Source organism: Pseudomonas sp. 1L-C-7-B-C1, assembly GCF_057291635.1.
In genome coordinates this window covers 338606-451597 of record NZ_JBXAWH010000002.1, presented here as the reverse complement: position 1 = coordinate 451597, position 112992 = coordinate 338606, and the positions used below count along the sequence as shown (strand labels likewise).

Annotated in this window: 108 protein-coding genes, 1 tRNA gene and 1 pseudogene (1 of these 110 running past the window's edge); 65 read left to right on the top strand and 45 right to left on the bottom strand. The window is 61.2% G+C overall.

Annotated elements, in window-relative coordinates:
- Positions 1-79: 79 nt before the first annotated feature.
- Positions 80-772 (bottom strand): hypothetical protein, encoded by a 693-nt coding sequence (locus tag AC0Z8Z_RS05310; RefSeq protein WP_485618208.1) that lies wholly within the window; start codon positions 770-772, stop codon positions 80-82.
- Between the two features lie 236 nt (positions 773-1008).
- Here AC0Z8Z_RS05310 and AC0Z8Z_RS05305 point away from each other — a divergent pair, with 236 nt between their 5' ends.
- The 3 genes and pseudogenes from AC0Z8Z_RS05305 (at position 1009) to AC0Z8Z_RS05295 (ending at position 4074) form a co-directional block, all read left to right on the top strand.
- Entirely contained in the window at positions 1009-1938 is a 930-nt protein-coding gene (locus tag AC0Z8Z_RS05305) for a S66 peptidase family protein (RefSeq protein ID WP_485618207.1), read from the top strand.
- A gap of 165 nt (positions 1939-2103) precedes the next feature.
- A pseudogene (locus AC0Z8Z_RS05300) lies at positions 2104-3213 on the top strand (HAMP domain-containing protein); the annotation flags it as partial.
- A complete protein-coding gene (locus AC0Z8Z_RS05295) occupies positions 3193-4074 on the top strand; it encodes a methyl-accepting chemotaxis protein (protein ID WP_485618278.1) in 882 nt (293 codons plus the stop codon). The pseudogene AC0Z8Z_RS05300 and the gene AC0Z8Z_RS05295, both read left to right, overlap by 21 nt.
- Before the next feature lie 415 nt (positions 4075-4489).
- Here AC0Z8Z_RS05295 and AC0Z8Z_RS05290 read toward each other — a convergent pair whose 3' ends face one another.
- Complete coding sequence (locus AC0Z8Z_RS05290) at positions 4490-5677, bottom strand: benzoate/H(+) symporter BenE family transporter (protein ID WP_485618206.1); 1188 nt, start codon at positions 5675-5677, stop codon at positions 4490-4492.
- Positions 5678-5805: 128 nt separating this feature from the next.
- Positions 5806-6249: a MarR family transcriptional regulator gene (locus AC0Z8Z_RS05285; RefSeq protein ID WP_485618205.1), complete on the bottom strand. Its 444-nt coding sequence runs from the start codon at positions 6247-6249 to the stop codon at positions 5806-5808.
- Between the two features lie 81 nt (positions 6250-6330).
- On the opposite strand from AC0Z8Z_RS05285, the gene AC0Z8Z_RS05280 reads away from it, so the two are divergent.
- The 3 genes from AC0Z8Z_RS05280 to AC0Z8Z_RS05270 are packed head-to-tail and all read left to right on the top strand — an operon-like array spanning position 6331 to position 8580.
- Positions 6331-7497, top strand: coding sequence for an aminotransferase-like domain-containing protein (locus AC0Z8Z_RS05280; protein WP_485618204.1), 1167 nt, complete (start codon positions 6331-6333; stop codon positions 7495-7497).
- A gap of 60 nt (positions 7498-7557) precedes the next feature.
- Complete coding sequence (locus tag AC0Z8Z_RS05275; RefSeq protein WP_122624140.1) at positions 7558-8160, top strand: glutathione S-transferase family protein; 603 nt, start codon at positions 7558-7560, stop codon at positions 8158-8160.
- A 33-nt stretch (positions 8161-8193) separates the two neighbouring features.
- The gene (locus tag AC0Z8Z_RS05270; protein WP_205484119.1) at positions 8194-8580 is read left to right on the top strand and encodes a lysozyme inhibitor LprI family protein; all 387 of its coding nucleotides are present in this window, start codon (positions 8194-8196) and stop codon (positions 8578-8580) included.
- Positions 8581-8851: 271 nt separating this feature from the next.
- Here AC0Z8Z_RS05270 and AC0Z8Z_RS05265 read toward each other — a convergent pair whose 3' ends face one another.
- From AC0Z8Z_RS05265 to AC0Z8Z_RS05245, 5 genes are all read right to left on the bottom strand, one after another.
- Positions 8852-9217, bottom strand: coding sequence for a glutathione S-transferase N-terminal domain-containing protein (locus AC0Z8Z_RS05265; RefSeq protein WP_122535185.1), 366 nt, complete (start codon positions 9215-9217; stop codon positions 8852-8854).
- 79 nt (positions 9218-9296) lie between these two features.
- A complete protein-coding gene (folE, locus tag AC0Z8Z_RS05260; RefSeq protein WP_122535150.1) occupies positions 9297-9842 on the bottom strand; it encodes a GTP cyclohydrolase I FolE in 546 nt (181 codons plus the stop codon).
- Positions 9843-10458: 616 nt separating this feature from the next.
- Complete coding sequence (locus AC0Z8Z_RS05255; RefSeq protein ID WP_065989376.1) at positions 10459-11019, bottom strand: Smr/MutS family protein; 561 nt, start codon at positions 11017-11019, stop codon at positions 10459-10461.
- 106 nt (positions 11020-11125) lie between these two features.
- Positions 11126-11449, bottom strand: coding sequence for a hypothetical protein (locus AC0Z8Z_RS05250; RefSeq protein WP_485618203.1), 324 nt, complete (start codon positions 11447-11449; stop codon positions 11126-11128).
- 232 nt (positions 11450-11681) lie between these two features.
- A complete protein-coding gene (locus AC0Z8Z_RS05245; RefSeq protein WP_122535153.1) occupies positions 11682-12305 on the bottom strand; it encodes a cysteine hydrolase family protein in 624 nt (207 codons plus the stop codon).
- 253 nt (positions 12306-12558) lie between these two features.
- Between AC0Z8Z_RS05245 and prmB the strand changes: the two genes are divergently transcribed.
- Positions 12559-13467, top strand: a complete 909-nt coding sequence (gene prmB, locus AC0Z8Z_RS05240; protein ID WP_485618202.1) for a 50S ribosomal protein L3 N(5)-glutamine methyltransferase — start codon at positions 12559-12561, stop codon at positions 13465-13467.
- A 259-nt stretch (positions 13468-13726) separates the two neighbouring features.
- On the opposite strand, the gene AC0Z8Z_RS05235 is transcribed toward prmB, so the two are convergent.
- Both AC0Z8Z_RS05235 and AC0Z8Z_RS05230 read right to left on the bottom strand, forming a co-directional pair.
- A complete protein-coding gene (locus tag AC0Z8Z_RS05235; protein WP_172611554.1) occupies positions 13727-14527 on the bottom strand; it encodes a hypothetical protein in 801 nt (266 codons plus the stop codon).
- A gap of 129 nt (positions 14528-14656) precedes the next feature.
- On the bottom strand, positions 14657-15652 hold the full coding sequence (locus AC0Z8Z_RS05230) for an alpha/beta hydrolase (protein WP_122624146.1): 996 nt from the start codon (positions 15650-15652) through the stop codon (positions 14657-14659).
- Between the two features lie 127 nt (positions 15653-15779).
- Here AC0Z8Z_RS05230 and aroC point away from each other — a divergent pair, with 127 nt between their 5' ends.
- The 6 genes from aroC to AC0Z8Z_RS05200 all read left to right on the top strand — a co-directional run bounded on the left by aroC (position 15780) and on the right by AC0Z8Z_RS05200 (position 21051).
- Positions 15780-16871, top strand: a complete 1092-nt coding sequence (gene aroC / locus AC0Z8Z_RS05225; RefSeq protein ID WP_485618201.1) for a chorismate synthase — start codon at positions 15780-15782, stop codon at positions 16869-16871.
- A 31-nt stretch (positions 16872-16902) separates the two neighbouring features.
- A complete protein-coding gene (locus AC0Z8Z_RS05220; RefSeq protein WP_485618276.1) occupies positions 16903-18057 on the top strand; it encodes an MFS transporter in 1155 nt (384 codons plus the stop codon).
- Entirely contained in the window at positions 18054-18668 is a 615-nt protein-coding gene (locus AC0Z8Z_RS05215) for a methylthioribulose 1-phosphate dehydratase (protein WP_485618200.1), read from the top strand. The genes AC0Z8Z_RS05220 and AC0Z8Z_RS05215 overlap by 4 nt, the downstream gene beginning before the upstream one ends.
- A 111-nt stretch (positions 18669-18779) precedes the next feature.
- Entirely contained in the window at positions 18780-19325 is a 546-nt protein-coding gene (locus tag AC0Z8Z_RS05210) for a 1,2-dihydroxy-3-keto-5-methylthiopentene dioxygenase (protein ID WP_485618199.1), read from the top strand.
- Positions 19326-19330: 5 nt separating this feature from the next.
- Positions 19331-20014, top strand: coding sequence for an acireductone synthase (gene mtnC, locus AC0Z8Z_RS05205; RefSeq protein WP_485618198.1), 684 nt, complete (start codon positions 19331-19333; stop codon positions 20012-20014).
- 320 nt (positions 20015-20334) lie between these two features.
- Positions 20335-21051, top strand: a complete 717-nt coding sequence (locus AC0Z8Z_RS05200) for a helix-turn-helix transcriptional regulator (RefSeq protein ID WP_172611560.1) — start codon at positions 20335-20337, stop codon at positions 21049-21051.
- A gap of 154 nt (positions 21052-21205) precedes the next feature.
- Here AC0Z8Z_RS05200 and AC0Z8Z_RS05195 read toward each other — a convergent pair whose 3' ends face one another.
- Positions 21206-21484, bottom strand: coding sequence for a DUF3509 domain-containing protein (locus tag AC0Z8Z_RS05195; protein ID WP_074891912.1), 279 nt, complete (start codon positions 21482-21484; stop codon positions 21206-21208).
- A gap of 485 nt (positions 21485-21969) precedes the next feature.
- On the opposite strand from AC0Z8Z_RS05195, the gene AC0Z8Z_RS05190 reads away from it, so the two are divergent.
- The 15 genes from AC0Z8Z_RS05190 to AC0Z8Z_RS05120 all read left to right on the top strand — a co-directional run bounded on the left by AC0Z8Z_RS05190 (position 21970) and on the right by AC0Z8Z_RS05120 (position 38138).
- Entirely contained in the window at positions 21970-22506 is a 537-nt protein-coding gene (locus AC0Z8Z_RS05190) for an ankyrin repeat domain-containing protein (RefSeq protein ID WP_163023067.1), read from the top strand.
- A gap of 67 nt (positions 22507-22573) precedes the next feature.
- Positions 22574-23098 (top strand): hypothetical protein, encoded by a 525-nt coding sequence (locus AC0Z8Z_RS05185; RefSeq protein ID WP_122624152.1) that lies wholly within the window; start codon positions 22574-22576, stop codon positions 23096-23098.
- Between the two features lie 109 nt (positions 23099-23207).
- Positions 23208-23399: a PLDc N-terminal domain-containing protein gene (locus tag AC0Z8Z_RS05180; protein ID WP_037009073.1), complete on the top strand. Its 192-nt coding sequence runs from the start codon at positions 23208-23210 to the stop codon at positions 23397-23399.
- A 199-nt stretch (positions 23400-23598) separates the two neighbouring features.
- Positions 23599-24459: a polyamine aminopropyltransferase gene (speE, locus tag AC0Z8Z_RS05175; RefSeq protein ID WP_065989394.1), complete on the top strand. Its 861-nt coding sequence runs from the start codon at positions 23599-23601 to the stop codon at positions 24457-24459.
- Between the two features lie 126 nt (positions 24460-24585).
- Positions 24586-24837, top strand: a complete 252-nt coding sequence (locus AC0Z8Z_RS05170) for a helix-turn-helix domain-containing protein (protein WP_122624154.1) — start codon at positions 24586-24588, stop codon at positions 24835-24837.
- Positions 24838-24842: 5 nt separating this feature from the next.
- Positions 24843-26045: a type II toxin-antitoxin system HipA family toxin gene (locus AC0Z8Z_RS05165; RefSeq protein WP_485618275.1), complete on the top strand. Its 1203-nt coding sequence runs from the start codon at positions 24843-24845 to the stop codon at positions 26043-26045.
- A 270-nt stretch (positions 26046-26315) separates the two neighbouring features.
- Positions 26316-28388 carry an LTA synthase family protein gene (locus tag AC0Z8Z_RS05160; RefSeq protein WP_485618196.1) on the top strand — a complete coding sequence of 691 codons (2073 nt, stop codon included), beginning with the start codon at positions 26316-26318 and terminating at the stop codon, positions 28386-28388.
- A gap of 168 nt (positions 28389-28556) precedes the next feature.
- Positions 28557-28793 (top strand): hypothetical protein, encoded by a 237-nt coding sequence (locus AC0Z8Z_RS05155; RefSeq protein WP_172611562.1) that lies wholly within the window; start codon positions 28557-28559, stop codon positions 28791-28793.
- Positions 28794-29042: 249 nt separating this feature from the next.
- On the top strand, positions 29043-29381 hold the full coding sequence (locus tag AC0Z8Z_RS05150) for a ribonuclease E inhibitor RraB (protein ID WP_122535171.1): 339 nt from the start codon (positions 29043-29045) through the stop codon (positions 29379-29381).
- Positions 29382-29836: 455 nt separating this feature from the next.
- Positions 29837-31246, top strand: coding sequence for a circularly permuted type 2 ATP-grasp protein (locus tag AC0Z8Z_RS05145; RefSeq protein ID WP_485618194.1), 1410 nt, complete (start codon positions 29837-29839; stop codon positions 31244-31246).
- 12 nt (positions 31247-31258) lie between these two features.
- Positions 31259-32218 (top strand): alpha-E domain-containing protein, encoded by a 960-nt coding sequence (locus AC0Z8Z_RS05140; protein ID WP_065989404.1) that lies wholly within the window; start codon positions 31259-31261, stop codon positions 32216-32218.
- Positions 32215-33066 carry a transglutaminase family protein gene (locus AC0Z8Z_RS05135; protein ID WP_485618192.1) on the top strand — a complete coding sequence of 284 codons (852 nt, stop codon included), beginning with the start codon at positions 32215-32217 and terminating at the stop codon, positions 33064-33066. The genes AC0Z8Z_RS05140 and AC0Z8Z_RS05135 overlap by 4 nt, the downstream gene beginning before the upstream one ends.
- A gap of 785 nt (positions 33067-33851) precedes the next feature.
- Positions 33852-35057, top strand: coding sequence for an acetyl-CoA C-acetyltransferase (locus AC0Z8Z_RS05130; protein WP_485618190.1), 1206 nt, complete (start codon positions 33852-33854; stop codon positions 35055-35057).
- A gap of 67 nt (positions 35058-35124) precedes the next feature.
- Entirely contained in the window at positions 35125-37266 is a 2142-nt protein-coding gene (locus AC0Z8Z_RS05125; RefSeq protein WP_485618188.1) for a 3-hydroxyacyl-CoA dehydrogenase NAD-binding domain-containing protein, read from the top strand.
- 149 nt (positions 37267-37415) lie between these two features.
- Complete coding sequence (locus tag AC0Z8Z_RS05120; protein WP_485618186.1) at positions 37416-38138, top strand: amidotransferase; 723 nt, start codon at positions 37416-37418, stop codon at positions 38136-38138.
- Between the two features lie 234 nt (positions 38139-38372).
- Here AC0Z8Z_RS05120 and AC0Z8Z_RS05115 read toward each other — a convergent pair whose 3' ends face one another.
- The 10 genes from AC0Z8Z_RS05115 to AC0Z8Z_RS05070 all read right to left on the bottom strand — a co-directional run bounded on the left by AC0Z8Z_RS05115 (position 38373) and on the right by AC0Z8Z_RS05070 (position 46424).
- Positions 38373-39344, bottom strand: a complete 972-nt coding sequence (locus tag AC0Z8Z_RS05115; protein ID WP_172611567.1) for a magnesium and cobalt transport protein CorA — start codon at positions 39342-39344, stop codon at positions 38373-38375.
- A gap of 92 nt (positions 39345-39436) precedes the next feature.
- Positions 39437-40192, bottom strand: a complete 756-nt coding sequence (locus tag AC0Z8Z_RS05110) for a lysophospholipid acyltransferase family protein (RefSeq protein WP_485618184.1) — start codon at positions 40190-40192, stop codon at positions 39437-39439.
- A gap of 150 nt (positions 40193-40342) precedes the next feature.
- Positions 40343-41032, bottom strand: a complete 690-nt coding sequence (locus AC0Z8Z_RS05105) for a crotonase/enoyl-CoA hydratase family protein (protein ID WP_122537869.1) — start codon at positions 41030-41032, stop codon at positions 40343-40345.
- Between the two features lie 139 nt (positions 41033-41171).
- Positions 41172-41465 (bottom strand): DUF6388 family protein, encoded by a 294-nt coding sequence (locus tag AC0Z8Z_RS05100; protein ID WP_122537871.1) that lies wholly within the window; start codon positions 41463-41465, stop codon positions 41172-41174.
- 192 nt (positions 41466-41657) lie between these two features.
- Entirely contained in the window at positions 41658-43160 is a 1503-nt protein-coding gene (locus AC0Z8Z_RS05095) for a purine-cytosine permease family protein (protein ID WP_485618181.1), read from the bottom strand.
- Between the two features lie 187 nt (positions 43161-43347).
- The gene (locus AC0Z8Z_RS05090; RefSeq protein WP_485618180.1) at positions 43348-43746 is read right to left on the bottom strand and encodes a YybH family protein; all 399 of its coding nucleotides are present in this window, start codon (positions 43744-43746) and stop codon (positions 43348-43350) included.
- 207 nt (positions 43747-43953) lie between these two features.
- Positions 43954-44355, bottom strand: coding sequence for a DUF4124 domain-containing protein (locus AC0Z8Z_RS05085; RefSeq protein ID WP_485618178.1), 402 nt, complete (start codon positions 44353-44355; stop codon positions 43954-43956).
- 100 nt (positions 44356-44455) lie between these two features.
- Positions 44456-44950 (bottom strand): helix-turn-helix domain-containing protein, encoded by a 495-nt coding sequence (locus tag AC0Z8Z_RS05080; protein WP_485618177.1) that lies wholly within the window; start codon positions 44948-44950, stop codon positions 44456-44458.
- Between the two features lie 470 nt (positions 44951-45420).
- Positions 45421-45510, bottom strand: a tRNA-Ser gene (locus AC0Z8Z_RS05075).
- A 164-nt stretch (positions 45511-45674) separates the two neighbouring features.
- Positions 45675-46424 carry a 3-oxoacyl-ACP reductase family protein gene (locus AC0Z8Z_RS05070; protein ID WP_485618176.1) on the bottom strand — a complete coding sequence of 250 codons (750 nt, stop codon included), beginning with the start codon at positions 46422-46424 and terminating at the stop codon, positions 45675-45677.
- A gap of 119 nt (positions 46425-46543) precedes the next feature.
- Between AC0Z8Z_RS05070 and AC0Z8Z_RS05065 the strand changes: the two genes are divergently transcribed.
- Both AC0Z8Z_RS05065 and AC0Z8Z_RS05060 read left to right on the top strand, forming a co-directional pair.
- Entirely contained in the window at positions 46544-47467 is a 924-nt protein-coding gene (locus AC0Z8Z_RS05065; RefSeq protein ID WP_485618273.1) for a LysR family transcriptional regulator, read from the top strand.
- A gap of 247 nt (positions 47468-47714) precedes the next feature.
- The gene (locus tag AC0Z8Z_RS05060) at positions 47715-48275 is read left to right on the top strand and encodes a cysteine hydrolase family protein (RefSeq protein ID WP_485618174.1); all 561 of its coding nucleotides are present in this window, start codon (positions 47715-47717) and stop codon (positions 48273-48275) included.
- A 26-nt stretch (positions 48276-48301) separates the two neighbouring features.
- On the opposite strand, the gene AC0Z8Z_RS05055 is transcribed toward AC0Z8Z_RS05060, so the two are convergent.
- Positions 48302-49747, bottom strand: coding sequence for a SulP family inorganic anion transporter (locus AC0Z8Z_RS05055; protein WP_122537888.1), 1446 nt, complete (start codon positions 49745-49747; stop codon positions 48302-48304).
- A gap of 204 nt (positions 49748-49951) precedes the next feature.
- On the opposite strand from AC0Z8Z_RS05055, the gene AC0Z8Z_RS05050 reads away from it, so the two are divergent.
- Positions 49952-51160, top strand: a complete 1209-nt coding sequence (locus AC0Z8Z_RS05050) for an MFS transporter (RefSeq protein WP_485618271.1) — start codon at positions 49952-49954, stop codon at positions 51158-51160.
- Positions 51161-51169: 9 nt separating this feature from the next.
- Entirely contained in the window at positions 51170-52291 is a 1122-nt protein-coding gene (gene zapE / locus AC0Z8Z_RS05045) for a cell division protein ZapE (RefSeq protein ID WP_485618172.1), read from the top strand.
- A 24-nt stretch (positions 52292-52315) separates the two neighbouring features.
- Here the strand turns inward: zapE and rarD are convergent, their stop codons facing one another.
- Complete coding sequence (gene rarD, locus AC0Z8Z_RS05040) at positions 52316-53200, bottom strand: EamA family transporter RarD (protein ID WP_485618170.1); 885 nt, start codon at positions 53198-53200, stop codon at positions 52316-52318.
- Positions 53201-53503: 303 nt separating this feature from the next.
- Here rarD and AC0Z8Z_RS05035 point away from each other — a divergent pair, with 303 nt between their 5' ends.
- On the top strand, positions 53504-54145 hold the full coding sequence (locus tag AC0Z8Z_RS05035) for an HD domain-containing protein (protein ID WP_485618168.1): 642 nt from the start codon (positions 53504-53506) through the stop codon (positions 54143-54145).
- Positions 54146-54782: 637 nt separating this feature from the next.
- On the top strand, positions 54783-55934 hold the full coding sequence (locus tag AC0Z8Z_RS05030; RefSeq protein ID WP_485618166.1) for an MFS transporter: 1152 nt from the start codon (positions 54783-54785) through the stop codon (positions 55932-55934).
- A 15-nt stretch (positions 55935-55949) separates the two neighbouring features.
- Here AC0Z8Z_RS05030 and AC0Z8Z_RS05025 read toward each other — a convergent pair whose 3' ends face one another.
- Both AC0Z8Z_RS05025 and AC0Z8Z_RS05020 read right to left on the bottom strand, forming a co-directional pair.
- A complete protein-coding gene (locus AC0Z8Z_RS05025) occupies positions 55950-56387 on the bottom strand; it encodes a carboxymuconolactone decarboxylase family protein (RefSeq protein WP_485618165.1) in 438 nt (145 codons plus the stop codon).
- A gap of 118 nt (positions 56388-56505) precedes the next feature.
- A complete protein-coding gene (locus AC0Z8Z_RS05020; RefSeq protein WP_485618164.1) occupies positions 56506-56994 on the bottom strand; it encodes a multidrug/biocide efflux PACE transporter in 489 nt (162 codons plus the stop codon).
- 120 nt (positions 56995-57114) lie between these two features.
- Between AC0Z8Z_RS05020 and AC0Z8Z_RS05015 the strand changes: the two genes are divergently transcribed.
- Positions 57115-58002 carry a LysR family transcriptional regulator gene (locus tag AC0Z8Z_RS05015; protein ID WP_485618163.1) on the top strand — a complete coding sequence of 296 codons (888 nt, stop codon included), beginning with the start codon at positions 57115-57117 and terminating at the stop codon, positions 58000-58002.
- A 6-nt stretch (positions 58003-58008) separates the two neighbouring features.
- Here AC0Z8Z_RS05015 and AC0Z8Z_RS05010 read toward each other — a convergent pair whose 3' ends face one another.
- Positions 58009-58935: a LysR family transcriptional regulator gene (locus tag AC0Z8Z_RS05010; RefSeq protein ID WP_485618162.1), complete on the bottom strand. Its 927-nt coding sequence runs from the start codon at positions 58933-58935 to the stop codon at positions 58009-58011.
- A 304-nt stretch (positions 58936-59239) separates the two neighbouring features.
- Between AC0Z8Z_RS05010 and AC0Z8Z_RS05005 the strand changes: the two genes are divergently transcribed.
- The 5 genes from AC0Z8Z_RS05005 (at position 59240) to AC0Z8Z_RS04985 (ending at position 64653) form a co-directional block, all read left to right on the top strand.
- Positions 59240-59968, top strand: coding sequence for a DUF969 domain-containing protein (locus AC0Z8Z_RS05005; protein ID WP_485618160.1), 729 nt, complete (start codon positions 59240-59242; stop codon positions 59966-59968).
- On the top strand, positions 59965-60915 hold the full coding sequence (locus AC0Z8Z_RS05000; protein WP_485618159.1) for a DUF979 domain-containing protein: 951 nt from the start codon (positions 59965-59967) through the stop codon (positions 60913-60915). The genes AC0Z8Z_RS05005 and AC0Z8Z_RS05000 overlap by 4 nt, the downstream gene beginning before the upstream one ends.
- A 335-nt stretch (positions 60916-61250) precedes the next feature.
- The gene (gene rbsK / locus AC0Z8Z_RS04995) at positions 61251-62171 is read left to right on the top strand and encodes a ribokinase (RefSeq protein ID WP_485618158.1); all 921 of its coding nucleotides are present in this window, start codon (positions 61251-61253) and stop codon (positions 62169-62171) included.
- A 68-nt stretch (positions 62172-62239) separates the two neighbouring features.
- On the top strand, positions 62240-63571 hold the full coding sequence (fucP, locus tag AC0Z8Z_RS04990) for an L-fucose:H+ symporter permease (RefSeq protein WP_485618157.1): 1332 nt from the start codon (positions 62240-62242) through the stop codon (positions 63569-63571).
- On the top strand, positions 63568-64653 hold the full coding sequence (locus AC0Z8Z_RS04985; protein ID WP_485618156.1) for an aldose 1-epimerase family protein: 1086 nt from the start codon (positions 63568-63570) through the stop codon (positions 64651-64653). The genes fucP and AC0Z8Z_RS04985 overlap by 4 nt, the downstream gene beginning before the upstream one ends.
- A 197-nt stretch (positions 64654-64850) precedes the next feature.
- Here AC0Z8Z_RS04985 and deoR read toward each other — a convergent pair whose 3' ends face one another.
- Positions 64851-65621 (bottom strand): DNA-binding transcriptional repressor DeoR, encoded by a 771-nt coding sequence (gene deoR, locus AC0Z8Z_RS04980; RefSeq protein WP_485618155.1) that lies wholly within the window; start codon positions 65619-65621, stop codon positions 64851-64853.
- A gap of 130 nt (positions 65622-65751) precedes the next feature.
- On the opposite strand from deoR, the gene deoC reads away from it, so the two are divergent.
- From deoC to AC0Z8Z_RS04960, 4 genes are all read left to right on the top strand, one after another.
- The gene (gene deoC / locus AC0Z8Z_RS04975; protein ID WP_485618153.1) at positions 65752-66432 is read left to right on the top strand and encodes a deoxyribose-phosphate aldolase; all 681 of its coding nucleotides are present in this window, start codon (positions 65752-65754) and stop codon (positions 66430-66432) included.
- 146 nt (positions 66433-66578) lie between these two features.
- On the top strand, positions 66579-67532 hold the full coding sequence (locus AC0Z8Z_RS04970; RefSeq protein ID WP_240356707.1) for an alpha/beta hydrolase: 954 nt from the start codon (positions 66579-66581) through the stop codon (positions 67530-67532).
- A gap of 76 nt (positions 67533-67608) precedes the next feature.
- The gene (locus AC0Z8Z_RS04965; RefSeq protein ID WP_485618151.1) at positions 67609-68448 is read left to right on the top strand and encodes an AraC family transcriptional regulator; all 840 of its coding nucleotides are present in this window, start codon (positions 67609-67611) and stop codon (positions 68446-68448) included.
- A gap of 393 nt (positions 68449-68841) precedes the next feature.
- The gene (locus AC0Z8Z_RS04960) at positions 68842-69222 is read left to right on the top strand and encodes a cupin domain-containing protein (RefSeq protein WP_485618150.1); all 381 of its coding nucleotides are present in this window, start codon (positions 68842-68844) and stop codon (positions 69220-69222) included.
- Here the strand turns inward: AC0Z8Z_RS04960 and AC0Z8Z_RS04955 are convergent, their stop codons facing one another.
- Positions 69223-70131, bottom strand: coding sequence for a LysR family transcriptional regulator (locus tag AC0Z8Z_RS04955; RefSeq protein ID WP_485618149.1), 909 nt, complete (start codon positions 70129-70131; stop codon positions 69223-69225).
- 129 nt (positions 70132-70260) lie between these two features.
- On the opposite strand from AC0Z8Z_RS04955, the gene AC0Z8Z_RS04950 reads away from it, so the two are divergent.
- The 8 genes from AC0Z8Z_RS04950 (at position 70261) to dctM (ending at position 79225) form a co-directional block, all read left to right on the top strand.
- The gene (locus tag AC0Z8Z_RS04950) at positions 70261-71100 is read left to right on the top strand and encodes an HTD2 family dehydratase (RefSeq protein ID WP_485618148.1); all 840 of its coding nucleotides are present in this window, start codon (positions 70261-70263) and stop codon (positions 71098-71100) included.
- A 66-nt stretch (positions 71101-71166) separates the two neighbouring features.
- Positions 71167-72330, top strand: coding sequence for an acyl-CoA dehydrogenase family protein (locus tag AC0Z8Z_RS04945; RefSeq protein WP_485618146.1), 1164 nt, complete (start codon positions 71167-71169; stop codon positions 72328-72330).
- A 10-nt stretch (positions 72331-72340) separates the two neighbouring features.
- Positions 72341-73690 carry an MmgE/PrpD family protein gene (locus AC0Z8Z_RS04940; RefSeq protein ID WP_485618145.1) on the top strand — a complete coding sequence of 450 codons (1350 nt, stop codon included), beginning with the start codon at positions 72341-72343 and terminating at the stop codon, positions 73688-73690.
- Between the two features lie 129 nt (positions 73691-73819).
- Positions 73820-75019, top strand: coding sequence for a CaiB/BaiF CoA transferase family protein (locus tag AC0Z8Z_RS04935; RefSeq protein ID WP_485618144.1), 1200 nt, complete (start codon positions 73820-73822; stop codon positions 75017-75019).
- A 166-nt stretch (positions 75020-75185) separates the two neighbouring features.
- Positions 75186-76016: an HpcH/HpaI aldolase/citrate lyase family protein gene (locus AC0Z8Z_RS04930; RefSeq protein ID WP_485618143.1), complete on the top strand. Its 831-nt coding sequence runs from the start codon at positions 75186-75188 to the stop codon at positions 76014-76016.
- Between the two features lie 174 nt (positions 76017-76190).
- Positions 76191-77189 carry a TRAP transporter substrate-binding protein gene (locus AC0Z8Z_RS04925; protein ID WP_122537934.1) on the top strand — a complete coding sequence of 333 codons (999 nt, stop codon included), beginning with the start codon at positions 76191-76193 and terminating at the stop codon, positions 77187-77189.
- A gap of 120 nt (positions 77190-77309) precedes the next feature.
- Positions 77310-77942 (top strand): TRAP transporter small permease, encoded by a 633-nt coding sequence (locus AC0Z8Z_RS04920; RefSeq protein ID WP_172611596.1) that lies wholly within the window; start codon positions 77310-77312, stop codon positions 77940-77942.
- Positions 77942-79225 carry a C4-dicarboxylate TRAP transporter large permease protein DctM gene (dctM, locus tag AC0Z8Z_RS04915; protein ID WP_065989499.1) on the top strand — a complete coding sequence of 428 codons (1284 nt, stop codon included), beginning with the start codon at positions 77942-77944 and terminating at the stop codon, positions 79223-79225. The genes AC0Z8Z_RS04920 and dctM overlap by 1 nt, the downstream gene beginning before the upstream one ends.
- A gap of 1064 nt (positions 79226-80289) precedes the next feature.
- Here dctM and AC0Z8Z_RS04910 read toward each other — a convergent pair.
- Complete coding sequence (locus tag AC0Z8Z_RS04910; RefSeq protein ID WP_485618142.1) at positions 80290-81222, bottom strand: hypothetical protein; 933 nt, start codon at positions 81220-81222, stop codon at positions 80290-80292.
- A 342-nt stretch (positions 81223-81564) separates the two neighbouring features.
- On the opposite strand from AC0Z8Z_RS04910, the gene AC0Z8Z_RS04905 reads away from it, so the two are divergent.
- The 3 genes from AC0Z8Z_RS04905 (at position 81565) to AC0Z8Z_RS04895 (ending at position 83193) form a co-directional block, all read left to right on the top strand.
- Complete coding sequence (locus AC0Z8Z_RS04905) at positions 81565-82041, top strand: GNAT family N-acetyltransferase (protein ID WP_172611599.1); 477 nt, start codon at positions 81565-81567, stop codon at positions 82039-82041.
- A 353-nt stretch (positions 82042-82394) separates the two neighbouring features.
- Positions 82395-82655: a DUF1652 domain-containing protein gene (locus AC0Z8Z_RS04900; protein ID WP_485618141.1), complete on the top strand. Its 261-nt coding sequence runs from the start codon at positions 82395-82397 to the stop codon at positions 82653-82655.
- Positions 82656-82740: 85 nt separating this feature from the next.
- Positions 82741-83193: a hypothetical protein gene (locus tag AC0Z8Z_RS04895; RefSeq protein ID WP_485618140.1), complete on the top strand. Its 453-nt coding sequence runs from the start codon at positions 82741-82743 to the stop codon at positions 83191-83193.
- Between the two features lie 11 nt (positions 83194-83204).
- Here AC0Z8Z_RS04895 and AC0Z8Z_RS04890 read toward each other — a convergent pair whose 3' ends face one another.
- The gene (locus AC0Z8Z_RS04890) at positions 83205-83519 is read right to left on the bottom strand and encodes a hypothetical protein (protein ID WP_485618139.1); all 315 of its coding nucleotides are present in this window, start codon (positions 83517-83519) and stop codon (positions 83205-83207) included.
- Between the two features lie 946 nt (positions 83520-84465).
- Between AC0Z8Z_RS04890 and AC0Z8Z_RS04885 the strand changes: the two genes are divergently transcribed.
- Positions 84466-85833 (top strand): pyridine nucleotide-disulfide oxidoreductase, encoded by a 1368-nt coding sequence (locus tag AC0Z8Z_RS04885; RefSeq protein WP_485618138.1) that lies wholly within the window; start codon positions 84466-84468, stop codon positions 85831-85833.
- An 84-nt stretch (positions 85834-85917) separates the two neighbouring features.
- On the opposite strand, the gene AC0Z8Z_RS04880 is transcribed toward AC0Z8Z_RS04885, so the two are convergent.
- Positions 85918-87171, bottom strand: a complete 1254-nt coding sequence (locus AC0Z8Z_RS04880) for a M20/M25/M40 family metallo-hydrolase (RefSeq protein WP_485618136.1) — start codon at positions 87169-87171, stop codon at positions 85918-85920.
- 163 nt (positions 87172-87334) lie between these two features.
- On the opposite strand from AC0Z8Z_RS04880, the gene AC0Z8Z_RS04875 reads away from it, so the two are divergent.
- Entirely contained in the window at positions 87335-87571 is a 237-nt protein-coding gene (locus tag AC0Z8Z_RS04875; RefSeq protein WP_272635402.1) for an HP1242/YdcH family protein, read from the top strand.
- Positions 87572-87850: 279 nt separating this feature from the next.
- Here AC0Z8Z_RS04875 and csrA read toward each other — a convergent pair whose 3' ends face one another.
- The 3 genes from csrA to AC0Z8Z_RS04860 form a co-directional block, all read right to left on the bottom strand.
- Positions 87851-88039 (bottom strand): carbon storage regulator CsrA, encoded by a 189-nt coding sequence (csrA, locus tag AC0Z8Z_RS04870; RefSeq protein ID WP_122537958.1) that lies wholly within the window; start codon positions 88037-88039, stop codon positions 87851-87853.
- 590 nt (positions 88040-88629) lie between these two features.
- The gene (locus tag AC0Z8Z_RS04865; RefSeq protein WP_122537960.1) at positions 88630-89982 is read right to left on the bottom strand and encodes a GntP family permease; all 1353 of its coding nucleotides are present in this window, start codon (positions 89980-89982) and stop codon (positions 88630-88632) included.
- A gap of 128 nt (positions 89983-90110) precedes the next feature.
- Positions 90111-90638, bottom strand: coding sequence for a gluconokinase (locus AC0Z8Z_RS04860; RefSeq protein WP_163023182.1), 528 nt, complete (start codon positions 90636-90638; stop codon positions 90111-90113).
- A gap of 268 nt (positions 90639-90906) precedes the next feature.
- On the opposite strand from AC0Z8Z_RS04860, the gene gntR reads away from it, so the two are divergent.
- Complete coding sequence (gntR, locus tag AC0Z8Z_RS04855) at positions 90907-91923, top strand: HTH-type transcriptional regulator GntR (RefSeq protein WP_485618135.1); 1017 nt, start codon at positions 90907-90909, stop codon at positions 91921-91923.
- Between the two features lie 199 nt (positions 91924-92122).
- Here gntR and AC0Z8Z_RS04850 read toward each other — a convergent pair whose 3' ends face one another.
- The 5 genes from AC0Z8Z_RS04850 to glcD form a co-directional block, all read right to left on the bottom strand.
- Positions 92123-94300: a malate synthase G gene (locus AC0Z8Z_RS04850; protein WP_485618134.1), complete on the bottom strand. Its 2178-nt coding sequence runs from the start codon at positions 94298-94300 to the stop codon at positions 92123-92125.
- Between the two features lie 71 nt (positions 94301-94371).
- Positions 94372-94779, bottom strand: coding sequence for a heme-binding protein (locus AC0Z8Z_RS04845; RefSeq protein WP_485618133.1), 408 nt, complete (start codon positions 94777-94779; stop codon positions 94372-94374).
- Between the two features lie 66 nt (positions 94780-94845).
- Entirely contained in the window at positions 94846-96069 is a 1224-nt protein-coding gene (gene glcF, locus AC0Z8Z_RS04840; protein WP_485618132.1) for a glycolate oxidase subunit GlcF, read from the bottom strand.
- A 3-nt stretch (positions 96070-96072) separates the two neighbouring features.
- Complete coding sequence (gene glcE / locus AC0Z8Z_RS04835) at positions 96073-97170, bottom strand: glycolate oxidase subunit GlcE (protein WP_485618131.1); 1098 nt, start codon at positions 97168-97170, stop codon at positions 96073-96075.
- On the bottom strand, positions 97170-98669 hold the full coding sequence (glcD, locus tag AC0Z8Z_RS04830; protein WP_485618129.1) for a glycolate oxidase subunit GlcD: 1500 nt from the start codon (positions 98667-98669) through the stop codon (positions 97170-97172). Before glcD ends, glcE begins: the two co-directional genes overlap by 1 nt.
- A gap of 387 nt (positions 98670-99056) precedes the next feature.
- On the opposite strand from glcD, the gene glcC reads away from it, so the two are divergent.
- The 3 genes from glcC to hppD all read left to right on the top strand — a co-directional run bounded on the left by glcC (position 99057) and on the right by hppD (position 101790).
- Complete coding sequence (gene glcC, locus AC0Z8Z_RS04825; protein WP_172611613.1) at positions 99057-99830, top strand: transcriptional regulator GlcC; 774 nt, start codon at positions 99057-99059, stop codon at positions 99828-99830.
- Between the two features lie 108 nt (positions 99831-99938).
- Entirely contained in the window at positions 99939-100571 is a 633-nt protein-coding gene (gene maiA, locus AC0Z8Z_RS04820; RefSeq protein WP_485618127.1) for a maleylacetoacetate isomerase, read from the top strand.
- 142 nt (positions 100572-100713) lie between these two features.
- Positions 100714-101790 carry a 4-hydroxyphenylpyruvate dioxygenase gene (hppD, locus tag AC0Z8Z_RS04815; protein ID WP_485618126.1) on the top strand — a complete coding sequence of 359 codons (1077 nt, stop codon included), beginning with the start codon at positions 100714-100716 and terminating at the stop codon, positions 101788-101790.
- Positions 101791-101987: 197 nt separating this feature from the next.
- Here the strand turns inward: hppD and AC0Z8Z_RS04810 are convergent, their stop codons facing one another.
- Positions 101988-102782, bottom strand: coding sequence for an IclR family transcriptional regulator (locus AC0Z8Z_RS04810; RefSeq protein WP_485618124.1), 795 nt, complete (start codon positions 102780-102782; stop codon positions 101988-101990).
- 109 nt (positions 102783-102891) lie between these two features.
- On the opposite strand from AC0Z8Z_RS04810, the gene hmgA reads away from it, so the two are divergent.
- Both hmgA and fahA read left to right on the top strand, forming a co-directional pair.
- Positions 102892-104208, top strand: coding sequence for a homogentisate 1,2-dioxygenase (gene hmgA / locus AC0Z8Z_RS04805; RefSeq protein WP_485618123.1), 1317 nt, complete (start codon positions 102892-102894; stop codon positions 104206-104208).
- Positions 104205-105503 (top strand): fumarylacetoacetase, encoded by a 1299-nt coding sequence (gene fahA, locus AC0Z8Z_RS04800; protein WP_485618121.1) that lies wholly within the window; start codon positions 104205-104207, stop codon positions 105501-105503. Before hmgA ends, fahA begins: the two co-directional genes overlap by 4 nt.
- Before the next feature lie 237 nt (positions 105504-105740).
- On the opposite strand, the gene AC0Z8Z_RS04795 is transcribed toward fahA, so the two are convergent.
- The 4 genes from AC0Z8Z_RS04795 to AC0Z8Z_RS04780 all read right to left on the bottom strand — a co-directional run bounded on the left by AC0Z8Z_RS04795 (position 105741) and on the right by AC0Z8Z_RS04780 (position 110877).
- The gene (locus AC0Z8Z_RS04795) at positions 105741-107198 is read right to left on the bottom strand and encodes an N-acyl-D-amino-acid deacylase family protein (RefSeq protein WP_485618119.1); all 1458 of its coding nucleotides are present in this window, start codon (positions 107196-107198) and stop codon (positions 105741-105743) included.
- 3 nt (positions 107199-107201) lie between these two features.
- On the bottom strand, positions 107202-108062 hold the full coding sequence (locus tag AC0Z8Z_RS04790; protein ID WP_122537988.1) for a MurR/RpiR family transcriptional regulator: 861 nt from the start codon (positions 108060-108062) through the stop codon (positions 107202-107204).
- Positions 108063-109412 (bottom strand): GntT/GntP/DsdX family permease, encoded by a 1350-nt coding sequence (locus AC0Z8Z_RS04785; RefSeq protein WP_485618117.1) that lies wholly within the window; start codon positions 109410-109412, stop codon positions 108063-108065.
- Between the two features lie 481 nt (positions 109413-109893).
- A complete protein-coding gene (locus AC0Z8Z_RS04780) occupies positions 109894-110877 on the bottom strand; it encodes a GlxA family transcriptional regulator (RefSeq protein WP_485618115.1) in 984 nt (327 codons plus the stop codon).
- A 161-nt stretch (positions 110878-111038) separates the two neighbouring features.
- Here AC0Z8Z_RS04780 and AC0Z8Z_RS04775 point away from each other — a divergent pair, with 161 nt between their 5' ends.
- On the top strand, positions 111039-111731 hold the full coding sequence (locus AC0Z8Z_RS04775; RefSeq protein WP_485618114.1) for a DJ-1/PfpI family protein: 693 nt from the start codon (positions 111039-111041) through the stop codon (positions 111729-111731).
- Here the strand turns inward: AC0Z8Z_RS04775 and AC0Z8Z_RS04770 are convergent.
- Positions 111728-112357 carry a TetR/AcrR family transcriptional regulator gene (locus AC0Z8Z_RS04770; RefSeq protein ID WP_485618112.1) on the bottom strand — a complete coding sequence of 210 codons (630 nt, stop codon included), beginning with the start codon at positions 112355-112357 and terminating at the stop codon, positions 111728-111730. The two genes, AC0Z8Z_RS04775 and AC0Z8Z_RS04770, sit on opposite strands and share 4 nt — an antisense overlap.
- A 282-nt stretch (positions 112358-112639) precedes the next feature.
- Here AC0Z8Z_RS04770 and AC0Z8Z_RS04765 point away from each other — a divergent pair, with 282 nt between their 5' ends.
- Positions 112640-112992: the beginning of an MBL fold metallo-hydrolase gene (locus AC0Z8Z_RS04765; protein ID WP_485618110.1), read on the top strand. The gene runs 745 nt beyond the window's last position; 353 of the gene's 1098 nt are visible here — the first part of the coding sequence; its start codon is at positions 112640-112642; its stop codon lies beyond the right edge, outside the window.

The window sequence follows — 112992 nt, the reverse complement described above, 5'->3', positions numbered from 1 at the left end:
GTCATTGCGAATAATTAGGTGTAGGCAACCCACAACCACACGACCATAGGGCACTCAGAGCCATTGCCTCTGAGGAGAACTAATTTTTGGCAGCGCAGATTTTGCTATCTATATTAAGTGCGTTTCTAGTGACTAGCATCGCATTTTGGTCAATCTGGAATATGACTTTGCCTTTAAATGAGGCATTGTATTCTGGCTTAGATCTTTCCTTGTTTCGCTCAATATCTATTTGCGGGAATGCACGTTTTATCTGATTTATCACGGAAATCTGAGTTGCTGACTCTTTTTTAGGGTCTTGCGTAGCATTAGTGTGTAGTGAGTCAACTCGCTCATTAAAAAAGAATAATATTTGGTTTATCTTTGATGTTTCTTTATCAAAATAATATGTTGGCTTCGAGAATATTGGGTCGTCGTTAACTTCAAGTGTCAGCCACCTGTTATCTTCTTCGCGGGTTATTAAGTTCTCTCCATATATCTCAACTAATTTATCCGTACGATCTCCGACCTTTATCTTGCTGAGTGCACGTGGGTAAGGGCTACAATTTGAAAAAATTCCGTCACTTAGGAGTTCTTTGTTGAGTTGGTCAAGTCTATCTGCGCGCTCTCGAGCTCTATCCGAAATTTGTTTTAACTCGCTAATCGCAGTTAGGTCTTTTGCCACTTGATTTTCTAGAGTGGTCGTATATGCAGGAATCAAAAGCTTGTAGCATACCCCCATAGTAGCAACGCATGTACCAGCTGCAATAACGATAGGATGATCTTTCCAGCTCATATTTTTCCTTGGTTTAGAAAAGGCTACGTAGCTTCCTAGCTAGGCTTGCCCTAGTCCGATGTTACCAATCTCGCTTCTGTCTTTCTACAAGTTCACACGCGGCTTGGCTGGTTCCGTGCTTCCCTCGCGCAGCTTTCCTGAACAAAGCTTTTCTTCAAGTCGGCACCCACCACTAGATTCACTCCCCCCACTGCTCTACATTGCACCATCACCAAACACCCGCCGAGCCCCCGAAAATGCCTGCCTCCCGCCCAACCCTCCACCCAAAACTCCTTCGAGCCGGCGACGCCGTGGCGCTGGTGTCCCCAGCCGGTCCAGTGGCCGAAGTCCGGGTGGAAGCAGCCGTGCGGGAACTCACCTCCTGGGGATTACGCCCCCGCGTCTACCCCCACGCTCTGGACAACATCGGGTTCCTGGCAGGCACCGACGCCAATCGCATTTCCGACCTCAACGACGCCCTGGCCGACCCCGAGATCCGCGCAGTCCTCTGCAACCGTGGCGGCTACGGCGTTCAGCGCATCCTCGGGCAGCTGGATTACGACGCCGTGCTTCGCGACCCGAAGCTGGTGGTCGGTTTCTCGGACATCACCGCCTTGCACGCCGCACTTTGGACCCACACAGGCCTCGCCACGGTTCATGGGCCGGTGGCCGCGCAGTTGGAGAAGGGCGGCATCTTCGCCAGCACGCTCAAGCACGCATTGATGAGCACCGAGCCTTCCGTCATCCATGCGGACCCGGCCGAACCCACCTTTACCGTGCGTACATCGGGGACAGTGGAGGGCGTCTTGCTTGGCGGCAACTTGAGCATGCTGAGCACCTGCATCGGCACACCCTTCATGCCGGACTTGGAAGGCGCGATCTTGCTGCTCGAAGACGTCGGCGAGCTGGCGTATCGGGTTGATCGCAATATCACCCATCTGCTCAATTGCAGGATTCTGCAACGGCTCGGCGGCATCGCGTTGGGTCAGTTCAGCGAGCCGGGGCACGGCAATAACCCGATCCGGCCGTCCGATGTCTTGATCGAGCGTCTGGGCGATCTGGGCATTCCGGTCCTGGGCGGTCTGTCCATCGGCCACGGCGACCGCAATCTGGCGGTGGCGTTGGGCACTCGTGCGGTGCTCGATACCGAGGCGGGCGCCCTGACGGTGGCCCCGGCCACGCGCTAGTACGACGATCACCGTTCTGTAAGCGACCTTGCTCTAGCTATTTGCCATCATTCAGGCAGCAACATCTTGTTTTGCCCCTTGGGCATTGCGAATCTTCACGGATATTGACTGGCCGCGCGCGGATGGCTTTGCCATGTGCGCCCTCAAGCTGTGGAGCGGAAACTGATGATGTCTGCCGTGAAGACGCGTTTCGCCAATCTGGGGATGGCCAAGAAGCTGGGCATCGGGTTCGTGCTGGTGCTGCTGTTGACGGCGCTGGTCGCGGCCATTGGGGTCTGGTCGTTGCGCTCGATCAGCGCGCATTTCGACAGCCTGAAGGCGATGACCGCACTCAACAGCGATGTGAATCGCGTGCGGCTGCTGGAGCAGGATTACGCCTTGCACGGCGATCCGAAGGTGGTCGATCAGGTTCACGCCGGGCTCGATGGGCTGAATGCTCAGGCGGAGCAGCTCAAGGGGGGCGCGCCGATCAACGAGCAGGTGATGGGCCAGGTGCAACAGGCGCTGGCGGCCTATCGTGCATCGTTCGACGAGTTCGTCAGCATCAGTCAGAGCAAGGACCTGGCGCTGGAAATGGCCAGTTGGTCGGTGTCCAGCGTCGCCAATAACCTCGACGTGTTGCAGGCGGGGCTGGCCGATGATGGCGCCTACACGCTGAAAGATTCCCAGGGGCAGCAGGGCGCAGAGTTCATCGAGCAGGCCGGTCAGGTCAGCCAGGTGTCGAAACTGATGATGCAGGCCATGGACGAGGCCCGGGTGCGCCTCGACAAGAGCCGCAAGACGGGCTCGGGCGAGGAGGTCAAGACCGGCAAGATCGAGCAGGCGGTTCAGGCGCAGGAACTCGCCGAGCAGCTCAAGGGCGTGATCAAGGACGCCGGTTACCTTACGGTGTTGACCGAGGTGGGCGGGCACATCAGCAATTTCAGCGACAAGCTCAACGAATACACCGGGCTGCTGGAGTCGGAAGCGAAGGTCTCGCAGCAACTGGCGAGCAACGCCAAAGCCGTGGTGCAGCAGGTCAATCAGGCCTACGACGCCGAAGGCCAGTCGATGCAGAGCGAGTTGCAGGCCAACTCGATGATGATCATCGGCTCGTCCGTGTTGGCGCTGGTGGTCGGTCTGATCGCGGCGCTGGTGATGACGCGCCTGATCGTCGCGCCGCTGCGCAGCGTGATTGCCACGGCCCAGCGGATTGCGGCCGGCGACCTGAGTCGCACCGTGAATGTGACCCGCAAGGACGAAATCGGCCAGTTGATGCAAGCGATGCAGCAGATGGGCGCCGGCTTGAGCACGATCGTCAGCGGCCTGCAGGCGGGCATTGAGCAGTTGGCGACGTCCGCCCATTCACTGTCGGCGGTGACCGAGCAGACCAATCTGGAAGTCAGCAGCCAGAAGGAAGAGACCGAGCAGGTGGCGACGGCGATGAACCAGATGACCGCCACCGTCCACGATGTCGCGCGCAATGCGGAAGAAGCGGCGCTCGCGGCGCAGACCGCCGACACCAAGGTCGACTCGGGCCAGGCCGTGGTGCGCCAGAGCATGCAGCGGATTGAGCAGCTGGCGTCGTCGTCCCGTTCTGCCAGCGATTCGATCGAGAACCTCAGCACGGAAATCCAGAACATCGGCACAGTGCTCGGCGTGATCAAAAGCGTCGCCGAGCAGACCAACCTGCTGGCACTGAACGCGGCCATCGAAGCGGCACGGGCGGGGGAGCAGGGCAGGGGCTTTGCGGTGGTGGCCGATGAAGTCCGCGCGCTGGCCAAGCGCACGCAGCAGTCCACGGAAGAAATCGAGCGGCTGGTCAGCCGTCTGCAAAGCGGTGCCCAGGCGTCAGTGGCGCAGATTCAGAGCAGTGGTGAGCTGGTCAAACTGGCGGTGAGCGATGCGCTGCAGACCGAGAGCGCGCTGGGCAGCATTGCCGCGGCGGTGTCGATGATTCAGCAGATGAACCAGCAGATTGCTGCCGCGGCGGAAGAGCAGAGCTCTGTGGCGGAAGAGATCAACCGCAGCGTCACCAGCATCCGCGCCAGTGCCGATCAGTCCGCGCTGGCAATGCAGGGCAACGCGGCGTCAAGCATCGAGTTGGCGTCGCTGGGCATGGAATTGAAAGGCATGGTGGGGCATTTCAGGTTATGAGCCGGGGCTTGGCAAGCCGCCCTCCGCCAACTCGACCGAAACATGATCCCGCGCATTTGCAGTTCAGTCGTCGCTGAGGTCCACCCTCGAACCCGGTCTCCAACGTGCAACCTGGAGATGATCTCCATCGTTCATACAGCCGCGCTGTGGCGCTGCAAACACAATTCCTGTGGGAGCGAGCTTGCTCGCGAAGACGGCATTTCAGCCGCTGAAGACTCAGCGCATATCCCGGCCTCTTCGCGAGCAAGCTCGCTCCCACAATCCGTAGGTCGCCAGATACATCGGCGGCGTTGGTAGGTTTGACAAGCGCGCGTTTGCTCGCGAATGGGATCTGCCTGCTGCACTCGCTATCGCCTGACTCACCGCGAATAGCGGGCAAGCGCGCTCCTGCAGAAGAATGGCATGCCGAGAGCGCTCATTTGCGGTAGTTGAGAATCACCAGCGTCAACACCCCCGCAACAATCCCCCAGAACGCTGAACCGATGGAGAACAGCGTGAGCCCCGACGCGGTGACCATGAAGGTGATCAGCGCCGCTTCGCGTTCCTTCGGCTCGTTCATGGCCACGGTCAGGCCGTTGATGATGGAACCAAACAGCGCCAGCGCGGCAATCGACAGCACCAGTTCTCTGGGAAATGCCGCGAACAGTGCTGCCAGCGTTGCGCCGAACACCCCCGCGATGGCGTAGAAAATCCCGCACCAGATCGCCGCCGTGTAGCGCTTGTCTCGGTCTTCGTGGGCGTGGGGACCGGTGCAGATGGCGGCGCTGATGGCCGCGAGGTTGATGCCGTGGGCGCCAAAGGGCGCGGTGATCAGCGAGATGATCCCGGTGGCGGTAATCAGGGGCGAGGCGGGCACCTGATAGCCATCCGCGCGCAGGACCGCGACGCCCGGCATGTTCTGCGAGGTCATGGCGACGACGAACAGCGGAATGCCAATGCTGACGGTCGCCGCGATGGAGAACGAAGGCGTGGTCCAGACCGGCATCGCCACTTCCAGGGCGAAGCCGCTGAAATTCAGCAGGCCGAGCATGCCCGACAGCGCGACACCGACCAACAACGTCACCAGCACGGCGTAGCGCGGCGAGTAACGTTTGACGATCAGGTAACTGAAGAACATGCCCAGCACCAGGCCGGTGCGGTGTTGCGCGGCGACGAAGATTTCGCTGCCGATCTTGAAAAGAATCCCCGCCAGCAGTGCCGCCGCCAGTGATGTCGGCAGGCGCTTGACCAGCCGTTCGAAGCTGCCGGTGACCCCACAAATAATCACCAATACCGAGCAGGTGATGAACGCGCCGATCGCTTCGGGGTAAGCGACACCGCCCAGGCTGGTGATCAGCAACGCCGCGCCCGGCGTCGACCATGCCACCGTGATCGGCGAGCGATAGCGCAGCGACAGGCCGATGCTGCACACCGCCATGCCCATGAACAGCGCCCAGATCCACGAGGAAATCTGCGCCGAAGTCAGCCCGGCGGCCTGACCGGCCTGGAACATCAGCACCAGCGAACTGGTGACGCCGGTCATCATGGCGATGAAGCCGGCAACGATGGCAGAGGGCGAAGAGTCGGTCAGCGGTCGCAATGGCGCGAGGGGCACGTCAGTCATGCGGGTCTATCCTTGGCGCAACGGTTGAACAGAGCTGCCAGCCTATACGCAGTGGTCATGCCCCGTTGCAATACAGCCATCGGCGCAATGGTCGGCACAGTTTCGGCAGTGCCCTGTATCGCTCCCGATCAGCCGCGGGTCATCGTGTTGCCCAGCGCCTGATTCACCGCCATCCAGCCATCCACCGCCTCGCGGCCGGCTTCGGCGAACACCCGTTGCAGCAACTTGACCTGCTCGCGGCGCAGGGACTCTTCGAACTTCCGTCCCTCGGCGGTCAGCTCCAGCAGGCGCTTACGCTTGTCGTCCTCGGGCGCGACGCTGAGCACCAGCTCCATCTCGATCAACTGCCGCAGCGGCGTGTTCAGCGCCTGCTTGCTCACCCCCAGCTTGCTGAGCAGTTCCTTCACGCTCAGGCCCGGATAGCGGGCGATGAAAAACACGATGCGCTGGTGCACCCGACTCAGGCCACGGCGGTCGAGCATTTCATCGGCTTTGGCGGTGAACGCCTGATAGCCGAAGAAAAACGCTTCCATGGCAATTTGCTGGGTGGATGAATTTTTAAGGTCAAGCATATTGACGTATCCGTGTGCGGCATCGTAATTTCGGTCAACCAGTTTGACGTATTCCCCTTTCTTTCCGCCAGCGGTGATCCCATGCCATTTTCCGAACGCGTTACCCGTTTGAAGAGTTCACTGATTCGCGAAATCCTCGCCGCTGCCCAGCGCCCGGAGATGATGTCGTTCGCAGGCGGATTGCCGGCCGAGGCCATGTTGCCCAAGAGCGAATGGTCTGACATGCCGCGCAGCATCGGCCAGTACGGCATGAGCGAAGGCGAGCCGCAGTTGCGTGAGGCGCTGGCCGCCCAGGCGCGGGCGTTGGGCGTCGACTGCGACGCGAGTCAGGTGATGATCGTCAGCGGTTCCCAGCAGACGCTGGATCTGGCCGCCAAACTGTACATCGACAAGGGCACCGAGATCCTCCTCGAAGCGCCGACCTATCTGGCGGCGCTGCAGATCTTCCAGCTGTTCGGCGCCGATTGCCTGACCGTGCCGCTGCTCGCCGAAGGCCCGGACCTCGACGCACTGCGTCAGCGCCTTGAGCAGCATTCGCCGTCGTTCGCGTACCTGATTCCCACGTTCCAGAATCCGTCGGCGGTGCGTTACAGCGAAACCGCGCGGGATGCGGTGGCGGCGTTGCTCGATGAATTCGGCGTCACCCTGATCGAAGACGAGCCTTACCGCGAGCTGACGTTTGACGGCGCCAGTGCCCGGCCCATCGTCAGCCGCCTGAAAAAAGCCAGCTGGATCTACACCGGCACCGTGTCGAAAACCCTGATGCCGGGATTGCGCGTGGGTTACCTGATCGCCACGCCCGACCTGTTCCCCCATCTGCTCAAGCTCAAGCAGTCGGCGGATCTGCACACCAATCGCGTGGGCCAATGGCAGGCGTTGCAGTGGATCGGCAGCGAGCACTACGAGCAGCATCTGCTGGAGTTGCGCAGCTTCTATCGCACCCGTCGCGATGGGTTCGAGGCCGCGCTGCAACGGCACTTCGCTGATTTGGCGGAATGGAACAGCCCCCAGGGCGGCCTGTTTTTCTGGTTGACGCTCAAGCACAAAATCGACACCCGCACCTTGCTCGACAGCGCCCTGGCGCAGAACGTGGCGTTCATGCCGGGTGAGCCCTTCTTTGCCGATCCGGACGCCAACCCGGGTTACCTGCGGCTGAACTTCAGTCACATCGACCCCGAGCGCCTCGACGAAGGCTTGAAACGACTGGCCGCCGTCATTCGGCACACACAGCTTTCACAGGCGGCCTGATACATTGCGCACACGCACGACCGGCACGACTGACGGCACACGATTGAGGGGAGAGGGTTGATGTACAAGGTTTACGGCGATTACAACTCGGGCAACTGCTACAAGATCAAGCTGATGCTCCACCTGCTCGGCACTCAATACGAGTGGGTACCGGTCGACATCCTCAAGGGCGAGACCGAAACCGAAGCGTTTCTGGCGAAGAACCCGAACGGCAAGATTCCGGTGCTTGAGCTCGAAGACGGCACCTGCTTGTGGGAGTCCAACGCGATTCTCAATTTCCTCGCCGAAGGCACGCCTTACCTGCTGACCGAGCCGCGCCTGCGCACGCAAATGCTGCAGTGGCAGTTCTTCGAGCAGTACAGCCACGAGCCGACCCTGGCGGTGGCGCGCTTCATTCAGTTTTACCTGGGGCTGCCAGAGGCGCGGATGGAGGAATACCACTCGCTGCACCGGCGCGGTAACAAGGCCCTGAAAGTGATGGAGCAGCAGTTGCTGCGCACGCCGTTTCTGGTAGGGGATAGTTTCTCCATCGCCGACATTGCGCTGTATGCCTACACTCACGTGGCCGATCAGGGCGGCTTCGACCTGGCGCAGTTCCCGGCGATTCAAGCCTGGCTTGCCCGGGTCAAGCAGCAACCGGGTTACGTCGGCATGCTGGACTGATGTTTGGCGCTGTTCATTAAAAGGAGATGAGACATGCAGTACAGGATGATCGCGGTCGGCATGCTGATGGCGCTGGGCATCGGTTGCTCGGCCCAGGCTCAGGACTGCGACGCCAATCAGGCGTCGATGAATCAGTGCGCGAGCAAAGAGTACGCCGCGCTGGATGCGGAGTTGAACACTCAATACAACACGCAGATGGGCTATCTGAAGACGCCGGCACGCAAGAAAGCGCTGCAGGACGCGCAGAAGAAGTGGATCGCGTTTCGTGACGCCGATTGCCAGTATCAGGCCGGCAAGCGGGAGGACGGCGGAAGCATGTGGCCGCTGGTTCAGGCGCAGTGCCTGTCAGCGCAGACCAAAGTGCGGGTTGAGCAATTGAAGGCGTATACGGCGTGTCGCGAGGAAGGGTGCCCGAAGTAAAGGCGGAAGAGGGCGTGGCATTCGCTGAATCTCCACCAGCAGACACGCCGCCTTCGCGAGCAAGCTCACTCCTACACGTTTTGCGGGATGGCTGAGATAGTGAGCCGATCGCCGATCATGTGGGACCGGCTTTAGCCGGGAAGAGGCCAGTCAAGACGCTGAATCCCCATCGGCAGATACGCCGCCTTCGCGAGCAAGCTCGCTCCCACAGGTTTTGCGAAATGGCCGAGAGGACGAGTCGAGCCCCGATCCCACAAGGTGGAGACCTACATCAAACAGCGGCGAATCGCTTCTCGAGGTAATCGATGATCACTTTCGATTCATACATCCACACCGTCTGACCTTCTTCCTCAATCCGCAGGCAGGGCACCTTGATCCGGCCGCCGCCGCTGAGCAGTGCCTGGCGATCCGGCTCGTTGTTCTTTGCGTCACGAAGGGCCACGGGCACGTTCAAACGGCGCATTGCCCGGCGGGTTTTCACACAGAACGGGCAGGCGTGGAACTGATACAGCGTCAGCGCTTTGGCCGACGCATCGACGGCAGCCTGGGCTTCGGGAGAACGCTTCTTCTTGCTCGGCCGGGTCAGGAAATCGCCCGCAATCACGAGCTGGCCGAGACCGACTCTCACTGCTTTCATCAACACGCTAAAACCTCACTCGGCGGCACGCGCCGCCAGACAGCCGCAGCCTGATGCTGCGGCCTTCAGGATGCCGGGATCACTTGATCAGGCTGAGAAACTCGGTGCGGGTCGCGGCGTTTTCACGGAATTCGCCCAGCATCACCGACGTGATCATCGACGAATTCTGCTTCTCGACGCCGCGCATCATCATGCACATGTGCTTGGCTTCGATGACAACCGCCACACCCATCGCGCCGGTGACCTGCTGAATGGCTTCGGCGATCTGGCGGCTCAGGTTTTCCTGGATCTGCAGGCGACGGGCGTACATGTCGACGATGCGCGCGACCTTCGACAGGCCCAGCACTTTGCCGCTCGGGATATAGGCGACATGGGCCTTACCGATAAAGGGCAGCAAATGGTGTTCGCACAGCGAGTACAACTCGATGTCCTTGACCACCACCATTTCGCTGTTGTCGGAGCTGAACAGCGCACCGTTGGTGACTTCTTCGAGGGTTTGCTCATAGCCGCGGCAAAGGTACTGCATGGCTTTGGCTGCACGTTTCGGGGTGTCGCGCAGGCCTTCGCGGGAGACGTCTTCGCCGAGTTGACCGAGGATGGCGGTGTAGTTCTGTTCCAGAGTCACAGGGGTGTGTTCCGTGTGGGTTCAAAAAACGCAGGGTTGCGGGCCTGCAAAGGCGCACATAGTAGCGTAGCTGGGCGCGCAGGGGTACGGCAGGCGGCCGAGAGGCCTGCGGCATGGCGCCGCCGTGCCGACAGCTCGCGCTCGGTCCCTTGGGAAAGTACAGCCCTGCGTATCAGTTTCGATACGCGATCGGTACCAAACCGCGACGCGGATTTACGGGCGCGTGCTGTCTCAAGCAGCAGGTGATGAATACCTGTGATCAAGCCCGCGTTAAGAGAGAAATCGAAATGTTGAGTCGTATAGCGAAAGTCGCGATGGTCATCGCGGTGATGTCGGCCATGTCCGGATGCTGGCCATTCTGGGGCCCGGGCGGGGGAGGCCATGGGGGTCACGGAGGCGGTGGCGGCGGTGGTCATTATGAAGGCGGCGGCCCTGGTGGTGGCGGCGGTGGCGGCGGTCCAGGCCCGCGCTAATTGTGATGTCGCTCTTCACTCGGCTGAGCAATTGGTTGAATGAGCACTGCAGAATCCGTAGGAGCCAGCAAGGCGGCTCCTACAGGAATAATTCGCTCAGGCAAACCACCCGCGGCAACCTGAGCACCACAGCAAGGCCTGCCTTACTCGTCACGCCCTTCCATCATGGTCCGCTTGAGGATGACGTACACCGCGCCGGCCCCGCCATGCTTGGCAATGCACGACGCAAACCCCAGAACCTGCTGATGCTGCCGCAGCCATGTGTTGACGTGGCTCTTGATCATCGGCCGCTTGCCATCCAGCCGCACGGCCTTGCCGTGGGTGATGCGCACGCAACGTACTTCCAGCTTGGCCGCCTCCGCCAGAAACTCCCACATCGTCTCGCGCGCCATTTCGACGCTCATGCCATGCAGGTCCAGGCTGCCTTCGAAGCTGATCTGCCCAAGCTTGAGCTTGCGCATCTGGCCTTCCTGCACCCCGTCACGCGCCCAGTACAGCGTGTCTTCAGGGCCGACGTCGATCACGAACTGGTCTGACAAACCATCAACGGTAATCGTCGCATCGGAGCGCACGGTGGCTGCCTGACGCAGCTTGGCCAGGTTCTTACGGTCGGTTTTGGGTTTTCCTACGTCCGCATGTTCAGTCTTGATCGGCTTCACGCCGCGAATCTCGCTTCTGAACAGGGAAAAATCGTCGTCTTGCATGGTGGTCTCCGCGAAGGGGGCCAGTTTAACCGCGTCACGCCAGAATCGGCGCGACTATCGATGATTAAGACGATCGATGATTAAACGGCAGCGGATAACGCGAAGGTCAGTCGTGTTTCTTCATCAGGTGGGGAGACATGTTCAGCTCGCCGGCACGACGACGACGGCGACGACGACTGCGGCGCCAGAACCAGATCCCTACGTACAGCATCAGCAAACCGACGATGACCGTGACCACGGCGCCCGCCGGACTGGCGTTGAGTTCGCCCAGTGCGACAGGGTTGCCGATCAGGCTGGCGACACCGGCCATTGCCAGCAGCACGCCAGCGGTGGCCAGGACGGCCGAAATCGCAGCAATAATGCGCATCCGCCAGCTGCCCTGGCCCTTGGAGCGCAGGCGACGGGCATCAAAACCATCGGATATTTTCATTCCGATTTCCTCTATGGGTATCGGCGCTCTGACCAGCACAGGGTGGGGTGGTTCCCGCCTTGCCAGGTTTCAGGGGCATCACGGGTAGATAACGGATAGGCGGTCAGGTGAACGGGTTAACCCCGCCTGACGACTGCATTTGTACGCCTTTTCTACAGGAACTGCCGGAAAATGATCGGTGCGAGGGCACGCACAGTCAGCTCGGTCGCAACAGCTCCTGTCGAGGGAGGAATCAGATCAGGTCTTTGGTCAGCGCCAGTTTGGCGAAATTGTCGTTCATGATTGCCATCTCCGCCTGCTGCACCAGCTCGGCCTTGATGACGCCGCTCGGGGTCGGCAGGTCGCGGGTGGCGCAGGCGTCTTCAACCAGCGTGCAGCGAAACCCGTAATCCTTGGCCGCGCGCACGGTTGTGCTGACGCTGGAATGGCTCATGAAACCGCAGACCACCAGATCCAGCCGGCCACGGCTTTCCAGCAGGCTGTGCAGGGTGGTGCGGTCGTCGGTGGAAACGGTGCCATTCAGCGCATTGGGCAGGCGTTTTTCAATGATGATTTCATCGCCCTGCGGCTGCAATTCGGGGACGAACTGCCCGCGCTCGCCCTGAGGATCGAACATGCCGCCGACGGTGCCCAAATGACGGACGTGAATGATCGGCGACTTCGCTGCACGGGCTGCGGCGACCAGTTTGACGATGTTATTGATGGCGTCCTGAACACCGGTCAGGGCGAGGGGGCCGCTGAGGTATTCCTTCTGCGCATCGATGATGATCAGTGTGGCATTACTCAAGGTGGCCGCCGCGTATTCGCGGCCACTGAGTTGAAACATGGTCTTCGGACCAGTGTTTGGAACAGACATCGGGGGGCTCCTTCGAGTGGGGCTTTTGCCACATTGTCCACTGGCAGAGCGATTCTGTGAATCGCCATGCTCACAGGCCTCGCTTTTTTGCCGGGCTTAAAGCCGTCGAGCAGGTCGCGGTTGCTGTCATAGTGCCTGCAAAACGAGGCAAAGACTGAGGAAAATTTTGCGCGTGGCCGCCGCGCCCGGTGCGGGATCGTTTGTTGCGTGGAGGGCTGATAGAATCGCCCGTCGTTTTTTCAAGGAGTTTGCCGTGATCACTTCCCGCCTGCGCACCCTGCGCGATCATATCCGTTGGGCTGTCAGCCGTTTCCACGGGGAAGACCTGTTCTTCGGCCATGGCACCGACAATGCGTGGGACGAAGCTCGCCAATTGGTGCTCGGCGCCCTGCATTTGCCGTGGGAAATTGCCGACAGCTATCTGGACTGCAACCTCGAAGAGGAAGAGCTGGTGGCGGTTCAGCACCTGATCAAGCGACGCATCGAGGAGCGCGTGCCTACAGCGTATCTGCTGGGTGAGGCGTGGTTCTGCGGGATGTCATTCATCGTCGACGAACGCGTGCTGATTCCGCGCTCGCCCATTGGTGAACTGATCGAGCAGCGGTTCGCACCCTGGCTGGCTGACGATCCTGCGCGGATTCTCGATCTCTGCACCGGTTCCGGTTGCATTGGCATCGCCTGCGCCGATGTCTTTCCCGACGCTGAAGTGGTGTTGGCCGACCTGTCGTTCGAGGCGCTGGAAGTGGCAAATCAGAACATCGAGCGCCATGGCGTGGATCAGCGCGTTTACACCGTGCAGGGCGATGGGTTCGACGGCTTGCCGGGTCAGCGTTTTGACCTGATCGTGTCCAACCCGCCGTACGTCGATGCCGAAGATTTCGCCGACATGCCCGACGAATACCAGCACGAGCCCGAGCTGGCGCTGGCCTGCGGTGACGACGGCTTGAATCTGGTGCGGCGCATGCTGGCCCAGGCGGCGGACCATCTGAACGAGAAGGGCTTGTTGATCGTGGAAGTCGGCAATAGCCAGGTTCACGTCGAAGCGCTGTACCCGGAAGTGGATTTCGCCTGGCTGGAATTCGAGCGTGGCGGCCACGGCGTGTTCATGCTGACCGCCGAGCAGTGCCGCACTCATCAGGATCTGTTTGCAGCGCGGATCTAGTCAGGTAGTCGACGGGCCTGTTCCCGGCTAAAGCCGGTCCTACTGACCGCGCGGAATTGTAGGACCGGCTTCAGCCGGGAAAGCGTCGGTCGTCACACCGCAAATCTGATGGCGAGCACACAGGCCTCTTCCCGGCTAAAGCCGGTCCCACTATGGATACGCGGTTGAACAGTGGGACCGGCTTCAGCCGGGAAAGCGTCGGCATTCACACCGCAAATCTGATGGCGAGCACACAGGCCTTTCCCGTCTTAACGCCGGGTCAGCGATGCGTTGCAATCCAGATCAGCAGGCCGGCCTGAAACACGGCAAACGTGACCAGGCAGGCGATGGTGAAGCGCAAGCCGCTGTCGTCCCGGCGGTATTTGCTGACCTTGTCTTCGGACTTCTTGATCGTGACGTCCTGTTCCTGAATTCGCTGTTCGGCCTGTTGCAGCATCTGCGCGGCGTCGAGGATCTGCACGATCTGGATTTTGTCGGCATTCCAGGTGTTATTGAGGTTGCCGACCTTGGCGTCCTTGAGGGTGCCTTTCAGGTGCTGGGCATCGGCGTAGGCGACTTCGAAACCCTGAGTCTTGAGGAAGTGATCGCGACGCAGGCGCGTGTCTTCGTTGAGTGCATCCTTGTTCGCCAGCGCGACACCTTCAATCTTGTACTCGGCGCATCGTTTCTGCGCCCAGGCAATGCCTTGAGCCAGCATGAAACGGCCCAGGCCACGGTTCCATGGATCGATCTGCAGGCCGGACGCCGGGCCCACGCGAACGCTGCGATTGGCGTGATCCACCCAGATATCCAGACAATTCTGCTCTTTGCGGGTCTTCTGCCCCGGCAATTGGTAGCTCATGCGCAGCAGGCTGAATTCCTTGCTGTGGCGCTCGGCCTTGCCGAACTCGACAAAGCGCAGCGGGCGGGCGCCGGTTGCGCGATCGGTTGGCAGCGGCGCCAGACGCAGCATCGAGAAGTGCTCGGCGTGTACTTCTTCCCACAAGACAGGCGCGGCGACTTCGCCTTCCTGGGCATCGGTCGGCTCGACCGCGTCGGTTTGCATGGTTGCTTCTGTCATCACGGCGATCCTGTTATCGACATTGCCTGGCACATGGCACCGGCACACGATGCCAGCAGACTGCTATCGGCCGTTTATGACGAAGCTGAAGGGATCGTGGGTCGACTCGCGCGCGGAAGGAAACCGGCCTCAGGCGGCCGGGATCGAGTCGAGAAACTTCAGGATGCGGTCAGTCACTTCACTGGCCAACGGCAACTGCGGATCCTTGTAGGACGCCAACTGGCGCTTGATGTCCATGGGCACGATACGCAGCACATGGTTCATGCCGTCGATGATCGCCAGTTGCGAGTCGGGCTTGGCCTTGTGCAGCAACTCGGCGTCGCCTACGCCCACCTGCATGTCGTTGCGGCCCTGAATGATCAGGGTCGGGATTTTCAATTGCCCGAACGCCGCTGTCGGGTTCTGCCGGAACAGTGAAATCAGATAAGGCTGCACGCTGGGGCGGAACACTACTTGAAGGGGCTCGGGCACGTCGTTGTCAGTCTTGCCGGCCTTGATCTCTTCGATCAGTTGCTCACTGCGCGCCAGCAGCGGAGGAGGGAGGCGATCCTGCAGTTGCTCGCGGACCACTTGATCCACCGGGCGACCGGTACCCGCGACGGAGATCAACGCCACGGCGCCCGCGCGTTCTGCGGCCAGGGTGGCAACCAGTGCGCCCTCGCTGTGACCCATCAGAATCAAAGGCCCCAGGCGCGAGTCAGTCTTGAGTTTGGCGGCCCAGGCGACGGCGTCGTCGACGTACTTCTCGATGCTCAGATCGCGCTCGTCCGGGGTGGCGGGGCGACTGGCCGCGACGCCGCGCTTGTCATAACGCACGCTGGCGATGTTGTGCTTGGCAAGGATCAGGGCGAGACGCTTCATGCTGTCGTTGCGTCCGCCGTCGGAGTTGTTGCCGTCACGGTCGGTCGGCCCTGATCCGGCGATGATCAACACCACCGGCACCGGTTTTGCCGATTTGGGCAGCAGCAGCGTGCCGAACAGCTCGCCGCTGCCGGTGTCCAGGCTGATGGGGCGCTGCAGCACGACGGGCGTGCCGGCGTGAGCGATGGATGACAGCAGGGTCAGGCTCAAGATAATCGCTCGCAGCGGCCAGAAGCCGCGAATCAGGGGTAAGGCGCTTAGCATTGCAGGACCGTCATCAATAAAGTGTCAATTGGACGCGGGCAAATGAATAAGGTTCGAGGATGAACTGCGCCATAAGCCTGCGTATACTGGCGCGCTTGAGTTTTTGAACGTCCTCGGAGCCTCCCGCATGTCCGGCAATACCTACGGCAAGCTGTTCACTGTCACCACTGCCGGCGAAAGCCACGGTCCGGCGCTGGTTGCCATCGTTGACGGCTGCCCGCCCGGCATCGAGCTGTCGCTGGAAGACCTGCAGCGTGACCTCGACCGACGCAAGCCGGGGACCAGCCGTCATACCACCCAGCGTCAGGAGCCCGACGAGGTCGAGATTCTCTCCGGCGTCTTCGAAGGCAAGACCACCGGTGCGTCCATCGGATTGCTGATCCGCAACACCGATCAGAAGTCCAAGGACTATTCGGCGATCAAGGACCTGTTCCGGCCCGCCCATGCCGATTACACCTACCACCACAAATACGGCATTCGCGATTACCGTGGCGGCGGCCGCAGCTCTGCGCGGGAGACCGCCATGCGCGTCGCCGCCGGGGCCATCGCCAAGAAGTTTCTCGCCACCCAGGGCATTACCGTCCGCGGCTACATGAGCCAGCTCGGCCCGATCGAAATCCCCTTCAAAACCTGGGATTCGGTGGAGGACAACGCCTTCTTCAGTCCCGACCCGAGCAAGGTGCCGGAGCTGGAAGCCTACATGGACCAGTTGCGTCGCGACCAGGACTCGGTGGGTGCGAAGATCACCGTCGTGGCCGAAGGCGTGATGCCGGGCCTGGGCGAGCCGATTTTCGACCGTCTCGACGCTGAACTGGCCCACGCGCTGATGAGCATCAACGCGGTCAAGGGCGTCGAAATCGGCGCCGGCTTTGCCTGCGTTGCCCAGCGCGGCACCGAGCATCGCGACGAAATGAGCCCCGAAGGCTTTCTGTCGAACAACGCGGGCGGCATCCTCGGCGGGATTTCGTCCGGGCAGCCGATCGTTGCGCACCTGGCCTTGAAAGCGACCTCCAGCATCACCACGCCGGGGCACTCGATCGACGTCGATGGCAACTCCGTCGAAGTCATCACCAAGGGCCGCCACGACCCGTGCGTCGGTATCCGCGCCACGCCGATTGCCGAGGCAATGATGGCGATCGTGCTGGTTGACCACCTGCTGCGCCATCGCGGGCAAAACAGTGACGTGCGTGTCACCACGCCGATTCTGGGTCAGCTGTAATGCCTGAGCCGGGCGCTGCTGCCGCGGTCATCTGAGCGTGGCGGCGCTTCCTTACTGGCGGCTCGCCAGCTTCTATCTCTTCTATTTCGCCCTGCTTGGGGCCACGGCGCCTTACATGGCGCTGTATTTCAGCCATCTGGGTTTTTCCGCCGCGCGTATCGGCGAACTGATCGCGATCCCGATGCTGATGCGCTGCGTCGCACCCAATGTCTGGGGCTGGCTCGGCGATTACACCGGCCGACGTCTGACCATCGTGCGTTTTGGCGCCCTCTGCGGACTGGCCTGTTTCAGCCTGATTCTCGTCGACACTTCCTACGCCTGGGTGGCGATGGTCATGGCGCTCTATGCGTTTTTCTGGCACGCGGTGCTGCCGCAGTTTGAAGTCATCACGCTGACGCATCTGCAGGGCCAGACTTCACGCTACAGCCAGATCCGGCTGTGGGGATCGATTGGTTTCATCCTCTCGGTGGTCGTGCTGGGCCGGATGCTGGAGTGGTTCAGCCTGGATAACTACCCGCAATTGCTGCTGGTCATTCTGATCGGCATTGTCGCCAGCAGTTGGTGGGTGCCGAATGCTCAGCCGGTTGCCTCTGGCGTACGGGTCGCGGGCGACGGGTTTCTCAGGCAACTGATCAGGCCGGGGGTGCTGGCGTTTTATGTCAGCGTCGCGTTGATACAGCTGAGCCACGGGCCGTATAACACCTTTCTGACGCTGCACCTGGAACACCTCGGTTACACCCGCGGCATGATTGGCCTGCTGTGGGCGCTGGGGGTGATCGCCGAGGTGTTGATGTTCATGCTGATGAGCCGTGTGTTGCAACGGTTCAGCGTCCGGCAGGTGCTGATGACCAGTTTCGTGATCGCCGCCTTGCGCTGGCTTTTGCTGGGTAATCTGGCCGATCATCTGGCGATTCTGATCGTTGCCCAACTGATGCACGCGGCCACGTTCGGCAGTTTCCATGCCTCGGCCGTGCATTTCGTGCAACGCAGCTTCGGCCCGCGCCAGCAGGGGCAGGGTCAGGCGTTGTACGCCGCCCTTTCCGGCACCGGCGGGGCAATGGGCGCTTTGTATGCCGGGTACAGCTGGAACGCGCTGGGCGCCAGTTGGACCTTTGCCATCGCAAGTCTGGCGGCCGTGGCCGCTGCTGTTCTGACCGCCACATGTATGAAAGAGGAGCGCGTATGAGTCGCGAAGCACTGGCTCGGGAAATCATCGAAGCGGGGCAGTTTCTGTACGCCCGGGGCTGGTCGCCCGCTACCAGCAGTAATTATTCCGTGCGCCTGTCGCCGACCGAGGCGCTGTTGACGGTCTCCGGCAAGCACAAGGGCCAGTTGGGCCTCGACGACGTGTTGGCTACCGACCTTGCCGGCAACAGCCTGGAACCCGGTAAGAAGCCGTCCGCCGAAACCCTGCTGCACACTCAGCTTTATAGCTGCAAGCCGGGGGTGGGCGCTGTGCTGCACACCCATTCGGTCAACGCCACCGTCCTGTCCCGGCTCACTGCCTGTGATCATCTGGTGTTCGAGGACTACGAGCTGCAGAAGGCCTTCAGCGGCGTTTCCACCCACGAATCAAAAGTGGTGGTGCCGATTTTCGACAACGATCAGGACATCGCCCGGCTCGCCGCCAAGGTTCAGCCCTGGCTGGATCAACATCCTGACTGCGCCGGCTACCTGATTCGCGGTCATGGTTTGTACACCTGGGGCGCTAAGATGAGCGATGCCTTGCGCCAGATCGAAGCCTTCGAATTCCTGTTCGAATGCGAGCTCAAGACGCTGTCCGTGCTCAACCGCTGATCCCTGTTCTACGCACCGATCAATGCACCCCAGCGTTCCCCAATGCCTGAATCAACGCGTCGGATCGGCCCCAGAGCCGACGAACGCGGACTGAACCGAGGAAGCCCCGAAATGAGCAGTCTGTCCGTTTACCACGTGTCATCCCCCGAACTGCCCAACAAGGTCCTGACCCATCTGGAAGACATCGCCTCGACCCTGGCCGAGCATGGCGTTGGGTTCGACCGCTGGCAGGCGGCGACGCCGATCACACCCGGCGCCAGTCAGGAGGAAGTGATTGCTGCCTACCGTACCCAGATCGACCGGCTGATGACCGAGCGCGGTTACGTGACCGTCGATGTGATCAGCCTCAACAGCGATCACCCGCAAAAAGCCGAGCTGCGCGCCAAGTTCCTTGAGGAGCACCAGCATGGCGAAGATGAAGTGCGTTTCTTCGTCGCCGGCCGTGGGCTGTTTACGTTGCATATCGACGATTACGTTTACGCCGTGCTGTGCGAGAAAAACGACCTGATTTCAGTGCCGGCCGGCACCCGACACTGGTTCGACATGGGCGAGAATCCGCACTTCGTCGCCATTCGCCTGTTCAACAACCCGGAAGGCTGGGTCGCCAAGTTCACCGGCGAAAGCATCGCCAGCCAGTTCCCGCGCCTGGAAGACTGATCAACATGACCCTCAAAGCCATCCTGACCGACATCGAAGGCACCACCAGCGCGGTGAGCTTCGTCTTCGACGTGCTCTTTCCGTACGCCAAACAGCATTTGCCCGAGTTCGTTCGCGCGCATGCCGACGAACCCGACGTCGCCGCCCAGCTGCAGGCCGTGCGTCACAACAGCGGCGAACCTAACGCGAGTGTCGATCGCGTGATCGAGACCCTGCTGCAATGGATCGCCGAAGATCGCAAAGCCACGCCGCTCAAGGCGTTGCAAGGCATGGTCTGGCAGCAGGGTTACCACGCCGGGCAACTCAAGGGGCACGTTTACCGGGATGCGGTTGAAGCGTTGAAACGCTGGCATCAAGCGGGGTACGCGCTTTACGTCTACTCGTCGGGCTCGATCCAGGCGCAGAAGCTGATTTTTGGTTGCTCGGAGGCGGGCGATCTGTCTGAGCTGTTCAGCGGCTTCTTCGACACCACCTCCGGGCCCAAGCGCGAGGAGGCGTCCTATCGATCAATTGCATCGAGTATCGGCCTCCCGGCGCAGTCCATTCTGTTCCTGTCCGATATCGTCGAAGAGCTCGATGCGGCGCAACTGGCTGGCATGGCCACCTGCGGGGTAGCGCGCGACGGTGGAAAGCTGAGCGGCCATCTCACCGTCAGCAGTTTTGCGTCGATCGAGCCCAGCGTTTTCTGACGTTTCAGGCGTACTGCAAATGACGGCTGATGTCTTTGACATTGGCCGTTTTTGTTTCTAAATGCGGAAAACTGTAAGTAGGTTTTTGTTCTTTTGTGGGAAGTTGCTTGTTTCACGGTCAGGCATGCCTGTTTGTTTTCGACGCTGTGTTTAACCCATCTCGACTGTGTAACCCTTCGCCTGTCGGACCCTGACAGCTTTTGAATGCGCCGCGTGCGGTCGTGCTGACGACAGTACCTGGCGCTGTTTTCGAGCTGCCATGCATAAAAAATCCAAGGGGCATAAGGGCCGCGCATTTAGTTGTTTATACGGGAGGGGAAATGAAAAACGTGCAGACAGGGACGCTGAGTCCGTTGATCCAACAAATGGTCAGCAGCATCACTGAACAGGATGGCGATGCGGCCATCGCCAACGCGCTTGACTGGCTGCGGGCCGAATGTCGCAGCGAGCGGGCCATGCTTTATCAGTATCGCAATGGCGTGCTGCTGAGCTGTATCACGTCGAACGTCGACAGTTACTGGAAGGATCTTTATTGTCAGGGACGCCTGATGATCGAAGACCCGGTCATCCGCTGCTACCGTCACACCATGGGCTTTCTGAATTGGGAAGAGGCGTTCAAGACGTACCCGCCCTCTGCGGCCTATATGGCGGCGGTGGAGGATTGCGATCTTTTACCAGCATTTTCCTACGGCTACAGCAGCCAGACCCGAGCCAATCAGGGCGTCATCACCATCTGCACGCTCAACGGCATGGAGCGCCCGCTGTCCCACAACGATCGCTATCTGCTGACAAGTCTGGTGCCGATGCTTCATGTAGCAGGGAAGGGGCGTCAGTTGCAGACGCGGGCGCTGTCTCCAAAAGAGCTGGAGATTCTCAAATGGGCGCGGGAAGGCAAGACGGCGTGGGAGATCGGACTGATAAAAGAAGTCTCGGAGGCGACCGTCAAGCATCACTTCAAGAGCATCTACGCCAAGCTCGGGGTAACCAACCGCGCTCAGGCGGTGGGCGAGGCGTTGTGTCGGGGAATCATTCAGTAGCACCCGACTCGGTATCCGCCAGCGCTTGAGGTAAGCCTGGCAGAAAAAAGCCAAAAAAAACCGCGATAGCATCAACTATCGCGGGAATCTACAAGGGATGCTTCGATGAGAGTGAAACGTGCTGTCGCCGAAACGCTCTGTTGCGGCGTAGTGCTTATCGGGTGTGATAAGTAGGCAAATCAAAGCGGTGCTGGCTTTGCAACATCGAGATAGCGGGCAGCTCACTGGCTTGAGCGGCCAAGTCGCGACGAATCGCGCTGATCACCCATTCCAGCTGCACGGGGGTGTGCAGTTGAGCGTAGGACACGCAGCGGCGGATGTTGGTGCCTTCTTCGTTGCGCAGAGTCAACAGAACGCCACCGTCCGGACGCGGCTGGGTGGTGACTTCGAAATCGGAAAATACGGATGCGAATTTTTCTTGGATGAAAGTCATGTCTAGAGGCTCCATTGCTCATGGGATAACAAGCTTGGAATGACTAGTGCAGTGACTGTGCCAGCTTTTAGAGTTAAATAAATCTCAATTAAATCAACGGCTTATGGATTTTTGAAAAATATCCTCTCGTGCAATATGCATGAATGCCTCTCGTGCATCCTGCAATTTACCGGAGTGGAGAGTAGGGGATGGGTGTGACGGGGGGAGCGCTTGCCCATTGCGGACATAACTGAGACAGCGGTATCCCGGATTTATTTCACTGCGTTGCTGAAATTTTCTCAGCACATTCTTCATCATCCCTATCGGGCTGATTGATATCGCTGACTGGGCGCGGGAAACCGACGCTGGCATTGTGGGGGCCCGTTTTGCGGTGGCGCCATCAGTGGAACTAGACGCTTTGTCCAGGGCTCCTAGAATGCCTGGCCATAGATCCCCGCACCCGTTGATTGATCCCGCGCAATGCCTTGCGCTACTGGAGTTACGTAATGTCTGAAGCCCCGAACACCCCCGGTTCTGCCACGCGCATGACAGACGAAGAAGCACTGGAGTTTGCCGAGCAGGTATTCGACCGGGCCCGTGCCGGCGATGCCCCGATGCTCGACCGGCTGCTGGAAAACGGCTTGACCCCCAACCTTCGTAATCACAAAGGCGACACGCTGTTGATGCTGGCCAGCTATCACGGTCATCAAGACGCCGTGCGTGTGCTGCTCAAGCACAAGGCTGACCCGGAGCTGCGCAACGACAACGGTCAGAGCCCGATCGCCGGCGCTGCTTTCAAGGGCGATCTGGAAACCGTGAAGATCCTTGTCGAAGGCGGCGCAGATGTCGAAGGCGCATCGGCCGATGGTCGGACGGCATTGATGATGGCGGCGATGTTCAACCGTACGGCCATCGTCGACTACCTGATCTCCAAGGGTGCCAATCCTCACATTCAGGATGCCAAGGGTGTTACTCCCTTGATGGCCGCGCAAACGATGGGCGCGACCGAGACCGCCGAGCAGCTCACCCGTCTGGGGGCGTAAGCGATAGAGGCGCGCAGCATTTCCAGCTATCCTGCGCGCCTGTTTTCCTGCCCTCGGACGATCTGCCATGAACGCTTCACTCATCGAATTCATCAGCAAGATCAGCTCCGGCTGCATGAGCGATGAAGAAATCGGAAAAATCGCCGACGAGGCCGCCCAGGCTTACGCCGACCCCGACGCATTCCTGACCGCCAATCCCGATATAAATTTTGACGACACGTTCCCGATTCCGCTGGGGGAGTGGGTTGTCATCGGCAGCCTCCCCGACACCGTCTTGCTTCAGGCCGATACCTATCCTGACCTGCTCACCGAGATCATGGCGTCGTTCGGCCCGAACGTTCCGTTCAATATCAAACCCAAGCAACTGGTCAAGGCCGAGCCGCTGGTGGCGTTGAACCGCATTCAGGTGCAGCTTTCCAGCATGAACAAGGACATGGGCGGTTATGTGCTGATGGACATCAGCGAGCCTCTGGACCATGTGTTGCAAACCGTGCTGGTCTACGGCACCGACGTTGAGCGGGTCATGGCCCTTGGCGTCGAGCTCGGGATATTGATAGAGCCTGCGCTGGAGGCGCTCAAGGCGCAGATTTGATCTTCGCCAGCGGCCTTTGCTGCGCAGCGAAATATCCCTGCCAACCCACGGAACCCTCATTGCAGGCCACCACTCTCAAGTGGGCAAGCCTTCAATAAGGAGCAACACCATGGGTTCTACCTTCAACGGTCTGATTGGCCTGATTATTCTGGCGCTGGATATCTGGGCCATCATCAACGTGCTGAAAAGCGGCGCGGAAACCGGGAAGAAAATTCTCTGGATTTTGCTGATTGTCATCCTGCCAGTGCTGGGCCTGATTATCTGGGCAATCGCCGGCCCGCGTGGCAACGTGCGTATTTAGTAACGTGCATTTCTAGAAGCGCAGCAAGGCTTCAGAACACATGACGCCCGACTGGCCTGGCCAGTCGGGCGTTTTTGTCTGGGCGGATCACCCTCGCGCCACCACGACATTCGACCTGTCATGCTCCGCGACGTAGAATGCGCGCCTTCTTGTGGGCGGCCTGCCGTCCTGTCATCAGTAGTTATCGGGGACTCCCTCCATGAGCGATTATCAAGAAACGTTGTACGAAGGCTACGGTCAGCGCTTTCGCATGGAAAAAATGCTGCATGAAGTGCGCACCGAGCATCAGCATCTGGTGATCTTCCAGAACCCGCGCATGGGCCGCGTCATGGCGCTGGACGGCGTGATTCAGACCACTGAAGCCGACGAGTTCATCTATCACGAGATGCTCACCCACGTACCGATTCTGGCCCACGGCCGCGCCAAACGCGTCCTGATCATCGGCGGTGGCGATGGCGGCATGCTGCGCGAAGTCGCCAAGCACGCGACGGTGGAGCACATCACCATGGTCGAGATCGACGGCACCGTGGTCGAGATGTGCAAGGAATACCTGCCGAATCACTCCAAAGGCGCTTTCGATGATTCGCGTCTGAACCTGGTGATCGACGACGGCATGCGCTTCGTCGCCAACACCGAGGAAAAATTCGACGTCATCATTTCCGATTCGACTGACCCGATCGGGCCGGGCGAAGTGCTGTTCTCGGAGAACTTCTATCAGGCCTGCCATCGCTGCCTCAACGAAGGCGGCATTCTGGTCACCCAGAATGGCACGCCGTTCATGCAGCTGAGCGAAGTGCAGACCACGGCAGGGCGTATGAATGGCCTGTTTGCCGACTGGCATTTCTATCAGGCAGCGGTGCCCACCTATATTGGCGGCGCAATGACGTTCGCCTGGGGCTCGACGGATTCCCAGCATCGCAAGATTTCACTGGATACCTTGCATCAGCGATTCGCCGGCAGCGGCATCGTCACCCGTTACTACAACCCTGAGGTCCACATCGGCGCCTTCGCATTGCCGCAGTATGTGCTTCAGGCGATCAGCAAACCTAGCAACGCCTGACGGCTGCTGGTGTTACGTAAACCTGACATTACCACCTCAATGTCAGGTTTGCGTAACTTTTCCTTGCCCGTCACTCATGTCGCGTATACCTTTCATTCATTCTTGAATGTTATGCAGGCGTGACAAATGGACGCGACGTTATTGCTCGAACGTTTGGGCCGTCAGATCGAGGAGATGCGCAAATCCCGTGGTCTTACTCAGGTTCAGCTGGCCTACCAGTCGGGCATGACCCGGCAAAAGCTCGCCGAAGTTGAAAAAGGCAGCCCGACCGTGGCGGTGAATTTCTACGCCAAGGTCCTGGCCGCGTTGAATGCCGAGATAAAAGTCGTCTCCGCCCGACGCCCGACCTTTGAAGAGCTGCGCGAGGTGTTCCAGTGAAACCGCTGGATCGCGTACGCATTTTTACCCCGGAGGGTGAGAGCGGTGAGCTGTCGGCAGCGGAGTCAGGCGACTACCTGTTTCGCTACGGCCTGGACGCGAGTCCGGCGGCGCAGATCAGCCTGACCATGGGCGTGCGCGATGCGGCCTACGTATCGCGCAGCCTGCACCCGGTTTTCCAGATGAACCTGCCCGAAGGCTTCGTGCTGGAACAGTTGCGCAATCGCCTCGCCAAAACCACACCCCTCAATCCCATGCTGCTGATGGCATTGACCGGCAGCGGTTCGCCGGTCGGTCGCGTGGCCGTGGCTTCGCCCATGATCGACGACTTGCTGGGTGGTGCGGGCCCGGTCGCAGGCAAAAGCCTGGGCCAGATACTCAGCTGGGACGGGACGCAGGATCTGTTTGCCGAACTGGTCGATCAGTACATTTTGCGCACGGGGATTTCAGGCGTTCAGCCCAAGGTCATCGTGCCCGACTCGGATTTTGTCACGGACCCGAAAGCCACGCTGTTGATGCCCGAATTGATCGTCAAGTCGGGGAGGGCGGACTTCCCGGGGCTGGCCGTCAACGAGTACGTGTGCATGGACGCTGCGCGCAGAGCCGGCATGCCGGTACCGGAATTCTATCTGTCGGATAATCGCCAGCTGTTCGTCATGCGCCGTTTTGATCGGGACGCTGAGCAACGCGCCGTCGGCTTCGAGGACATGGCCGTGCTGATGGGCCTGGGCACGGAACAGAAATACGATTCGAGCTACGAAAACATCGCCAAGGCCATTCGCCTGTTTTGCGCGCCGGAGCAGGTGCGTGATTCGCTGGACCAGTTCTTCGACATCGTTGCGCTCAGTTGCATGGTCGGCAACGGCGATGCGCACCTGAAGAACTTCGGGGTGCTGTACCGCGATCCTTTGGGGGCAGACGCACGACTGGCCCCGGCTTACGACATCGTCAATACCACCGCGTATATAAAGGATGACGCGCTTGCCCTGCGCCTGGATGGCTCGAAAAGCCTGTTCGGTTCAAGGCTCGGCATCCTGACCCTGGCGTCGACCTGTGACATCCGCAAACCAAACCTGCGTATTGCGCGGCTGATCGCGGCAGTGCAGGCGTCGCTGCAGGAAAACGTCTCGCTCAGCCCCCACGCGCCTCATGTTTTCGAAGCCATCGAACACGCCGTTGAGCGGTATGCCCAGACATTCAAGGTTTAAGCACCATTCAGGGCTTTGTAAGAAAATATGAGAGGCGGCATTAATGAACGGAATTTTCACCGTTTCTTCGGGAAGATTCGCGCCGTCTCAAGCCTGGCACCTGATTGAGGTAAATGTTTGTACCGATCCGTCATGAAGAATGCGCGGCATCGGTGGTAAACCGCGAGGGTTCACGTAATATTTGGCCCCCGCAGCCCGGACCGGCATTTTCAATGCGGTCGGGCGCACAGCTTCTGAACTTAAACCTGAATCCAACGGATCCCACAACACATGGCCAAAACGGACGCCCCGGCGCGCGCGCCGCAACCTACCGTCAAATCGCACCTGGCCTATACGCTCCTGAGCGGCCTGGTGCTGATGGTCCTGTACACCCTTTTGCGCGTTGCGCTGCTGGTCTATAACCGCGAAGGCATCGGCGCGACGCCGGCTTCGGCGTTCGTCGAGGCGTTCGGCAATGGCCTGCGATTCGATCTGCGTCTGGTTGTGTACATTCTGATTCCCCTTCTGCTCTCGCTGTTCAGCGCGCGCATGATGGCGGCCCGTGGGGTGTTTCGCTTCTGGCTGACGCTGGTTGCAAGTCTGACCGCGTTCTTCGGCCTGATGGAGATGGATTTCTACCGTGAGTTCCACCAGCGCCTGAATGGCCTGGTTTTCCAGTATGTCAAAGAAGACCCGAAAACCGTTCTGAGCATGATCTGGTACGGCTATCCGGTGGTTCGCTATCTGCTGGCCTGGGCACTGCTGACCTGGCTGCTGAGCCTGGTCTTCAAAGGGGTTGATCGCCTGACCCGGCCCCGTGGCGGCTTCAACGTTGCCAGCGCCGACAACCGCGTGGTCGCGCCGCTGTACAAGCGCGCCGTGGTTTTCCTGCTGTGTCTGGTGGTAGCCGTCATCGCCGCTCGCGGCACCCTGCGCCAGGGCCCGCCGCTGCGTTGGGGCGATGCTTACACCACTGAATCCAACTTCGCCAACACCCTGGGCCTGAATGGCACGTTGACGCTGATCGCGGCGGCCAAGAGCCGGATGTCCGAGGACCGTGACAACATCTGGAAAGCGACCCTGCCTCAGGCCGAAGCCCAGCAGATCGTCCGCGACATGCTGCTGACCGCCAACGACAAGCTGATCGATCCAGAAAAAGCTGCGGTGCGTCGCGATTTCACGCCACCGGCGGCCAACACGCTGCCGATCAAGAACGTCGTCGTGATCCTGATGGAGAGCTTCGCCGGTCATTCCGTGGGCGCGCTGGGTGATGAATCAAACATCACGCCTTACTTCGACAAACTGTCCCAGGAAGGTCTGCTGTTCGATCGTTTCTTCTCCAACGGTACGCACACCCATCAGGGCATGTTCGCGACCATGGCGTGCTTCCCGAACCTGCCGGGCTTCGAATACCTGATGCAGACGCCGGAAGGCAGTCACAAGCTGTCCGGTCTGCCGCAGCTGCTCAGCGCGCGCAAGTATGACGACGTTTACGTCTACAACGGTGACTTCGCCTGGGATAACCAGTCCGGCTTCTTCAGCAACCAGGGCATGACCAACTTCATTGGCCGCAATGACTTCGTGAATCCGGTGTTCTCGGATCCGACCTGGGGTGTGTCCGACCAGGACATGTTCGACCGTGGCGCCGAAGAACTGAAAGCCCGCGAAGCCAAAGGCAAGCCGTTCTATGCCTTACTGCAAACCCTGTCCAACCACACGCCGTACGCACTGCCGGCCAATCTGCCGGTCGAGCGCGTGACCGGGCATGGCACACTGGATGAACACCTCACCGCCATGCGTTATTCGGACTGGGCGCTGGGTCAATTCTTCGAGAAGGCCAAGAAAGAGCCGTACTACAAGGACACGCTGTTTGTGGTCGTCGGTGACCACGGCTTCGGCAACAACGAGCAGATCACCGAGATGGACCTGGGCCGCTTCAACGTGCCGATGCTGATGATCGCCCCGGGCCTGCAAGACAAGTTCGGCAAGCGCAGCAGCATCGTCGGCACGCAGATCGACATCGTGCCGACCATCATGGGCCGCCTGGGTGGGGACACCGTGCACCAGTGCTGGGGCCGCGACCTGCTCAATCTGCCGGCGGGAGACGAGGGCTTCGGTGTGATCAAGCCATCGGGCAGCGAGCAGACCGTGGCGCTGGTCACCGGTAACCGGATCCTGATCGAACCCAAGGAAATGGAGCCGAAGGTGTACAGCTACGAGTTGGGCAGAAAGCCCCATGCCGAGCTGATGCCGAACGCGCCGGACGTCGCCGAGTTGCGCAAGAAGCTCGACAGCTTCCTGCAGACCGCGACCAGGAGCCTGCTGGACAACACGGCAGGGGTCAAAGACGCCAAGCCACAATAACGGCAGCCACATGAAAAAACGCCCCGACACCGGGGCGTTTTTTTTGCCGCGCATAATGAGTTGAAGCTATGAAGGTCCGGCGTGCGCTGACGATTCGGGTTGAACGTCGTTGCGCCGCAAGGGTCAAGATCAACAGGCTGTAGTCAGGCCTTTACTGAGGAGACATTGATGAAAGTGTGGACTATTTCGTTTCTGGACAAAGACGGTGTGCAGCAAACCCTCGATCTTGAATCCGATCACCGTCCCAGTGAAGAAGAGGCTGCGCAGCAACTCCGTCCGATCCTGTTTCCGGTCGCCAGTGATCTTGATCTGATCGACCTCGACGGTCGCACTGCCGAGCCCACCGTGAAGACACTCAAAGAGCAGAACGCGGTACAGATCATCTCCATCGTCGAGGCTTCGTAAGAAGCCTGCATTTCACGGCATCCTGCCAATTGGCAACGCGCTATCAATGGGCGTACTCTGCCAGCGAGGTCGGTGATGCATCTACCCGAGTCCGCTCGCGTACGTATGCCCGTTTTGTAAAGCGCACCGGCCTTGTCAGCGACATGCTTGAGTCCCGGGCGGCAGATGACCTGCCGCTACACGCCTCGCCATCGAGGGGTGTTTCGGGATAGTTGAAACTCTATCTATCGTTGCATAGGAGGACGTTTCATGAGCACAGCCTATCAAGAAGACGTCAGCAGCCATGTTCTGCGCTGCATGAAAGAAGGCGGTTTCGACTTCGCACGCATTCACCCCATTGAGTTCTATGCCACCTTTCCGGATGAGGACCGGGCGCGTCAGGCTGCGGAAAAATTTCGTGGCGAGTCAGTCAATGTCCAGCTCAATGCACTGGAAGACGGTGCCTGGCACCTGGAACTGAGCAAAGTGATGTACGCCACCTACGACGGGATAGGCGATTTCGAGCAGGATTTCCAGACCGCGATTGTCGGTCTGGACGGGGAGGTCGAAGGCTGGGGCGTCAAACAGGTACTCCAGCGCCTTCATTGACATTGAGGCGCTGAAGCCATTGCGCCGATCTTCAAACGCTGTCTCCCGGCTCCACGACAAAAGTGGGGCGGGAGATGCACCGAGCTGAATCACAAGCAAAAAAAAGCCGCTCTCTTGGGAGCGGCGGAAAGGGAATATCGGTTGTCTGCAGCGATGCTGCGAATAAGGTTTTGTAGCCAATCGCCCTGTGTAATCCGGCGGGTTGGTCTGCGGTATGGGGCAATTATGCTGAGCTCACGTACCGGGCGGAAATGAACTCTGGCTATGCGCGCGATAGTTTTTCCAAGCGCGGGACGCTTCGCCATGGAGCGTCAGGTAACAGGTCAGGGCGCATCGCGCACAGGAATGGTGCGGGCGCTCCGGCTGTTTAAATCAACCCGTTGATTTTCAAGCGTTTATGCCGATGGCACGGGCCTTGCGAAGGCTCTGGTGTCCATGGTGACAAGGAGTACGGCATGATCCGCACCTTTTATGACGAGATGTACGATGCGGGCGGCATAGTCCGTCCGCATTATCGGGAATTCGCCCGCTGGCTGGGCGAAGCGCCGCCTGAGTTGCTCGCACAGCGCCGGCGTGAGGCCGATTTGTTGTTTCATCGCGCCGGGATCACGTTCACGCTGTACGGCGACGAGCAGGGCACCGAGCGGCTCATCCCCTTCGATACGATTCCGCGCAGTATCCCGGCCAGCGAATGGCGGGTGGTGGAGCGCGGTTGCATTCAGCGCGTCAAGGCGCTGAACATGTTTCTCGCTGACCTCTATCATGAGCAGCGCATCATCAAGGCCGGGATCATTCCCGCCGAACAGGTCCTCGCCAATGAGCAATACCAGTTGGCGATGCAGGGCCTGAATCTTCATCGCGACCTGTATTCGCATATCTCCGGCGTCGATCTGGTGCGTGATGGCGATGGCACGTATTACGTGCTCGAAGACAACCTGCGCACCCCCAGCGGCGTGAGCTACATGCTCGAAGACCGCAAGATGATGATGCGGCTGTTCCCCGAGCTGTTCGCCGCGCAACGCATCGCGCCCATCGATCACTACCCGAATCTGCTGCTGGACACCCTGAAGAGCTCGAGTCCGCTGGATAACCCCAGCGTCGTCGTGCTGACTCCCGGGCGCTTTAACAGCGCGTTTTTCGAACATGCGTTTCTGGCCCGGGAAATGGGCGTCGAACTGGTCGAAGGCGCCGATCTGTTCGTGCGCGATGACCGCGTCTTCATGCGCACCACGGACGGGCCAAAAGCGGTCGACGTGATTTACCGCAGGCTCGACGACGCATTCCTTGATCCGCTGGCGTTCAATCCGGATTCGATGCTCGGGGTGCCGGGCCTGCTGGCCGCCTACCGCTCCGGCAATGTTGTGCTGGCCAATGCCATCGGCACCGGCGTGGCGGACGACAAGTCGGTCTACCCCTTCGTGACCGACATGATCCGTTTCTACCTCGACGAAGAGCCGATCCTCAAGAACGTGCCGACCTGGCAGTGCCGCAAGCCCGAAGAGCTGTCCCACGTGCTCGCCAACCTGGGCGATCTGGTGGTCAAGGAAACCCAGGGCTCTGGCGGTTACGGCATGCTCGTCGGTCCCGCCGCCACTGCGGCCGAAATCGAGTCGTTCCGGGCGCGGCTCAAGGCCAAGCCCCACGCGTACATCGCCCAGCCGACCTTGTGCCTGTCGACCTGTCCGACCTTCGTCGAGAACGGCATCGCCCCACGCCACATCGACCTTCGCCCGTTCGTCCTGGCTGGCCGCGAAACCCGTGTAGTGCCCGGCGGTCTCACGCGCGTTGCCCTGCGCGAAGGCTCGCTGGTGGTGAATTCGTCGCAGGGTGGCGGAACCAAGGACACCTGGGTGGTCGAGGATTAAGGATGCCTGCCAATGCTAAGTAGAACTGCCTCGGATTTATATTGGATGTCGCGGTACCTGGAGCGCGCCGAAAACCTCGCCCGGATGCTCGACGTCAGTTACTCGCTGTCGCTGATGCCACAGGACGGACGCGGGGATGGCCTCAATGAAATCGCCATGCCACTGCTGATCACCGGAACCCTGGACGATTACCTGGAGCGCCACGGCGACCTGCACGCCGAGCGCTTGCTGCACTTTTTCGCGCTGGACGCCGAAAACCCGGCCAGCATCTTCAGCTGTCTGGGTGCGGCGCGGGCCAGTGCCCATGCGGTGCGTGGGCGTATTACGGCGGACATGTGGGAAAACATCAACGCCACGTATCTGGAAATTCGCGGCATCGCCGAACAGGGGTTGAGCCGCTACGGGATGAGCCGTTTCTGTGAGTGGGTCAAGGAGCGTTCGCACCTGTTCCGCGGCGCCACCTACGGCACCATCATGCGCAACGACGCCTTCCGTTTCATTCGTCTGGGCACCTTCATCGAGCGCGCTGACAACACCCTGCGCATGCTCGATGCGCGTTATGAAATGCTCGAATTGCGCGGCCCGTCCGCCAACGCGGCGGCAGACAGTTCCGCCGCCGGCTATTACCAATGGAGTGCGCTGTTGCGCGCGTTGTCCTCGTTCGAGGCGTACACGGAAGTCTACCGCGATGCACCGGGTGCCCGTCAGGTCGCTGAATTGCTGCTGTTGCGTGCGGACATTCCGCGCTCATTGCGTGCGTGTCTGGAGGAGCTGGACATCATTCTCGCCAGTCTGCCCGGGGCCAATGGCCGTCCCGCCCAGCGTCTGGCCGCCGAGCTGGACGCTCGCCTGCGCTACACCGGCATCGACGAGATCCTCGATGAAGGCCTGCATGAGTGGTTGAACGAATTCATCCCTCTTCTGGCCCAACTGGGTAGCGTCATTCACACTTCTTACCTGGAGGCTGCATGAGACTCTCAATTAGCCACGAGACCACCTATCACTACGACGATCAGGTCCGCGCCAGCATCCAGTATTTGCGTCTGACTCCCCATGACAGCGAGCGCCAGCAGGTGCTGAGCTGGCAATTGGCATTGCCGCGCCCGGTGCGTGCTCAGATCGATCCCTTCGGCAACATTCTCCACGTCCTGACCCTGGACGAACCCCATGAAGCCATCGTCATTGGCGCGCGTGGGCAGGTCGAGATCGACGAGAAGCGCGAGGCGGAACATGAAAGCCAGTCTGCATTGCCGTTCCTGCGCTTTACCCGCCTGACCGAGGCCGACGAAGCGATTCGCGCCTTTGCCATCGCGCAGACCCACAAGCGCACCGACCGCACCGCGCTGATCGATATGATGCACGCGCTCAACGAGCACATCACCTACACGCCAGGCTCGACCGCCGTCGACACGAGCGCCGCGCAAGCGTTCGCCAATCGCGTCGGCGTATGTCAGGACCACACCCATGCGTTTCTGGCCTGCGCCCGCAGTCTGGGGGTGCCGGCGCGCTATGTGTCGGGTTATCTCTGCAGTGACAGCAGCGAGCATCTGTCCAGCCATGCGTGGGCGGAAGCGTGGATTGACGACGCCTGGTACAGCTTCGACGTGACCAATCAATTAGCGATCCCGGAGCGGCATCTGAAGCTCGCCGTGGGCCTGGATTATCTGGACGCCTGCCCGGTGCGCGGCATGCGCCGTGGTGGTGGTTGCGAGCAGATGCACGCCAAGGTGGTGGTGTCGCCCTCGGCGCCGATCGCTATTCCTGCGGCTGCGAAAGAGCCAGCGCCAGCGCCGATGATTCAGGTGCAACGCCAGGGCTGATCAACCCGTAGCGGTCGAGCGTTCAGAAGAACGCTCGGCGGCCATCAGCCGAACGGCGCGCTACTCGGTGCGCCTGAATGCCACCCCCAAAATCCCAAAACTTCGCGAGTCCAATACGCGATACCCGCACGGCCGCCGGTGACCTTCAGGACAAAGGCAAGTCGGGGGTCGGGGCTGCGCTTGCAAGCGGCAGGATGCTCAGCCAAACAGGCGGGTCATGTTGGGCAGGATGAGCAGCAGCGTAGTGGCGAAAACAATTAATCCAGCCTGGCGTATTTTCGAGCGTTTGAACTTGAACATAGTGGATGCCTTTCTTGTTATTCCTGAGCGACAGAAACCCATGGGCCTTGGGTATGACCAAAGCGAGGGTTGGCAAAGGTGAGGCAAAAGAGCAGGTGCCCCGATCAGCAGATCGCAAGCGGCAGGCGCTGGGTGAATCGTTTTTGTTGTAGCGCCACTGCTACTGACTAAACCTTAGAGCCCACGTGCTGTGCGGCTTAGATCGTTAAGGATTAACCCACTCGATTTTTATTGCTTTACCACATTTGGCGAATAGCTATCACTCAGATATTCGCTTGCTAGACACCTGCGTACCAAACCGCCCTGGTTCAATAGCGCGCTACCGTTCGTCAGAGTCCGAAACTTCCCACAACCAGCTACCCTGTTAACCGATCAGGCGAAAGAACGCGCTCTGTGATACCGCTTGTGATAGACAGTGCTCCCATGACAGTTCGACTGTCGATCGCGCCTATAAAAAGACAGTTCATCGGGTTAACGAGGACAGGATGACCGAAGCGTTTATTTACGATGCCTTGCGCACGCCGCGGGGCAGGGGCAAGCCGGATGGCGCCTTGTACAGCGTCAAACCGGTGGATCTGGTGGCGGGGCTGCTGAAAGAACTGCAAGTGCGCAATCACCTCGACACCCACCACGTCGATGACATTGTACTGGGCTGCGTGACGCCTATCGGCGATCAAGGCGCCGATATTGCCAAAACCGCAGCGCTGGTCGCCGATTGGGCCGGCAGCGTGGCCGGGGTTCAGGTCAACCGGTTTTGCGCATCCGGGCTTGAGGCAGTGAATCTGGGGGCGATGAAGATCCGCTCCGGGTTCGAGGATCTGGTGGTGGTCGGCGGCGTGGAATCGATGTCGCGGGTGCCGATGGGCAGTGACGGCGGCGCCTGGATGCTGGACCCGCAAACCAGTCTGCACGCTCACTACACACCCCAGGGGATCGGCGCCGACCTGATCGCAACCCTTGAAGGCTTCAGCCGCGATGACGTGGATATGTTCGCTGTGCAATCCCAGCACAAAGCGGCGCTGGCGCGGGAGCGGGGCGCATTCCGCCGTTCGCTGGTGCCGGTCAGGGACCAGAATGGCCTGCTCTTGCTCGACCATGACGAGTTCATCCGCCCCGACACGACACGGGAGGCGTTGGGCAAACTGCGCCCCAGTTTTGAGGCGATCGGCAAAATGGGCTATGACGCCACGGCGCTGCGCGTTTACAGCCACGTTGAGCGCATTGAGCACGTGCACACGCCGGGCAACAGCTCCGGCATCGTCGATGGCGCCGCCTTGATGCTGCTCGGCACCGCGCAAAAAGGTCAGGCGCTGGGGCTGCGGCCCCGGGCCCGCATTGTGATGACGGCGGTGACCAGCACCGATCCGACCATCATGCTCACAGGTCCCGCGCCCGCTACGCGCAAAGCCCTGGCGCGAGCGGGGCTGACCATCGATGACATCGATCTGTTCGAGGTCAACGAGGCCTTTGCCTCGGTGGTGCTCAAGTTCATCAAGGACTTGGACATCGACCCCGACAAGGTCAACGTGAACGGCGGCTCGATCGCCCTCGGCCATCCACTGGGTGCCACGGGCTGCATCATTCTCGGAACACTGCTCGATGAGCTGGAAGCCCGGCAATTGCGCTACGGCCTGGCGACCCTGTGCGTCGGCGGCGGCATGGGCATCGCGACGATCATCGAGCGGGTATGAACGTGGAGTACGCCAAGCCCTTCGCCGACCGCCTTTATCCGACAACCGTTTCAGGAAGAACGACCGCATGACCGATGCCATCCGCTACGAAACCGGCCCGGATCAGATTGTCACCCTGACCCTCGACATGCCCGGCCAGCAGGCCAATACCATGAACGCGGTGTATCGCCAGGCCATGGCCGAGACGCTCGAGCGTCTTCAGGCGGACAGAGAGGCCATCGCCGGTGTGATCATCCGCTCGGCGAAGAAGACGTTCGTTGCCGGCGGCGACCTCAACGAGCTGAGCCAGGTCGACGCCGCCCGCGCCGCCGCCTTCTACCAGATGACCATGGACCTCAAGGCGCAGCTTCGCGCGCTGGAAACCTACGGCAAGCCGGTGGTGGCGGCCATTGAGGGCTCGGCTCTGGGCGGTGGCCTGGAGCTGTGCCTGGCCTGTCACCATCGCATTGCACTGAGTGGAGGCCACATAAAATTGGGCTTGCCGGAAGTCACCCTCGGTTTGCTTCCGGGCGGGGGTGGCACGGTGCGGCTGGTGCGAATGTTGGGGCTGGAAAAAGCGCTGCCGTTGCTGATGCAAGGCCGGACGATGAGCGTCGACCATGCCTTGAAGACCGGTGTGATCGATCAGTTGGCCAGCGATGCCGAGGACCTGATGGGCAAGGCGCGCGAGTGGATTCTGGCCAATCCGGTGCCGATCAAAGCGTGGGATCAACCAGGGTTTCAGTTGCCTGGCGGCACGCCGGCGCAGCCGAACGTGGCACAGATGCTGGCCATCGCGCCGTCAATCCTGCGCAGCAAAACCTGGGGATGCTATCCGGCGCCGGAGAAAATTCTGGCGGCAGCGGTGGAAGGCGCTCAGGTGGATTTCCACACGGCAGAGAAAATCGAGGCGCGTTACTTCACCGAACTCGCCACCGGCCCCGTCGCCAAGAACATGATCGGCAGCTGGTTTCAGCTCAACCGGGTCAAGGCGGCCGAGGCGCGGCCCAAGGCGCCGCCGGTGTTCAACATGCGCAAGGTCGGCATCCTCGGCGCAGGGCTGATGGGCGGCGGCATTGCCTACGTCACGGCGGTGGCGGGTGTCAGCGTGATCCTCAAGGACGTCAACCTGGCGGCCGCGCAGAAGGGCAAGGATTACTCTGTGCGGTTGCTGAACAAGCAGGTTGCCAGCGGCCGCATCACCGAGACTCAGCGCGACGCCGTGCTGGGCCGCATCAAGCCGACCGGCCGCGACAGCGATCTGGAAGGCTGCGATCTGATCATCGAGGCGGTGTTCGAAAATCGCGAGCTAAAAGCCCAGGTCAGCGCTGCCGCCGAGCAAGTGGTGGTGCCCAATGCGGTGATTGCGTCCAACACCTCGACGCTGCCGATCACCGGACTGGCCAGCGCCATCAGCCGGCAGGAGCGGTTCATCGGGCTGCATTTTTTCAGCCCGGTGGAGAAGATGCGCCTGGTGGAAATCATCAAGGGCGCGCGCACCAACGACATGACCCTGGCGCGGGCCTTCGACTTCGTTCAGCAGATCGGCAAGACCGCGATTCTGGTCAATGACTCCCGCGGGTTCTTCACCTCGCGGGTGTTCGCCACTTTCGCTGACGAAGGCATTGCCATGCTCGGCGAAGGTATCAGTGCGCCGATGATCGAAACCGAGGCGCGCAAGGCCGGTATGCCTGTGGGGCCGTTGGCGGTGTCCGATGAAGTGTCGCTGAGGCTGATGAACCAGATTCGCCAGCAGACGCGCAAGGATCTGGCCGAGCAGGGCTTTGAGCGTGCCGGGCATCCGGCCGACGCCGTCATCGAGCAGCTGTTGCATGAATTCGATCGCGCAGGGAAAACCTCCGGCGGCGGTTTTTACGACTACCCCGACGGCGCGCCCAAGCACTTGTGGCCGGAGCTGAAAACCCGCTTCGAGAAGCCCGACGCTCAGATCAGCAGTCAGGATATTCGCGACCGCTTGCTGTTCATTCAGGCCCTCGAAACCGTGCGCTGCATGGAAGAGGGTGTGTTGCGATCAACCGCGGACGCCAACGTCGGGTCAATGCTGGGTATCGGCTTTCCGGCCTGGACCGGCGGGGCGTTGCAGTTCATCAACCAGTACGGACTCAAGCCGTTCATTACCCGTGCTCGCGCCTTGGCCGAGCGCTATGGCGAACGCTTTCAACCGCCAGCGTTGCTGCTGGAGAAAGCCGAGGAGGGCTCGCTGTTCTAGCGCCGGCTCCCGGTTGTGGCGGATGAAATGCTGCGACAGCCGGGGTTCAGCTGACGACAGCGTGCGGCCACAACTGGGCCTTGCCTTGCCCCGGCCTTCAAGGCAGGCTTGGTCCCACGCATTTTCGCTTTGTCGCTTCAGGAATTTTTATGTCGTTACGCATCTGCATTCTGGAAACCGACGTTCTTCGCCCGGAGCTGGTCGATCAATACCAGGGCTACGGGCGGATGTTCGAGAAGCTTTTCGCCCGCCAGCCGGTGCCTGCGGAATTTGTCGTCTACAACGTCATGCAGGGCGACTACCCGCCGGATGACGAGCAGTTCGACGCGTATCTGATCACCGGCTCCAAGGCCGATTCCTTCGGTACCGATCCGTGGATCGAAACCCTGAAAACCTACCTTCTGGAACGCTACAAGCGCGGCGACAAGTTGCTGGGGGTTTGTTTCGGCCATCAGTTGCTGGCGCTGCTCCTGGGTGGTAAAACCGAGCGCGCGCCACAGGGGTGGGGCGTCGGGATCCATCACTACAACCTCACACCGACCCAGCCGTGGATGACGCCGGCGCTGGACAAACTCACGCTGCTGATCAGCCATCAGGATCAGGTCACCGCACTCCCCGAAGGCGCGACGGTCATTGCCACCAGCGAGTTCTGCCCGTTCGCCGCGTATCACATCAACGACCAGGTGCTGTGCTTCCAGGGTCACCCGGAATTCATCCACGACTATTCGCGCACGCTGCTCGATATTCGCCAGGACGCACTGGGCGAACAGGTCTACGGCAAGGGCATCGCCAGCCTGGAAGAAGACCACCACGGCACGGCGGTGGCGGAATGGATGATGCGGTTTGTGGCGAACAAGCGGCCGGTGAGCTGACAGCGTGGTTGTGCTCGTTTTGCAACCACGCAGGTGCATCTGCTGAACGATCAATTGTGGGAGCGAGCTTGCTCGCGAAGGGGCTGGAACATCCGCTACATCTACGGCGGCTGAAACGCCGCCTTCGCGAGCAAGCTCGCTCCCACAGATTGAGAGTTCGTCAGTCCCCACGCCGAGCCCGGAGGGAGCACCCGGTGAGTCATTGAAGATTCAATACCATGGCGCGCCAACCCGTCAAAGCCACCCCGACCGCTTGAAGCTCGCGAACAACACCCCGCACCCGCCGACAATGACACCCAATACCATGTAGTACCCGTAGTGCCAGGTCAGCTCCGGCATGTTCTCGAAGTTCATCCCGTAAATGCCGGCGATGGCAGTGGGGAATGCCAGAATCGCGGCCCAGGCGGCAAACTTGCGCTGGGTCAGGCTCTGCCGGGAAGACTCCAGCAGCAGGCTGATTTCGATGGTCTGGCTGGCGATGTCGCGCAGGTTGGACAGGTCTTCCATCTGCCGTTTGACGTGGATTTCCACGTCACGGAAGTACGGGCGCATGTTCTTGTCGATGAAGGGGAAGCTGAGCTTCTGCAGCTCCTCACCGATCTCGACCATCGGCGCTACATAGCGGCGCAGGCGCAGCAGATCGCGACGCAGAGCGTGAATGCGGTGGATGTCGGACTCGTTGAGGTCCTTGCGCAGCACGTTGTGCTCAAGCTCTTCGAGCTCGCAGTGAATGGCCTCGGTGACCGGCTGGTAGTTCTCGGTGACGAAGTCCAGCAGCGCATACAGCACGAAGTCTTCTCCGTGCTCCAGCAGCAACGGCCGCGCCTCGCAACGTTGGCGCACCGCCCCGTAGGACTTCGAATCACCGTTGCGCGAGGTGATGACGTAGCCCTTGCCGGCGAAGATGTGGGTTTCGATGAAGATCAGCTTGCCGTTCTCGCGGATCGGCGCGTAGGTCACGATGAACAACGCGTCGCCGAAGGTTTCCAGCTTCGGCCGGCTGTGGACCTCCAGGGCGTCTTCGATGGCCAGCTCGTGCAGGTTGAACTGCCGTTGCAGCGTGGTCAGTTCTTCCAGGCCCGGGTGCTCCAGGCCGATCCAGACGAAATGCCCCGGTTTCGCCGCCCAGGTCGCGCCTTCGTCGAGGGAGATATTGGTGACTTTCTTTCCGGCACTGTAAACGGCAGCGGCAACCACTCGACCCATAATGTCTGCTTCTTCTTTTAGGGAGAACTGACGCGCAGCTTAGCGCGCTCCCTGATCAGAGTCGGCGGATTTAAACGAGTTCGCAGGTTTTTTCAGTGCTGTTCAGCGTCCGTTTGGATGGCGGCCGTGGACCCTCGGAGTTGAGCGTCCATGCTGGCGATGCCGGCCTGCATCTGGCCATGACAGCGGGCGATGAGCTGCGGGAGGTCTTCGCTCGTCAGGCCCGCTGTCGGGATCGCGGGCAGCGTGCGGATGATCACCTCACCACTGTCCCATCGATTCAAATTCATGCTGCGCACGTAGGTGCTCACGCACACGGGCACGATAGGCACACCGGCCTCGATCGCCATCTGAAACGCCCCACGCTTGAACGCCAGCAACCCCTGACCCTTGTTGCGTGTGCCTTCGGGGAAGACCCAGATCGAGGTGTCCTTGTGTTGCAGGGTTTCAGTGGTCTGGAGAATGGCGCGACGCGCCCGCTGCGGGTTGCCGCGATCAATCAGCACGTTGCCCGCCAGCCAGAACAGCTGACCAAAGAACGGCACCCACTTGAGGCTCTTTTTGCCGATGCAGACCGTGCGCGGCGGCACGATGTTGCCGAGCACAAACAGGTCGTAGTTGGATTGATGGTTGCAGATGATCACGCAAGGCCTTGCCTGCTCGAACTGCGGGTCGAGCTGCGCATTCAGGCGCAGCCCGAGAATTTTCATGGCGGGAAGGGCGTAGAGGCGAGCACACAGGCGGCTGTTGTCAGGGCTGAACGGGCGGCACAAGCCCAGCAAAAGCCCCAGCGCGCCGGCGACGAGAAAGTGCAGGCCCATCAATAACATACGCAATACGAACAGCATGCAAAAACCACCCGGTAGGCGAAAGGCCGCGCAGTGTACGGATGTGCACTGGAATCGGCAATCGGCCACAGGCCGGGCGGGGGACCAGGAATTTAACGGGATGTTTCAGGGGAATGCGCTGCGGGGACGCAGCGCGTTGTCGAGGGTTCCTCAGAGCGGGATCTGACGATCCAGCTCGATCGCCCGGTCGAGGGTCTCGAGGAATTCCTTGCGCACTTTCAGCTTGGTCTGCTTGTGGGCACGCATGTTGATCTTCTTCATCTGCAGCGCCACGGTGCGCGCGGCTTCGGTGAGTTCTTCCGGCGCGACCACCTTGTCGAAGAAGCCGGCCTGCAGCGCGCCCTTGGGATCGAACATCTCGCCGCAGATCACCGAGCGACCGAAGGCACTTTTGCGCAGGCGGTCACGGGCCAGTTCGATGCCGGCGTGGTGCATGGTCATGCCGATCTGCACCTCGTTCAGGCCAATGCTGAACGGACCTTCGACGCCGATGCGGTAATCCGCCGACAACAACAGGAAGGCCCCTTTCGCCACGGCATGACCGCCGCACGCGACCACGACGGGGAAGGGGAACGACAGCATGCGCCGCGCCAGCGTGGAACCTTCGGCGACCAGGGCCATGGCGGCTTCCGGCGACGAGGTCATGATTTTCAGGTCGTACCCGCCCGAAAGGATCCCGGGCTGACCGGTGATGATCACCACGGCGCGGTCTTGCTCGGCACGGTCGAGTGCGGCATTGAATGCGGCAACCACCTCGTTGCTGATGGCATTGACCTTGCCGTTGGCCAGGGTCAGCGTCGCAACGCCGTCATCGAGTTGATAGGCGACCAAATCACTCATGGAGCGAGTCCTTTTTGTTTTGAAGTGGCGCAGACGTTACCCACCCGGCAGGGCAAGGTAAAGCGTAAAGGATGACTGGCAAGTCAGGGGATCGGGTCGCCGGGGCTGACGACCCTGAAGGGGAGCGCAAGCAGGGCGGTTAAACCTCGACTTCGTTCAATTCGCAGTACTCTTCCCAGTCCATGTCCAGTGCCTCGGCTGCTTCCTTGTGCGCAGCAAGGCGCAGTTCCTTCAGTTGCTCCGGGGTTTCGGCAATGAAGGTCAGCGCCAGCTCCCAGGTCGGGATGCCCAGATTTTCGGCTTCGTCTTCAAAAGCCCAGAGGGTCTGCTGTTGCTGCTCTTTCGGACTCAAATCCTGGATTTCAGCCTGCAACATCGGATTGGTCACGATGTACTTCGCCAAGGCAGCTTCGGTCCAGTCGTTTGCGTTCATGCGGGGGTGATCTCCTGTGGGTCGAGCTGACGTGTTGCTGTGGGTGGGATGCTGAGGTGAGTCGCGATTGTGCGTGATGTGAATCACTGGCGCCAGCGGCACGCGACCCGTCGGTCGGGGTAGCCTCGCGGGTAAGTTCTCAACGAAAAGGGCCCGCTTTGCAGCGAGCCCTGGGTCAATGGCGTCGGACTGTCAACCGATCGCCATCGGCTTCTTTACGTTGCGATGTGCGTTATTGCCGAGTAACGGGTGCGGACCCATGGCGCCGTACACGCCGACCGGTTCCGGGAAGGTGCGCAGCAGGGTGATGTACAACAGCGCCGCCAGGCCAAGGGTGATCGGCAGACTGATGTCGATGCCGCCCGCGAGATTGCCAAGCGGACCGATGAACTGCCCCGGCAAATTGACGAAGCACAGGCCCACCGCCGCGCTCGGAAGCCACGCGCCCAGTCCCCGCCAGTTCCAACCGTGCTCGAACCAGTAATGACCGCCGCTCTGGCAACGGGTGAACACCTGCAGGTCTGCCGGGTGATAGAAGCCACGGCGAACGATCAGGCCCAGCACCATGATGACGATCCACGGCGAGGTGCAGGTGACGATCAGCACCGCGAAGGTCGACACGCTTTGCACAAGATTGAAGGCGAAACGGCCGATGAAGATGAAGGCGATGGCCGCGATGCCGATCAGAATCGTTGCCTGAGCCCGGTTGAGCAGGCGCGGAAACATGCTCGACATGTCCAGCCCGGTGCCATAGAGCGACGTTGTGCCGGTCGACATCCCGCCGATGATCGCGATCAGGCACACCGGCAGAAAGAACCAGCTGGGCGAGACCGCCAGCAGGCCGCCGACGTAGTTGTTGTCCGCGATGTATTGCGGCGCCTGGGTGGCCACGATGGTCGCCGTGCAGAGTCCGAACAGAAACGGAATCAGCGTGCAGATCTGTGCCAGAAACACCGACGCCATGATGCGTTTTTTCGATGTCTGGCGTGGGATATAGCGCGACCAGTCGCCGAGAAAGGCACCGAAGGACACCGGATTGCTCATCGCCAGAAGCGCAGCGCCTATGAACGCCGCCCAGAATCCCTCGCTGCCACGATTGAGCGTGCCGGCGAAGCCCGCATCGAAGCTGCCGCTGAAGGCAAGGATACCCAGCAGGAACAACAGGCTTGAAGCGAACACCGCGATCTTGTTGACCCAGAGCATGAAGCGGAAACCGTAGATGCATACCACCAGCACCAGCACCGCGAAAATGCCATAGGCCAGCGCCAGGGTGATGTCATTCTCCGGCAGGCCGACCATGCGTTTGGCGCCGCCGATCAACGCATCCCCCGAACTCCAGACCGACAGCGAGAAGAACGCCACCGCTGTGAGCAGCGACAGAAACGAGCCGACGATGCGCCCGTGAACGCCAAAATGCGCGCCGGACGAAACCGCGTTGTTGGTGCCGTTGAGGGCCCCGAATAGACCCATCGGCGCGAGGATGATCGACCCGAGCACAACGCCCAGCAGGATGGCCCAGACGCCGGCCTGGAATGACAGGCCGAACAGCACCGGAAAACTGCCGAGCACGGCGGTGGCGAAGGTGTTGGCGCCGCCGAACGTCAGACGAAACAGGTCGAGGGGCGCAGCGTCGCGCTGATGGTCAGGGATCTGTTCGACCCCGAAGGTTTCGATCGTGGGGGTGGGGTGGCCCATGGGATATTCCTGCGCGCTGTCGTGTTGTTATAAGGCCGGCGCAAAAAACGCTGGCCCGTTATCTCGACCGGTGAACCCGATCGTGGCATTGGCAGTGGTCGGCATTGCGACCATGAATCAGATTGAGCAGCGTGTTGAAGGTGGGGCAGCCTCTGAGGGGCTACTCGCCACTGAGCGCGCGTGCGCGCTAGCCTGTCTTCACCGACAGGTGTTCGTGGCACGCCAGCCAGCGCGCGCCATAGTGCCGAAAGACAATGGTTTCGCGCTCGCTGAAATGGCTTTCTTCATCGCCGGAGCGAACGTGGGTGTCGACGTCATGCATGAAAATGGCCACATCGCCTTGCAGACTGATGTGCGCGTTGCGCGACTGGCAACCCAGAACGGCAAAGCCATCGGCTTGCCATCCCGCCCACACATCGCGGTAAGCGGCGCGGGACAGCAAGGGCGCGGGCAGCGTGTGGAAGAGGAAGGTGGCGTCTTCAGCGAATGCCGCAAAGTAGGCATCCGTGTCGTTGCTGGCGAACGCAGCGATGAGCGTTTTTGCCGCGTGCTGAACGGCGTCGTGGCGGGTGTCGGTGGAGGTCATGGCCGGCTCGTTTTTGTGATTCTGGCGATGGGGCCCGACTGTAAGCAGCTCTCACGGGGCATCACATCGGCGCCGGTAAAAACTTAGTTCAGAGAATTGAGAAGTAATGGTGAGCGGCAAGCCTCAAGCGGCAAGCGGCAAGCGGCAAGCGGCAAGCGACAAGCGACAAGCGACAAGCCGCGGGTAATCAGTAAGCAGACGGCGCTGTCAGTTTCCTGAGGATCTCATCAGGCCGCTTTTGACGGGCTGACGAACCCGGCCACCCGAAGGATCGAAGCAGGCGCTGTCGTATCGCGGCGCGGTGCAGGTGGAAGGCAGCGCGGGTGGAGGGGGGCGGATGCTTTGCAGGCGATCGGCAATTTCTCGCTCGTTGGTGATGATCAGCTTTCTGCGTCGGCTCACTTGTAGAATTTCGGTGGCGTTCTTGTTGAGACGGTAGGGGAAATCGGTCTCCTCCCACTCGCTGGAAAGCCGGGACGGAGGCGTCCGCTGCACGCTGGATTCGCCCACGTAGGTCGGGCAAGGGCTTTGGGCGAAACTGATAGCGCCGTTTGCGGCGACGCACTTGAAGACGTCGCCGCTTGCCACGTCGCACAAGAGCAACGTCATGACAGCGGCGGACAGTGCTGGAATTCTGATCATCGGAACCTCCCTGGATGGCGCAAGGCTACCATCTGAGAGGTTCAGCTGTCAGTCACGCTGATGGGGATCAGTGGGTTTCGTGGGCGGCTTTCTGGACTTTCGCCAGCGCGAGTGCTGCGAACATGTCGGCGTCACCTTGCAGCACCTTGAGGTGATCTTCGACATGGTCGGCGCTCGAGCGCGGTGCTTCGGAGTCAACCAGTCGGGTCACTTCGCACAATGCATTCGCCGTGATCCACAGGCTCTGGCGCAACTGGCTGATGATTTTCACCATGCTTTCCGAGCTGTCGAGATCGGTTGCGCTCTCCCTGTCCTGATTCGTCACCACCGTCGAAAATGTGGGTATTTCAGCGCGGGCAGAGGCGTCTACCCCAGTGACAACGCGGTTGATGTCCACTCCCGCGGCGGCGATTTTGAACAGATAATCTGCCCTGGGCAACCGCTGCCCGCTTTCGTAATGCCCCTGAGCGTTGGCTTCCACACCACCGATGGCGCCCAGCGCGCTTTGAGTCAATTTCAAACGTTTTCTTTCTTGGCGCAAACGTTTACCGATGCCATTCATTTACCTTCTCCTGCGAATTCGCACCCTGCATGTCTCTCTCGCGGGTGCGCAATGGGGGCCGGAATACGGACTGTTTTCTTTTGGGGTAGCGCTATCCGTGTACGGGAATTGGAGTCATTCACAGTACGACGGGTAGACCTTAGCTGCTAAGACACCCAAATGGCGATTTTTCCGACGCTTTGCGTGGAAAAATAAACGCGGGGCGATTCTAGTTATTCAGGTGGGTTGGGTCACGCAACGGTTTGCAGGATGGAATGTTGCCAGCAGGGGCGGATACCACACCGCCCTACCAGTCAATGAGGGCGCAGTGGGAACGAGCCTGCTCGCGAAGAGACGTTGTGGCCTGAGAAGATCGGACGGTAGACATGCCGTCTTCGTGAGCACTGTTCACTCTTGCATGAACAGTGTTTACCAAGGGCCAGAAACAAAAATCCCCGCACGCCATGAGCGTTGCGGGGATCTTTTTAATGTGGCGGTGAAGGAGAGATTCGAACTCTCGATACAATTTCTTGTATACACACTTTCCAGGCGTGCTCCTTAAGCCACTCGGACACTTCACCGTATCTCTTCAGACGTTCAGTCTGTCGAGGCGCGCTAATGTAGTCGAAAGCTTTGTTGAAGGCAAAACTTTTTTTCAGAATTTTCATGCGCTTAAGCAAAAAGCGCGAAGCCCCGGCTCCTTACCAGGGTCCGGGGCTTTGCGTCGACGTCGAGGGCGCGTGGATCAGGCGCCGAAGCCGCCGTCGATGGTCAGGCTGGCCCCGGTGACGTAGCCCGCTTCGGGACCGGCGAGGTAGGCGACCATGGCGGCGATTTCTTCGGATTTGCCGTAGCGCGGGATGGCCATCAGGCCCATCAGTGTGTCGGCGAAGTCGCTGTCCGCCGGGTTCATGTCAGTGTCGACCGGGCCGGGCTGGACATTGTTGATGGTGATGCCGCGTGGGCCGAGGTCGCGGGCCAGCCCTTTGGTCAGGCCGACCAGCGCCGATTTACTCATGGCGTAGACGCCGCCACCGGCGAAGGGCATGCGATCAGCGTTGGTGCTGCCGATGTTGATGATGCGACCGCCTTCCTTCATATGCCGCGCCGCTTCCTGGCTGGCGATGAAGACGCTGCGTACGTTAATGGCCAGGGTTCGGTCGAAATCCTCAAGGGTGAATTCTTCGAGCGGGGCAATGGCCAGCACGCCGGCGTTGTTGACGAGGATGTCGAGGCCGCCGAACGTCTCCACGGTCTTGGCGACGGCGCCGCGAATGTCCTCGGCGTTGGCGCTGTCGGCCTTGATGGCCAGGGCTTTGCCGCCGGCTGCGGTGATGCTGTCTTGCAGTTCCTGTGCTTTGGCTTCCGAGCTGACGAAGGTGAAGGCCACTGCTGCGCCTTGTTCCACCAGCCGTTTGACGATCGCGGCGCCGATGCCGCGGGAGCCGCCTTGTACCAATGCCGTTTTGCCGATCAGATTAGTGGGGTGCGTCATGTCGATCTCCGATAGAGGTGAAGAGTGGGTTGATGGACACGAGTATCTGCCGACGATTACCCGTGCGGTAGCCGGTAATCGAGATAGTCTGTGTAAACCGGAAGTTGTGAGTGAGTGCGATGGAAAACTTCAGCAGCATTGAATGCTTCGTGCGCAGTGCCGAGGTCGGCAGCTTTGCCGAGGCTGCACGCCGGCTGAGCCTGACACCCGCCGCGGTGGGCAAGAGCGTCGCCAAGCTTGAGGCGAAGCTCGGCGTGAGACTGTTCCAGCGCAGCACGCGCAAGTTGACCCTGACCGAGGCCGGCCAGCGGTTTCTCGGCGAAGTCAGTGCCAGCCTCAACACCATCCAGAACGCTGTCGCCAACCTGGCCAGCGCCGAAGGCAGTCCCGCCGGCACGTTGAAAGTCAGCGTCGGCACCGTGTTCGGATGCCTGTACGTGGTGCCGCTGCTGGGTGAATTCCTGCGCCGCTATCCGGCCATCACCCCCGACTGGCATTTCGATAACCGGCAGGTTGACCTCATCGGGCAGGGCTTCGACGCAGCCATCGGCGGTGGCTTCGATCTGCCCCAAGGCGTTGTCGCCCGCAAGCTGGCGCCCGCTCACCGCGTGCTGGTCGCGTCGCCGCAATGGCTGGAAGCCCACGAAGGCATCACGCATCCGGACGACTTGCACGACTGTGACGGCATTCTGATCCGTTCGCCGCAAACCGGGCGGATCCGTTCCTGGCCGCTGAGCCATCGCAGTCATGAGCAAAGCCCGCTGCGCATGAAGGTGCGCATGACCCTGAGCGATTCCGAGGCTGCCTGCCGCGCGGCGAGCCAGGGTCTGGGCGTCGCGCTGGTGAGCATGCCGTTCGCGCTGCCATACCTGCGCAGCGGTGCGCTGCAACGGGTGCTGCCGGAGTGGTACGTCGAGGACGGCAACATTTCCATCTATTACAGTGGGCACAAATTACTGCCGGGCAAAACCCGCGCGTTCGTCGACTTCATCATCGAACAGTTCGCCGAACAACAATGGGCGCGGCATTTCAGTGCGGTTTAACGATGGAAACCATAGCTGCTGACGCAGCCCCTGTAGGAGTGAGCTTGCTCGCGATTGCGGTCAGTGGGCGACAAAATATCTGCAGGTGCGCGCTTGCCCGCGAAGAGGTTCTTTCCGCAGACATTGATGTCGCTGAAAAATGGAATCGCGAGCAAGCTCACTCCTACAGAAAGTGCGGTCCCATTGAATTCAACGTCAAACAATCAGCGAAGCGGGGTCCGCCCCTTAAGTCATGAAAGGAAGAGCAGTGGATATCCATCACAAAGCGGCGCTGGTTCTTATTGACATGCAGCAGGGCATCAACCACCCCAAGCTGGGCCGGCGCAACAACCCTGACGCCGAGCAGCGCATGCTGGAACTGCTGAGCGCCTGGCGCGACAGCGGCCGCACGGTGATTCATGTGCGGCATTTCTCCCGCTCACCGGATTCGGTGTTCTGGCCGCAGCAATCAGGTGTCGAGTTTCAACCGGCGTTTATGCCGTGGGACGACGAAGGCGAGCTGCACAAACAAGTGCCCGATGCGTTCTGCCATTCGGCGCTGGAAGGTTGGCTGCGTGCGGACGGGATCAATCAGGTGGTGATCGTCGGCGTGGTGACCAACAATTCCGTGGAGTCGACCGCGCGCACTGGCGGCAATCTCGGCTTCGAGGTCATCGTGCCCCACGATGCCTGCTTCACCTTCGACGGCGCGGACTTCTTCGGTCAGCCACGCAGTGCCGAGGACATCCACGCCATGTCGCTGGCGAACCTGCACGGTGAGTACGCGCAGGTGGTGGCGACCGAGGCGATTGTGCGTGCTATCAGCTAAGCCGCGCTTGAGGCTCGATGCTCATCTCAAGCGTGCTGAACCCCCGCGCGCTTGAGCAGCTTTTTGCAGCGTTCCGACAGATGCACGACACGCAGGTGTTTGCCCGCCTTCTGGTAGCGCTCGCGCAGGGTTTTCAGCGCCGCGATGGCGGAATAGTCCACGAAGATCAAGTGGCGGCAGTCCAGCGTGACGTGCTGCGGATCGTTGAGGTGATCGAACTGATCGAGGAACGGCGTGGTGGAAGCGAAGAACAGCGTGCCGTGCAGGTGATACATCTTGCTGCCGTCGGGCTCGACATGGCTGTCTGCGTACAGCTCGCGGGCCTGTTGCCAGGCGAAGTTCAGCGCCGCGATGAGGATGCCGAACAGCACGGCGGTGGCGAGATCGGTGAGGACGGTGACGATGGTCACGGCGATGATCGCGAAGACATCGTTCAGCGGGACTTTGCGCAGCACCCGCAGTGACGCCCAGGCGAAGGTCTGCTGGGCGACCACGAACATCACGCCGACCAGCGCTGCGAGCGGAATGCGCTCGATGAGGGGCGAGAGGAACAGCACGAACATCAGAATCATCACGCCGGCGACGATGCCGGACAGACGACCGCGGCCGCCGGAGCTCAAGTTGATCACCGTCTGACCGATCATTGCGCAGCCGCCCATGCCGCCGCACAGGCCGGACGCCAGGTTGGCGACGCCGAGGGCGACACATTCGCGGTCGGGGTAGCCGCGGCTCTCGGTGATTTCGTCGGTGAGGTTCAGGGTCAGCAGGGTTTCCAGCAGACCGACCAGCGCCATCAGGATCGCGTAGGGCGCGATGATCCGCAGGGTTTCCAGATTCCACGGCACGTCCGGCAGCGACAGGCCCGGCAGACCGCCGGCGATGTGCGCCATGTCGCCGAGGGTGCGCGTCGGCAGGTCGAACAGGTACACCAGCAGGCCGACGCCGAGAATGGCAACGAGTGCGGGCGGTACCGAGCGGGTCAGCCGCGGCAGCAGGTACACCACGGCCATGGTCAGGGCCACCAGGCCGATCATCAGGTACAGCGGGGTGCCGCTGAGCCAGCTTTCGCCGCTTTTGAAATGCTCCAGCTGCGCCATGGCGATGACGATCGCGAGGCCGTTGACGAACCCGAGCATGACCGGATACGGCACCATCCGCACCAGCTTGCCCAGGCGCAGCAGCCCGAACGCGATCATCACCAACCCGCCCAGCAACACCGTCGCCAGCAGGTATTGCACGCCGTGTTGCACCACCAGCGCCACAATGACCACGGCCATCGAACCCGCCGCGCCGGAAACCATGCCGGGACGCCCGCCGAACAGCGCAGTCAGCGTGCAGATAATGAAAGCGCCATACAGGCCCATCAGCGGGTTGAGGTGCGCGACTAGCGCGAAGGCGATGCACTCGGGCACCAGGGCGAAAGAAGTGGTGAGTCCGGCGAGGACATCGGCGCGAAGACGGGCGGGTTTCATGAAATTCCTGAAGGGCGGGGTGCAAAGGGAGGGGATGTTACGGAATGTGAACGCAGACGGCCAGTCGGTGGGATGCCACACCCTGCCGCGTTTTACTCATTCTTCATGTGTCCCGTTACCCCTGATTGTGTAAGGATGTTTCCCTCAAACAGCACGCCGATTCCCGTCATCAAGGCTCGGCACGTCATGAAGGACAGAACACGGATGCTCGCTGCGCTCAGACACTACCCGGCTTCAGTCAATCTCCTGCTTTCTTCGTCGCTGTTTCTGACGCTGGGCAGGGCAATCACCTTGCCGTATCTGGTGATTTACCTGTCTTCGAATTTCGTTTTGAGCATGAGCGACATCGGCCTGGTCGTCGGTGGGGCGCTGATTGTCGGCTCGTTGCTGAGCCTGTATGGCGGCTACCTCACTGACAAACTGTCCAGCTATCGGTTGATCCTCAGCTTCACCGGGTTCTTCGTCGCCGGTTTCATCGGCATGTGCGTGACCGGCAAGCTGTGGCTGTTCTTCCTGTTTCTGGTGTCCTTCAATTTCGCGTATTCGGTCATCGATATCGTGGTCAAGGCGGCGTTTGGCAAGCTATTGCCAGTGGCCGATCAAAGCAAAGTGTTCTCGGTGCGCTACACCCTGATCAATATCGGCTATGCCGTCGGGCCATTCATTGGCGCAGGATTGGCGCACTGGAACATGAAGCTGCCGTTCGTGATGTCGGCCACTCTGGGCCTGGGTTTTTTCCTGGTTTACGCGATGTACGGGGACCGCAAGCTGAGCTCGGCGGACCCTGCCAACGCACCGATTTCCTTCATCGCCGTCGGACGCATCCTGCTCAAGGATTACCGGCTGGTGTGCTTCACCGTCGGCGGCGTGCTCAGCGCGGTGGTATTTGGCCAGTTCACGGCCTACCTGTCGCAATACCTGGTCACCACAACCACGCCGGAATTCACTTATCAGGTGATCAGCTCGGTGGTCGCGGTGAACGCGGCAGTGGTGATCTGCTTGCAGTACCTGGTCGGCAAACGCATCAGCCATCAGTACCTCAATCAGTGGCTGACTGCTGGTTTCAGCCTGTTCCTGATGGGCGTGGTCGGGTTTGCCTTGTCGACGACGGTGCTGCACTGGTCGCTGGCGGTGGCGGTGTTCACCCTCGGCGAGATCATCGTGTTCCCGGCCGAGTACATGTTCATCGACCGCATCGCACCCCCCCATTTGCGCGGCATGTATTACGGCGCGCAGAACCTCTCCAACCTCGGCGGCGCCCTGGGGCCGGTACTGTGCGGTTTCGCCCTGGCGACCCAGTCGGCGCATTTCATGTTTTATATGCTGGCGGCGTTCATCATTGCCGGCGGCTGTTTTTATCTGTTGGGCGCCTCGTATTCCAGACGCCACGATCAATCTTCCACTGCCGAATGAAGCGTTTTGATGACCGTTCTGTCTCCATTTGAGGCCTGGCAGCAGGCCGTTGATGCCCAGGGTTTTCAGCCTGACGAAGCCCAGCGCAATGCCGCACTGCATTTGCAGGCGTGTTGGCAGGCGCTGAACGACGGCAAGCGCGGCGGCGCGGTCAAAGGCGTTTATCTGTGGGGCCCGGTGGGGCGCGGCAAGACCTGGCTCATGGACCGTTTTTACGACAGCCTGCAGGTCCCGGCCCGGCGCCAGCATTTTCATCATTTCATGCGCTGGGTGCATCAGCGCCTGTTCCAGCTCACCGGCGTGGCCCAGCCGCTGCAGGTGCTGGCCCGGGAACTGGCCCAGGACGTGCGCGTGCTGTGCTTCGACGAGTTGTTCGTCAACGACATCGGCGATGCGGTGATCCTCGGCGGTCTAGTGCGCGCGATGTTCGACGAGGGCGTGGTGCTGGTCTGCACCTCCAATCAATTGCCCGAGCAACTGTACGCCACCGGGCATAACCGCGAGCGTTTCGTGCCCGCGATCACGGCGATCAATCACTTCATGGAGGTGGTCTCGGTCGACGGCGGCGAGGACCACCGGCTGCATCCCGGTCAGGCGCAGCAGCGTTACTGGGTGAAGGCGGAGCAGGGGCCGGGCGCGCTGGTCGAGGTGTTCGAAACGTTGAGCAGCGGCGAGTCGGTGTCGACTCAGCCTGTGCCGCTGGGAAGGCGGCATGTGCCGGTGGTGCGCAGCAGTAGAACCGTGATCTGGTGCCGCTATGCCGACTTGTGCGAGCAACCGCTGGCGGCGATGGATTTCATCGAGCTCTGCGATCGTTACAAGGCCGTTTTGTTGAGTGAAGTGCCGGCGTTGAGCGCACCCCAGCGCGAGGGACGCATTGCCCGTGGCACCGAGGATGGCGTTGAACAGGTCACAGCGGGGGACCGCGAGCTGCCGCAACTGTCGCCCTATGACGATGGCGTGCGGCGCTTCATCGCCCTGGTCGACGAGTGCTATGACCGCAAGGTGCCGCTGTACGTCGAAGCCGCGATGCCAATGGCCGAGCTGTACACCGAGGGCTATCTGGCGTTTGCGTTTCGGCGCACGCTGAGCCGATTGCAGGAAATGCAGCTGGCGCGGTTCGGTCAGTAACGCTGCCAACGAGCAAGCGTCAATTCAAGCGCGATGGCGTCGTCGCTGGGCCAATACATGCTTGGCGCCTTCTCCCACCAGCACCATGACCGCCAGCCAGATCGGCAAGTAGGTCATCCATTCATCGCGGCCGATGGATTCGCCCAGCAACAGCGCAACGCCAACCAGCAGCACCGGCTCGACGTAGCTCAGCAAGCCAAACACGCTGAACGCCAGCAGGCGGCTTGCGCGAATGTAGCTGACGAGGGCCGACGCACTGATCGCCCCCAGCACCGGAATCAGCACATAGAAGCGTGGGAATTGTTCCACGACCGAAGGGTTGCCCTGGCAGATGAACAGCACCGCGACGGGCAGGATCAGCAACATATCCCACCACAGACCGCCAAGGTTGTCGGTCTTGAGCTTGCGCCTCAACACGAAGTACAGCGGATAACCCAGGCAGACGAGCAGGGTTTCCCAGGAAAAACTGCCCAGGCGCAGCAGCTCGTTCCCCACACCGATCAGCGCGCAGCAGGCGGCGATCTTCTGCAGGTGCGACAGGTGCTCGCCGTACACCACACGCCCGGTGAGGATCATGGTCAGCGGCAGCAGAAAATACCCCAGCGACACCTCCAGGCTGCGGCCATGCAGCGGCGCCCACATGAACAGCCACAACTGCGCGCCCATCAACGTCGCCGACAGCGCCATCCCCGCCAGCAATGCAGGCGTCTGGCGCACCCGGACGCCGAGGGCGCGGGCCAGCTTCCAGTCTCCGCTGGAGAGCATGAACAGCGTCACGCATGGCAGGGTCAGCAGCATGCGCCAACCGAAGATTTCTTCACCGCTCAATGGCGTGAGGAGTGAGGTGTAGTAGTACATGACCGCGAACAGGCAGGAGGCCATGACCGATAACGCAACGCCCTTGTACACAGGGGCTCCTTGTTTTCGATTCATCAGGTGTGGGGTGCAGGAATGCTTTATCGGCGGGCTCTGATGGCACGCTTTGACGGCACTTTATGAGGCGCTTTTTGAGGCATGGCGCACTGCAAAGGCGCAGAGTTTATCCGAGGTCGTGCAGTCGGTCCGCAGCAATCTGGTAAACCGTAGGTGGGCTGGCAGTAAACGATGCACGTTTGGCAGAGAACGAGACCGCGCGCCGATTGAGCCGTGATACGCCGTCGCCCAGACTTCTCTTCAACGCGCCACCCCGGTGCGGCCGCTGGAGAGATTCCTATGACTCAATCGATTGCTGGTATCAAGATCCCCGACAGCGCGCTGGCCCGCGCCACCACCGAGTACATCCGCGAGCAGGAAGATGACCTGCTGTTCAATCACTCGCGCCGGGTGTTTTTGTGGGGCGCGCTGACCGGTGAGCGCAAGGGGCTGGCCTACGACGCCGAGCAGCTTTACGTTGGGGCGATGTTTCATGATTTGGGTCTGGTGGCGCAGCATCGCAGTGCGGACCTGCGTTTCGAGGTGGATTCGGCCAATGCGGCGCGGGCGTTCATGCAGCCGTTCGGGTTGTCGGAGGGGGATATGGAGCAGGTCTGGTTGTCGATTGCGCTGCACACGACGCCGGGCGTGCCCGAGCATTTGCGGCCGAACGTGGCGCTGGTGACGGCGGGTGTGGAGATGGATGTGCTGGGCATCAATTACGGGCAGTTCAGTGATGAGCAGCGGGAGGTGGTGACCCATGCTCACCCGCGCGGGGAGGATTTCAAGGAATGCATTTTGTGTGCGTTTGCGGATGGGTTTCGGCATAAGCCTGATACGACGTTCGGGACGGTGAATGCGGATGTGTTGGTGGATGAGGATCCGACGTTCAAGCCGCTGAATTTTGTGGAGATTATTCGGCGGTCTCCTTGGAAGGGGTGATCCTTCATCAAGATCAAGATCAAGGGCGTCGGCCTAACGGCTCGACTGTTTCGCCTTCGGCGAGTTACTTGGAAAAGCACCCCAAGTAACCAAGGGTGCTTGCTCTCGGTTGGGCCCGACTTCGTCGGGTTCCTTCACTCCGGTCTCGCTCCGTGGGCCCGCCGCCATCCGCCATCCATGGCGGGGGGCGGCTCTCGCGGCATCCATGCCGCTCGGCCCACGGAGCGAGACCTGCGTTCAGCCTGCACCAAAGTCGCGATTGGTGTCGTCTGGGCCTTTTGTGTTTGAAGAGCAAAAGCAGATCAAAGGCTTCCCGGCTGAAGCCGGTCCTACAGGATGTACGTGGCGCTTTTCGTGGGACCGGCTTTAGCCGGGAACGCGTCGGGCGCCGCGCTGCAAAATGATGGGTGTACGCACAGGCTTCTTCCCGGCTGAAGCCGGTCCCACTGAAGCAATCGATCGTCCCCACGCTCCGCGTGGGGATGCATCCTTCGACGCTCCGCGTCCGCGTCTTGAGGATCGATTGAGGCGTTTCTGAGGCTGCTGCCTTCAACATCCCTTCTTCGGCATTGTTTCAAGCTTTGTTAGGCTGGTCCCGAGCGGGCCATGCCGGGCCGCTGTTTTCAACGGAGCGGCAATGACTTCCATCAGCACCGCAGCGCCTTTGGTTCCGGGGCGGCTGGAGCAGTTTTCGACGCGTATCGCTTTTTTTGTCACCGGGTTCAGCATGTCGGCCTGTGCGCCGCTGGTGCCTTATGCGAAAAGCCGTCTCGGCCTGGACGACGCCGGCCTCGGGTTGTTGCTGTTGTGCCTGGGCATTGGCTCGATTGTGTCGATGCCACTGGCCGGGGCGATGACGGTGCGTTATGGCTGTCGGCGTCTGATCGTGATAACGGGCGCCATCGCCTGTGTGTGCCTGCCTTTATTGGCGACCCTCAGCTCGGTGCCGCTGATGGTCGCCACGCTGTTTGTCTACGGCGCGAGCATGGGTGCGCTGGGTTGCGTGACCAACATTCAGGCGATCATCGTCGAGCGGGCGAGCGGCAAGACCATGATGTCCGGGTTTCACGGGCTGTTCAGTTGCGGCGGGATTCTGGGGGCGGCGGGGGTGTCGGCGTTGCTGAGTGTCGGCGTCTGGCCATGGCTGGCGATGGCCTTCGTTGCGCTGTTCATCGCCCTTGCGCTTTATAAAGCCGCGCCGCACTTGTTGCCCTATGGCAGCGAGCCGGGCGGGCCGGCGTTTGCGATTCCCCGGGGCGTGGTGTTGTTCATCGGTTTGATGTGCTTCACGGTGTTCCTCACGGAAGGCGCGATGCTCGATTGGAGTGCGGTGTTCCTCAGCGCCCAGCGCGGGGTTGAACCGTCTTACGCGGGATTCGGTTATGCGGTGTTCGCGCTGTTCATGGCCATCGGGCGCCTGTGCGGCGATCCGATTGTCCGGCGCCTCGGTGTACACAAAATCATTCTGTTTGGCGGGCTGTGCGCGGCGGCCGGGATGACCGTCGCGACGTTGATCCCGGTCTGGCAGGCGGCGTTGTGCGGGTACGCGCTGGTGGGCATCGGCTGTTCCAACATCGTGCCGGTGTTTTACAGCGCGGTCGGCCGGCAGAAAACCATGCCGGAGAACGTGGCAGTGCCGGCGATCACCACATTGGGTTACATCGGCATCCTGATGGGCCCGGCCGGCATCGGTTTTGTCGCCCACCTCAGCAGCCTGGGCGCGGCGTTCATGATCATCGCCGTGATGCTGCTGGGTGTGGCGGTCAGCGGGCGGTTCTTGCGGGTGTAAGGCCCATAACGGAAATCAGCTCGGCATCATCGCAAAGCCCACACCGAAGCGGTTCCAGGCGTTGATGGTGGCGACGGCCAGGGTGATGTTGACCACCTCGGCTTCGCTGTAGTGCTTGAACAACGCTTCGTACTGATGCTGCGGCGCGCGGTGCACGGGCAGCAGGGTCAGGCTTTCGACCCAGGCGAGTACGACCTTTTCCTTTTCGGTGAAGAATTCGGTTTCTTCCCACACGCTGAGGGTCTGCAGACGGGCCTCGGTTTCGCCAGCCTTGCGTGCGTCATTGGCGTGCATGTTGACGCAATACGCACAGCCGTTGAGCTGGGAGGCACGCAGACGGATCAGCTCCAGCAGCGAATGATCCAGCCCGGATTTGCTCAGCGCCGTCTCCAGGCCGACCATGGCTTTATAAGTTTCCGGCGATTTCTGGGCCCAGTTGATTCGGTTGTTCATGTTGGGTGCTCTCTTCAAAGTGACCGGCGCAAGCCGCGGGACGTGGCGAAATGTTACGCCCGCGCTGCGGCCCGTCGAATAGCCAATGAAGGAGGTTTAGAGGAGACCAATCACGCCGCTATCGATCTGCGGCGCAGGGTTGCGGGCGGTCGAGCAGACGCTCGCGAATCCGGTCGTACGCCAGGTTGAACAGCATCGTGTACGGCAGAAACAGCAGCAACAGGCCGATGTCCAGCACAAAGGCTTCCAGCAGGCTGATCGACAGCCACCACGCCACCATCGGTACCACCATGAACACCAGCCCCACTTCAAAGCTGATGGCATGCAGTGCCCGCGCCTTGAGATTCAGGGCAAAACCCAACCGGGCGCGCAGACGGTCGAACCCGGCGTTGAACACCATGTTCCACAGCATGGCGACCGTGGAAATCATCACCGTCATCGCGCCCATCTTGCCGATGGACTGGCCGAGCACCCAGGCCAGCCCGGGCGCGAACATCAGCACCCCGATCAGCTCGAACAGCAGCGCATGCAGGGCGCGCTCTTTGAGGGACTTTCGCGAAACGACCGGCTTCGCGGTCTTGTGGGGCATGAGGGTGTTCAGAGGCATGTCGGTGATCACTTTCTCGCGGGCAGGTGTGCATTGTCGGGGCGCAATAGACTAGAGTGAAAATTGGTCCCATCGGAAAAACCGATGGGGACGTCACATGCACTTCAGAGGTGTCCTTCCGTGAGCTATTCCCCCGAAGCCCTTGAAGCCTTCGCGCAGACCATCGCGCTGGGCTCGTTCAGCGCCGCCGCCCGCCGCTTGGGCAAGAGCCAGTCGACCATCAGCGAGGCGATTTCGCGGCTTGAGATCGACTTGGGCCTGGAGCTGTTCGACCGCTCCACCCGTCATCCCGCGCTCACCGAAGCGGGCAGGGCGCTGGAAGGGCGCATCGAGGATGTACTTGCGGCGTCCGATACGCTGCGTCGCGCGGCGGGGCGTCTGGCGGAAGGCATGGAGCCGCGCCTGACGCTGGTGCTGTCCGATGCCAACCAGTTCGCTGAATTTCAGGCGCGCATGACCGAACTCGATCAGCGCTTTCCGGAGCTGGAACTGGAGTGTGTGTTTGCCGAACACGGTGACGCGATTAACCTGATCCAGAGCGGTCGGGCGTCCCTGGGATTGCTGTCGGCCCAGGCCTCGTACCCGCCGGAAGTGGGCTACGCGACCATCGTCGAGCGCGCCGATTTCGGCATCTTCGTTTCCCACAACCACCCGCTGGCCGCAGAAGACGCCGTCGATTATCGCCATCTGGCGCAGCATCGGGCGTTGCGCCTGAACACCATCGTTGACGAGAGCGTGCCCACCGACGACCTGCCCAGCGGCGCGCGACGCAGCTGGTCAGCGCCCAATTACCTGCTGTTGATGGACATGGCGATCTTCGGATTCGGCTGGTCGGCGCTGCCGCGCTGGCTGGTCAGCACCTGCGGTCAGGGCCGGTTGAAGGAACTCAAGGTGCCGGGCTGGCCGCGCAGTTCAGCGGTCGACGTGATCTGGTCCCGGCAAAAAAGCCTGGGCCCGGCGGGGACCTGGTTGCTGGATACGCTGCTGGAGGGTCGGGGAGGCTATTGATCCGGCTCACTCCGGTCCGCCCTCCAAAACAAACCCCTCCGGCATTTCCTGGGCGAAGGCGTTCACCACCTCGCGAGTCAGGCCAACGATGTCTTCCACCAGTTCCATGCCCGCGCCGGTGCGCCAGCTGGCGACGATGTCCATCAGCGGCGGCAGCGGCACGTTCTCGATCAGCGTCAGCACGCCTTGGGCCAGTTCGCCATGCACCAGTGTCACCGGCAGCGCGCCGATGCCGAAGCCATCGCGCACCAGGCGGGTAATGGCCGAGGCCGAGTTCACGCAGTTGATCCGTGGCGTGACGATGTTGGCGGTGTGCAGCATGTTGAGGATGTCCTGGTGCGGCCGCGAGTTGCGCGAGAACGTGACGATGCGCGCCTCGGCGATCTCCTCCAGGGTCACGTCCGGACGGTCGAACGCCGAGCCGGTCGGCACCACCCAGCGCAGGGGGTAGCGCGCCAGCACCGCGTTGCGCACGCTGTCGAAACGCAGCACGTCGGTCTGGAAAATGATGTCCTGATAACCCTTTTCCAGCTGCGAGCAGAGGTTGCTGGCGGTCTCGGCGGTGAGCTCGATTTCCAGATTCGGGTAACACTTCATCAGGCGTGTTACCAAGGGGCTGAGCCAGGTGTGTATCACCGTATCCATGGCGCCGATGCGGATGCGGCCGCGGACCTGGCTCGGGTCCTTGATCGCCGCCTTCATGCTCTGCATCGTGTCCATGATGTGCTCGGCGTATTCCAGCACACGCACGCCCTCGGGCGTCAACGACACGCCCCTGGAATCCCGGACGAACAGGCGCACGCCCATTTCGTCCTCCAGCGCGGCAATGCGGCTGGAGATGGAGGCCTGGGTGCTGAACAGTTTTTCCGCCGTCAGGCGAAAGCTTTTCAGTCGTGCGACCCAGACGAAGGTTTCCAGAAACTTGAGATTCACCGTGGGATTTCCTTGAGCAATTGAGCGCCACTGCAGGCACAGGATGAGGTGCAGACGGCACACCCGGGCGGCACGGCCTGTGCAAAGACAGCACTGGAACAGCAGGTTACATGCCACTCCGGCAACAGAAAATCTTATGGCCCATAGCGGGTTTTTCCCGTTGGACGCCCCGGCGCGACTGCGGTGCCATGGGGCAACGGCGCCGTCACTTCGTTGAATAGAGGCGCCGCGACCGCTCGTTTCTCTAACACGTTCCTTATTCGTGCCCCAGCAAGGTATCGCCACTGCCAACGAGAACCCCAACATGCAAACCGCTATCAACCTCTGGCCGCTGCTTGGCGTGCTGGTCATCGTCCTGGGCTTCGTCCTGCGTTTCAACCCGATGCTGGTCGTGGCGCTTGCGGCCCTGGCCACCGGCCTTGCCGCCAGCATGCCGCTGGAAACCATCCTGGCGACCATCGGCACAGGCTTTATCAAAACCCGCACGCTGCCGCTGATCATCCTTCTGCCGTTGGCGGTGATCGGTTTGCTGGAACGCCACGGCCTGCGTCTGCACGCGCAGAACTGGATCGCCCGGTTCACCGGCGCCACGGCCGGACGCCTCTTGATCGCGTACCTCTTCGTGCGGGAAACCACTGCAGCCCTTGGGCTCACCAGCCTCGGCGGCCACCCGCAGATGGTGCGGCCGCTGCTCGCGCCCATGGCCGAAGGCGCCGCCGAATCCCGCTTCGGCAAGTTGCCCGAGGCTTTGCGCATCAAGCTGCTGGCGTTATGCGCGGCGACCGACAACGTTGGCCTGTTTTTCGGCGAAGACATCTTCGTCGCGTTCGGTGCGATTGCGCTGATGCACACCTTCCTGCTTGGCTCTGGCATTGATGTCGACCCGATGCACATTGCCTTCTGGGGGATCCCGACAGCCATCTGCGCATTCGTCATCCATGCCATCCGCCTGCACCGTTTCGATCAGCGCCTGAACCGTGAATTGACGGTGCTGCCGCCGGCCTCCGCAGTGGATAGGGAGCTGGCGCAATGATCATTTCCATTCAATACCTGTACTGGCTGGCGGGCGTGATTCTGGCGATCACGGCGTTCATGACGGCGACGGATCGGACCAACCCCAAGCGCTGGACCACCGGGCTGTTCTGGGGCCTGTTCGCCATCGCGTTTCTGGTTGGCGAGAAGCTGCCACCGGTGTGGGTGGGCATCGGCGTGGTCGTCATGGCGGTGATCGCAGGCTTCGGCGGCGTGGGTTTCGGTCAGCATGAGAACCTCAACGACCGGGCGCGGCGGGAGAGTGCAGGGCGCTTGAAGAACAAGCTGTTCATTCCGGCGCTGGCGATTCCGCTGGTCACGGTGATTGGCGCGGTGCTGCTGAAGAACATCAAGTTCGGCGAAGTTTTTCTGCTGGACCCGGCCAACAGCACCTTCGTGTCCCTGGGCATTGGCAGTCTGGTAGCGCTGGCTTTGGCCTGCTGGCTGACCCGCGACACGCCGGTGCAGGCCATGCGCGAATCGCGGCGCCTGACCGAGGCACTGGGTTGGGCGCTGGTGCTGCCGCAGATGCTGGCGATGCTCGGCCTGGTGTTCAACGATGCGGGCGTCGGCAAGGCCGTGGCGCAACTGGCAACGGCGTACATCAACCTGGATTTCCGCCTCGTCGCGGTGATGGTGTATGTCCTCGGCATGGCGCTGTTCACCATCGTCATGGGCAACGGCTTTGCCGCGTTTCCGGTGATGACCGGCGGCATTGGCGTGCCGGTGCTGGTGGGCATGTACGGCGCCAATCCGGCGGTCATGGCCGCGATCGGCATGTTCTCGGGCTACTGCGGCACGCTGATGACGCCGATGGCGGCCAACTACAATCTGATACCCGCGGCGTTGCTGGAACTGCCCGACAAATACGCCGTGATCAAAGCGCAAATCCCCACCGCGCTGGCGATGCTGGTGGCGAATATTCTGCTGCTGTATTTCCTGATGTAGATGCAGCGCCCCGCCCGCAGTCTCCTGCGGGCAGCTTTTTGCGGGCAAAACCCCTCCCTCAGCTCGTTCAACTGCGCAAAGTTCGATGATGTTTCATCTTCATCGCAAACGTTTGCGCGAATCCACGGTCTGTACGACCAGTGGCTGCAATCCCTCTGCCTTAGGGCTTCCGACCCGCTTCCCGCGAACGCCGTGTGCGCCCGATACCAAGCCGCATGTCTTCCTCGGAAGAAATAGGTTGAATAGTCACAGAAAATGTTATTTAAATAACAAAAATAAAACCGCGACGGCGGCTCATTCTTCGGGCCCAGCGCGTGAACAAGGTAATCACACACATGAACAAAATCGCGGTCATCGGCAGCAACATGGTGGATTTGATCACCTACATCGACCGGATGCCGGCGCAGGGCGAGACCCTCGAAGCACCGAATTTCGCCATGGGCTGCGGCGGCAAGGGCGCCAATCAGGCCGTTGCCGCGGCCAAGCTGGGGGCTGACGTGCTGATGCTGAGCAAGGTCGGCGACGACATGTTCGCCGACAACACGCTGAGCAACTTCAAGCGGTACGGCATCGACACCCAGTTTGTGCAGCGCGTCCCAGGTGTCTCCAGCGGCGTGGCGCCGATCTTCGTGCAAAGCGATTCCCATAACAGCATCCTCATCGTCAAAGGCGCCAACGCGCACCTGAAACCTGCGGACATCGACGCTGCCCAGGCCGCGTTGCGCGACTGCACGCTCATCGTGCTGCAACTGGAAATCGAGCTTGAAACCGTCTACTACGCCATCGAATTCGCCAAGTCCAACGGCATCCCGGTGCTGCTCAACCCTGCGCCTGCCGTGAAGGGCTTGAGCCGCGAGCACCTGTCGCAGCTCGACTTCTTCATTCCCAACGAAACCGAACTGGCGCTGATCACTGGCCAGACCGTCGACTCCATCGAATCCGCCCGCGCGGCCGCCCTGCAACTGGTGCAGGACGGGATTCGTCACGTCATCGTCACCCTGGGTGAAAAGGGCGCGCTGTACGTTGGTGAGGAAGGCGAATTTCGCGTTGAAGGCATCAAGGTCGATGCCTGCGACACCACGGGCGCCGGCGACGCATTCATCGGCTGCTTCGCCCGCCACTGGAGCGAAGACGGCGACATGCGCAACGCCATGACCCGCGCGGTGGCCTATTCCGCCTGCTCGGTCACCGGCCTCGGCACCCAGAGTTCCTACCCGGACGCTGCCGCGTTCGGCCACTTTCTCGACACCCTTTGAGCCGCCGCGCCCTGCCGATCGCCTGATCGACGGGGCGGGGTATTTCCTGTACTTCCCGGAGAACAACAATGACAAAGCCCGCGCTCCAACAATCCCCGGACGGGTTCTATCTGAACCGCACGCCGTGGTTCGCCTTCCTCCTGCTGTGCTGCTGCTTCGCACTGTGGGCGGCGGCCGCGAGCATGAACGACGTGCTCATCGCGCACTTCAAGAAAGCCTTCCTGCTCAGCGATGTGCAGACCTCGTTCGTGCAATCGGCGTTCTACCTCGGTTACTTCTTCGTGGCGATTCCGGCGGCGATGGTCGTCAGACGTTTCAGTTACAAGACCACCATACTCATCGGTCTGGTGCTGTACATGGCAGGCTGCTCGCTGTTCTTCCCCGCCGCGTCGATGGCCAAGTACGGCATGTTCCTGATGGCGCTGTTCGTCATCGCGGCCGGCCTGGCCTTCCTCGAAACCGCCTGCAACACCTACTCGACGCTGATGGGGCCGCGTGAAACCGGGACCCGCCGCCTGAACATCTCCCAAACCTTCCACCCGTTCGGCGCGATGACCGGCGTGTACGTCGGCAGCTTCGTGATGTTCAAGGACACCGACGCCACCCGCGAGCAGTTGACGCAGATGAGCGCCTCGGAAGCCGCAGTTCAGCAATTGCAGATGATTCAGTCCACGCTGCTGCCGTACAAATGGATGATCGCGGTGCTGGTGCTGATGTTCGTGCTGATCGCGTTCACCAAGTTTCCGGCGTGCAAGGGCAAGGTCACAGCCAACGTCAAATCCAGCAGCATCGGCCAGAGCCTGTCGCGTCTGTGGCGCAACCCGCGCTTCACCTTCGGCGTGCTGGCGCAGTTTCTGTATGTCGGCGCGCAAGTTGGCGTGTGGAGTTTCACCATTCGCCTGGCGATGCAGATGGGCGGGATGAACGAGCGCAGCGCCTCGTGGTTCCTGCTGACCACCTTCGCCGCTTACTTCGTCGGCAAGATGGTCGCCAACCTGCTGATGCGCAAAATGTCCCCGGCCAAGGTGCTGGCGATCTACGGCGTGCTGGCCATCGTCCTGCTGGCCTACACGATTCTGGTGCCTAACATCAGCGCGGTGTATGCGGCGGTGGGGGTGAGTATTTTCCTCGGTCCGTGCTGGCCGACCATTTATGGCCTGACCATCGACGGTCTGGGCGAAGACACCGGTGTCGGCGGTTCTCTACTGGTGATGAGTATTGTCGGCGGCGGTGTGATGCCGATCTTCCAGGGCCTGCTCTCCGACGCCACCGGCGGCAACATGCAGATCGCCTATATCGTTCCGCTGCTGTGCTTCGTGGCGATCGTCGCCTACGCCATCAAGTGCATGCGTGATCCGCTGCCGGCCCAGGCTCCGGCGGGTGCGGTGACCGCATCATGAAGACGGCCGACAAGCGCACCACGATTTCGCTGCACCCGGAGCTGTTCAGTGGCGATGAGAAGACGTTGCTGGAGTCCGCGGACTTTCGCGTGCTGGCCTGGACCTACCCCAGCGGCGTGAAAGCCCTGGCGCTGGAAAATGATCGCGGCCGGGTGGTGGTGCTGCCGTATCAGGGTCAGATGGTCTGGTCAGCGGTCTTCGATGGCTGCGACCTGACCATGCGCAACATGTTTGAGCAACCGCGCCCGAGCCCGACGGTGATCGGCACTTACGGTTGCTTCATGTTCCACAGCGGCTTGCTGCGCAACGGCTGCCCGACGCCGGAAGACGATCATCCGTTGCACGGCGAAATGCCCTGCGCACCAATGGACAGTGCCTGGCTGGAAGTCGGCGAGGACGCGGGCGGCGCGTTTCTGCGCATCGGCGGCGACTACGAATACGTGATGGGCTTTGGCGACCACTATCGCGCCAGGCCCAGCGTGACCTTACGCCCGGGTTCGGCGCTGTTCGACATCGGCATGGACGTGCGCAACCTGGCCGGCAAGCCGATGGAGTTGATGTACATGGCGCACATGAATTACGCCTACGTCGACGGCGCACGTTTCGTCGAGCCATTGGGCATGGCGCGTACGCGGGTTCGCAGCAGCGTGCCCGCCCACGTCAAGCCGACGCCGGCGTGGTCGGCGTACATGGCCGAACTGACGGAAGACCCTTCGCGGCTGGACAGCCTGAGCACGCCTGAGTTGTACGACCCTGAGATCGTCTGCTTCTTCGACGGCGTCCACGCGGACGCCCAGGGCAATGCGCATTTCCTGCTCAAGCACCCTGAAGGTCCGGCGTTTTACACGCGTTACCAGCCGGCGCAGTTCGACCATGCGGCGCGGTGGATTCTGCACAACGCTGATCAGCAGGTGGCCGCGTTTGTGCTGCCGGCGACCTGTGAGCCCGAGGGTTATCTGGCGGAGACGGCCAAAGGCAATGTGCGCCAGTTGGGCGCGGGGGAAACCGCGTCGTTCAGCGTGACGACGGGGTATCTGGGGGCTGAAGAGGTGTTGCAGCTGGAAAGCGATCTGAAACGCTGAAGGCGCCTTCGCGAGCAAGCTCGCTCCCACGAAGATCTGTGTTTATCTGCAGGTATTGCGGCGATTCCCAGACACTTGTGAGTGAGCTTCCTCGCGTGCATCAACCTAAGCCGACCGCCGGAACTTCAGATGATATAGGACTTGTGGGAGCGAGCTTGCTCGCGAATTCGGTATTCCAGGCGATGCAAATGGGCTGATCAAACCACCCACTTAGCCCCATACCCCTCAATCAAATCCCGATAAACCTTGGGCAGCTTCTTGTCGCTGACCACCACATGAAAATCCTGCAACGTCGCGAAATGCGCCGTGCGCACGGCATCGAACTTGGAGTGATCGGCCAGCAACATGCAGTGCCGGGCCTGGCGCAGGACCTTTTGCTTGACCTCCACTTCATTGAAATTGAAGCAGGTCACGCCAAGCGCGTCGCTGACCCCGGCCGCTGAAACGAACGCCCAGGTCAGGCGGATGCCATCGAGAATGGTCGCTTCGCTGTGGTGCTCAAACACCTGATTCTTGCGATGAAAGGTGCCACCGCACAGCACGATGGAGCAGTTGGGCTTCTGCTGCAGCTTGAGCAAGACGTTGAGGGAGTTGCACACGGCGGTGAATTCCAGCTCGTCCGGAATGAAGTCGATGACGAAAGGGATCGTCGTACCGCAGTCGAAAAACACTGTATCGCCGGGTTGAATGAACGCGGCGGCGAGCTTGCCGACCCGGCGCTTCTCCTCGACGTGGCGGGTGCCTTGCTCGGTGACTTTGTAATCGCTGGCCTCGGACGGGTCAAAAGCCAGGGTGATATGCCCGCCCAATAGGTGAAACTTGTCGGGGTGCCGGGTCAGGTCGCGACGCAGGGTCATCTCCGAAACGTCCAGCAGGGCGGCCATTTCCTTCAGGTGAATGGCCTTCTGATCTTGCAAGGCTTGCTGGATCAGCTTGATACGGTCGGATTTTTTACTGTCCACGGGCATTCCGATTGTCGAATGGATATGGTAAAAAAATAACATTCATTGTTATATTTACAACATAAAATGATGCGCTCAGGCATGAAGCTTAAAGCGTGTCGCCGGTTACCGCCTCACTATCAGGAAACGATTGGCCATGAAGATCGAACCCGCAGCACTCGCCCAGTACATCGACCACACCTTGCTGGCCGCTGACGCCAGCCGCGCGCAGATCGCCACGCTGTGCCGCGAGGCGCAAGAGCACGGATTCTATTCGGTGTGCGTGAATTCTGGCCAGGTGCCGTATGCCGCCTCGTTGCTGGAAGGCCAGGCCGTCAAGGTCTGCGCCGTAGTCGGCTTTCCGCTGGGCGCCGGGCTGAGCGACACCAAAGCTTTCGAAGCGAAGCAGGCCATTGCCGCCGGCGCGTGCGAGATCGACATGGTGCTGAACATTGGCTGGCTGAAAGACGGCCTGTTCGACGAAGTACGCGACGACATCGCTGCCGTCAAAGACGCCTGTGGTGCAGTGCCGCTGAAGGTCATCTTCGAAACCTGCTTGTTGGATGACGCGCAGAAAACCCGCGCCGCCGAGATCTGCCGTGACCTCAACGTCGCCTTCGTCAAAACCTCCACCGGCTTCAGCCGCAGCGGCGCAACCGTGGAAGACGTGGCCTTGATGCGCAAGGTCGTGGGGCAGGGCGTAGGCGTGAAAGCGTCCGGTGGCGTGCGCGATTACGCCACCGCGGTGGCGATGATCGAAGCGGGCGCAACGCGACTGGGCACCAGTTCCGGGATCGCGATTGTCAGTGGTGCGGCGGCCTCGGGCTCGGGTTACTGATTCTGCCGGGGGGCGGGGTGGGGTGCTGACCCTCGCAGGGTGCTGACCATTGCAGGGTCCTGGCCTTTCGACAGAAGGAATGACCCACACCGCCAATGAGTGGCAAACTGCCGGTGCACTTACTTCTGCACCGGACACCTTTCTCAATGCAAACATTCTCCCTGTCGCGGCTCAAGGCCCGCTGGTTCTTCTGGCTGTGCATGCTGGTGATCGTCGTCGGTCTGCCGGTCGGTTGCGCGGCGTTGCAACACAAGGAGCGTGAGCTGGTCTTCATGATCGAGCCCGGCACCGCGAGCTGGTACCGCGGCCTGCCGTCCGATGTGCAAGAGCTTGAGCTCAAGGGGCCAACCTTCGGCCTCGGGCAGAACATCCATGCCTGGTGGTGGCCTTCGGAGAAGAAGGACGCCCCCGCCATCCTTTACCTGCATGGCTCGCGCTGGAACCTCACCGGCCAGTTGTTCCGCATCGAACAACTGCGCGCCTTGGGATTTTCCATCCTCGCCATTGATTACCGCGGCTTCGGCCAGAGCAAAGGCCAGTTGCCTTCGGAAGCGTCGGTCTATGAAGACGCGCGCATTGCCTGGGAGCGCTTGAAGCAGATCCAGCCGGACCCGCAAAAGCGCCTGATCTACGGGCATTCGCTGGGTGGCGCCGTGGCCGTCGACCTCGCCGCCGAACTGGGCCGGGACGCGCAGAAGGGTAACGAGCCCATTCAGGCGCGAGGCCTGATCATCGAATCGACCTTCACCAACCTCGCCGACGTTGCGTCCTCGGTCGCCAGCAAACGCACCTCGTTGCCGGTGCGCTGGCTGGTCTCGCAGAAATTCGACTCCATCGACAAGATCGCCGACGTGCACATGCCGGTGCTGATCGTGCATGGCACGGCGGATCAGTTCGTCGCGCCGCAGTTCAGCGAAGCGTTGTTCGAAGCGGCGCAGGAGCCGAAGAATTTGCTGATGGTGCCGGGGGGCAACCACAACAACAGCATGAATCTCGGGCGCCAGGCTTACAGTCAGGCGATCCAGAACCTGCTCAGCGAGAAACCGCCGGCGGTGCATGCGTCCAACGCATCGGCAGCGTTGCTCAAGCAGCCCGGTTAGCTATTTTTTACGACGACGGCGGCTGTCATCCCAGGCATCCGCCGCACGTTGCCAGACACTGCCGCGAGCCCTGCCGATGGACACACACGCAGACGAAGACACCCACCTGACCCACTCCGCACGGGACTGGGTGCTGCGTGCCGCGCCACTGCCGCAGATCGAGCGCATCGAGGCGTACTTTCACGGGCACGGTTTCGAGATGCACCGCCACGACACCTACGCCATCGGTCACACGATGTCAGGGGTGCAGAGCTTTCAGTACGGCAAGGAACAGGTAAACAACCTGCCGGGGCAGACGATGGTGTTGCACCCCGACGAAGCCCATGACGGCCACGCCGGGACCGAAGACGGCTTTCGCTACCGCATGTTCTACCTGGAACCGGCGATGATTCAGCAGGTGCTCGGCGGCAAGCCGCTGCCGTTCATCAGGGGCGGGGCGTCGAATGACGCCCGCCTGTTCAGGGCGACGCAGGCGCTGCTTTCAGACCTGAACACCGCGCTGGATCCTCTGGAACTGGACGATGCGATCTACGACCTCGCCATCGCTCTGCAAGCGGCCGCCGGAGTGCGCAAGGGCCGCCAGACCGTCAACTACGCTGGCGCGCAACGTGCGCGGGAAATGCTCATGGCCAGTCTGGAGCAGGGCGTCAGTCTCACCGATCTGGAACAGGCCAGCGACACCGATCGCTGGCGCCTGTCGCGGGATTTTCGCGTGCTGTTCGGCACTACGCCCTACCGCTACCTGACCTTGCGCCGGCTTGACCTGGTGCGTCATTCGATAGCGTTGGGCGTCTCGCTCAGCGACGCGTCGGTGATGGCCGGATTTTCGGACCAGAGCCACATGACGCGGCATTTCGTGAAGACCTTCGGCTACCCGCCGGGGCGGTGGTTGAAGATGTTGGCGGCGCGCGCATAAGGGGATTAAACACACCTTGTGGGACCGGCTTTAGCCGGGGATGCTTCAGGCGTCACACCGATAAATAGATGGCGTACGCACTGGCTTCTTCCCGGCTAAAGCCGGTCCTACAAAACCGCGTATCTCCCTGACACCCCGCGTTTTTAGGACCGGTTTCAGCCGGGAATGCGCCAGTTGCCACACCGCAAAATGGATGGCGTACACACAGGCCTTTTCCCGGCTGAAGCCGGTCCCACTATTTTCACGCGGTCATCCTGTAGGACCGGCTTTAGCCGGGAAAGCTTCAGTTGCAACAACGCAAAACCGGATGCACCCCTCGTGCAATAACGTACAAGACCCCACCCACCCCCAGGTTCTAGATTGGCGCCACATCAACCCTTCGGAGCCGCCCTCGTGTCTACGTCCAACACTCATCACACCCCCGTTAACTTCGCCCAGAAATACAGCCTGTTCACCGAGCAGTGGCAGCCCAAAGTCATTGCGCAGATGAACGACTACCAGTTCAAGCTGGCACGACTGGAAGGAGAGTTTCTCTGGCACAGCCACGCTGACACCGACGAAACCTTCATCGTGCTCGAAGGCCGTTTGCGCATCGATTTTCGCGATGGATTCGTCGAGCTCAATGCGGGCGAGCTGTACGTAGTCCCTAAGGGCGTCGAGCACAAACCCAACGCCGAGAAGGAAGTAAAGCTGATGCTGATCGAGCCGAGTGGCGTCATCAACACCGGCAGCGACACCAACGAACGCACGGCACAGAACGACGTCTGGATCTGACTACGCCTCGGGCGTCGCGGCCTCAGCACCAGGCAACAACACCGCAATCAACGCCCTGACCACCCCCGGCAGGGCGTCCAGTTCGCGGACCAGGATGCTCCGTTCGCGCACCGCCCAGGGCTCGTCGAGCTCGATGGTCACCAACTCCATCGTTCGGCTGTGCCGCAACGCCGCCGACTCCGGGATCACCCCGATGCCCACCCCCGCTTCGACCATCCGGCAGATGGCTTCGAAGCTCGACACCTGAATCCGCAACGACAGGTTCTGCCCCAGCCGCTCGACGTGATCGCGCAGAAAGCTCAGCAGCGTGCTGCCTTCGTGCAGGCCGATGTGCTGGAACGCCAGGGTCTGCTTGAACGTGACTTTTTTCTCGGCCGCCAGCTCATGGCCCACCGGCACGGTCAGGACCAGGCGGTCGGTGCTGAAGTGGATGACCTGCAAACCCGCCGCTTCCACCGGGCCGGCGATGATGCCCATGTCGGTGCTGCCATCGAGCACGCCGCGCACGATGTCCCGGGACAGGCGCTCTTGCAGATCCACCGTGACGCCAGGCCGTTTCGCCAGAAACCCTGCCAGCACTTCGGGCAGAAACTCGGTAACGGCGGTGGTGTTGGCGAAGATGCGGATGTGCCCGGCCGAATCGGTGCCGTAGCGGGTGAACTCACTTTTCAGGTAATCCACCTGGCTCATGATCAGCCGTGCATGTTTGAGCAGGCGCTGACCGGCCGGCGTCAGTTCAACGCCGCGGCTGTCGCGGTACAGCAGGCGCGTGCCGAGTTGGCCTTCCAGCGCTTTGATCCGCGCGCTGGCGGCGGCAGGTGAGAGAAACGCCCGGCGCGCCCCCTGGGTCAGGCTGGGTGATTCACCGATATGAATGAAGAGACGCAAGTCAGCCAGGTCGAAATGCATGGTGGGTGTCCGGATGCTGCAGGAGGCGTTCAGCATACCCGAACGCCGCTATACGCAAATGCAAATTCACAGAATGCCAGCGCACTTCCATGATCGGGCCATAACAACAAACCCAGAGGGTTTTCGCCCATGAGCGCTGCAGCGTCACCCGTGGATTTTACGGCCTGGATTGGCCGCACCGAAGAAGCCCAGGATCACCTGAGCGTCAACCTGATCAAGCGCATCGCGGCGACCTTTGGCGAGCCCACGCCCGCTGTCGGCGACCCGCTACCGCCGCTGTGGCAGTGGTGTTTTTTCCAGGAGCCGGTGTTCGAAGCGCAATTCGGCGGTGACGGCCATCCGGCCCGTGGCGGCTTTCTGCCGCCGGCGGACAATCGCAATCGCATGTGGGCCGGTGGCCGAGTCGAGTTCATTCAGCCGCTGAAAGTCGGCGCTGACGCCCATCGCCTGTCGACCATTCTGCTCATCGAAGAGAAGCGCGGTCGCACCGGCTCGCTGCTGTTCGTAACGGTGCGCCACGACTACTCGCAACACGGCGAGTTGTGCGTGCGTGAAGAGCAGGACATCGTCTACCGCGAACCCAATCCGCCGAAAATCAACAGCGGTGACGCGCCGGAGCAGGGCGAGTGGAGCGAGGTCATCGAACCGACGCCGACGCTGCTGTTTCGCTACTCCGCCGTGACCTTCAACGGCCACCGCATTCACTACGACTACCCCTACGTCACCGGCACCGAAGGCTATTCCGGCTTGGTGGTGCACGGGCCGATGATCGCCACCTTCAACCTGCGCGCGTTCATTCGCGCCCATCCCGACAGGCGTGTGCGGCATTTCGCCTATCGCGGGGTGCGCCCGTTGAACGTGCCTGCGGCGTTCCGCGTCGGTGGGCGAGTCGTCGAGCCGGGCAAGGCGCAGCTGTGGGCCGGTAATGACGCCGGCGTCGCCCAGAGTGCCGAAGTCATTTTCGACTGATCTCCTTCCTTTACACACAGCCCGGCGCGCCGATCCCATGGCCGCCGGTCGATGCGAGTGGACACCATGAATCCCTACGAAAACGAAGACCTCAATGCCATCCGTGACGGCGTTCGCGCGCTGTGTGCGCAGTTTCCGGCCGAGTACTGGCGCAAGATCGATGAACAGAAAGGCTTCCCGGAAACCTTCGTCAAGGCGCTGACCGATGAAGGCTGGCTGTCGGCGATGATCCCCGAGGAATACGGTGGCTCCGGACTGGGTCTGGCGGAAGCTTCGGTGATCCTCGAAGAAGTGAACGCCTGCGGCGGCAATTCCGGCACCGTGCACGGCCAGATGTACAACATGTTCACCCTCTTGCGTCACGGCAGCGACGCCCAGAAAAGTTACTACCTGCCAAAGCTCGCCAGCGGCGAACTGCGCCTGCAATCCATGGGCGTGACCGAACCGAGCACCGGCACCGACACCACCAAGATCAAGACCACGGCGGTGAAGCAGGGCGACAAGTACGTGATCAACGGCCAGAAGGTCTGGATCTCCCGCGTCCAGCATTCCGACTTGATGATCCTGCTGGCGCGCACCACGCCACTGGCCGAGGTGACCAAGAAGTCAGAAGGCATGTCGATCTTCCTTGTCGACCTGCGCGACGCTATCGGCAACGGTCTGACCGTGCAGCCCATCGCCAACATGGTCAACCACGAAACCAACGAGCTGTTCTTCGACAACCTCGAACTGCCCGCCGAGAGCCTGATCGGCGAGGAAGGCAAAGGCTTCCGCTACATCCTCGACGGTCTCAATGCCGAACGCACGTTGATCGCCGCCGAGTGCATCGGCGACGGCCGCTGGTTCATTGAAAAGTCCGCCGCTTATGCCCGAGATCGCGTGGTGTTCGGCCGCCCGATCGGGCAGAACCAGGGCGTGCAGTTCCCCATCGCCGAAGCGCACATCGAAATCGAAGCGGCGGACCTGATGCGCTGGCGTGCCTGCGAGGAATACGACAGCGGCAAGAACGCCGGTGCAAGCGCCAATATGGCCAAGTACCTCGCAGCGAAAGCGTCATGGGAAGCGGCCAACGCCTGTCTGCAAACCCACGGCGGCTTTGGCTTTGCCTGCGAGTACGACGTGGAGCGCAAATTCCGCGAGACCCGTCTGTATCAGGTCGCGCCGATCTCCACCAACCTGATTCTTTCCTACGTCGCCGAGCACCTGCTCGACCTGCCGCGCAGCTTCTGAGGACGCCGACATGAGCCATACCCAGGCATTGGCGGGTTTCCTCGCCGAGCTGACCTACGAGCAAATTCCCGGCGCTGTGCTGGACCGTACCGAAGACCTGTTCCTCGACTGGATCGGCTCGGCGCTGGCCAGCCAGGGCGCGCGGCCGATTCCGTTGTTCGAACGCTACGCCGAACGCATGGGCCCGCAGCAGGGCAAGGCGAAGATTCTGGTCAGCGGTCGCGGCACCTCGGCGTACTTCGCCGCGCTGGTCAACGGCGCGTCTTCGCACCTGGTCGAGCAGGACGATCTGCACAACAGTTCAGTGCTGCACCCGGCGACGGTCGTGTTCTCGGCGGTGCTGGCAGCGGCCCAGGACCTCGGCAAGACCGGACAGGATTTATTGCTGGCGTCGGTCGCCGGTTACGAAGCCGGCATCCGCATCGGCGAATTCATGGGCCGCTCCCACTACCGCATTTTCCACACCACCGCGACGGTAGGGACGCTCGCCGCTGCCGTGGGCGTCGGCAAGTTGCTGAATTTCGACAAAGAGCAGTTCATCAACCTGCTGGGCACGGCGGGCACCCAGGCCGCCGGGCTGTGGGAATTTCTCCGTGACGCAGCCGATTCCAAACAGCTGCATACCGCCAAGGCCGCCGCCGATGGCCTGCTGGCGGCGTACCTCACCGAAGACGGCCTGACCGGTGCGCGCAACATTCTCGAAGGCGATCAGGGCATGGCCGCGGGGATGTCCATCGACAGCGATCCGGCGAAGCTGTCCGATCGCCTCGGCAGCCGCTGGGCGTTGGTCGAGACCTCGTTCAAGTTTCACGCCTCGTGCCGCCATACCCATCCGGCGGCCGATGCCTTGCTGCACCTGATGCAGCGCGAAGGCTTGCGCCATGAGCAGATCGCCAAGGTCGTGACCCGGGTTCATCAGGGCGCCATTGATGTGCTTGGCCGGGTCGATGTGCCGCAGACCGTGCACCAGGCGAAGTTCTCCATGGGCGCCGTGCTCGGGCTGATTGCGGTTCACGGCAGTGCGCAGTTGATCGAATTCCGCGACCTGGCCCTGAGCGATGCCGACGTTGCGGCCTTCCGCGAAAAAGTCACGATGGAACTGGACCCGGAGGTCGACGGTGCTTATCCAGCGCGCTGGCTGGGTCGGGTGATCGTGACCACCACCGATGGCCGCACCCTTAGCGCCGGCATCGATGAGCCGAAGGGCGACCCGGGCAACACCCTGTCGCGGCCTGAGCTGGAGGACAAGGTTCAGCGCCTGCTGGCGTTCTCCGGCGCACGCACGGTGGAGCAGGGCACGGCGTTGATTCAGCGGGTCTGGCAGCTGCGCGATGCGCAGGATCTGGTCAATTTGATTTAAGGCGAACGCCAACCCTTGTAGGAGTGAGCTTGCTCGCGATTGCAGTGTGTCAGAACCATCAGCCCTGACTGACAAAATGCTATCGCGAGCAAGCTCACTCCTACAGGGGATTTGAAGAGGTTTACGAACATGACTCAACAAAACCCGCGTCCTCTGGACGGCATCACCGTCGTCAGCCTCGAGCACGCCATCGCGGCGCCGTTCTGCACCCGGCAACTGGCGGATCTCGGCGCCCGGGTCATCAAGATCGAGCGGCCCGGCGTCGGCGATTTCGCCCGTGGCTACGACCAGCGCGTCGACGGACTGGCCTCGCATTTCGTCTGGACCAACCGCTCCAAGGAAAGCCTGACCCTGGACCTTAAGCAGGACCAGGCCGGCGACATCCTGGAGTCGCTGCTCGCCAAGGCCGACGTGCTGGTACAGAACCTGGCGCCGGGCGCCGCGGCCCGCATGGGCTTGTCGTTCGAAGCCCTGCACGAACGCTTCCCGCGCCTGATCGTCTGCGACATTTCGGGCTACGGCGAAGGCGGGCCCTACGAGAAGAAGAAGGCCTACGACCTGTTGATCCAGAGCGAGGGCGGCTTTTTGTCGGTCACCGGTGGCCCCGGCGACAACGAGATGGCCAAGGCCGGATGTTCCATCGCCGACATCGCTGCCGGCATGTACGCCTACACCGGGATACTGTCGGCGCTGATGCTGCGGGACAAGACCGGGGTGGGCAGCCGCATTGACGTAAGCATGCTGGAAAGCCTGGTGGAGTGGATGGGTTACCCGATGTACTACGCCTACCACGGCGCGCCGCCACCGCCGCGGGCCGGTGCGTCCCACTCGACGATTTATCCCTACGGGCCGTTTCCCACCGGCGGGGGCGGCACGATCATGCTGGGTTTGCAGAATGAGCGCGAGTGGGCGCTGTTCTGCGAGAAGGTTCTGCTTGATCCGGCGCTGGCCACTGACGAGCGCTTTTCGGCGAACTTCAAGCGCTCGGAGAACCGTGAGGCGCTGCGGCAGATCATCGTCGACGGCTTCGCCTCGTTGAGCGTCGATGAGGTGGTTGCCCGTCTGGAAGACGCGCAGATCGCCAACGCCCGGGTCAACGACATGCAAGGCGTCTGGGACCATCCGCAGCTCAAGGCGCGTGATCGATGGCGCGAAGTCGACAGCCCGTCCGGCCCGCTGCCGTCGCTGCTGCCGCCGGGCCATAACACCGCGTTCACGCCGCGCATGGACGGCGTGCCGGGCCTTGGTCAGCACACCGGCAGCATTCTCGGCGAGCTAGGGTTTTCGACTGAAGACCAGGCGCGGATGGCAGCGGGCGGAGTGGTCTGAACCTCTACCTTGCCGCGCGGGCCTATCGTCACCGCTTGCAACTGTAGGCGCGCGCTTTGCCGCGAAATGGCCGCAACATCCGCCACATCTTCAGCGGAGGGAGTGCAGTCATTGCGAGCATGCGCCCAAAGCGTCGGGATGACACCCTTTTTCAGGAGCTTCAACCATGCCACAAACCATCATCCGCTCCGCACTGTTCGTCCCCGGCAGTCGCCCCGATCGTTTTGCGAAGGCGCTGGCGGCGGGCGCTGACGCGGTGATCGTCGATTTCGAAGACGCCGTTGAAGAGCCCCTCAAGCGCCAGGCGCGGGACAATCTTGCGGCCTTCTTGAACGACAACACACCAGCCTCAGTGTGGGTGCGGGTCAATGCGCCGACCCATGCTGAGCATGCGGACGATCTGGCCTTTTGCGAGCAATACGCGGGTGTCGCCGGCGTGCTGCTGCCGAAGGTCGAAAGCGCTGCTCACGTCGCGGCGGTCTGGCAGACAGGCAAGCCGGTCCTGCCGATCATCGAAAGCGCCAAAGGCCTGCTGGCCCTGGAGCAGATCGCCCGTTCCCCGGGGGTTGAGCGTTTGTCGTTTGGCGGGCTCGACCTGGCGCTGGACCTGGACCTGAACCTCAACAGCGGCACCCACGCCGCGCAGATGTTTCTCGATCAGGCGCGTATGTCGGTGCAACTGCATTCACGGGGCGCCGACCTGTTGCCACCGCTGGACGGCGTTCACCCGGCCATCGGCGACCCACAAGGCCTGCATCGCGCCATTCGCCACGCCTACGACATGGGTTACGGCGGCGCGCTGTGCATTCATCCGGCGCAGGTGCCGGTGATTCATGCCGCCTTGGCCCCCAGCACCGATGACCTGAACTGGGCGCAAAAGGTGATCAATGCCAGCGCAGCGGCCAAGGGGGCAGGGGCGTTTCAGCTGGAAGGGCAGATGATCGACGCGCCGGTGCTACTACGTGCTCAGCGGCTGCTGGCGTTGGCGACGGCGTGAACCGCGTTGACTCGGGTTTAACGCATCAGTGCGTTCAGCTAACCCGAACGCCGGCTTACACAAATGCTGATTCTCTAAACACCGGGGCATCGTCATCGTGGGGGTGCACTATGCTCATGCACTCCACCTGCTCCTTCAAACATAAGCTCCTACAAAAATAAAAAGGTGATATCGATGTTGAAGCTGACCAAAGCGCTTTTCTGCGCGGCCGCGGTGTCTGTGGCCAGCCTTGCACAGGCCGCTGACCCGATCACGATCAAGTTCGCCCACGTGGTGGCGGAAAACACGCCGAAGGGGCAGGGTGCGTTGCTGTTCCAGAAGATGGTCGCCGCCGATCCGGCCTTGAAGGACAAGGTCAAAGTCGAGGTCTACCCGAACTCCTCGCTGTTCGGCGATGGCAAGGAAATGGAAGCCCTGCTGCTCGGCGACGTGCAGATGCTGGCGCCGTCCCTGGCGAAATTCGAGCAGTACACCAAGAAAGTGCAGATCTTCGACCTGCCGTTCCTGTTCAACGATCTTGCTGCCGTGGACCGCTTCCAGCAGGGGCCGCAGGGCAAGGCGCTGCTGACTGCGATGGACGACAAGGGCATTCACGGTCTGGCGTATTGGCACAACGGCCTCAAGCAATTGTCCGCCAACAAAAAGCTGGTTGAGCCAAAGGATGCCCGTGGCCTGAAATTCCGCGTGCAGGCTTCCAGTGTGCTGGAAGCTCAATTCGTCGCCCTGCGCGCCAACCCGCGCAAGATGAGCTTCGCCGAGGTCTATCAAGGCTTGCAGACCGGCACCGTCAACGGCACCGAAAACACCTGGTCGAACTACGAAAGCCAAAAGGTCAACGAGGTGCAGCCGTTCTTCACCGAGTCCAACCATGGCCTGATCGATTATATGGTCATCACCAACTCCAAGTTCTGGAACGGCCTGCCGGCGGACGTGCGTGACGAACTGCAGAAGATCATGGATCAGGTCACCGTCGAAGTGAACAAGCAGGCCGAAGCGCTGAACCAGACGGCCAAGCAGAAAATCATCGATTCAAAAACCAGTGAAATCGTGACGCTCACCCCTGAGCAGCGCGCGAAATGGCGTGAAGTCATGAAGCCGGTCTGGGACAAGTTCTCCGAGGAAATCGGTGCCGACCTGATCAAGGCCGCCGACGATTCGAACAAGGCGCCTTGAGCCCTTCAGTCCCTTCTCGCTACAGACCGTGACGGCCCGGCGGCCACCCATGTCGTGGGTGGTCCCCCTTCACGGCCGTCTCTACACCCGGCTAGGTTCGGCTTCGTTCGGAGAATGCTTATGCACCCGCTGACGCGACTGTGGGAGCATCTGGAGGAGGGCATCATTGCCTTCCTGCTGGCTGCCATGACCCTCGTGACTTTCGTCTACGTGGCGTTGAACAACATCTACACCCTGTTTTATTCCCTCAGCGATCAGTGGGCGGTGAGCAGCGACTTTTTCGCCGCGATTGGCGACCACCTGATGGGCTACGCCCAAGGCATGACCTGGAGCGTGGCGCTGACCAAAGCGCTGTTTGGCTGGCTGATCTTCTTTGGGATTTCCTACGGCGTGCGCACGGCGGGCCACCTGGGCGTCGACGCGCTGGTCAAGAAAACCAGCAAGCCGGTCCAGCGGATTCTGGCGATGCTGGCCTGCGCCTGCTGCCTGGCCTACGCCGGTCTGTTCCTCGTCGCCAGTTACAAGTGGGTGTCGGCGCTGTTCGTGGCCGGCATCGGCGCCGAGGACCTCGACCGGTTCGGTATCGAGGTCGCGTACATCGCGATCATCGTGCCGATCGGCTTTGGCCTGGTGATCGCGCGCTACCTGGAAATCCTCTACCGCATTTGGACGCACCGGCAGACCGGGTTGGGTCTGGCCGACGAAGCGGCTGAAGCGAGCAAACTCGCCAACCCTGCCGAGGAGCAGCACTGATGACTGTTATCTGCCTGTTCCTGTTGCTCTTCGTTTTCATGTTCCTGGGCGTGCCCATCGCCATTTCCCTGGGCTTGTCCGGCGCCGTTTCGATCCTGCTGTTCAGCCCTGACTCGTTGAGTTCGCTGGCGATCAAACTGTTCGAAACCTCCGACAGCTACACCTTTCTGGCGATTCCGTTCTTCCTGTTGTCCGGCGCGTTCATGACCACCGGCGGGGTGGCGCAGCGCCTGATAGATTTCGCCAACGCCTGCGTCGGCCACATCCGCGGTGGCCTGGCGATCGCGGCGGTGCTGGCGTGCATGCTGTTTGCGGCACTGTCCGGTTCATCGCCCGCCACCGTTGCAGCCGTGGGTTCCATCGCCGTCGCCGGCATGGTGCGCTCCGGTTACCCGAAGGCATTCGGCGCGGGCATCATCTGCAACGCCGGTACGCTGGGCATTCTGATTCCGCCTTCCATCGTAATGGTGGTCTACGCCGCTGCGACGGAAACCTCGGTCGGCAAGCTGTTCATTGCCGGTGTGGTGCCCGGGATTCTGCTCGGCGTGATCCTGATGGTGGTGATCTACATCGTCGCCCGGGTCAAGAAACTCCCGGCCCAGCCACGGGTCACGTTCCGCCAATGGCTGCACACCGCGCAACGGGCGTTCTGGGGCCTGATGCTGCTGGTGATTATCCTCGGCGGGATTTACAGCGGGATGTTCACCCCGACGGAAGCGGCGGCGGTGGCGGCGGTGTATTCGGCGTTCATCGCGCTGTTCGTCTACAAGGACATGAGCTTCAAGGACTGCCCGAAGGTGCTGCTGGAATCAGGGCGCCTGTCGATCATGCTGATGTTCATCATCGCCAACGCCATGCTGTTCGCCCACGTCCTGACCACGGAGCAGATTCCGCAGCAGATTACCGCCTGGGTCATCTCCGAGGGCCTCACCCCGATCGGCTTCCTGATCATGGTGAACATCGTCCTTTTGGTCGCGGGCAGCTTCATGGAGCCGTCGGCAATCATCCTGATCCTGGCGCCGATCTTTTTCCCGATCGCGATGAAACTCGGCATCGATCCGATTCACCTGGGCATCGTCATGGTGGTCAACATGGAGATCGGCTTGGTCCACCCTCCGGTGGGGCTGAACCTGTTCGTGACGTCTGCGGTGACGGGTCTGACGTTGGGCGAGACTATTCGTGCGGCGCTGCCGTGGTTGTCGATCCTGCTGGTGTTCCTGTTGCTGGTGACTTACGTGCCATACATTTCGCTGGCGCTGCCGAACTGGTTGGGGATGCCATGATCGATGGCGTGGATCTTTAAGATCAAGATCACAAGCGTCTGCCTAGGGGCAGACGTTTCGCCTTCGGCGAGTTACTTGGAAAAGCACCCCAAGTAACCAAGGGTGCTTGCTCCTGGTTAGGTTCCTCCTTCGTCGGAATACCCTCACTCCGACGACGCTCCGTGGGCCCGCGCCGAACGGACATCCATGTCCTGACGGCGCTCTCGCCGCATCCATGCGGCTCGGCCCACTCCGCGTCGTCTGCGCTCGGCCTGCACCCAAGTCGCGATTGGCGGTGTTTGAGCCTCTTGTGTATGAAGATCAAGATCAAAAGCAGATCCAAATCAGATTAAGGGGAGAGCACGGGCAGTCCAAACGCTGAGGACTCGTGGGAGTGAGCTTGCTCACGAAGGGGGCGGTACATTCCCCGAATATCTGGTGTTTGGAATACGGCATTCGCGAGCAAGCTCCCTCCCACAGGAGGGGGCGCTCAGCGAAATTGTTGGCGGCTGGGCTTGCCTCTTCCCGGCTAAAGCCGGTCCCACTAAAGACAACCATTGCAGTTAGCGCGATTGGCTCTTGTAGGACCGGCTTCAGCCGGGAAGCTTTTGCTTTTGATCTTCGTACGCAGAAAGTCCAGACACCGCCAATCGCGACTTGGGTGCAGGCTGAACGCAGGTTTCGCGGAGTGGGTCGAGCCGCATGGATGCGGCGAGAGCGCCGTCAGGGCATGGATGCCCGTTCGGCGCGGGCCCACGGAGCGAGACCGGAGTGAAGGAACCCTGACGAAGGAAGGGCCAAACCAGGAGCAGGCACTTTTGCTTACTTTTGGGTGGTGCGACTTTCGACTTTTCAAATGTAAGTCGCCGAAGGCGAAATGTCTGCCCTTAGGCAGACGCTCTTGATCTCTCCAACGGGCAACTTCTCTTCCTGCAGACGAAAAAAATCCGCGCTGCCTCTGGGAGAACAGCGCGGATTTTTAATCAATCACTCAATCAATGCACAAACAGCGCAATCAAAATGATGATCGGGATTGGGATGCCGAGGAACCACAGAAGTAGTGAACGCATGATGACTCTCCTTGATTAGCGAATGCTGGAAGTAGTGGAATAAGCACGGGTTTCGACATACGTGACTGCATCACGACGACGACCACCCCAGATAGCGGCAAGGCTTGCCACGAACGCGCCGCACAGCAGCGAAACGAAAGTCCACAGCGCAGCGGTTGCAGCGGCCTTGGCGGCAGCATCAGCAGCTTGTTGAGCTTTCAGCTTGGCGTCGGCCACAGCTTGTTTGGCCTGACCGTAAACCTGATCTACGCGCGCCTGGGCATCGGCCTGACTCAAGTTGGTACGCTGAGCGACCAGCTGTGCCAGGTAGGTGCGGTCTTCCGGAGCCAGCTGACCATCGTTGGCCATTGTCTTGGTGAAGATACGCACCACAACACCGTGGGCCGCATCATCGCTAACAGCAGCAGGGCGGTCATCGCGGAACAGCGAATCGATGTAGTAACCGTATTGATCACTGCTGGTATTGCCGGCTGCAGAACCAGCGGCAGTGGCGGCAGTAGCGGCAACGCCCGCTACCGCAGTGGCGCCGGCTTTCACGCCGCTTCCGACGACGCCGCTGACAGAGCCCACGACCAGCACGGCAGCTACCAGCGTCGCGACAGCCCAGGACAGGAAGCCGTGCGCGGTGTCACGGAAATAAACTTCGTCGCCGTGCATGTTGGCCCATTTGACGCGCAGTCGACCAGCGAGATAACCGCCAAGACCGGATGCCACGATTTGCGTCAGCGCGAGCCAGACGACCGTCGAGATACCGATTGTCTTGGCGCTGGCGCCTTCGTTGGCCCAGGGCGACATCGCTGAAAAACCAAGGCCCGAGCCCAGCAAAATCAGGATAAGGGATAAGGCAGCGGCGCCGGCAGCGCCAGCAAAGATGGCACCCCAGGACACGCCCGAGACTGTGGAGGATTCTTCTACAGCGGCAGGATAAGAATCAGGTGAGACGTTCATGGTGCTGCTCCGTGCGAATGATGTTGTGCTTCTCCCCATTACGGTGCACTGCCTGTGCCAATCGCTCACCCAGATAAAAACGTAATAAAATCAATGGAATGAAGAATTCAATCGCGAATGTCGTCGTGCAAAATGCATGAGTCGCTAAAAGGGCGGAGGCGTTCTGCCCGGTGAGAGCATTTCCATGACTGTCAGGGGTTTGCGACAATGTTCTGCGGCGGATTCAGGCCATTTGTAACATTTCGGCACATTCATGCCCGGATGGTGTCTTATACCGTCAGCTCTAAGGGATGACATTTATAGTCCGCCCACGGCTCCTGTTTCTTCGAGAGGTAACTCACCATGTTTATCCATCGCCCCCTGGAAGAAAAAGACGTCCCTTTCATCTGCGATATGCCCCAGAGCATTGATGAGCTCTTCTATATGTTCCCCAAGGCGGTATTCCCGCTGACCCCGGAGCAGCTCAACGAGTCCATTGCCCAGCGTTCGGACAACACGGTCATCGAGCTGGACGGCCAGGTCGTGGGATTCGCCAACTTCTCCCGCTACGATTTCAGAGGCCGTTGCTCGATGGGCAACGTCATCATTGATCCGCGCTTTCGCTCCAAAGGCGTTGGCCGCTACATGATCGGCTGCATGATGGAACTGGCTTTTGGCAAACATGAAGCGGCGGAGCTGACCGCTTCCTGCTTCAATCATAACGTCCCGGGATTGCTGTTTTACCCCAAGCTGGGCTTCAAACCCTTCGCCATTGAAGAGCGTCAGGACAAGAAAGGCGCGCGCGTTGCACTTATTCACCTCAAGTTGCTACGCAGCTAACTCCGTAGACCGGTAAATGACGTCGCTCGTCGGGCCTTTGACTTATGTCCGACGGATGGCTAAGCAGATATAGCACTCATTCGTCCGGTTATTCAGCCAATTAAAGCGTGAACGGGCCGAGTTGTACCGCAGTGAATCGATTTACCTCGGCATTCTGGCGGCGGGTGGCCTGAGATGAGCGCGACAGAGGCTGTTTGCTTCACTTTGGGGCGCGGCGTATAACTTGGATATCCCTGTTTGTCGACTGGCGAACGGGGCGCCCGGGAAACGTTTTCCCGTTGGTGTAAGTGCTGATTTATGGTCAGGCGAGCGGCTGAAGGCGTCACCCAGTCCTGCCTGCGGAGGATTGGAAAATGATTGCCTGTACGCTCTCTAAACTTGAACTGCGCAACATTATAGAAAGTGCGTTTCTGCCTTTGCGTTGCAACTGCACGGTGATAGAGGATCGGATGACGGTTGAAGTCGTAGACCCTGCCACCGAGCGCGTCGAGTTGTTCGCTTGCAATATTGCTCTGGACTCGCTCGATAATAGCCATGCCTTGTGCGCACTTATCCGTGACCTTCAGGCCGAACTCGGGAAAGCCAGGCGTTACCCGCACGCGTTGGTGAGTTGAGCGCAGGCCTCTAGCAATAATCACCGTTCCGCCTTATGTTGGTCTGCATCGGCCACGGTGGCCAGGCGGGACATTGAGGATTTGCATGGCGTACGCGCAACCCGAGATCGATGCAGTACCAGAGCACAACCGAGCGGCGCCAGCGCGCCGCCGTCGCAAGGTCATCATCGGCGTCAGCTGCCTGCTGGGCATTGTTGTGGTTGGCGCTGCGTCGATCATCACGATGCTCGATCGGCTCGAAATGCGGAACGCCAGCTTCCGACCGCCGATGACGTCCCTGGAGCGAGAGCAACTGCTGCCACCGGAGCCGGTGCTGGAAATCAAGCCTCAGGTTGAAGGCCTGCGCTACGGGACCGACGGGCTGCCCGCACGTCAAGGTGCGGGCGGGGAGGCCACAGCGCTTGATACAGCGCCGCCCTCTGCAGCAGTGCTGCTTTTCATCCCTCCGACCCTCGGCATTCCTCCAAACGTGGAGCCCCGATCCGGCAAACCCCTTGGCATCGCTCAGGCCGTCCACGTCCACAACGGCGCGCAGTAGCGCGAGCGTTTTCAATGCGTCCGGTGTGGGTGCTCATTCTCGAAGAGCAGTTTGAAATGCTCTTCGCCGTTGCCTTTAACCGCATAGTGCTCGCGAACGGGCCCCGCCTCAATGCGGCCGTCCATCGCAATGCGAATGATCGATGACTTGGGCAAATAATCCGGCACATCACCGAGGATAGTCAGCTCGCGCAAGCTGTGCCCCTCGTGCTCTATCGTCGCGAGACGTACTCGGCAGGTCGCCTGCATCGGAATAGGTCCGAACAGCGTGTCCCGCGAATAATCAATTTCGGCGATGCTGGACTGATCGGTTTTATCATCATTCATAGGTCACCTCTCTGTCCTTGGGAAAGTGCTAACACACCACAATGGAGGTACGGCAGGGCCGAATAGTTCTCAGCTGGCCATACGAAAGTATTCCATTCATCGGATCCGGCAGGGTCCTCTTGCCATTGCAGCCAGCTCAATTCACTTAAGAAGATGGGTAATTCTGGCGTCAATAAATGCTGGGGAACATTAATGATCATAGAAAAGTACGAGCAATAAATGACTCAAGGCGCATTGCATGTTGCGAGCAGAGTTAGTTAATGCCGCAGCGACCCGCCATTCGCAGTTAAATTTCAAGGGGCAGTTATTTTATAAATCCATGGGCTCAGCATGGAGCGCCGATTGGATGGCGTCAAAATAAAAATTCCTATAAAAATCAGTTATTTATACTACCTAAAGCTCGGAATCGTCTTTGTCTCGTAAAATTGACACCTCGTCAGTTCTTTGCAACTATCACTTTACGTTTTCGACTTCGCTGAACGGCGCTTAGTGCAAGCGCCCGATACTTCTTGTTCCAGGATAAATCCGTTCAGGTGCGCGATGAGTTGGCGGTAGCGTCCCTTGGGGAAAACTGACAACAGGCGGCGCGGACTGTGGGATCGACGGAGCCTCGGGAAGGGTGTGCGGCCCTTAACGCGGCGTTCCAGAGCCTGCGCCGGATCAATTGACCCGGGTCGATGCTCCTGTTGTCACTGCCGCCAATGTGTCGCTCCTCATTGCGGCATTCATGCCTGCCAAATTTAGTCATTTAGTAAACAGCTCATTTTTTTTCAACTAGAAAGTTCAGACATCGTCTCAGCGATAGCGGTTGAACGCGCACGGAAGTGCGGCTGTTCATAACGCAGGCGGCGATACGGTAACGACCCAGCGTGGAGTGACAATTATGCAAGGAGATCATCTGGAAACCGATTGCGGTTGTGTAGTAGGAGGTGCCGGACCTGCAGGAATGGGGCTGCTGTTCAACGCATTGAAAAGCGGCGCCATGCCAGAACTGGCCAAGGAAGGTTTAATCATTGTCGACGCAAGTCCCACGCCGGGCACGGGGCGTCTGGGCGATTACCGAATCACCGCCAACTCGGTGGGCGATGTGTTTCTGGATTGTCTGCGCGACCCGGCGCTGCGTGATGTATTTGAACCCCTGGAACATTCGGCCGCCTATTGGCGCATCAGACACCAGGCGCAAAGCGCGCCGCAGTTGGCGGACGTCGCTGAACTGCTGGCGGAAGCCTCGAAGCTGGTGCTCGACTTTATCGTCGAGCGCTATGGCGTGAAGTTATGGAGCAGCACGACGATCACCGAGATCGTGCGCGAAGACGATGAGTATCAGGTGTGGGTCGAGTCAGATGGCCGCAGTCGGCGTATTCGTAGCCGCGCAGTCGTCCTCAATCTGGGCGGCTGGCAGGACCCTCAGCACCTGCTCGACAGCCTGGCGGATCAAGGCCTCGCGGTGCCACCTTCGGCGCGGATCGAGAGCGCCGACGCGCTGCTGAGAATGAACGCCGTGCAGTTGCGCCACCTTTTTGCGACGACGCTGGCGGGCAAAGGGCGGGTATGCGTCGTGGGCGGCTCCCACAGCGCGTTCTCGGTGCTGGAAAACCTGGCCGACGCGCTGGAGTTTGCCGGCCTGGAGGAGGTGACGCTGGTGCACCGTTCGCCGATCCGTCTGTTTTACGAAACTGCTCAGGCCGCGCTGGATGCGGGCTATGCGTTCGATGCGGCGAGGGACGTCTGCCCGGTTTCGGGTCGGGTCAACCGCTCCGGCGGTTTGCGCTACCGGGCGCTGGACGTGGGACGTGAAGCCCTGTCCAAGGGCCAGATCGGCAAGACCGGCGTGCGCGTGCAGTTGCTGCAAACCCATCAGGGCCCGGCCGATCAGTTCGAGCGAGCGCGTCAAGCGCTGGCGGAAGCCGAGATCGTCGTGCAGTGCACGGGCTACCAGCCGGTGTTGCCGGCCTTGAGTCATGCCGGTGGCGAGGCCATCACGCTGATGGAGGTCAAGGGTGGGCTGGATTCCGATCCCTCGGGGTGTCCGCTCGACGCCAGCGGTCAGCGCTTGCATGGTCTGCACTTGTTCGGTCTGGGCGCAGGACTGGGCGTCGATCCACGACTGGGCAGCGAAGCGTCGTTTGACGGCCGCATCTACGGCGTCTGGCAGTTCCATCACGACGCCAGCGGCGTCGTGATCGACTCGGTCCTGACCCGCCTGCAGACCCCGGCCGTGCAGCCTGTTCCTGCAGCGCCGCGACTGGTGTCCAGTCGCAGCGAAGAGCGTCTGCCGTTCCTCTGGCCCGTGCTGGCCAACGCGCAATCCTGACTCTCCTTGCAGCACTTGTATCCCGGCGCACCTTTGTTTGGGTGGTCCGGGATTTTTTTTGCCCGAGAGACGACCAGGCGTTGGTCACTTGCCCGGAGTGCGCGTCGCCAGCTCCATGATCATCCGCGTCAACAGGTAAATGCGCGGCGACACACTGTCGACTTCGGCATATTCCTCGGGCGTGTGAATGTTGCCGCCAACAATGCCGAAGCCGTCCAGCGTCGGCACACCGACCCCGGCCGAGAGGCTCGCATCGGCCGCGCCGCCGCTGCCTTCGACGGTCAGCTTGCGGCCGATCTCGCCGTAGATGCCCTGAGCGATATCGACCAGTTTGTCGGTTTCCGGCGTCTGCGGCATCGGTGGCAAGCCGCGCTCCAGACGGGTCGTCACTTGGGTGTCGGGGATCAGTTTGTCAGCCGACACCCGCGCCAGATCCTTCTCGATACGATCAAACTCCTCCGGCACGGCGGCGCGGACATCGGCCTTGGCGGTGGCTTGATCGGGGATCACGTTGGTGCGATCGCCGGCGTTGAGCACGGTGAAGTTGATCGTGGTCTTCTTCTCGGCATCGCCGAGTTTGCCCAGTTGCAGGATCTGATGTGCCGCCTCCATGGCCGCATTGCGCCCCAGTTCCGGCGCGACGCCGGCGTGAGATGCCTTGCCCTTGACCTCAACCACGGCGGTGGCGCTGCCTTTGCGCCAGATCACCAGGCCGTCGGCAGGGCGTCCCGGTTCCAGGTTCAGGGTCACATCGTGCTGTTTGGCGACCTTTTGAATCAGTGCCGTAGCGGCGGCCGAGCCGGTTTCCTCGCTGGCGTCCAGCAGGAAGGTAATCTGCGCGTAGTCCTTGAAGTCGAGCTTCTTCAGAATCTTCAGCGCATAGAGCCCGGCAACGATGCCGCCCTTGTCGTCCATCACCCCCGGCCCGTACGCACGACCGTCCTTGATATGGAATGGCCGGGCGGCGGCGGAGCCTTCCTTGAATACGGTGTCCATGTGCGCCATCAGCAGAATCTTCGCCTTGCCGGTGCCCCTGAGCGTCGCGACCACATGCTGGCTCTTGTCCGGCGCGGTGTTAGGGACCATTTCGATAGTCGCGCCCAGCGCCTTGAGTTGCGCGACGACGATGTCACGCACTTGGGTCAGTCCCGGCTCATAGCCGGAGCCCGAATCGATATTGACCAGTTGCTCCAGCAGCTTCAGCGCTTCGTCCTTGTAATGCTCGGCATCCGCCTGGACCTGTTTGTTGGGCTCGGCGAAGACAGGCGCTGCCGCGGAGAAGGCGATACCGAAGGCCAGAGCGCTGGCGAGAAGAGAACGAGAAAACGGCGAGGTCATGGTCGATCCTTGAAATGGCATGAAAAGGGTTCGACCGATACCCTAGCCCGTTGTACAGGATCGTGCATGTCAAAGCGCGTTATTCACATCGGCAAAAACGCCGAACCTTTAAGCTGGGCTACCCTCAACATGCCTACATCAGTCATCAGAGGAGAGGCATCCCATGCCGGTTAAGCACGATTTGTACGCGGACCTGAGCATCACCAAAGAAGACCTTGCCGAGCGCAAAGGCGGCGACGCGAAGCTCAATGCCTTGGTCGAGCACTACGATGAGCTGGACATCCAGATTGTCAGCGCCGAAGAGGCGGGCGATATTCCCGATGACGAATTGAAAAAACTCAAGGAAAAACGCCTGCAGGCAAAAGACACCATCGCCAGCCACCTGAACACGGCGGGCTGATCGGGTTAAACCGGTTGATAACTAAAAACGGCCGATCTCTTATGGAGGTCGGCCGTTTTAGTTGGCGATACCGGATGTCTGACAACTTGTCGCGACATCCGGAAGTGCATCGTCCGATACGCAGATTCTCTGCATTCGCTCACGCTTAGTTATCAGCGAAGCTGACTTTGATGGATCCAAAGTGCGGACGAAAAAAACGGCGCCTTGTCAGTCGCCGTCGCCGATCTGTCAGCACCTGATGGCCGCTGACAGTTATCGAATAAGCATAAACCGGTGGGTTTATTGCGGATCCTGGTCGGTTGCAGTTTCGGCCTTGATGCGTTTGTAGATTTCTTCGCGGTGTACGGAAACATCTTTCGGGGCGTTGATCCCGAGACGGACCTGGAGGCCCTGAACGCCCAGAATGGTAACGGTGATGTCGTCACCGATGTTTATGCTTTCGCCGACTTTACGGGTGAGTATCAACATAATCTTTTCCTTGATGGCCTCATGAAGCGCCTCTGCCGGGAGGCTGGCGTGAGCCTTTGGGTGATGGTAATTGCCGATTGCATCCAAATGCGGTCATCAGTATGACGCCATTGGTACGATTTTAATTCCCCAGGTTCATCGTCTCGTCACAGTGAGCGTCGCTCCTGGGGCAGAACGGCATGGGAATCTTGCCTGATGCTGGCGGTAATTTCCCGTACGAATCGGCTATCGCATTGATAGCCGGATTCAGAGCGGCGCCTATTCCACACTCCTTTGCCCTTTATTGCAAAGAACTCGTAGCGGCCGGCGATGAAATTTTCATTAGATTGCCTCGTACGAGTTCTCTGAGAGGAGTGTAGGAGACTTCCTAAATGAGTACCGGCAAAACGCCGTAACTTTAATCGAATTGATGACGGGATGTGTGAACGGTTTTGTATCAGGCCCGGCTGGGCTGCACCGAAGACTCGGGTGGCGTCATCAGCAGAGCGGTGGTGAGCGCTTTGAGTGGGTCAGAAATGACATGCCCACCGTAGAGGTGGGCATGGGAACAGCGGCAAGGATCGCAGCGTCAATTTGCCGCGATCAACCCATCAGACCACCATCGATAACAGCATGATCAGGATGATGCCCACGACCGACAGGATGGTTTCCATCACGGTCCAGGTTTTCAGCGTCTCGGACACGGTCATGTTGAAGTACTGCTTGACCAGCCAGAAGCCCGCGTCGTTCACGTGGGACAGGATCAGCGAACCGGCACCGGTCGCCAGTACCAGCAGCTCACGGTTCACGCCCGGCACCATGCCGACCACCGGCGCAACAATCCCGGCACCGGTGATGGTGGCGACGGTCGCGGAACCGGTAGCGATACGGATGACCGCAGCCACCAGCCACGCCAGCAGAATCGGCGAGATCTGCGCCTGCACGGCCATGTGGCCGATCAGGTTACCGACGCCACTGTCCACCAGCATCTGCTTGAAACCACCGCCGGCACCGACGATCAGCACGATTGCGGCGACGGGCGCCAGGCTCTGGTCGAGCAGCTTGATGATGTGGTCGCGGCTGAAACCACGTGCCGAACCAAAGGTGTAGAACGCCAGCAGCAGGGCAAACAGCAGGGCAGCGATCGGGTGACCGATGAAGTCCATCCAGATGCGGAAGATGTGACCGGCTGGCAGCGCCACGTCGGCAAACGTCTTGAGCAGCATCAGGAACACCGGCAGCAGGATCGTCACCAGGGTAATGGCGAAGCTTGGCAGGTTGTCGTTGGTCGACTCCTTGGCAATCTGATCCATCAGTTCTTTCGACGGGTTGCCCGGAATGCGCTGGGCAATCCACTTGCCGTAGATCGGGCCGGCGATGATGGCAGTCGGGAAGGCCACGATCAGACCGTAGAAAATGGTCTTGCCGATGTCTGCGTTGAAGATGCCGATGGCCAGCAACGGACCCGGGTGCGGAGGCACCAGACCGTGGACGGCCGACAGGCCTGCCAGCAACGGGATACCGATCTTGACGATGGACACGCCGCTGCGACGGGCAACGATGAACACCAGCGGGATCAGCAGCACAAAGCCGATTTCGAAGAACAGCGGGATGCCTACCAGAAACGCCGAAAACATCATGGCCCAGTGCACGCGGTCCTTGCCGAAGCGACGGATCAACGTCTGGGCGATCTGGTCAGCACCGCCGGAATCGGCCATCAGCTTGCCGAGCATGGTGCCCAGGCCAAGAATGATGCCGACGAAACCCAGCACGCCGCCGAAACCGTCCTGGAATGATTTCATCACTTTTTCGACCGGCATCCCGGAGGTCAGCCCGAGAAAACCTGCCGCGATGGTCAATGCAATAAAGGGGTGGACTTTGAACTTGGTGATCAAAAGCACAAGGCCAATGATGGTCACCAACGCATCGACCAGCAGATACGTGTCTTGAGTCATGCCGAACATGGGGGTGTCTCTCCGTTGTATTTTGTTTTTTTGGAGCTACTGCTTGACGCTGTTGCTCTCTGCCCTGTGAAGCGAGGGCAGCGTCATCAGAGACAGCGCTACCTTTGTCGCTCACGCCTGATCGAGGATCAAGAGCCGGTGCGCGCGGTGACAGATGGGGTTTGTGGCTCGGCGCTGGACTCGCTCCACCAGGTGGCCGCTTCCTTACCGATGGTCTCGATGGATTTGGTCGCGTCCACCACCAGTGTGCGGTCCTCGTTGTAAGGAGGTTCGAGGGTCGCGAACTGGCTGTCGACCAGACTGGCCGGCATGAAGTGCCCCGGGCGATGGGAACAGCGTTCGGTGGCGAGTTCTTTGGTCAGCTCCAGAAACACGAAACCCAACCCCGGCACGGCCGCACGCAGACGGTCACGGTAGATGAGCTTGAGGGAGGAGCAGGTGAGAACGGGTTTTTCGCCGTTCTTCAAGGCGGTGGCAACTTCTTCGCCGAGGCGGGTCAGCCAGCCGGCGCGATCGTTGTCGTCAAGCGGATGGCCCGCGCTCATCTTGTCGATGTTGGCTTGAGGATGGAACGCATCACCCTCGATCAGGCGGCCGCCGCTGTTGTTTGCGATGGCCTCGCCGACGGCACTCTTGCCGCAGCCGGAAACACCCATTACCACGATGGCGGAAATAGCATGTGGAGCAGTAGTCATAAAAACCTCGTCCCGGAGACAGCGCTGTCTTCGCCGAATGGTGTGCAAGTCCGGCGAGACTGTTTCCAGGTGTAGTCATTGTTATGGGTATCTCGCTGATCCATGAGATGCAAAAACCCGGTCGTGGAATCGATCGAAAAGTTGCGGGCCTCCGTGAGATAGCGCTACCTTAGAGCCCATCCCACACAATCGCAACCCCCTCAGCTTTCTTCCAATCAGTTGGCAACGCATGACACGTATTGGTTCCCGTTCCACCGGTCGTCCCACCCTTAATGAAGTCGCCAAACTGGCCGCCGTCTCGCCGATTACCGCGTCCCGAGCCTTGCGTGGCGTGACCACCGTGGCACCGCAGTTGGTGGAAAAAGTCCGCGCTGCTGCGCTGAGTCTAGGCTATGTCGCCAATCCTGCTGCACGGGCCCTGGCGTCTTCGCAAAGTCAGTCGGTGGTAGTGCTGGTGCCGTCGCTGTCCAACCAACTGTTTATCGAAACCCTCGAAGCCATTCAGACGGTCTTGCGCCCGCGCGGGCTTGAAGTGGTGATCGGTAACTATCACTACTCGCCTATAGAAGAAGAGAACCTGCTGCGCAGTCATCTGTCCCACCGGCCTCGGGGGATTCTGCTGACCGGTTTCGACCGCAGCGTGGCGGCGCAGCAATTGCTCGCCGCCAGTGGCGTGCCGTGCGTGCACATGATGGAACTCGACCCGACCCGCGCCGAGCCATGCGTAGGGTTTTCCCAGCAACAGGCAGGTGCCGAGGCGGCGCGTCATTTGTTGAGCCGTGGCCGGAAGCGATTGGCGTACGTATCGGCGCAGCTCGATCCACGGGTGATTCAACGGGGCGTTGGCTTTCGCGGCGTGCTGGAGCAGGAAGGGCTGTATGACGAGGCATTGCAAATGGCGTCGCCGCTGCCGTCGTCCATCGGTCTGGGCAGTGAGCTGTTTGCCCGATTGCTGGAAGCACATCCGGACGTCGACGGGGTGTTTTTCTGCAACGACGACCTGGCCCAGGGCGCATCATTGGAGGCCCTGCGACGGGGCGTCCGCATTCCGGAACAGGTTTCGCTGATCGGCTTCAACGACCTGCCGGGTTCGGCGCACATGGTCCCGCGCCTGACCTCCATCCGAACCCCGCGCGAACAGGTCGGCCAGCGCGCCGCGCAACTGTTGCTCGGCCTGCTGGACGGTACGGTTCATGAGGCGCAGGTTGATCTCGGGTTTGAGCTGGTGGTGCGAGAAAGCACTTAGGACCTTCGTGAGCAAGGTGGAACGCCACCCCGGTCACTCCCACAAATCCTCCATCCACCCCAAAGCTTGAGTCAGACGCTGAACCTGTGGGAGCGAGCTTGCTCGCAAAGGCATTCTGTCAGCCAGCCTGAGTGCTGCTGACCCAGCCCATTCGTGAGCAAGTCACCCCCACTTCAAAATCCCCAGCGCTTCCGCTCGATCAATGCTCCTTCTTGAACGCCAACCGGAATTCATGCAACAGCGGTTCGGTGTAGCCGCTCGGCTGTTCGCTGCCTTTAAACACCAGCGCGCTGGCGGCCTGGAAGGCCACTGACTTTTCGAAATTGCCGGCCATTGGCGTGTAAGCCGAGTCCCCGGCATTTTGTCGATCGACCACCTTCGCCATACGTTTCAACGCATCTTTCACATAGTCCTCGGAGATCACACCGTGGCGCAGCCAGTTGGCGATGTGCTGGCTGGAAATGCGCAGCGTCGCGCGGTCTTCCATCAGGCCGACGTTGTGGATGTCCGGCACCTTCGAACAGCCAACGCCTTGCTCCACCCAGCGCACCACATAGCCCAACAGACCCTGAGCGTTGTTTTCCACTTCTTCGCGAATCTGATCCTCGTTCCACTCCGCCTTTTCGACGACGGGGATGCTCAGCAGGTCCAGCAGAATGTCTTCGCTGATGCTTTCGAGATCGACCTGTTCCAGCTCCTGCTGCACCGCTTTCACGTCCACCTTGTGGTAATGCAGTGCGTGCAGGGTAGCGGCGGTCGGCGAGGGCACCCACGCCGTGGTCGCGCCGGATTTCGGGTGCGCGATCTTCTGCTCCAGCATGTCGGCCATCAGGTCCGGCATCGCCCACATGCCTTTGCCGATCTGCGCACGGCCGCGCAACCCGCACGCCAGGCCGACCAGCACGTTGTTGCGCTCGTAAGCCTTGATCCACGGCGTGGCTTTCATGTCGCCCTTGCGCAGCATCGGCCCGGCTTCCATCGAGCTGTGCATCTCGTCGCCGGTGCGATCAAGGAAACCGGTGTTGATGAAGGCGACCCGAGAGGATGCGGCTTCGATGCACGCCTTGAGGTTGACGCTGGTGCGCCGCTCCTCGTCCATGATCCCCATTTTGAGGGTGTTGCGCGGGATCTTCAGCGCGTCCTCGATGCGGCTGAACAGCGTGTCGGCGAACGCCACTTCGTCCGGGCCGTGCATCTTCGGTTTGACGATGTAGACGCTGCCGGCGCGGGAGTTGGTGCGGTTGTGCAGGTCGTGCAAGGCAATCAGGCTGGTGATGACGCCATCAAGAATGCCTTCGGGGATTTCCTTATTGCCGTCGTAAAGGATCGCCGGGTTGGTCATCAGGTGGCCGACGTTGCGGATGAACAGCAGCGAGCGACCGTGCAGGGTAATCGCGCTGCCGTCGGCCGCCGTGTATTGGCGGTCGGCGTTCAGGCGACGGGTGATGGTCTTGCCGTTCTTGATCAGGGCTTCGGTCAGGTCGCCCTTCATCAACCCCAGCCAGTTGCGGTAGATCACCAGCTTGTCGTCGGCATCGACCGCGGCGACAGAGTCTTCGCAGTCGATGATGGTCGACAGCGCAGCTTCCAGCAGCAGGTCCTTGATCCCGGCCGGGTCAGTGGCGCCGATCGGGCTGGCGGGGTCGATCTGGATTTCGATGTGCAGGCCGTTGTTCTTCAGCAGGATTGCGTTCGGCTGGCGCGGCTCGCCCTGATAGCCGACGTATTTCTCGGGCTGTGCCAGGCGCGACTGGCTGCCGTCGGCGAGGGTGACCAGCAATTCGCCGCTGTCCACCGCATAGGCCTTGGCGCCGACATGGGTGCCGGACGCCAGGGGCGCGGCTTGATCCAGCAGGGCGCGGGCGAAGGCGATGACCTTCTCGCCCCGCAACGGGTTGTAGCCCGCTTTGATTTCGGCGCCGTTGGCCGAGGAAATGGCATCGGTGCCGTACAGCGCGTCGTACAGCGAACCCCAGCGCGCGTTGGCGGCGTTCAGGGCGTAACGGGCATTGGCGGCAGGCACCACCAGTTGCGGACCGGCCTGCTCGCTGACTTCGATGTCCACCTTGTTAGTGGAAACCTTGACCTCCGCCGGCACCTGCTTGAGGTAGCCGATGCTGTCGAGGAAGGCGATGTACGCCGGCATGTCGGTGACCGGGCCAGGGTTGGATTTGTGCCACTTGTCCAGTTGAGCCTGTATGCGGTCGCGCTCTTTCAGCAGCTCCCGGTTGACCGGGGCGAGGTCATGGACCAGCGAGTCGAAATCGGCCCAGAACAGTTCCGGGGTCAGGCCTGTGCCGGGAATCACTTCCTCGTCGACAAAGCGCTTGAGGTTGGCCGCCACTTTAAGGTTGTGGCAATTGACGAATTCGGTCATCTGGGGTCTCCATCGTGAATAGGGGTTGGCACCCTTGGGCGCCGGCGCGTAGAGGGTTATCGCGGGTGGCGTTATTGCGCGCTTACCGCGGCCACCCCGGCCTTGGCCACTTGCGCATCCTGGTCGCCCTTCACGCCGGACACACCCACGGCGCCGATGGTCTGGCCATCGATGATCACCGGTACACCGCCTTCCAGCGACGTCAGCAGCGGGGCAGTGACGAATGCGGTGCGGCCGCCGTTGACCATTTCCTCATAACCCTTGGATTCGCGACGCCCCAGCGCCGAGGTGCGGGCTTTTTCGATGGCGATATAGCCGCCGATGGGCGCGCAGCCGTCCAGGCGCTCGAAGCCCAGCAGGTGACCGCCGTCGTCCGTCACGGCGATGGACACCGCCCAACCGTTGTTCTGCGCCTCGGTACGGGCGGCAGCGAGGATCTGGGTGACTTCGGTCTGGGTCAGTACGGATTTGGTTTTCATGCAGTTCTCCTGAAGGGCAAGGGGTGTCATGCGTGTCGGTCTGATACGGAGCCAGGGCGCCTGCAATCAACTTGGAGGCAGCGCGTCCTCGATGAGTTCGATCCAGTGTTTGACCGGCGTGCGATTGGCGCTGGCCAGGTGAGTCTGACAGCCAATGTTGGCCGTCGCGATCACGTCCGGGTTGCCACTTTCCAGCGCATTCATCTTGTTGTCCCGCAGCTGTTTCGCCAGCACCGGCTGGGTGATCGAATAGGTGCCGGCCGACCCGCAGCATAAGTGACTGTCGGGCACCGGTGTGAGATTGAAGCCCAGCCGGGTCAGCACAGACTCGACGGCGCCGCCGAGTTTCTGCGCGTGCTGCAGCGTACACGGGCAATGGAAGGCCAGGGTCTGGCGGGTACAACCGCCGAGCTGCTCCAGGGGTTCGGCGCGCAGCACTTCGACCAGATCCTTGGTGCGCTCGCTGATCATCGCGGCTTTTTGCGCGTAAGCCGGGTCGTGGCGCAGCAGGTGGCCATAATCCTTGACGAAGGCGCCGCAGCCGCTGGCGGTCTGCACGATGGCTTCGGCACCGGCCTGAATGCTCGGCCACCACGCATCAATATTCCGTCGCGCCCGCTGCAGGCCTTGTTCCTGGGCGTTCAAGTGGTAATCCACGGCGCCGCAGCAACCGGCCTGGGCGATGGATGTGATGCTGATGCCCAGCCGATCCAGCACCCGCGCCGTGGCCGCATTGGTGTTGGGCGACAAACCGGGTTGCACGCAGCCTTCGAGAATCAACATTTGCCGTGCATGTTGCCCGGTCGGCCGCGCCTTGGCCGGGCGGATGTTGCCGGGCAGCTTGGTCTTCAATGCGCCGGGCAGCAGTGGCCTGAAGGAGTTACCCAACTGGGTCAGGGATTTGAACAGCCCGGCATTGGGAACAACGGCGCGCAGGCTGTCGCGCAGTAATTGTTGGCCCAGCGGGCGCGGCACGGCGGCGTCGACCACTTCCCGGCCGATGTCCAGCAGGTTGTGGTAGTCGACGCCGGAAGGGCAGGTGGTTTCACAGTTGCGGCAGGACAGGCAGCGGTCCAGGTGCAGCTGGGTTTTCTCGGTGACTTCCTTGCCTTCCAGCACTTGTTTGATCAGGTAAATGCGCCCGCGTGGCCCATCCAGCTCATCGCCGAGCAGCTGATAGGTCGGGCAGGTCGCGTTGCAGAAACCGCAGTGCACGCAGCTGCGCAGAATGCTTTCCGCTTCTTCGCCACGGGGCAGGCTTTTGGCGTGTTCGCTCAGGGTCGTCTGCATGGTTCAGATCTCCGCGTACATTCGGCCCGGATTGAACATTCCGTGCGGATCGAGTTGCGCCTTCAGCTGGCGGTGGTAGCGCAGCAAGGGCGTGGCCAACGGCTGAAAAGGACTGTCATCGAGGCCGTGGCTGTAGCAGGTGGCGTGACCGCCTGCAGCGCTGACGATGCGGCGAATCTCGCTGCCGCTGGCGTCGGATTTGAGCCAGCGTTGCGCACCGGCCCAGTCGATCAATTGATCCCCCGGCAGGTCCAGCGCCGCCGTGCTGACGGGCAATGACACGCGCCACAGCGGCCGGCCATCGGTGAAGAAATCCAGGCGGTGTTCGTTCAGCGCGCGCCAGTAAGCCGGGTCGATGGATTCGCCGCCGAGGCGGTCATGGGCCGCCGCGACTGAACCTTCACCGCCTTCAAGGCGCAAGCGCAGCACGCGGCCGTCGTGGCTGGCGGCGCTGATCGGCAGCGGTTGCTGACCCCACTGCGCGAGGCGGGCGAGGGCGGTGGCGCTGTCCATCTCCAGTGCGATGCTGGTGCACAGCCTCGGTTTGGGCAGGACTTTCAATGAGACTTCGGTGATCAGGCCCAGGCAACCGAAACTGCCGGCCATCAGGCGTGACAGGTCGTAGCCGGCGACGTTCTTCATCACCTCGCCGCCGAAGCGCAGATGCTTGCCCAGGCCGGTGATCACCCGCGTGCCCAGCACAAAGTCCCGCACCGAGCCTGACCATGGCCGGCGTGGCCCGGACAAGCCTGCGGCGACCATGCCGCCGACGGTTCCATCACCTGCGCCGCCATCGCTGTAGCTGGGTGGCTCGCAGGGCAGCATCTGACCGGCGTCTTCCAGCGCGGCGTTCAGCACCGACAACGGCGTGCCGGCGCGGGCGGTGATCACCAGCTCGGTCGGGTCGTAGGTGACGATGCCGCAGTGGCGGCGGGTGTCGAGCACCTCACCTGCCACCTCGCGACCCAGAAATGCCTTGCTGTTGGCACCTTGAATGCGCAGCGGCAGGGCGGATTGAATCGCCTGGTTGACCTGTTCCAGCAGCGCATCGCTGGCATCGCGCTCCTGGGCCACGAAGGGCGGCTGACGTTGGGCATCCATCAGAAACGCTCCAGTTCAGGGAAGGGCAGCTTGCCCATGTGCACGTGCATGGCACCGAATTCGGCGCAGCGGTGCAGGGTCGGGATGTTCTTGCCGGGGTTGAGGGTGCCGGCCGGATCGAAAGCGGCTTTTACCGCATGAAACAACGTCAGCTCGTCACTGTTGAATTGCGCACACATCTGGTTGATCTTTTCGCGGCCTACGCCGTGCTCGCCGGTGATGCTGCCGCCGACTTTCACGCACAGCTCCAGAATCTTCCCGCCCAACGCTTCGGCGCGGTCCAGTTCACCGGGTTGATTGGCATCGAAGAGGATCAGCGGGTGCATGTTGCCGTCGCCGGCGTGGAAAACGTTGGCGACCCGCAGTCCGTATTCCTCCGACAGCGCGGAAATGCCCTTCAACACGCCGGGCAATTCCCGACGCGGAATGGTGCCGTCCATGCAGTAGTAATCCGGCGAGAGCCGACCGACTGCCGGGAAAGCGTTCTTGCGCCCGGCCCAGAAGCGCACGCGTTCGGCTTCGTCCTTGGCCTGACGGATTTCGGTCGCCCCGGCGTTTTCCAGCACCCTGCGAACCCGGTCGCAATCGGCGTGTACGTCAGCTTCCACGCCATCGAGTTCGCACAACAGGATGGCTTCGGCGTCCACCGGATAGCCGGCGTGAATGAAGTCTTCGGCGGCGCGAATGGCGAGGTTGTCCATCATTTCCAGGCCGCCGGGGATGATGCCCTCGGCAATGATGTCACCGACCGCGCGCCCGGCTTTTTCCACCGAGTCGAAGGCGGCCAGCAACACCCGTGCGACTTGCGGCTTGGGCAACAGTTTGACGGTGACCTCGGTGATCACGCCGAGCATGCCCTCGGAACCGGTGAACAGCGCCAGCAGGTCGAAGCCCGGCGAATCCAGCGCGTCGGAGCCCAACACCATGTGCTCGCCCTCGACCGTCAGGATGTCGACCTTGAGCAGGTTATGCACGGTCAGGCCGTATTTCAGGCAATGCACGCCCCCGGCGTTTTCCGCGACGTTGCCGCCGATGGAGCAGGCAATCTGCGAGGAGGGATCAGGGGCGTAATAAAGGTCATAGGGCGCCGCGGCCTGGGAAATGGCCAGGTTGCGCACGCCAGGCTGCACGCGGGCAAAGCGCCCGGCGGGGTCGATATGCAGGATTTTGTTGAAGCGCGCCATCACCAGCAGCACGCCTTTTTCCAGCGGCAGTGCGCCGCCGGACAGTCCGGTCCCGGCACCACGGGCCACCACCGGCACGCCGCGCTCGTGGCAGACCTTCAGCAGCGTCTGCACCTGCTCGATGCGCTGGGGCAGCACCACCAGCATCGGCGTCGTTCGGTAGGCGGAGAGACCGTCGCATTCGTAGGGGCGCAATTCTTCCTCCCGATGGAGGATGTCCAGATCGGGCAGGCGGGTTTGCAGCGCTTGGAGCAGCTGTTGTTTGTCGATGGCCGGCAGAACGCCGTCGACGCGTTCGTCATACAGGATATTCATGGTGGGTTCGCAACCCTGTCTTGTTTTTATTGGAGGCCCGTTCCGTGGCGGAACGTGAATGGCTAGCTTGCATCATTGGCTCAGCGGGGCTTAGTGTCTACCGGCTGGAGAAGTGGTCGAACCAGTTTCGCGATGCGGGATCAGGAAATTTTCGGCTAATAAACTTGAATATCAACTAGATAGCGCTGGTCGCGCTCTTTGCTGTTCAGGTTGATATCCGCGGTCATACCAGTGCGGGGCCCGTTGTAGCAGTTGGCTTGTCGGGGAACCGGGCAATCCAGTTTGTTGGGATGCGACTGAAAAAATGTGTTTGCCAGCAAGCCGGCTTCTACGGATCGATTCGACCGAACGGACTGGACCCAGCGCTAACCCGAGGAACACTTAGCCATGGAAACTACCCAAACCCAGCGCCCGCAGCAGGTCGCCGATGTCGTCAGCGAGCGCATTGAGCGGCTGATTGTCGACGGGGTGCTCAAGGTCGGTCAGCTGTTGCCTTCCGAGCGGCGACTGACCGAAAAACTCGGGGTGTCGCGCACCGCCCTGCGCGAGGGCCTGCAGTTGCTGCGCGCCCGGGGCATCATCGAAACCCGTCATGGTAAGGGCTCGTTCGTCGCACAGATGGGTGGGCTCGGGCTGACCGCTGCCTCGCCGCTGATGCATTTGTTCGCCTCCCAGCCGCGCACGCTGTACGACCTGTTCGAGGTGCGCAGCCTGCTGGAGGGGGAGTCCGCGCGGCTGGCAGCGTTGCGTGGCACCGACGCGGATTTTGTGCTGATCACCCGGGCCTACAACGCGTTGGTGGCCGGCCATGACCACCCGATGCCGGCGTCCGAACACGCCCGTCTCGACCATGCGTTTCATCTGGCCATCTGTGAAGCGTCCCACAACCCGGTGCTGGTGCAGACCCTGCGTTCGTTGACAGATCTACTGCTCAACACGGTGTTCGCTTCGGTCAACAACCTCTATCACCGTGAAGCCCAGAAGCGGCAGATCGACCGTCATCATGCCCGGCTTTACAACGCGGTCACCGGGCGCTTGCCCGAGCAGGCGCGCAAGGCGGCTGTGGCGCACATCCAGAACATCTGCGACAACCTGCGGGAGATCGAAAGCGAGGAGCAACGGCTGGTGCGCGCCACTCTGCGGCTGGAGGGCTGGGCTTGAGCCAGCTGGAGCTGAACTTGACAGCCATCCCGCATTGCCGCAGTTTACGCATTGCGTAAGTCGCTTACGCCGTAGTGAAAACCAAAACAACAATAACAGGCCTTTCCCGTGGATCTTTTCACCTACTACCGATCGACTTCGAGCTACCGGGTGCGCATTGCCCTGGCGCTGAAAGGTCTTGCGTTCGACGCACTGCCGGTCAACCTGATCCGCGACGGCGGTGAACACCACCGGCCCGACTACCTGGCGATCAACCCCCAGGGCCGCGTTCCCGCTTTGAGGGTGGATGGCGGTGAGGTGATCATCCAGTCCATGGCGGTCATCGAATACCTCGAAGAATTATCCCCCGAATTCCCATTGCTCCCCGAAGCGCTGCTCGCCCGCGCGGGCCATCGGCAGGTTGCCGCCCTGATCGGCTGCGACATTCATCCGTTGCACAACGTGGCGGTGCTGAATCGCCTGCGCGGCATGGGTCACGACGAAGGCGATGTGAAGGCGTGGATCGGCCACTGGATCAACGAAGGCTTCGCCGCAGTGGAGGCCCTGATTGGCGATGCTGAGTTTTGTTTTGGCGCGGTTGGCCTGGCCGATGTGTATGTGCTGCCTCAGGTGTATGCGGCGCGACGCTTCAACGTCGACATGAGCCCGTACCCGCGTATTTGCCGGGTCGAAGCGCTGGCGTTGCAGCATCCGGCGTTTCAGACCGCCCATCCCGATGCGCAATCGGACAAGCCGGAGTAATCTTTCCCCCATGAAAAGCTTCGGTCTGCAATTGATCTTCGGCGACTTCCTCGCCCGCACCGTGCGGGGGATTTCCTGCGCGCCACCCGCTGAATCGTGATCCGAGCCGCTGTGCCTCTCACTTTTCAGCAGGAGCAAGACCGTGACTGATCTCTACGAAAATCCAATGGGCCTGATGGGCTTCGAGTTCATCGAATTCGCCTCGCCGACCCCGAACGTGCTGGAGCCTGTGTTCCAGATCATGGGCTTCACCAAAGTCGCCCAACACCGTTCCAAGAACGTGTCGCTGTACCGCCAGGGCGCGATTAACATCATCCTCAACAACGAGCCCAATAGCGAAGCGTCCTACTTCGCGGCGGAGCATGGTCCTTCCGTGTGCGGCATGGCGTTCCGCGTCAAGGACTCGCAACTGGCCTACAAGCGCGCGCTGGAACTCGGCGCGCAGCCTGTCGAGATCGGCACCGGGCCCATGGAATTGCGTTTGCCGGCGATCAAGGGGATTGGCGGCGCCCCCCTGTACCTGATCGACCGTTTCGGCGAAGGTACCTCAATCTACGACATCGATTTCGTGTACCTCGAAGGCGTCGACCGTCACCCCAAGGGCGCCGGCCTGCAGTTCATCGATCACCTGACCCACAACGTCTATCGCGGGCGGATGGCCTATTGGGCAAACTTCTACGAGAAGCTGTTCAATTTCCGTGAGCTGCGCTACTTCGACATCAAGGGCGAGTACACCGGCCTGACCTCGAAAGCGATGACAGCGCCGGACGGCATGATCCGCATCCCGCTCAACGAGGAATCGTCCAAAGGCGCCGGGCAGATCGAAGAGTTCTTAATGAAGTTCAACGGCGAGGGCATTCAGCACGTCGCGTTCTTCACCGAAAACCTGATCGACACCTGGGACCGGCTCAAGGCGCTGGGCATGCGTTTCATGACCCCTCCGCCGGACACCTATTACGAAATGCTCGAAGGCCGTCTGCCCAACCACGGCGAACCGGAGCACGAGCTGAAAGCGCGGGGGATTCTGCTGGACGGCAATTCCGACGGCGCAAGCAAGCGACTGCTGCTGCAGATATTCTCGGAAACCCTGATGGGGCCGGTGTTCTTCGAATTCATCCAGCGCAAGGGTGACGACGGCTTTGGCGAGGGCAATTTCAAGGCGCTGTTCGAGTCGATCGAGCGGGATCAAGTGCGCCGGGGCGTGTTGGCGGTGGATTGAGGCTGACGCCTCGTAGTCATGTGTTAACGCAATACCTGTAGGAGTGAGGCTGACGCCTCGTAGTCACGTGTTAACACGATACCTGTAGGAGTGAGCTTGCTCGCGAAGACGCCAATCCGGCCACTGAAGATTTAGCGGCTGTACCAACGTCTTCGCGAGCAAGCTCACTCCTACAGTATGACCATGATCCTGAAGAATCACGCCAGTCGCGGCATTTCCCCACCCATCCGCGCGCTGATCGCCTGGGCCGTCTGCAGCAGTTTCTGTGCAGCGAGGGCCTGACGCTGATCGGTAAATACTGACGCCGAACCCACCACCGTCACCACACCCACCAGCTTGTTGCCCATGGCAAACACCGGCGACGACACTGCGTTGACCCCGGCCATCAACATCCCATGAATCTGATGCACCCCGGTGCTGCGGATCTCTTGGAGGTGCCGATCAATCTCCTGCAACTGCGCCTCGTCCAACGATGCCGATTCCGCCTCCCTCAACCCGGCGGTTTCAGTCGCAGACAAGAAGGTCTCGAACACCAGCCCGGTGGACGAACTGAGCAGTGGCAGCACCGAACCGATCTGTGTGACCAGGGTGACCGCCCCCAGCGACTGCTCGACGTACACCACCGTCGGGCCTTTGTTGCCCCACACCGCCAGAAAGCAGGTTTCGTTGAGTTCATCGCGCAGTGCGATCAGGGCTGGGGCAGACGTTTTCAGTACATCCAGTTGGCTCAGTGCGGCCAGGCCGACCTGTAACGCCGAACGGCCCAGTCGGTAATGATTGTTGGCCGGGTCCTGCTCGGCAAAGCCGCTGTCCACCAGCGCTTGCAGGTAGCGATGCACCTTGCTGGCCGGCATGTCGACGTACTCGGCGAGTTTCGACAGCGACGTGGCGGGGGCCAGTTCGGCCAGCGCCTTGAGGATGCCGACGCCGACTTCAGCCGACTGGACTTTCTGCTGGCGCGGCGCGGCGGCGGGGGTGGAATCGTCGGTCATGGCAAGGGAGGCCCCCGGTCTGGAAAGGCTGCTTTATAGCTTGACCCTTCTGCAAACTCAAATTACGTTATGCGTAACACGCTTACGATAAAAACAATAAGAGGTCGTCATGTCGACAGCACCCCGCTCCGACTCCATGCGCTACCAGTGCGGCTTCGGCAATCAATTCAGCAGCGAGGCGATGCCGGGCGGATTGCCCCGCGGGCAGAACTCCCCCCAGCGCCACCCGCTGGGCCTTTATGCCGAGCAATTCTCCGGGACCGCATTCACCGTCCCTCGCGCCGAAGCCCGGCGCACCTGGCTCTACCGTATTCAACCGTCTGCCGCGCACCCTCGTTTTCAGCGACTTGAGCGGCAGATTACCGGTCAACAGCAAGGCCCCGTCACCCCCAATCGCCTGCGCTGGAATGCGTTCGACATCCCCGCCGAACCCACCGATTTCATCGACGGCCTGCACGCGCTGGCCAGCACCTCGTCTGCCGAGCAGGCCGAGGGCGTGAGCGTCTACGTCTACACCGCCAACCTTTCTATGCAGCGCGCGTTCTTCAGCGCTGATGGCGAATGGCTGATCGTCCCCCAGCAGGGTCGCCTGCGCATCACCACCGAATTGGGCCTGCTAGAGCTTGAGCCGCAGGAAATCGCCGTGCTGCCGAGGGGTTTGAAGTTCAGCGTCGAGTTGCTCGACGGCGCCGCGCGAGGCTATCTCTGCGAGAACCACGGCTGCGCCCTGCGCCTGCCTGACCTGGGTCCGATCGGCAGCAATGGCCTGGCCAATCCCCGGGATTTCCAGGTGCCCCACGCCTATTTTGAAGACAGCGTGCAGCCCACCGTGCTGGTGCAGAAATTCCTCGGCGAACTGTGGGCGACCACGCTGGGTCATTCCCCCTTCGACGTCGTCGCGTGGCACGGTAACAACGTTCCGTACAAATACGACCTGCGCCTGTTCAACACCTTGGGCACGGTGAGTTACGACCATCCCGATCCGTCGATCTTCACCGTACTGACCTCGCCGGGCGTTGTCGACGGTCAGGCTAACGTCGATTTCGTGATCTTCCCACCGCGCTGGATGGTGGCGGAAAACACCTTCCGGCCGCCGTGGTTTCACCGCAACCTGATGAACGAATTCATGGGCCTGATCGATGGCGCCTACGACGCAAAGGCCGCAGGTTTTATGCCCGGCGGCGCATCACTGCACAACTGCATGAGCGCCCACGGCCCGGACAATGCCAGCGCCGAGAAGGCCATGGCCGCCGAGCTCAAGCCGCACAAGATCGAACAGACCATGGCGTTCATGTTCGAGACCGGCAAGGTCCTGCGCCCCAGCTACCACGCGCTGGAAAGCCCACAGCTGCAAAGCGATTACGATGCCTGTTGGGATGGCATCGCCAGAACGTTCAAGCCTTTCGACACGGACAGCCAACGATGAGCATTTCACAGCACCTGCGCAGCTGGGTTGCCAGCGCCAACGACCATCCCGACTTTCCCCTGCAAAACCTGCCGCTGGGCGTGTTCAGCCGCCCCGGTTTCGGCAAGCGCGGCGGCGTCGCGATCGGTGATTTCATTCTGGACCTGCAAACGGCCCTGGAGGCCAGCCTGTTCAACGGCGCCGCGCGCGTGGCAGTCGAAGCCGCCAGCCAGGGGCAACTGAACGACTTTTTCGCCCTGGGCGGTTCGTCCCGGCAGGCGTTGCGCCATGAACTGCTGCACCTGCTCGACGAAAAAAGCCTGCAACGTGAGCGCTTGCAGGCCATGGGCGAGCGTCTGCTGGTGCCGATGGCTGACTGCCAGATGCACATGCCGGCGCAGGTCGGCGACTACACTGATTTCTACGTCGGCATTCATCACGCGATGAACGTCGGCAAGCTTTTCCGCCCGGACAATCCGCTGTTGCCGAACTACAAGTACGTACCGATTGCCTATCACGGGCGGGCCTCGACCCTGGGTGTGTCCGGGATGCCGGTCAAGCGCCCCAGCGGGCAAACCTTGAAGCCGGGTGCCGAGGCGCCGGATTTCGGGCCGAGCAAACGTCTGGATTACGAACTGGAAGTGGGCGTGTGGATCGGGCAGGGCAACGAGGCGGGCGAACCTGTCGCCATCGGCAGGGCGGGCGAGCACATCGCCGGTTTCTGTCTGTTGAACGATTGGTCGGCCCGGGACCTGCAAGCCTGGGAATACCAGCCGCTGGGGCCGTTTCTGTCGAAGAGTTTTGCGACGAGCATTTCGCCCTGGGTGGTCACGGCCGAGGCGCTGGCGCCATTTCGGACGGCCCAACCCGCGCGTCCCGAGGGTGACCCGCCGCCGATGGCCTATCTGTTCGACGAGCAGGATCAGGCCGGCGGCGCGCTGGACATCGAGCTGGAAGTGCTGCTGCTCACCGCGCGCATGAAAGAGCAGGGTGTCGCGCCCCAGCGTCTGTCCCTGAGCAACACGTTGAACATGTACTGGACCGTTGCGCAGATGGTGGCTCACCACAGCGTCAACGGCTGCAAGCTGCAAGCCGGCGATCTGTTCGGCACCGGCACCTTGTCAGGCCCGCAGCCCGGCCAGCTTGGCAGCCTGCTGGAAATGACCGAAGGCGGAAAGCGCGCCGTCGAGTTGTCCAACGGCGAGACACGGACCTTTCTGGAGGCAGGCGATGAGGTGATCCTCAAAGCGCGCTGCCGCAAGGACGGAGAAGTGAGCATCGGGTTTGGCGAATGCCGTGGGGTGGTGATTGGCTGAACCCAGTCCTACGGACACAGCGCATGCTTTTAGTAGGATCGGCTTCAGCCGGGAAGACGCCAGTGTGTGCAGCCCAGATTTGCGTTGTCCCGCCTGACGTCTTCCCGGCTAAAGCCACTCCTACAGACCGCGTGCTTTTAGTAGGACCGGCTTCAGCCGGGAAGAGGCCAGTGTGTACAGCTCAGATTTGCGGTGTGCCGCCTGACGTCTTCCCGGCTAAAGCCAGTCCTACAAAGCTTAGCTAAACCCGCCCATCAGCGATCCGCTTCGCGGCAAGAACCGTCCCTGCCGTTCCCCCTGAGGCTTGCCCTCGGCATAGCTCAAATGCCCGTTGACCCACACTGCATCAATCCCCTCCGCCGGGCGCTTGGGCTCTTTGAAATCCGCCACATCGCGCACGGTGTCAGCGTTGAACAGCACCAGGTCCGCGCAATACCCTTCGCGCACAAAACCGCGATCCGTCAGCCCGAAGCGCGTTGCGGTCAGGCCGGTCATCTTGTGCACGGCGGTGTGCAGCGGGAAAAGCCCTACGTCCCGACTGAAATGCCCCAGCACCCGAGGGAACGCACCCCATAGGCGCGGGTGCGGGAACGGGTCTTCCGGCAGGCCGTCCGAACCGATCATCGACAGCGGGTGCTTCATGATCCGCTGCACGTCGTTCTCGTCCATGCCGTAATACACGGCGCCAGCCGGCTGCAGCCTTCGCGCGGCGTCCACCAGTGAAAGGCCCCAGTCGGCGGCGATGTCTTTCAGATCACGGCCGCCCTGATCCGGGTGTGGCGTTGACCAGGTGATGGTGATCGGGAACGCATCGGTGACCTGCTTCACATCCAGCGTCGAAGAACTGGCCGCATAGGGGTAGCAATCGCAGCCCACCGGGTGGCTCAGCGCGGCGTTTTCCAGGGACGCCAGCAATTGCGGGCTGCGGCCCCAATTGCCGGCGCCAGCGCATTTCATGTGGGAAATCACCACTGGCGATCTGGCGTGACGGCCGATCTCGAACGCCTCGTCCATGGCCTCCAGCACCGGCTCGAACTCGCTGCGCAAGTGCGTCGTGTACACCGCGCCAAACGCTGTCAGCTCCTCGGCCAGTTGTTTGACTTCGTCGGTCTCGGCCGAAAAAGCCGAGGCATAGGCCAGACCGGTAGAAAGCCCCAGCGCGCCGTCCGCCAGGCTGTCGCGCAATTGCCCGCGCATGGCGCTGATTTCATCAGCGCGCGCCGTTCGAAAAAGATCGTCCATGTGATTGCTGCGCAGCGCGGTGTGGCCGATCAGCGCCGCCACATTGACCGCCGGCCGCGCCGCGTCCACTGCATTGCGGTAGTCGATGAAGCGCGGATACACGAACGCGGAAGCGGGGCCCAGCAGGTTCATCGGATCCGGTGGATCCCCCGCCAGGGAAACGGGTGAGGCGCTGATGCCGCAGTTGCCAACGATCACCGTGGTCACGCCCTGGGTGATTTTCGGCAGCATCGCCGGCTGGCGAATCACCACGGTGTCGTCGTGGGTGTGCACGTCGATGAAACCCGGGGCCAGCACGCGGCCGTCGGCGTTGATTTCTTCGCGGGCGGAGACGTCGTGCAGGTCGCCGATGCGCTGGATGCGGCCGTCGCGCAGGGCCACGTCGGCGCGGTAGCCCGGCGTATTGCTGCCGTCGATCACCAGCGCGTCGCGAATGATCAGGTCGTAAAGCATAAGTCAGTCTCCAAGGGGCAGGCCGTCGTCGCCGCCGCGGTAGTCATCCAGGGCGAGCTTGATCCGCCTTAGCCGTTCGCGGTTGGCGTCGGGCGCCGTCAGCGCCAGTTCGGTGGCCAGCACGTCGATGGTCAGCAGCATGCCGTATCGCGCGGCGGTGGGTTTGTAGATGAAATGGGTTTCGGCGATCTGCAGCGGCAGCAGGACATCCGCCCGTTCCGCCAGCGGGGAGCCGGGCAGGGTGATGGCGAGAATCTTCGCGCCGTAACTACGGGCCAGATCCACTGCGTCGAGCAGTTCAGGGGGGCGCCCGCTCAGGGAGCAGACGATCACGCTGTGCTCGGGCCCGAGGGTCGCGGCGATGAGCCGCATCATCACCGGGTCGCGGCTGGCGGCAATCGGATAACCGAGCCGCACCAGCCGGGTCTGCAGTTCTTCGCTGCACAGGCTGGACGCGCCGCCCATGCCGAAGCTGTGGATCATCCGCGCCGGCGCCAGCAGGGCCACCGCCGCCTGAAAGCGCGACTCGTCAAATCCAGCCAGGTGCTGCCGCAGGGTCGACTCGATGTCGCCAACGATCTGGCTGAAAAACGCCGACTGTTCCGGCGCCTGCTCCGCGGTCAGGAAGCGGTTGCCCACGGCGCTGGCCTGAGCCAGTTGCAAGCGCAGGTCGCGCAAGTCCTTGCAGCCCACGGTGCGGGCGAAGCGCGACAGCGTGGCACTGCTGACCTCGGCGCGGGCGGCAAGGTCGTCGAGGCTGGCGCTGGCGGCAAACGCCACGTCGCTGAGCACCAGTCTGGCGATGCGGCCTTCGCCGGCGCTGAACGACTCCTGACGGGCGCGGATCTGGTAAAGAATGTCCACTCAGATCACCTGCGCCAGCCCGAGGGTCAGCACGAAAGCGATCACCGAAATCAGCGTCTCCAGCACCGTCCAGGTCTTGAAGGTCTGTGCCACGGTCATGTTGAAATACTCCTTGATCAGCCAGAACCCGCCGTCGTTGACGTGGGAAAAAATCACCGAGCCGGCGCCGGTTGCCAGCACCAGCAGCTCCGGATGGGGATAGCCCAGGCCAAGCGCCACGGGGGCCACGATGCCGGAGGCCGTGGTCATTGCCACGGTGGCCGAGCCGGTGGCGATGCGCATCAATGCCGCAAACAGCCAGCCCATCAACAGCGGCGACAGGTGAAAGTCCTGCGCCAGGCCGACGATCTCGTTGGTCACGCCGCTGTCGACGAGAATCCGGTTCAGACCGCCGCCTGCGCCGACCAGCAACGTAATGCTGGCCGTTGGCGCCAGGCATTCCTGGGTGAACTTGAGGATCGAATCGCGGGAAAAGCCCTGGGCGATATCCAGTGTCCAGAAGCTTAGCAACGTGGCGAGCAGCAGCGCGATTACCGAGTTGCCGATGAACAGCAGGAAGCTGTTGAAGCCGCTGCCCGGCGTGGAAATCAGGTTGGCCCAGCCACCCAGCAGCATCAGCACCACCGGCAGCAGAATGGTTGCCATGGTGATGCCGAAACTTGGCAGCTGGGCGCGGGGTTCACGGTCGAGAAACTGTTTGGCGAGCGGGTTTTCGTCGGGCAAATGAATGTGCGGCACGATGAAGCGAGCGTAGACCGGGCCGGCAATGATCGCGGTGGGGATGCCGATGAGGATGGCGTAGAACAGGGTCTGGCCGACCGACGCCTGGTACGCCTGCACCGCCAGCATCGCCGCAGGATGCGGCGGCACCAGGGCGTGGACCACCGACAGGCCGGCGACCATGGGCAAGCCGACCATCAGAATAGACACGCCGACCCTGCGCGCAACGGTGAACGCGATCGGCACCAGCAGCACGAAACCCACTTCGAAGAATAGCGGCAGTCCCACCAGAAACGCGATGCATACCATCGCCCAATGGGCGTTACGCTCGCCGAAGCGGTCAATCATCGTGCGCGCTACCTGTTCGGCGCCGCCGGACTCGGCCATCATTTTGCCGAGCATGGTGCCCAGCGCCACCACCAACGCAATGTGTCCCAGCGTTTTGCCAACGCCGCCCTCGTAGGACGCGACGACAGCATTGGCCGGCATGCCGGCGACCAGCGCGAGGCCGACGGACACCAGGGTGATGACGATGAACGGATTGAGACGAAAGCGCGCGATGAGCACGATCAGGGCGATGATCGCGACGGCGGCGTAGACCAACAGAGACAGGCCGGTTGAAGGAGGCATGCAACGGATTCCTTGCTGAGAATGAGGAGGTCAGGGCTTGGTGGCGACGGGGCTGGCCCGCCGTAAGGGGTTAATCCCAGCGGATTAACCAGTGCGCAACCAGGCGGTGAAGACAAACTCGGCAGTGGGTGTTGCAAGCGCCATCATCGGCGAAAGAGAAGCGGGGGCGGGACGATCACAGGCAGTCATTATTGTTATCTCTGATTTCGTGATGAAAATTAAATTACACGAAATAGGATAAAAAGATCAATTAATGAAAATTAATTTCTCGCTGATGTTTTGTCTTTCGACCAGCCAATTTCGTGAGAGCGAGCTTGCTCGCGCAGGGGCCAGGACAGCCAGCCACTTTCTCTGGTGATTGACAGTCAGCCTTCGCGAGCAAGCTCGCTCCCACAGGATCTGAGCCCACTCGAAATTTCGGCCAGTTCGTTGGACTCGTGGGAGCGAGCTTGCTCGCGAAGGCGGTTTATCCGCAGCTGCTTCATGCCGCAGTGAACCGTTCCCGATACGCTTGGGGCGTCACTGATACCGCGCGCATGAAGCTGCGCCGCAACGTCTCTTCCGTGCCAAACCCGCAGCGGTCGGCGATGCGCTTGATCGGCAGCGCGCTGTCTCCCAACAAACGCCGCGCCGCTTCGACGCGCAATTGCTCGATCGCGCGAGCCGGCGTGTTGCCGGTGTGGGCGCGGTAGTGGCGGACGAAACTGCGCTCGCTCATGCCCACCTGCGCCGCCAGTGTGGCAACCGACAGGTCACTGGCCAGATTGTCGAGAATCCAGGCGTGCAGGTCGCCAAAGCGGCTGCCTTGATCGCGGGTCTGGTGCTGCATCGACAATGCCGTGCTGAACTGCGACTGCCCACCCGGGCGCTTGAGAAACACCACCAGATCCCGCGCGACCGCCAGCGCGATGTCCCGCCCCAGGTCCGCTTCAACCATCGCCAGTGCCAGATCAATCCCCGCCGTCACCCCGGCGGACGTCCACAGTTTGTCCTCATTGATGAAGATCGGGTCCGGATCGACGCGCAGGTGCGGAAAACGCCGCGCCAGTTCTTCGCAACTGTCCCAGTGGGTGACCACCCGATGGCCGTCCAGCACGCCGGCGGCCGCCAGCAAAAATGCGCCGGTGCACACCGACGCCACGCGCCGGGCACTGAGGGATTGCGTTCGCACCCAGGCCACGAGAACCGGGTCCAGCAGCGCAGCATGGACCCCTCCGCCACCGGCGATGATCAGCGTGTCCGAGGGCGTGGACGGCAGCGGGTGAGTGAGCAGGCCGAGCCCGGCGGAAGACACGATGCTGCCGGGTTCGCTGGCAATGACTTCGGGCCGGTAGGGGATTTTTTTCAGGCCGGCTTCGTGCGCCATGACGTTGGCCGAGGCAAACACCTGCAGCGGTCCGGTGACGTCGAGCAACTGAACGTTGGGAAAAGCCAGAACATGAACCGGCCGGGGCTGATGAGGCATGGCGCTCTCGCTGTAAAGATTGGCGTGAATTGTTGGCTTTATGGCGTATCCGCCAGAGGCTAGCTCGCTACAGTGGTTTCGTCCAGGCGCTGGCCCGAGTCCCATCGGCAGCGTCACTTCATACCGTCAGATGTATCACTTCTCGTACAAGGAAACACACCATGACCCTGCATATCGGCCTGCTGGTATTCCCCAACGTCCAGCAACTGGACCTCACTGGCCCTTACGATGTTTTTGCCACCATGCCTGGCGTGGTCGTGCATCTGGTCTGGAAGAACCTCGAGCCGCTGCAGTCCAGCACCGGCCTGACCCTGGTACCGACCGCTACCTTCGCCGACTGCATTGACCTCGATGTGATCTGCGTGCCGGGCGGGGTAGGCGTCGACGTATTGATGGAAGATGCGCAAACCCTGGCGTTCATTCAGCATCAGGCCGCCACGGCGCAATACGTGACGTCGGTCTGCACCGGCGCGCTGGTGCTCGGTGCGGCAGGACTGTTGAAAGGCCGCCGCGCCACCACTCACTGGGCGTCCCATTCGTTGCTGGAGCAGTTCGGCGCGATTCCGGTACGCGAGCGCGTGGTGCGCGACGGCAACCTGATGACCGGCGGCGGCGTGACGGCGGGGATTGATTTTGCCCTGACGCTGATCAGCGAAGTGTTCGACGCCGATACCGCCCGGACCATCCAGCTGCAGCTGGAGTACGCGCCGGCACCGCCCTACGATTCGGGCCGCCCGGACTCGGCACCCGCCAATATCCTTGCCGTCGCCACTGATCGCGCCATGCAGGGGTTGCTCGCACGTCGGCAGATTGTCGAGCGCGTCACGGCGGCCATGGATAACGGGCGGGTTTAGATCGAGGATTTATCGAGCGGGATTTCATACCAGCAGAGGAACATGTCCAGCGCAGACTCGACCACTTCGCGCTGCTTGTCCGGCGCGAGCAGGGGTTCGTTGAGGGTGACTTGCGGCCAGAAAGCAAAGGCCTTGAGCAGCGCATGAATCTGCGACGCGGCGAACACCGGCTCGACGGCCTTGAGGCGGCCGTCCTGCTGGGCGCCGCGGACCCAGACGGTGAAGGTTTCTTCCCGTTGATTGAGCCGGCTGACCCAGACCTGCGCGCGGTCGGGAGAGTGGATGGTCGCGCCGATGGCCACGCGAGCCAGGTCAATGAAGTTACTGTCGCCGAGGGTCTTCATCTTCGCGTCGAGCAATTCGTGCAGTTGATCTCGCAGGGGAACCCCGGGCTTGTACACCGCATCAGTCTGCGTCGCGGCACTGGACCACAGGCGGTGAAGCATTTCGGAGAACAGTTCTTCCTTGCTGGGGAAGTGGTTGTAAACCGTGCGCTTGGAGACCTCGGCCCGTGCTGCAATCCGGTCCATGCTCGTGACCTCGAAACCGTTATCGCGGAACTCGGCTATCGCCGCCTGAACAATGGCTTCGCGTTTACGGTCGGTCAGTCGCAATGGGGCAGTCATGAATTCGCTTCTGTGAGGTGACGCGGACGACTCAGCCGCCCGGCAGGAAAATTACACCGGGCAGTTTACTTCTCTTTGCCCATCGTGCAAGCTTGAAACTACACTGTGTAGTGTAAGAGCAGTTGGAAGCTTCAAGTTTTGAGCTCCAAACTAAAGCCACAGCGAAAGCTCAAAGCGTACGCCATGCTCTTGCAGCTTGCAGCTTGCAGCTTGCAGCTTGCAGCTTGCAGCTTGCAGCTCCCGCAACGCCACCTTCACCCGTTTTATGGAGTCAGCACCCTCATGGCCTCGATCGAAAAAAACCTGGATTCAAATCCTGCGCTGCCTGTCCTGACTCGGCGCGAAGGTCGCTATTTCAATATCAAGCCAATGGCGCGCTCAACCGTTGGCAAGACCTTGCGTATCTTCTGGAACGCTCTGTTCAACAAACCCCATCACACCCGCCCGGCCGGGGAGATCCCGGTGCAGCCGCTGTCGCGCCAGCAGCTATTTGCCGCGCCTGACAACACGGTCTACCGCCTCGGCCATTCCACGGTGCTGCTGAAACTGCGTGGCGCATATTTTCTGACCGACCCCGTATTTGCCGAGCGTGCGTCACCGGTGCAGTGGGCCGGCCCCCAGCGCTTTCACCAGCC

Coding starts and splice junctions, on each gene's coding strand:
- AC0Z8Z_RS05310 (WP_485618208.1), bottom strand. CDS start 772: ATGAGCTGGAAAGATCATCCTATCGTTATTGCAGCTGGTACATGCGTT.
- AC0Z8Z_RS05305 (WP_485618207.1), top strand. CDS start 1,009: ATGCCTGCCTCCCGCCCAACCCTCCACCCAAAACTCCTTCGAGCCGGC.
- AC0Z8Z_RS05295 (WP_485618278.1), top strand. CDS start 3,193: ATGCAAGCGATGCAGCAGATGGGCGCCGGCTTGAGCACGATCGTCAGC.
- AC0Z8Z_RS05290 (WP_485618206.1), bottom strand. CDS start 5,677: ATGACTGACGTGCCCCTCGCGCCATTGCGACCGCTGACCGACTCTTCG.
- AC0Z8Z_RS05285 (WP_485618205.1), bottom strand. CDS start 6,249: ATGCTTGACCTTAAAAATTCATCCACCCAGCAAATTGCCATGGAAGCG.
- AC0Z8Z_RS05280 (WP_485618204.1), top strand. CDS start 6,331: ATGCCATTTTCCGAACGCGTTACCCGTTTGAAGAGTTCACTGATTCGC.
- AC0Z8Z_RS05275 (WP_122624140.1), top strand. CDS start 7,558: ATGTACAAGGTTTACGGCGATTACAACTCGGGCAACTGCTACAAGATC.
- AC0Z8Z_RS05270 (WP_205484119.1), top strand. CDS start 8,194: ATGCAGTACAGGATGATCGCGGTCGGCATGCTGATGGCGCTGGGCATC.
- AC0Z8Z_RS05265 (WP_122535185.1), bottom strand. CDS start 9,217: ATGAAAGCAGTGAGAGTCGGTCTCGGCCAGCTCGTGATTGCGGGCGAT.
- AC0Z8Z_RS05255 (WP_065989376.1), bottom strand. CDS start 11,019: ATGCAAGACGACGATTTTTCCCTGTTCAGAAGCGAGATTCGCGGCGTG.
- AC0Z8Z_RS05250 (WP_485618203.1), bottom strand. CDS start 11,449: ATGAAAATATCCGATGGTTTTGATGCCCGTCGCCTGCGCTCCAAGGGC.
- AC0Z8Z_RS05245 (WP_122535153.1), bottom strand. CDS start 12,305: ATGTCTGTTCCAAACACTGGTCCGAAGACCATGTTTCAACTCAGTGGC.
- AC0Z8Z_RS05235 (WP_172611554.1), bottom strand. CDS start 14,527: ATGACAGAAGCAACCATGCAAACCGACGCGGTCGAGCCGACCGATGCC.
- AC0Z8Z_RS05230 (WP_122624146.1), bottom strand. CDS start 15,652: ATGCTAAGCGCCTTACCCCTGATTCGCGGCTTCTGGCCGCTGCGAGCG.
- aroC (WP_485618201.1), top strand. CDS start 15,780: ATGTCCGGCAATACCTACGGCAAGCTGTTCACTGTCACCACTGCCGGC.
- AC0Z8Z_RS05215 (WP_485618200.1), top strand. CDS start 18,054: ATGAGTCGCGAAGCACTGGCTCGGGAAATCATCGAAGCGGGGCAGTTT.
- AC0Z8Z_RS05210 (WP_485618199.1), top strand. CDS start 18,780: ATGAGCAGTCTGTCCGTTTACCACGTGTCATCCCCCGAACTGCCCAAC.
- mtnC (WP_485618198.1), top strand. CDS start 19,331: ATGACCCTCAAAGCCATCCTGACCGACATCGAAGGCACCACCAGCGCG.
- AC0Z8Z_RS05200 (WP_172611560.1), top strand. CDS start 20,335: ATGAAAAACGTGCAGACAGGGACGCTGAGTCCGTTGATCCAACAAATG.
- AC0Z8Z_RS05195 (WP_074891912.1), bottom strand. CDS start 21,484: ATGACTTTCATCCAAGAAAAATTCGCATCCGTATTTTCCGATTTCGAA.
- AC0Z8Z_RS05190 (WP_163023067.1), top strand. CDS start 21,970: ATGTCTGAAGCCCCGAACACCCCCGGTTCTGCCACGCGCATGACAGAC.
- AC0Z8Z_RS05185 (WP_122624152.1), top strand. CDS start 22,574: ATGAACGCTTCACTCATCGAATTCATCAGCAAGATCAGCTCCGGCTGC.
- AC0Z8Z_RS05180 (WP_037009073.1), top strand. CDS start 23,208: ATGGGTTCTACCTTCAACGGTCTGATTGGCCTGATTATTCTGGCGCTG.
- speE (WP_065989394.1), top strand. CDS start 23,599: ATGAGCGATTATCAAGAAACGTTGTACGAAGGCTACGGTCAGCGCTTT.
- AC0Z8Z_RS05170 (WP_122624154.1), top strand. CDS start 24,586: ATGGACGCGACGTTATTGCTCGAACGTTTGGGCCGTCAGATCGAGGAG.
- AC0Z8Z_RS05160 (WP_485618196.1), top strand. CDS start 26,316: ATGGCCAAAACGGACGCCCCGGCGCGCGCGCCGCAACCTACCGTCAAA.
- AC0Z8Z_RS05155 (WP_172611562.1), top strand. CDS start 28,557: ATGAAAGTGTGGACTATTTCGTTTCTGGACAAAGACGGTGTGCAGCAA.
- AC0Z8Z_RS05150 (WP_122535171.1), top strand. CDS start 29,043: ATGAGCACAGCCTATCAAGAAGACGTCAGCAGCCATGTTCTGCGCTGC.
- AC0Z8Z_RS05145 (WP_485618194.1), top strand. CDS start 29,837: ATGATCCGCACCTTTTATGACGAGATGTACGATGCGGGCGGCATAGTC.
- AC0Z8Z_RS05140 (WP_065989404.1), top strand. CDS start 31,259: ATGCTAAGTAGAACTGCCTCGGATTTATATTGGATGTCGCGGTACCTG.
- AC0Z8Z_RS05135 (WP_485618192.1), top strand. CDS start 32,215: ATGAGACTCTCAATTAGCCACGAGACCACCTATCACTACGACGATCAG.
- AC0Z8Z_RS05130 (WP_485618190.1), top strand. CDS start 33,852: ATGACCGAAGCGTTTATTTACGATGCCTTGCGCACGCCGCGGGGCAGG.
- AC0Z8Z_RS05125 (WP_485618188.1), top strand. CDS start 35,125: ATGACCGATGCCATCCGCTACGAAACCGGCCCGGATCAGATTGTCACC.
- AC0Z8Z_RS05120 (WP_485618186.1), top strand. CDS start 37,416: ATGTCGTTACGCATCTGCATTCTGGAAACCGACGTTCTTCGCCCGGAG.
- AC0Z8Z_RS05115 (WP_172611567.1), bottom strand. CDS start 39,344: ATGGGTCGAGTGGTTGCCGCTGCCGTTTACAGTGCCGGAAAGAAAGTC.
- AC0Z8Z_RS05110 (WP_485618184.1), bottom strand. CDS start 40,192: ATGCTGTTCGTATTGCGTATGTTATTGATGGGCCTGCACTTTCTCGTC.
- AC0Z8Z_RS05105 (WP_122537869.1), bottom strand. CDS start 41,032: ATGAGTGATTTGGTCGCCTATCAACTCGATGACGGCGTTGCGACGCTG.
- AC0Z8Z_RS05100 (WP_122537871.1), bottom strand. CDS start 41,465: ATGAACGCAAACGACTGGACCGAAGCTGCCTTGGCGAAGTACATCGTG.
- AC0Z8Z_RS05095 (WP_485618181.1), bottom strand. CDS start 43,160: ATGGGCCACCCCACCCCCACGATCGAAACCTTCGGGGTCGAACAGATC.
- AC0Z8Z_RS05090 (WP_485618180.1), bottom strand. CDS start 43,746: ATGACCTCCACCGACACCCGCCACGACGCCGTTCAGCACGCGGCAAAA.
- AC0Z8Z_RS05085 (WP_485618178.1), bottom strand. CDS start 44,355: ATGACGTTGCTCTTGTGCGACGTGGCAAGCGGCGACGTCTTCAAGTGC.
- AC0Z8Z_RS05080 (WP_485618177.1), bottom strand. CDS start 44,950: ATGAATGGCATCGGTAAACGTTTGCGCCAAGAAAGAAAACGTTTGAAA.
- AC0Z8Z_RS05070 (WP_485618176.1), bottom strand. CDS start 46,424: ATGACGCACCCCACTAATCTGATCGGCAAAACGGCATTGGTACAAGGC.
- AC0Z8Z_RS05065 (WP_485618273.1), top strand. CDS start 46,544: ATGGAAAACTTCAGCAGCATTGAATGCTTCGTGCGCAGTGCCGAGGTC.
- AC0Z8Z_RS05055 (WP_122537888.1), bottom strand. CDS start 49,747: ATGAAACCCGCCCGTCTTCGCGCCGATGTCCTCGCCGGACTCACCACT.
- AC0Z8Z_RS05050 (WP_485618271.1), top strand. CDS start 49,952: ATGCTCGCTGCGCTCAGACACTACCCGGCTTCAGTCAATCTCCTGCTT.
- zapE (WP_485618172.1), top strand. CDS start 51,170: ATGACCGTTCTGTCTCCATTTGAGGCCTGGCAGCAGGCCGTTGATGCC.
- AC0Z8Z_RS05035 (WP_485618168.1), top strand. CDS start 53,504: ATGACTCAATCGATTGCTGGTATCAAGATCCCCGACAGCGCGCTGGCC.
- AC0Z8Z_RS05030 (WP_485618166.1), top strand. CDS start 54,783: ATGACTTCCATCAGCACCGCAGCGCCTTTGGTTCCGGGGCGGCTGGAG.
- AC0Z8Z_RS05025 (WP_485618165.1), bottom strand. CDS start 56,387: ATGAACAACCGAATCAACTGGGCCCAGAAATCGCCGGAAACTTATAAA.
- AC0Z8Z_RS05020 (WP_485618164.1), bottom strand. CDS start 56,994: ATGCCTCTGAACACCCTCATGCCCCACAAGACCGCGAAGCCGGTCGTT.
- AC0Z8Z_RS05005 (WP_485618160.1), top strand. CDS start 59,240: ATGCAAACCGCTATCAACCTCTGGCCGCTGCTTGGCGTGCTGGTCATC.
- AC0Z8Z_RS05000 (WP_485618159.1), top strand. CDS start 59,965: ATGATCATTTCCATTCAATACCTGTACTGGCTGGCGGGCGTGATTCTG.
- rbsK (WP_485618158.1), top strand. CDS start 61,251: ATGAACAAAATCGCGGTCATCGGCAGCAACATGGTGGATTTGATCACC.
- fucP (WP_485618157.1), top strand. CDS start 62,240: ATGACAAAGCCCGCGCTCCAACAATCCCCGGACGGGTTCTATCTGAAC.
- AC0Z8Z_RS04985 (WP_485618156.1), top strand. CDS start 63,568: ATGAAGACGGCCGACAAGCGCACCACGATTTCGCTGCACCCGGAGCTG.
- deoR (WP_485618155.1), bottom strand. CDS start 65,621: ATGCCCGTGGACAGTAAAAAATCCGACCGTATCAAGCTGATCCAGCAA.
- deoC (WP_485618153.1), top strand. CDS start 65,752: ATGAAGATCGAACCCGCAGCACTCGCCCAGTACATCGACCACACCTTG.
- AC0Z8Z_RS04970 (WP_240356707.1), top strand. CDS start 66,579: ATGCAAACATTCTCCCTGTCGCGGCTCAAGGCCCGCTGGTTCTTCTGG.
- AC0Z8Z_RS04965 (WP_485618151.1), top strand. CDS start 67,609: ATGGACACACACGCAGACGAAGACACCCACCTGACCCACTCCGCACGG.
- AC0Z8Z_RS04955 (WP_485618149.1), bottom strand. CDS start 70,131: ATGCATTTCGACCTGGCTGACTTGCGTCTCTTCATTCATATCGGTGAA.
- AC0Z8Z_RS04950 (WP_485618148.1), top strand. CDS start 70,261: ATGAGCGCTGCAGCGTCACCCGTGGATTTTACGGCCTGGATTGGCCGC.
- AC0Z8Z_RS04945 (WP_485618146.1), top strand. CDS start 71,167: ATGAATCCCTACGAAAACGAAGACCTCAATGCCATCCGTGACGGCGTT.
- AC0Z8Z_RS04940 (WP_485618145.1), top strand. CDS start 72,341: ATGAGCCATACCCAGGCATTGGCGGGTTTCCTCGCCGAGCTGACCTAC.
- AC0Z8Z_RS04935 (WP_485618144.1), top strand. CDS start 73,820: ATGACTCAACAAAACCCGCGTCCTCTGGACGGCATCACCGTCGTCAGC.
- AC0Z8Z_RS04930 (WP_485618143.1), top strand. CDS start 75,186: ATGCCACAAACCATCATCCGCTCCGCACTGTTCGTCCCCGGCAGTCGC.
- AC0Z8Z_RS04925 (WP_122537934.1), top strand. CDS start 76,191: ATGTTGAAGCTGACCAAAGCGCTTTTCTGCGCGGCCGCGGTGTCTGTG.
- AC0Z8Z_RS04920 (WP_172611596.1), top strand. CDS start 77,310: ATGCACCCGCTGACGCGACTGTGGGAGCATCTGGAGGAGGGCATCATT.
- dctM (WP_065989499.1), top strand. CDS start 77,942: ATGACTGTTATCTGCCTGTTCCTGTTGCTCTTCGTTTTCATGTTCCTG.
- AC0Z8Z_RS04910 (WP_485618142.1), bottom strand. CDS start 81,222: ATGAACGTCTCACCTGATTCTTATCCTGCCGCTGTAGAAGAATCCTCC.
- AC0Z8Z_RS04905 (WP_172611599.1), top strand. CDS start 81,565: ATGTTTATCCATCGCCCCCTGGAAGAAAAAGACGTCCCTTTCATCTGC.
- AC0Z8Z_RS04900 (WP_485618141.1), top strand. CDS start 82,395: ATGATTGCCTGTACGCTCTCTAAACTTGAACTGCGCAACATTATAGAA.
- AC0Z8Z_RS04895 (WP_485618140.1), top strand. CDS start 82,741: ATGGCGTACGCGCAACCCGAGATCGATGCAGTACCAGAGCACAACCGA.
- AC0Z8Z_RS04890 (WP_485618139.1), bottom strand. CDS start 83,519: ATGAATGATGATAAAACCGATCAGTCCAGCATCGCCGAAATTGATTAT.
- AC0Z8Z_RS04885 (WP_485618138.1), top strand. CDS start 84,466: ATGGGGCTGCTGTTCAACGCATTGAAAAGCGGCGCCATGCCAGAACTG.
- AC0Z8Z_RS04880 (WP_485618136.1), bottom strand. CDS start 87,171: ATGACCTCGCCGTTTTCTCGTTCTCTTCTCGCCAGCGCTCTGGCCTTC.
- AC0Z8Z_RS04875 (WP_272635402.1), top strand. CDS start 87,335: ATGCCGGTTAAGCACGATTTGTACGCGGACCTGAGCATCACCAAAGAA.
- csrA (WP_122537958.1), bottom strand. CDS start 88,039: ATGTTGATACTCACCCGTAAAGTCGGCGAAAGCATAAACATCGGTGAC.
- AC0Z8Z_RS04865 (WP_122537960.1), bottom strand. CDS start 89,982: ATGTTCGGCATGACTCAAGACACGTATCTGCTGGTCGATGCGTTGGTG.
- AC0Z8Z_RS04860 (WP_163023182.1), bottom strand. CDS start 90,638: ATGGGTGTTTCCGGCTGCGGCAAGAGTGCCGTCGGCGAGGCCATCGCA.
- gntR (WP_485618135.1), top strand. CDS start 90,907: ATGACACGTATTGGTTCCCGTTCCACCGGTCGTCCCACCCTTAATGAA.
- AC0Z8Z_RS04850 (WP_485618134.1), bottom strand. CDS start 94,300: ATGACCGAATTCGTCAATTGCCACAACCTTAAAGTGGCGGCCAACCTC.
- AC0Z8Z_RS04845 (WP_485618133.1), bottom strand. CDS start 94,779: ATGAAAACCAAATCCGTACTGACCCAGACCGAAGTCACCCAGATCCTC.
- glcF (WP_485618132.1), bottom strand. CDS start 96,069: ATGCAGACGACCCTGAGCGAACACGCCAAAAGCCTGCCCCGTGGCGAA.
- glcE (WP_485618131.1), bottom strand. CDS start 97,170: ATGGATGCCCAACGTCAGCCGCCCTTCGTGGCCCAGGAGCGCGATGCC.
- glcD (WP_485618129.1), bottom strand. CDS start 98,669: ATGAATATCCTGTATGACGAACGCGTCGACGGCGTTCTGCCGGCCATC.
- glcC (WP_172611613.1), top strand. CDS start 99,057: ATGGAAACTACCCAAACCCAGCGCCCGCAGCAGGTCGCCGATGTCGTC.
- AC0Z8Z_RS04810 (WP_485618124.1), bottom strand. CDS start 102,782: ATGACCGACGATTCCACCCCCGCCGCCGCGCCGCGCCAGCAGAAAGTC.
- hmgA (WP_485618123.1), top strand. CDS start 102,892: ATGTCGACAGCACCCCGCTCCGACTCCATGCGCTACCAGTGCGGCTTC.
- fahA (WP_485618121.1), top strand. CDS start 104,205: ATGAGCATTTCACAGCACCTGCGCAGCTGGGTTGCCAGCGCCAACGAC.
- AC0Z8Z_RS04795 (WP_485618119.1), bottom strand. CDS start 107,198: ATGCTTTACGACCTGATCATTCGCGACGCGCTGGTGATCGACGGCAGC.
- AC0Z8Z_RS04785 (WP_485618117.1), bottom strand. CDS start 109,412: ATGCCTCCTTCAACCGGCCTGTCTCTGTTGGTCTACGCCGCCGTCGCG.
- AC0Z8Z_RS04780 (WP_485618115.1), bottom strand. CDS start 110,877: ATGCCTCATCAGCCCCGGCCGGTTCATGTTCTGGCTTTTCCCAACGTT.
- AC0Z8Z_RS04775 (WP_485618114.1), top strand. CDS start 111,039: ATGACCCTGCATATCGGCCTGCTGGTATTCCCCAACGTCCAGCAACTG.
- AC0Z8Z_RS04770 (WP_485618112.1), bottom strand. CDS start 112,357: ATGACTGCCCCATTGCGACTGACCGACCGTAAACGCGAAGCCATTGTT.